The 113,547-nt window shown below is 67.3% G+C and carries 112 protein-coding genes, 3 tRNA genes and 1 riboswitch (1 of these 116 only partly in view); of the genes, 45 read left to right on the plus strand and 70 right to left on the minus strand.

The features are described from left to right. Positions 1-177: 177 nt before the first annotated feature. Positions 178-465, minus strand: coding sequence for a transposase (locus B7R21_RS13395; protein ID WP_172592176.1), 288 nt, complete (start codon positions 463-465; stop codon positions 178-180). Between the two features lie 287 nt (positions 466-752). Between B7R21_RS13395 and B7R21_RS20160 the strand changes: the two genes are divergently transcribed. Then, positions 753-992 (plus strand): hypothetical protein, encoded by a 240-nt coding sequence (locus B7R21_RS20160; RefSeq protein ID WP_172592177.1) that lies wholly within the window; start codon positions 753-755, stop codon positions 990-992. A 333-nt stretch (positions 993-1,325) separates the two neighbouring features. On the opposite strand, the gene B7R21_RS13400 is transcribed toward B7R21_RS20160, so the two are convergent. Beyond that, a tRNA-Arg gene (locus B7R21_RS13400) sits at positions 1,326-1,397 on the minus strand. 182 nt (positions 1,398-1,579) lie between these two features. Between B7R21_RS13400 and B7R21_RS13405 the strand changes: the two genes are divergently transcribed. Then, positions 1,580-2,965, plus strand: coding sequence for a coiled-coil domain-containing protein (locus B7R21_RS13405; RefSeq protein ID WP_147305890.1), 1,386 nt, complete (start codon positions 1,580-1,582; stop codon positions 2,963-2,965). Between the two features lie 186 nt (positions 2,966-3,151). Then, the gene (locus B7R21_RS13410; RefSeq protein WP_147305891.1) at positions 3,152-4,492 is read left to right on the plus strand and encodes a C40 family peptidase; all 1,341 of its coding nucleotides are present in this window, start codon (positions 3,152-3,154) and stop codon (positions 4,490-4,492) included. A 63-nt stretch (positions 4,493-4,555) separates the two neighbouring features. On the opposite strand, the gene B7R21_RS13415 is transcribed toward B7R21_RS13410, so the two are convergent. The 4 genes from B7R21_RS13415 to B7R21_RS13430 all read right to left on the minus strand — a co-directional run bounded on the left by B7R21_RS13415 (position 4,556) and on the right by B7R21_RS13430 (position 8,347). Continuing rightward, a complete protein-coding gene (locus tag B7R21_RS13415) occupies positions 4,556-5,056 on the minus strand; it encodes an HNH endonuclease (protein ID WP_116283764.1) in 501 nt (166 codons plus the stop codon). Positions 5,057-5,392: 336 nt separating this feature from the next. Beyond that, a complete protein-coding gene (locus B7R21_RS13420) occupies positions 5,393-6,577 on the minus strand; it encodes a hypothetical protein (protein ID WP_147305892.1) in 1,185 nt (394 codons plus the stop codon). An 8-nt stretch (positions 6,578-6,585) separates the two neighbouring features. Beyond that, a complete protein-coding gene (locus tag B7R21_RS13425; protein ID WP_147305893.1) occupies positions 6,586-7,410 on the minus strand; it encodes a C40 family peptidase in 825 nt (274 codons plus the stop codon). A gap of 244 nt (positions 7,411-7,654) precedes the next feature. Further along, positions 7,655-8,347 carry a metal-dependent transcriptional regulator gene (locus tag B7R21_RS13430; protein WP_116283767.1) on the minus strand — a complete coding sequence of 231 codons (693 nt, stop codon included), beginning with the start codon at positions 8,345-8,347 and terminating at the stop codon, positions 7,655-7,657. An 89-nt stretch (positions 8,348-8,436) separates the two neighbouring features. Here B7R21_RS13430 and serC point away from each other — a divergent pair, with 89 nt between their 5' ends. Then, positions 8,437-9,549, plus strand: a complete 1,113-nt coding sequence (gene serC, locus B7R21_RS13435) for a phosphoserine transaminase (RefSeq protein WP_116283768.1) — start codon at positions 8,437-8,439, stop codon at positions 9,547-9,549. A gap of 43 nt (positions 9,550-9,592) precedes the next feature. Here serC and B7R21_RS13440 read toward each other — a convergent pair whose 3' ends face one another. Further along, positions 9,593-10,390, minus strand: a complete 798-nt coding sequence (locus tag B7R21_RS13440) for a DUF3027 domain-containing protein (RefSeq protein ID WP_216364239.1) — start codon at positions 10,388-10,390, stop codon at positions 9,593-9,595. 2 nt (positions 10,391-10,392) lie between these two features. Continuing rightward, positions 10,393-10,773, minus strand: coding sequence for a cold-shock protein (locus tag B7R21_RS13445; RefSeq protein WP_116283770.1), 381 nt, complete (start codon positions 10,771-10,773; stop codon positions 10,393-10,395). A 92-nt stretch (positions 10,774-10,865) separates the two neighbouring features. Between B7R21_RS13445 and B7R21_RS13450 the strand changes: the two genes are divergently transcribed. From B7R21_RS13450 to B7R21_RS13470, 5 genes are all read left to right on the plus strand, one after another. Beyond that, the gene (locus tag B7R21_RS13450) at positions 10,866-11,135 is read left to right on the plus strand and encodes a multidrug ABC transporter ATPase (RefSeq protein ID WP_116283771.1); all 270 of its coding nucleotides are present in this window, start codon (positions 10,866-10,868) and stop codon (positions 11,133-11,135) included. Further along, complete coding sequence (locus tag B7R21_RS13455; RefSeq protein WP_116283772.1) at positions 11,132-12,940, plus strand: helicase-associated domain-containing protein; 1,809 nt, start codon at positions 11,132-11,134, stop codon at positions 12,938-12,940. The genes B7R21_RS13450 and B7R21_RS13455 overlap by 4 nt, the downstream gene beginning before the upstream one ends. 69 nt (positions 12,941-13,009) lie before the next feature. Next, positions 13,010-14,644 (plus strand): DNA repair helicase XPB, encoded by a 1,635-nt coding sequence (locus B7R21_RS13460; RefSeq protein ID WP_116283773.1) that lies wholly within the window; start codon positions 13,010-13,012, stop codon positions 14,642-14,644. 45 nt (positions 14,645-14,689) lie between these two features. After that, entirely contained in the window at positions 14,690-15,379 is a 690-nt protein-coding gene (locus tag B7R21_RS13465; protein WP_116283774.1) for a response regulator transcription factor, read from the plus strand. A 26-nt stretch (positions 15,380-15,405) separates the two neighbouring features. Continuing rightward, positions 15,406-17,151, plus strand: coding sequence for a sensor histidine kinase (locus B7R21_RS13470; protein WP_116283775.1), 1,746 nt, complete (start codon positions 15,406-15,408; stop codon positions 17,149-17,151). A 109-nt stretch (positions 17,152-17,260) separates the two neighbouring features. Here the strand turns inward: B7R21_RS13470 and B7R21_RS20165 are convergent, their stop codons facing one another. From B7R21_RS20165 to B7R21_RS13500, 7 genes are all read right to left on the minus strand, one after another. Then, positions 17,261-17,821, minus strand: a complete 561-nt coding sequence (locus B7R21_RS20165; protein WP_172592178.1) for a hypothetical protein — start codon at positions 17,819-17,821, stop codon at positions 17,261-17,263. 89 nt (positions 17,822-17,910) lie between these two features. Further along, positions 17,911-18,033 (minus strand): hypothetical protein, encoded by a 123-nt coding sequence (locus tag B7R21_RS20895; RefSeq protein WP_301182566.1) that lies wholly within the window; start codon positions 18,031-18,033, stop codon positions 17,911-17,913. A gap of 170 nt (positions 18,034-18,203) precedes the next feature. Continuing rightward, positions 18,204-19,823, minus strand: coding sequence for a chaperonin GroEL (gene groL, locus B7R21_RS13480; protein ID WP_116283776.1), 1,620 nt, complete (start codon positions 19,821-19,823; stop codon positions 18,204-18,206). Positions 19,824-19,974: 151 nt separating this feature from the next. Further along, positions 19,975-20,178 (minus strand): cold-shock protein, encoded by a 204-nt coding sequence (locus B7R21_RS13485; RefSeq protein WP_116283777.1) that lies wholly within the window; start codon positions 20,176-20,178, stop codon positions 19,975-19,977. Positions 20,179-20,336: 158 nt separating this feature from the next. Continuing rightward, positions 20,337-20,897, minus strand: a complete 561-nt coding sequence (locus B7R21_RS13490; protein ID WP_116283778.1) for a LytR C-terminal domain-containing protein — start codon at positions 20,895-20,897, stop codon at positions 20,337-20,339. Positions 20,898-20,916: 19 nt separating this feature from the next. After that, positions 20,917-21,219 carry a DUF3263 domain-containing protein gene (locus B7R21_RS13495; protein WP_253259813.1) on the minus strand — a complete coding sequence of 101 codons (303 nt, stop codon included), beginning with the start codon at positions 21,217-21,219 and terminating at the stop codon, positions 20,917-20,919. Between the two features lie 113 nt (positions 21,220-21,332). Beyond that, positions 21,333-21,794 (minus strand): GNAT family N-acetyltransferase, encoded by a 462-nt coding sequence (locus tag B7R21_RS13500; protein ID WP_253259814.1) that lies wholly within the window; start codon positions 21,792-21,794, stop codon positions 21,333-21,335. A gap of 75 nt (positions 21,795-21,869) precedes the next feature. Here B7R21_RS13500 and msrB point away from each other — a divergent pair, with 75 nt between their 5' ends. Both msrB and B7R21_RS13510 read left to right on the plus strand, forming a co-directional pair. Next, positions 21,870-22,271: a peptide-methionine (R)-S-oxide reductase MsrB gene (gene msrB, locus B7R21_RS13505; RefSeq protein ID WP_116284249.1), complete on the plus strand. Its 402-nt coding sequence runs from the start codon at positions 21,870-21,872 to the stop codon at positions 22,269-22,271. Between the two features lie 9 nt (positions 22,272-22,280). After that, positions 22,281-22,817 carry a nitroreductase family protein gene (locus tag B7R21_RS13510; protein ID WP_116283780.1) on the plus strand — a complete coding sequence of 179 codons (537 nt, stop codon included), beginning with the start codon at positions 22,281-22,283 and terminating at the stop codon, positions 22,815-22,817. A 30-nt stretch (positions 22,818-22,847) separates the two neighbouring features. On the opposite strand, the gene B7R21_RS13515 is transcribed toward B7R21_RS13510, so the two are convergent. The 3 genes from B7R21_RS13515 to B7R21_RS13525 all read right to left on the minus strand — a co-directional run bounded on the left by B7R21_RS13515 (position 22,848) and on the right by B7R21_RS13525 (position 25,977). Beyond that, the gene (locus B7R21_RS13515; protein WP_116283781.1) at positions 22,848-23,195 is read right to left on the minus strand and encodes a hypothetical protein; all 348 of its coding nucleotides are present in this window, start codon (positions 23,193-23,195) and stop codon (positions 22,848-22,850) included. Between the two features lie 76 nt (positions 23,196-23,271). Next, complete coding sequence (locus B7R21_RS13520; RefSeq protein WP_116283782.1) at positions 23,272-24,402, minus strand: fatty acid desaturase family protein; 1,131 nt, start codon at positions 24,400-24,402, stop codon at positions 23,272-23,274. Between the two features lie 180 nt (positions 24,403-24,582). Continuing rightward, a complete protein-coding gene (locus tag B7R21_RS13525; protein ID WP_172592179.1) occupies positions 24,583-25,977 on the minus strand; it encodes a reverse transcriptase family protein in 1,395 nt (464 codons plus the stop codon). 282 nt (positions 25,978-26,259) lie between these two features. On the opposite strand from B7R21_RS13525, the gene B7R21_RS13530 reads away from it, so the two are divergent. Together B7R21_RS13530 and B7R21_RS13535 are read left to right on the plus strand one after the other, a co-directional pair. Continuing rightward, entirely contained in the window at positions 26,260-26,940 is a 681-nt protein-coding gene (locus B7R21_RS13530; RefSeq protein WP_116283784.1) for a class I SAM-dependent methyltransferase, read from the plus strand. Beyond that, positions 26,937-27,332: a pyridoxamine 5'-phosphate oxidase family protein gene (locus B7R21_RS13535; protein ID WP_172592175.1), complete on the plus strand. Its 396-nt coding sequence runs from the start codon at positions 26,937-26,939 to the stop codon at positions 27,330-27,332. Before B7R21_RS13530 ends, B7R21_RS13535 begins: the two co-directional genes overlap by 4 nt. A gap of 10 nt (positions 27,333-27,342) precedes the next feature. On the opposite strand, the gene B7R21_RS13540 is transcribed toward B7R21_RS13535, so the two are convergent. Together B7R21_RS13540 and B7R21_RS13545 are read right to left on the minus strand one after the other, a co-directional pair. Beyond that, a tRNA-Thr gene (locus B7R21_RS13540) sits at positions 27,343-27,415 on the minus strand. Between the two features lie 71 nt (positions 27,416-27,486). Next, positions 27,487-28,392: a DsbA family protein gene (locus B7R21_RS13545; protein ID WP_116283786.1), complete on the minus strand. Its 906-nt coding sequence runs from the start codon at positions 28,390-28,392 to the stop codon at positions 27,487-27,489. A 217-nt stretch (positions 28,393-28,609) separates the two neighbouring features. Here B7R21_RS13545 and B7R21_RS13550 point away from each other — a divergent pair, with 217 nt between their 5' ends. Together B7R21_RS13550 and B7R21_RS13555 are read left to right on the plus strand one after the other, a co-directional pair. Then, positions 28,610-29,713, plus strand: a complete 1,104-nt coding sequence (locus B7R21_RS13550) for an ABC transporter ATP-binding protein (RefSeq protein WP_116283787.1) — start codon at positions 28,610-28,612, stop codon at positions 29,711-29,713. Between the two features lie 97 nt (positions 29,714-29,810). Continuing rightward, positions 29,811-31,160: a DUF4032 domain-containing protein gene (locus tag B7R21_RS13555; RefSeq protein ID WP_116283788.1), complete on the plus strand. Its 1,350-nt coding sequence runs from the start codon at positions 29,811-29,813 to the stop codon at positions 31,158-31,160. Between the two features lie 78 nt (positions 31,161-31,238). Here B7R21_RS13555 and rlmB read toward each other — a convergent pair whose 3' ends face one another. From rlmB to B7R21_RS13575, 4 genes are read right to left on the minus strand one after another with little or no spacing between them, the layout of a single operon-like run. Beyond that, positions 31,239-32,345 (minus strand): 23S rRNA (guanosine(2251)-2'-O)-methyltransferase RlmB, encoded by a 1,107-nt coding sequence (gene rlmB, locus B7R21_RS13560; protein ID WP_116283789.1) that lies wholly within the window; start codon positions 32,343-32,345, stop codon positions 31,239-31,241. Continuing rightward, the gene (gene cysS, locus B7R21_RS13565) at positions 32,338-33,756 is read right to left on the minus strand and encodes a cysteine--tRNA ligase (protein WP_116283790.1); all 1,419 of its coding nucleotides are present in this window, start codon (positions 33,754-33,756) and stop codon (positions 32,338-32,340) included. Before cysS ends, rlmB begins: the two co-directional genes overlap by 8 nt. Before the next feature lie 30 nt (positions 33,757-33,786). Beyond that, positions 33,787-34,974, minus strand: a complete 1,188-nt coding sequence (ispD, locus tag B7R21_RS13570) for a 2-C-methyl-D-erythritol 4-phosphate cytidylyltransferase (RefSeq protein WP_116283791.1) — start codon at positions 34,972-34,974, stop codon at positions 33,787-33,789. Between the two features lie 44 nt (positions 34,975-35,018). After that, positions 35,019-35,501, minus strand: coding sequence for a CarD family transcriptional regulator (locus B7R21_RS13575; protein ID WP_116283792.1), 483 nt, complete (start codon positions 35,499-35,501; stop codon positions 35,019-35,021). A 173-nt stretch (positions 35,502-35,674) separates the two neighbouring features. Here B7R21_RS13575 and B7R21_RS13580 point away from each other — a divergent pair, with 173 nt between their 5' ends. After that, on the plus strand, positions 35,675-36,256 hold the full coding sequence (locus B7R21_RS13580) for a hypothetical protein (RefSeq protein WP_116283793.1): 582 nt from the start codon (positions 35,675-35,677) through the stop codon (positions 36,254-36,256). 11 nt (positions 36,257-36,267) lie between these two features. Here the strand turns inward: B7R21_RS13580 and B7R21_RS13585 are convergent, their stop codons facing one another. Both B7R21_RS13585 and B7R21_RS13590 read right to left on the minus strand, forming a co-directional pair. Then, on the minus strand, positions 36,268-36,948 hold the full coding sequence (locus B7R21_RS13585; protein WP_116283794.1) for a response regulator transcription factor: 681 nt from the start codon (positions 36,946-36,948) through the stop codon (positions 36,268-36,270). Next, positions 36,945-38,099, minus strand: a complete 1,155-nt coding sequence (locus B7R21_RS13590; protein ID WP_116283795.1) for a sensor histidine kinase — start codon at positions 38,097-38,099, stop codon at positions 36,945-36,947. Before B7R21_RS13590 ends, B7R21_RS13585 begins: the two co-directional genes overlap by 4 nt. A 212-nt stretch (positions 38,100-38,311) precedes the next feature. On the opposite strand from B7R21_RS13590, the gene phoU reads away from it, so the two are divergent. Further along, a complete protein-coding gene (phoU, locus tag B7R21_RS13595) occupies positions 38,312-38,968 on the plus strand; it encodes a phosphate signaling complex protein PhoU (protein WP_116283796.1) in 657 nt (218 codons plus the stop codon). A 72-nt stretch (positions 38,969-39,040) separates the two neighbouring features. On the opposite strand, the gene B7R21_RS13600 is transcribed toward phoU, so the two are convergent. Beyond that, on the minus strand, positions 39,041-39,793 hold the full coding sequence (locus tag B7R21_RS13600) for a phosphoglyceromutase (RefSeq protein ID WP_116283797.1): 753 nt from the start codon (positions 39,791-39,793) through the stop codon (positions 39,041-39,043). A gap of 17 nt (positions 39,794-39,810) precedes the next feature. Between B7R21_RS13600 and B7R21_RS13605 the strand changes: the two genes are divergently transcribed. Further along, the gene (locus B7R21_RS13605) at positions 39,811-40,641 is read left to right on the plus strand and encodes a class I SAM-dependent methyltransferase (RefSeq protein ID WP_116283798.1); all 831 of its coding nucleotides are present in this window, start codon (positions 39,811-39,813) and stop codon (positions 40,639-40,641) included. Positions 40,642-40,674: 33 nt separating this feature from the next. On the opposite strand, the gene B7R21_RS13610 is transcribed toward B7R21_RS13605, so the two are convergent. The 4 genes from B7R21_RS13610 to B7R21_RS13625 form a co-directional block, all read right to left on the minus strand. Then, positions 40,675-41,769 carry an FUSC family protein gene (locus B7R21_RS13610; protein WP_172592180.1) on the minus strand — a complete coding sequence of 365 codons (1,095 nt, stop codon included), beginning with the start codon at positions 41,767-41,769 and terminating at the stop codon, positions 40,675-40,677. Between the two features lie 11 nt (positions 41,770-41,780). Next, positions 41,781-42,995, minus strand: coding sequence for a CAF17-like 4Fe-4S cluster assembly/insertion protein YgfZ (ygfZ, locus tag B7R21_RS13615; RefSeq protein ID WP_116283800.1), 1,215 nt, complete (start codon positions 42,993-42,995; stop codon positions 41,781-41,783). A gap of 113 nt (positions 42,996-43,108) precedes the next feature. Continuing rightward, positions 43,109-43,705, minus strand: a complete 597-nt coding sequence (locus B7R21_RS13620; RefSeq protein WP_116283801.1) for an FABP family protein — start codon at positions 43,703-43,705, stop codon at positions 43,109-43,111. A gap of 145 nt (positions 43,706-43,850) precedes the next feature. After that, complete coding sequence (locus B7R21_RS13625; protein ID WP_116283802.1) at positions 43,851-44,102, minus strand: hypothetical protein; 252 nt, start codon at positions 44,100-44,102, stop codon at positions 43,851-43,853. A gap of 77 nt (positions 44,103-44,179) precedes the next feature. Between B7R21_RS13625 and B7R21_RS13630 the strand changes: the two genes are divergently transcribed. From B7R21_RS13630 to pstB, 8 genes are all read left to right on the plus strand, one after another. Continuing rightward, complete coding sequence (locus B7R21_RS13630; RefSeq protein ID WP_104242648.1) at positions 44,180-44,872, plus strand: winged helix-turn-helix transcriptional regulator; 693 nt, start codon at positions 44,180-44,182, stop codon at positions 44,870-44,872. Next, positions 44,841-45,779 (plus strand): mycothiol synthase, encoded by a 939-nt coding sequence (gene mshD / locus B7R21_RS13635; protein WP_116283803.1) that lies wholly within the window; start codon positions 44,841-44,843, stop codon positions 45,777-45,779. Before B7R21_RS13630 ends, mshD begins: the two co-directional genes overlap by 32 nt. A gap of 68 nt (positions 45,780-45,847) precedes the next feature. Further along, positions 45,848-48,028: an RNA degradosome polyphosphate kinase gene (locus B7R21_RS13640; protein ID WP_116283804.1), complete on the plus strand. Its 2,181-nt coding sequence runs from the start codon at positions 45,848-45,850 to the stop codon at positions 48,026-48,028. Continuing rightward, positions 48,025-48,957 (plus strand): NUDIX hydrolase, encoded by a 933-nt coding sequence (locus B7R21_RS13645; RefSeq protein ID WP_116283805.1) that lies wholly within the window; start codon positions 48,025-48,027, stop codon positions 48,955-48,957. The genes B7R21_RS13640 and B7R21_RS13645 overlap by 4 nt, the downstream gene beginning before the upstream one ends. 180 nt (positions 48,958-49,137) lie before the next feature. Further along, positions 49,138-50,262: a phosphate ABC transporter substrate-binding protein PstS gene (locus B7R21_RS13650; protein ID WP_116283806.1), complete on the plus strand. Its 1,125-nt coding sequence runs from the start codon at positions 49,138-49,140 to the stop codon at positions 50,260-50,262. A gap of 180 nt (positions 50,263-50,442) precedes the next feature. Beyond that, positions 50,443-51,516 (plus strand): phosphate ABC transporter permease subunit PstC, encoded by a 1,074-nt coding sequence (gene pstC, locus B7R21_RS13655; RefSeq protein ID WP_253259859.1) that lies wholly within the window; start codon positions 50,443-50,445, stop codon positions 51,514-51,516. Then, positions 51,510-52,613 (plus strand): phosphate ABC transporter permease PstA, encoded by a 1,104-nt coding sequence (pstA, locus tag B7R21_RS13660; RefSeq protein WP_437184193.1) that lies wholly within the window; start codon positions 51,510-51,512, stop codon positions 52,611-52,613. Before pstC ends, pstA begins: the two co-directional genes overlap by 7 nt. A gap of 53 nt (positions 52,614-52,666) precedes the next feature. After that, positions 52,667-53,446: a phosphate ABC transporter ATP-binding protein PstB gene (pstB, locus tag B7R21_RS13665; protein ID WP_116283808.1), complete on the plus strand. Its 780-nt coding sequence runs from the start codon at positions 52,667-52,669 to the stop codon at positions 53,444-53,446. A gap of 84 nt (positions 53,447-53,530) precedes the next feature. Here pstB and B7R21_RS13670 read toward each other — a convergent pair whose 3' ends face one another. The 3 genes from B7R21_RS13670 to B7R21_RS13680 all read right to left on the minus strand — a co-directional run bounded on the left by B7R21_RS13670 (position 53,531) and on the right by B7R21_RS13680 (position 55,933). Next, positions 53,531-54,394: an anti-sigma factor domain-containing protein gene (locus B7R21_RS13670; protein WP_116283809.1), complete on the minus strand. Its 864-nt coding sequence runs from the start codon at positions 54,392-54,394 to the stop codon at positions 53,531-53,533. Then, the gene (locus tag B7R21_RS13675; protein WP_116283810.1) at positions 54,391-54,984 is read right to left on the minus strand and encodes a sigma-70 family RNA polymerase sigma factor; all 594 of its coding nucleotides are present in this window, start codon (positions 54,982-54,984) and stop codon (positions 54,391-54,393) included. The genes B7R21_RS13670 and B7R21_RS13675 overlap by 4 nt, the downstream gene beginning before the upstream one ends. A gap of 319 nt (positions 54,985-55,303) precedes the next feature. Beyond that, a complete protein-coding gene (locus B7R21_RS13680; RefSeq protein WP_116283811.1) occupies positions 55,304-55,933 on the minus strand; it encodes a DNA-directed RNA polymerase subunit beta in 630 nt (209 codons plus the stop codon). Positions 55,934-56,023: 90 nt separating this feature from the next. Here B7R21_RS13680 and B7R21_RS13685 point away from each other — a divergent pair. Next, positions 56,024-56,096 (plus strand) — tRNA-Lys (locus B7R21_RS13685). 438 nt (positions 56,097-56,534) lie between these two features. On the opposite strand, the gene B7R21_RS13690 is transcribed toward B7R21_RS13685, so the two are convergent. Further along, positions 56,535-57,785, minus strand: coding sequence for an MFS transporter (locus B7R21_RS13690; protein WP_216364241.1), 1,251 nt, complete (start codon positions 57,783-57,785; stop codon positions 56,535-56,537). Between the two features lie 123 nt (positions 57,786-57,908). Here B7R21_RS13690 and B7R21_RS19745 point away from each other — a divergent pair, with 123 nt between their 5' ends. Beyond that, the gene (locus B7R21_RS19745) at positions 57,909-58,193 is read left to right on the plus strand and encodes a hypothetical protein (RefSeq protein WP_147305894.1); all 285 of its coding nucleotides are present in this window, start codon (positions 57,909-57,911) and stop codon (positions 58,191-58,193) included. Between the two features lie 22 nt (positions 58,194-58,215). Here the strand turns inward: B7R21_RS19745 and B7R21_RS13700 are convergent, their stop codons facing one another. The 3 genes from B7R21_RS13700 to B7R21_RS13710 are packed head-to-tail and all read right to left on the minus strand — an operon-like array spanning position 58,216 to position 59,550. After that, positions 58,216-58,611, minus strand: a complete 396-nt coding sequence (locus tag B7R21_RS13700; protein WP_116283813.1) for a hypothetical protein — start codon at positions 58,609-58,611, stop codon at positions 58,216-58,218. Next, positions 58,608-58,817: a type II toxin-antitoxin system HicA family toxin gene (locus tag B7R21_RS20985; RefSeq protein ID WP_116283814.1), complete on the minus strand. Its 210-nt coding sequence runs from the start codon at positions 58,815-58,817 to the stop codon at positions 58,608-58,610. The genes B7R21_RS13700 and B7R21_RS20985 overlap by 4 nt, the downstream gene beginning before the upstream one ends. Positions 58,818-58,857: 40 nt before the next feature. After that, positions 58,858-59,550, minus strand: a complete 693-nt coding sequence (locus B7R21_RS13710) for a Pr6Pr family membrane protein (RefSeq protein ID WP_147305895.1) — start codon at positions 59,548-59,550, stop codon at positions 58,858-58,860. A 98-nt stretch (positions 59,551-59,648) separates the two neighbouring features. On the opposite strand from B7R21_RS13710, the gene B7R21_RS13715 reads away from it, so the two are divergent. From B7R21_RS13715 to B7R21_RS13720, 3 genes are all read left to right on the plus strand, one after another. Then, positions 59,649-60,230, plus strand: a complete 582-nt coding sequence (locus tag B7R21_RS13715) for a hypothetical protein (RefSeq protein ID WP_116283816.1) — start codon at positions 59,649-59,651, stop codon at positions 60,228-60,230. Positions 60,231-60,401: 171 nt separating this feature from the next. Further along, positions 60,402-60,539, plus strand: a complete 138-nt coding sequence (locus B7R21_RS20170) for a hypothetical protein (protein WP_172592181.1) — start codon at positions 60,402-60,404, stop codon at positions 60,537-60,539. 164 nt (positions 60,540-60,703) lie between these two features. Further along, positions 60,704-60,949, plus strand: coding sequence for a hypothetical protein (locus B7R21_RS13720; protein ID WP_116283817.1), 246 nt, complete (start codon positions 60,704-60,706; stop codon positions 60,947-60,949). A 38-nt stretch (positions 60,950-60,987) separates the two neighbouring features. On the opposite strand, the gene B7R21_RS13725 is transcribed toward B7R21_RS13720, so the two are convergent. Then, positions 60,988-61,932 (minus strand): aldose 1-epimerase family protein, encoded by a 945-nt coding sequence (locus tag B7R21_RS13725; protein ID WP_116283818.1) that lies wholly within the window; start codon positions 61,930-61,932, stop codon positions 60,988-60,990. A gap of 10 nt (positions 61,933-61,942) precedes the next feature. Beyond that, positions 61,943-63,226 carry a serine hydroxymethyltransferase gene (gene glyA / locus B7R21_RS13730; RefSeq protein ID WP_116283819.1) on the minus strand — a complete coding sequence of 428 codons (1,284 nt, stop codon included), beginning with the start codon at positions 63,224-63,226 and terminating at the stop codon, positions 61,943-61,945. 47 nt (positions 63,227-63,273) lie between these two features. After that, a riboswitch (ZMP/ZTP riboswitch) is annotated at positions 63,274-63,355 on the minus strand. A gap of 86 nt (positions 63,356-63,441) precedes the next feature. Between glyA and B7R21_RS13735 the strand changes: the two genes are divergently transcribed. After that, positions 63,442-65,748, plus strand: a complete 2,307-nt coding sequence (locus B7R21_RS13735) for a sigma-70 family RNA polymerase sigma factor (protein ID WP_172592182.1) — start codon at positions 63,442-63,444, stop codon at positions 65,746-65,748. Between the two features lie 15 nt (positions 65,749-65,763). Here B7R21_RS13735 and B7R21_RS13740 read toward each other — a convergent pair whose 3' ends face one another. After that, positions 65,764-67,020 (minus strand): MFS transporter, encoded by a 1,257-nt coding sequence (locus B7R21_RS13740; protein WP_172592183.1) that lies wholly within the window; start codon positions 67,018-67,020, stop codon positions 65,764-65,766. A gap of 154 nt (positions 67,021-67,174) precedes the next feature. On the opposite strand from B7R21_RS13740, the gene B7R21_RS13745 reads away from it, so the two are divergent. Then, positions 67,175-67,531: a YrdB family protein gene (locus B7R21_RS13745; RefSeq protein WP_253259816.1), complete on the plus strand. Its 357-nt coding sequence runs from the start codon at positions 67,175-67,177 to the stop codon at positions 67,529-67,531. After that, positions 67,528-68,688, plus strand: coding sequence for an N-acetylglucosamine-6-phosphate deacetylase (gene nagA, locus B7R21_RS13750; protein ID WP_116283823.1), 1,161 nt, complete (start codon positions 67,528-67,530; stop codon positions 68,686-68,688). Before B7R21_RS13745 ends, nagA begins: the two co-directional genes overlap by 4 nt. Before the next feature lie 27 nt (positions 68,689-68,715). Here nagA and B7R21_RS13755 read toward each other — a convergent pair whose 3' ends face one another. Continuing rightward, complete coding sequence (locus B7R21_RS13755; RefSeq protein WP_116283824.1) at positions 68,716-69,936, minus strand: NADP-dependent isocitrate dehydrogenase; 1,221 nt, start codon at positions 69,934-69,936, stop codon at positions 68,716-68,718. A 136-nt stretch (positions 69,937-70,072) separates the two neighbouring features. Here B7R21_RS13755 and B7R21_RS13760 point away from each other — a divergent pair, with 136 nt between their 5' ends. The 3 genes from B7R21_RS13760 to B7R21_RS13770 are packed head-to-tail and all read left to right on the plus strand — an operon-like array spanning position 70,073 to position 71,340. Further along, on the plus strand, positions 70,073-70,528 hold the full coding sequence (locus B7R21_RS13760) for a GNAT family N-acetyltransferase (protein ID WP_116283825.1): 456 nt from the start codon (positions 70,073-70,075) through the stop codon (positions 70,526-70,528). Between the two features lies 1 nt (position 70,529). After that, complete coding sequence (locus tag B7R21_RS13765) at positions 70,530-70,853, plus strand: MGMT family protein (protein WP_116283826.1); 324 nt, start codon at positions 70,530-70,532, stop codon at positions 70,851-70,853. A 46-nt stretch (positions 70,854-70,899) separates the two neighbouring features. Further along, positions 70,900-71,340: a hypothetical protein gene (locus B7R21_RS13770; protein WP_147305896.1), complete on the plus strand. Its 441-nt coding sequence runs from the start codon at positions 70,900-70,902 to the stop codon at positions 71,338-71,340. Positions 71,341-71,377: 37 nt separating this feature from the next. Here B7R21_RS13770 and B7R21_RS13775 read toward each other — a convergent pair whose 3' ends face one another. The 9 genes from B7R21_RS13775 to sucC form a co-directional block, all read right to left on the minus strand. After that, positions 71,378-73,192 carry an ABC transporter ATP-binding protein gene (locus B7R21_RS13775; protein ID WP_116283828.1) on the minus strand — a complete coding sequence of 605 codons (1,815 nt, stop codon included), beginning with the start codon at positions 73,190-73,192 and terminating at the stop codon, positions 71,378-71,380. Then, complete coding sequence (locus tag B7R21_RS13780; protein ID WP_116283829.1) at positions 73,189-74,958, minus strand: ABC transporter ATP-binding protein; 1,770 nt, start codon at positions 74,956-74,958, stop codon at positions 73,189-73,191. Before B7R21_RS13780 ends, B7R21_RS13775 begins: the two co-directional genes overlap by 4 nt. A 91-nt stretch (positions 74,959-75,049) precedes the next feature. Then, positions 75,050-76,285 (minus strand): dimethylargininase, encoded by a 1,236-nt coding sequence (gene ddaH, locus B7R21_RS20900; protein ID WP_116283830.1) that lies wholly within the window; start codon positions 76,283-76,285, stop codon positions 75,050-75,052. 109 nt (positions 76,286-76,394) lie between these two features. Beyond that, positions 76,395-78,038, minus strand: coding sequence for a bifunctional phosphoribosylaminoimidazolecarboxamide formyltransferase/IMP cyclohydrolase (purH, locus tag B7R21_RS13790; RefSeq protein ID WP_116283831.1), 1,644 nt, complete (start codon positions 78,036-78,038; stop codon positions 76,395-76,397). After that, positions 78,035-78,649, minus strand: coding sequence for a phosphoribosylglycinamide formyltransferase (gene purN, locus B7R21_RS13795; protein ID WP_116283832.1), 615 nt, complete (start codon positions 78,647-78,649; stop codon positions 78,035-78,037). The genes purH and purN overlap by 4 nt, the downstream gene beginning before the upstream one ends. Before the next feature lie 9 nt (positions 78,650-78,658). After that, complete coding sequence (locus B7R21_RS13800; protein WP_216364243.1) at positions 78,659-80,098, minus strand: cell division protein PerM; 1,440 nt, start codon at positions 80,096-80,098, stop codon at positions 78,659-78,661. Between the two features lies 1 nt (position 80,099). Next, the gene (locus tag B7R21_RS13805; protein WP_116283833.1) at positions 80,100-80,702 is read right to left on the minus strand and encodes a hypothetical protein; all 603 of its coding nucleotides are present in this window, start codon (positions 80,700-80,702) and stop codon (positions 80,100-80,102) included. 157 nt (positions 80,703-80,859) lie between these two features. Further along, entirely contained in the window at positions 80,860-81,750 is an 891-nt protein-coding gene (gene sucD / locus B7R21_RS13810) for a succinate--CoA ligase subunit alpha (RefSeq protein WP_116283834.1), read from the minus strand. 16 nt (positions 81,751-81,766) lie between these two features. Continuing rightward, the gene (gene sucC, locus B7R21_RS13815; RefSeq protein WP_116283835.1) at positions 81,767-82,930 is read right to left on the minus strand and encodes an ADP-forming succinate--CoA ligase subunit beta; all 1,164 of its coding nucleotides are present in this window, start codon (positions 82,928-82,930) and stop codon (positions 81,767-81,769) included. A gap of 217 nt (positions 82,931-83,147) precedes the next feature. Between sucC and B7R21_RS13820 the strand changes: the two genes are divergently transcribed. Next, positions 83,148-84,824, plus strand: coding sequence for a hypothetical protein (locus tag B7R21_RS13820; RefSeq protein WP_116283836.1), 1,677 nt, complete (start codon positions 83,148-83,150; stop codon positions 84,822-84,824). A gap of 9 nt (positions 84,825-84,833) precedes the next feature. After that, positions 84,834-85,742, plus strand: coding sequence for an oxygenase MpaB family protein (locus tag B7R21_RS13825; RefSeq protein ID WP_116283837.1), 909 nt, complete (start codon positions 84,834-84,836; stop codon positions 85,740-85,742). Between the two features lie 105 nt (positions 85,743-85,847). Here B7R21_RS13825 and B7R21_RS13830 read toward each other — a convergent pair whose 3' ends face one another. Further along, the gene (locus tag B7R21_RS13830; protein WP_116283838.1) at positions 85,848-88,352 is read right to left on the minus strand and encodes an ATP-dependent helicase; all 2,505 of its coding nucleotides are present in this window, start codon (positions 88,350-88,352) and stop codon (positions 85,848-85,850) included. A gap of 146 nt (positions 88,353-88,498) precedes the next feature. Between B7R21_RS13830 and B7R21_RS13835 the strand changes: the two genes are divergently transcribed. Beyond that, positions 88,499-89,314, plus strand: coding sequence for a Bax inhibitor-1/YccA family protein (locus B7R21_RS13835; RefSeq protein ID WP_116283839.1), 816 nt, complete (start codon positions 88,499-88,501; stop codon positions 89,312-89,314). A gap of 99 nt (positions 89,315-89,413) precedes the next feature. Here the strand turns inward: B7R21_RS13835 and B7R21_RS13840 are convergent, their stop codons facing one another. The 9 genes from B7R21_RS13840 to guaB all read right to left on the minus strand — a co-directional run bounded on the left by B7R21_RS13840 (position 89,414) and on the right by guaB (position 100,906). Next, complete coding sequence (locus B7R21_RS13840; protein WP_116283840.1) at positions 89,414-91,423, minus strand: ABC transporter ATP-binding protein; 2,010 nt, start codon at positions 91,421-91,423, stop codon at positions 89,414-89,416. Further along, positions 91,420-93,156, minus strand: coding sequence for an ABC transporter ATP-binding protein (locus B7R21_RS13845; RefSeq protein ID WP_116283841.1), 1,737 nt, complete (start codon positions 93,154-93,156; stop codon positions 91,420-91,422). Before B7R21_RS13845 ends, B7R21_RS13840 begins: the two co-directional genes overlap by 4 nt. 44 nt (positions 93,157-93,200) lie before the next feature. Then, complete coding sequence (guaA, locus tag B7R21_RS13850) at positions 93,201-94,757, minus strand: glutamine-hydrolyzing GMP synthase (RefSeq protein ID WP_172592184.1); 1,557 nt, start codon at positions 94,755-94,757, stop codon at positions 93,201-93,203. A gap of 49 nt (positions 94,758-94,806) precedes the next feature. Then, positions 94,807-95,274, minus strand: a complete 468-nt coding sequence (locus tag B7R21_RS13855) for a DUF3817 domain-containing protein (RefSeq protein WP_116283843.1) — start codon at positions 95,272-95,274, stop codon at positions 94,807-94,809. Continuing rightward, positions 95,264-96,112 (minus strand): SURF1 family cytochrome oxidase biogenesis protein, encoded by an 849-nt coding sequence (locus B7R21_RS13860; RefSeq protein WP_116283844.1) that lies wholly within the window; start codon positions 96,110-96,112, stop codon positions 95,264-95,266. Before B7R21_RS13860 ends, B7R21_RS13855 begins: the two co-directional genes overlap by 11 nt. Next, positions 96,109-97,623, minus strand: a complete 1,515-nt coding sequence (locus B7R21_RS13865; protein WP_116283845.1) for a cation:proton antiporter — start codon at positions 97,621-97,623, stop codon at positions 96,109-96,111. Before B7R21_RS13865 ends, B7R21_RS13860 begins: the two co-directional genes overlap by 4 nt. Positions 97,624-97,626: 3 nt before the next feature. Further along, positions 97,627-98,157, minus strand: coding sequence for a cation:proton antiporter regulatory subunit (locus B7R21_RS13870; RefSeq protein ID WP_116283846.1), 531 nt, complete (start codon positions 98,155-98,157; stop codon positions 97,627-97,629). 84 nt (positions 98,158-98,241) lie between these two features. Beyond that, positions 98,242-99,360 (minus strand): GuaB3 family IMP dehydrogenase-related protein, encoded by a 1,119-nt coding sequence (locus B7R21_RS13875; protein WP_116283847.1) that lies wholly within the window; start codon positions 99,358-99,360, stop codon positions 98,242-98,244. A 43-nt stretch (positions 99,361-99,403) separates the two neighbouring features. Further along, positions 99,404-100,906, minus strand: coding sequence for an IMP dehydrogenase (gene guaB / locus B7R21_RS13880; protein WP_116283848.1), 1,503 nt, complete (start codon positions 100,904-100,906; stop codon positions 99,404-99,406). A 181-nt stretch (positions 100,907-101,087) separates the two neighbouring features. Here guaB and B7R21_RS13885 point away from each other — a divergent pair, with 181 nt between their 5' ends. From B7R21_RS13885 to B7R21_RS13900, 4 genes are read left to right on the plus strand one after another with little or no spacing between them, the layout of a single operon-like run. Further along, positions 101,088-102,485, plus strand: a complete 1,398-nt coding sequence (locus tag B7R21_RS13885) for a branched-chain amino acid ABC transporter permease (protein WP_253259817.1) — start codon at positions 101,088-101,090, stop codon at positions 102,483-102,485. A gap of 13 nt (positions 102,486-102,498) precedes the next feature. Further along, entirely contained in the window at positions 102,499-103,488 is a 990-nt protein-coding gene (locus tag B7R21_RS13890) for a branched-chain amino acid ABC transporter permease (protein WP_116283849.1), read from the plus strand. Beyond that, a complete protein-coding gene (locus B7R21_RS13895; RefSeq protein ID WP_116283850.1) occupies positions 103,478-104,476 on the plus strand; it encodes an ABC transporter ATP-binding protein in 999 nt (332 codons plus the stop codon). Before B7R21_RS13890 ends, B7R21_RS13895 begins: the two co-directional genes overlap by 11 nt. 2 nt (positions 104,477-104,478) lie before the next feature. After that, the gene (locus B7R21_RS13900) at positions 104,479-105,234 is read left to right on the plus strand and encodes an ABC transporter ATP-binding protein (protein ID WP_116283851.1); all 756 of its coding nucleotides are present in this window, start codon (positions 104,479-104,481) and stop codon (positions 105,232-105,234) included. Positions 105,235-105,489: 255 nt separating this feature from the next. Here the strand turns inward: B7R21_RS13900 and B7R21_RS13905 are convergent, their stop codons facing one another. The 3 genes from B7R21_RS13905 to groES all read right to left on the minus strand — a co-directional run bounded on the left by B7R21_RS13905 (position 105,490) and on the right by groES (position 108,162). Next, positions 105,490-106,821 carry an ABC transporter substrate-binding protein gene (locus B7R21_RS13905; protein WP_116283852.1) on the minus strand — a complete coding sequence of 444 codons (1,332 nt, stop codon included), beginning with the start codon at positions 106,819-106,821 and terminating at the stop codon, positions 105,490-105,492. A gap of 85 nt (positions 106,822-106,906) precedes the next feature. Beyond that, positions 106,907-107,866 carry an EamA family transporter RarD gene (rarD, locus tag B7R21_RS13910; protein WP_116283853.1) on the minus strand — a complete coding sequence of 320 codons (960 nt, stop codon included), beginning with the start codon at positions 107,864-107,866 and terminating at the stop codon, positions 106,907-106,909. Beyond that, positions 107,866-108,162, minus strand: coding sequence for a co-chaperone GroES (groES, locus tag B7R21_RS13915; RefSeq protein ID WP_116283854.1), 297 nt, complete (start codon positions 108,160-108,162; stop codon positions 107,866-107,868). Before groES ends, rarD begins: the two co-directional genes overlap by 1 nt. Positions 108,163-108,304: 142 nt before the next feature. Here groES and B7R21_RS13920 point away from each other — a divergent pair, with 142 nt between their 5' ends. Next, complete coding sequence (locus B7R21_RS13920; protein WP_116283855.1) at positions 108,305-109,495, plus strand: class I SAM-dependent methyltransferase; 1,191 nt, start codon at positions 108,305-108,307, stop codon at positions 109,493-109,495. Positions 109,496-109,567: 72 nt separating this feature from the next. On the opposite strand, the gene B7R21_RS13925 is transcribed toward B7R21_RS13920, so the two are convergent. The 6 genes from B7R21_RS13925 to alr all read right to left on the minus strand — a co-directional run. Next, the gene (locus tag B7R21_RS13925) at positions 109,568-110,182 is read right to left on the minus strand and encodes a hypothetical protein (RefSeq protein WP_116283856.1); all 615 of its coding nucleotides are present in this window, start codon (positions 110,180-110,182) and stop codon (positions 109,568-109,570) included. Positions 110,183-110,295: 113 nt separating this feature from the next. Further along, on the minus strand, positions 110,296-110,574 hold the full coding sequence (locus B7R21_RS13930) for a DUF4190 domain-containing protein (RefSeq protein WP_172592185.1): 279 nt from the start codon (positions 110,572-110,574) through the stop codon (positions 110,296-110,298). A gap of 66 nt (positions 110,575-110,640) precedes the next feature. Next, complete coding sequence (tsaD, locus tag B7R21_RS13935; protein WP_116283858.1) at positions 110,641-111,705, minus strand: tRNA (adenosine(37)-N6)-threonylcarbamoyltransferase complex transferase subunit TsaD; 1,065 nt, start codon at positions 111,703-111,705, stop codon at positions 110,641-110,643. After that, the gene (gene rimI / locus B7R21_RS13940; protein ID WP_367379407.1) at positions 111,702-112,220 is read right to left on the minus strand and encodes a ribosomal protein S18-alanine N-acetyltransferase; all 519 of its coding nucleotides are present in this window, start codon (positions 112,218-112,220) and stop codon (positions 111,702-111,704) included. Before rimI ends, tsaD begins: the two co-directional genes overlap by 4 nt. Next, positions 112,217-112,861, minus strand: a complete 645-nt coding sequence (gene tsaB / locus B7R21_RS13945) for a tRNA (adenosine(37)-N6)-threonylcarbamoyltransferase complex dimerization subunit type 1 TsaB (protein ID WP_253259818.1) — start codon at positions 112,859-112,861, stop codon at positions 112,217-112,219. The genes rimI and tsaB overlap by 4 nt, the downstream gene beginning before the upstream one ends. Further along, positions 112,858-113,547: the end of an alanine racemase gene (gene alr, locus B7R21_RS13950; RefSeq protein ID WP_116283859.1), read on the minus strand. 1,086 nt of this gene lie beyond the right edge of the window; only the last 690 of its 1,776 coding nucleotides appear in the window; its start codon lies off the right edge, out of view; its stop codon occupies positions 112,858-112,860. Before alr ends, tsaB begins: the two co-directional genes overlap by 4 nt.

The following is a 113,547-nucleotide window of genomic DNA, read 5'->3' on the forward strand; positions in this document are numbered from 1 at the left end:
CGTGGATCTCTCGCATCATGTCGATGACGTGCGCGTCGTCCCAGTCCCGCTTTGACACCGGGTCCCGCAACCACTTGTAGTACCCCTGAGTTGAAAGGTTCAACACCCTGCACGCCACCGCGACCGGAACCCTGACAGGGGCACCGGTCGCAGCCATTTCACGGACGAGCGGGAAGACTATTTTCCCGGCAGGTTCGCCTGCGACAAATACGCTGCCGCCCGGCGGAGAACCTCGTTCTCCTGCTCGAGCAACCGGATCCGTTTGTTCGCCTCGCGCAGCTCCCTACGATCCGCGTCGTTCGCGCCCGGACGGTTACCGTCCTCTATATCGGCACGTTTCAACCAGTTCGATAACGTGCCCTCGGAGATCCCGAAGTCCTTCGCGATCTGAGACGCGTTGCCGTGGCCCTTCCGGACCACCGCCACGACATCATCGCGGAACTCTTTCGGATATGCCTTTGCCATGACTGACATCCTTCCAGCGAGAATGAAATCTCACAGGTCAGGTGACAACCAAACCCTGGGCAGACCCCTTAGGTCAAGCTTGCGGTGCCTGAAAAGTGAGATTTGTATCGTTGCCTAGCCGTCCCGAGGCATGGCGCAGATGACGCAATTACAAGGTCGGCATCAAGCTACTGTGGAATCCGACGACGAGAGGTGCGTAGCGATGACGCTAGATGAATCATTTGCAGAGGACGTCGCGGCACGGGGGCTCGGGCCCGAGGCTTCAACCACTGAAGCACGAACTGGTCATGGCATCGAAGGTTCGTTGGACCGGCTGGGTTGAAAAGATGTTGAAAATATTCTCGAATCTTGGCTATTTCCTTATGGTTGCAGGTGCCGTATTCCTCATTATTTTCGGTGCCATATTGCTCTTCACGTCGCCACCCAACCCTCAGCAGCCAATCAACTTTGTTTGCCTAGGTGCCGTGCTTCTCGTGGCGGGGCTAATAGTCGCCGCAGCAAGGCGGCAGCGGCGGCGAAAATCCTAAGCCTCGAGTACGACCCTTTCAGGCAATCGCAACTTCGGTGGCGCCAGTGTCACAACAGCTCGCGCGGCTAGCCCCTTCTCGCGTAGCAGTGGCCGGTGTAAGGTTTCGCTTCGAAGTGGCGATATGAAATCGCAAACCGTCCAGTGCGGTCAGCGCGTCCCGATAGACAACCGACTTACTGGTGTTCTCGGGCACCAAGCGGGTCGCGTGGGTCTGGGCCTCAGCAGTGAATCGCAGGGAATGAAAGTTAGTGGCAGCCCCACTATTCCCCACGCGGCCAAATCTCAAGACCGGCTCTAGGCGGAATGTGAGCCCTGACCAGGCCTTTTAGCGTGCCCCTGGAGGGACTCGAACCCCCAACCTAATCCTTAGGACGGACTTGCTCTTCCATTGAGCTACAGAGGCTGACCGCACGAGTTTACAGCCTCCAGCACCACACGGATGCAGCGGCAGGGGCACCAAAGCAGGCGCACAGCAATCGTTCGGGTTGATGAATCACCGGAGGCGCAGCATCCAACTGCGCACCGGCGATGTTAGACAGAGAGCGTGGACGTGCCCCGCAGGGGTGCCCGAGCGCCCGAGGATCCATGAACACTCCGTTACACCCCGCCCTCCGCGGCACCGCAACGCCCGATCGCGCGCGCCTCCGCGGCACGCGCCCGAGCAGGCTCCGGATGATCGCCACGGGCATCCTCGTCGGAGCCCTCGCGATCGGCAGCACCATCCTCGGGCCGACCACCGCAGCGTTCGCCGACGACTATCCCTCGTGGGACGACGTTCAGGCGGCCCGCAGCAGCGAGAGCGCCAAGGCGGCCGAGGTCGATCGCATCAATGCGATCATCAGCGACCTGCAGCAGAAGGCCGCCGCCGCCCAGGCACTGGTCGAACAGCGGAGCGCCGAAGACGAGGCCGCGCAGGCGGCTCTGGCTGCGGGCCAGAGCAAGGCAGACTCCTTGGCTGCCAGCGCCGCGACCTGGCAGACGAAAGCCGACACGTCGAGCAGGCAGGCAGCGCTGATCGCGGCAACGTTCGCCCGGTCGGCGGGCAGCCAGAACATCACGAGCCTCCTGCTCGGCAGCAACTCGAGCGAGGCCAGCGACCTGCTCTCCCAGCTGAGCTCGATGGGCAAGCTGAGCCAGACGATCTCGGGCATCTACGACCAGGCCAAGCAGGACGCGAACACAGCGGCCTCGGTGAGCGCGCAGGCGCAGGTCGCCAAGGATGCCCTGGCCGGCCTCGCCGCGGCAGCGCAGGCCGCGCTCGAGCAGGCCGCGGCCGCACAGCGCGACCTGATCGCCGCGCTCAACGAACAGAGCGCGCACCAGGAGGAACTGAACGCCCAGCTCGCCTCCCTGCAGAGCAACGTCGCAACCACCGAGGCCCAGTACCAGGCGGGTGTGGAGGCACGGGCCGCCGCCGCCCGGGCTCAAGCCGCCGCAGCCGCCGCAGCGCGGGCAGCGAACCAGGGCGTCAGCGTCGGGCCTGTGTCGGACGACCAGCAGGCCCTCGCCCAGGAATTGATGGACTACGTCGCCAGCGGCCAGTTCCGCGGCTCCTACCCCGACCACATCTTCGAGATCTCGTACATCGCTGCGGGCCAGTCGGTGCCGAACTGCGGCATCGACACCGTCATCCTGCAGGCCATGGTGACGGCGGTGCGCGCTTTCGGGAGCGCCGCAGTGAGCGACATCAGCCGCCGCTGCACGGGCCAGATCGAGGGCGCAGGCACGGCATCCGCCCACTACCGCAATGGCGGCGGGCACGCGGTCGACTTCATCGCGGTCGGCGGCGTGGGGCTGAACGGCTCGAACAACGCCTCCATCAACCTGATCAAGACGCTCGACCCGATCATGCCCTACGGATCGGGTCTCGGGCAGCGAAACTGCCGTACGTCGGCGGGCAGCGAACCGAGCTTGAAGAACTTCTCGGACTTCTACGACACCTGCACCCATCTGCACGTCGACGACTTCTAGACACCTCTTTTACACCCGGACGCGCCGATCTGGACGAGCGACGCGCCCGGAATCCAGAGAGCAATCCAGCAAACTGTAGGCAACACGCCGGTGTGTTGCTACTGTGGACGCTGTTGTTGGTGTTATGGCTGTGACTCGTGTTACTCGTGTGACTTCCGTGACAAACGTGAACAGTCTCGAGGATCCATGTCGTCATCCCCCCGCCGCGCCGCACCCCGCCGCGCTCCGTGGAGAACCCTCGTCGTGTCGCTCGCCGTCGCCGCCCTGGCTGTGACGGCGACCATCACCGGCGGCTCACCGGTCTACGCCGACAACTACCCGAGCTGGAACGACGTTGTCGCAGCCCGGGCCAGCGAATCGTCGAAGCAGGCCGAGATCGGTCGCCTGCAGGGCCTCATCTCGGGCCTCCAGGGCCAGGTTGCCGCAGCCCAGGCCGTGGCCGACGCCGCCTGGACCGCGAACGAGGCCGCCCAGAGCGCGCTCGCCGACGGCCAGTTGAAGGCCCAACAGCTCCGCAGCCAGGCCGCCGACGCGACCGCCAGGGCGGAGACATCCCGCAAGCAGGCGGCGGCCCTGACCGCGCAGTTCGCCCGCTCGGCCGGAACAGATCTCTCGATGAAACTGCTGGTCTCCGGCGAGAAGAGCGACAACCTGCTCTACCAGCTCGGTGCCATGTCGAAGCTCGGAGACACCTCGAAGAAGGTGTTCGAGGCTGCCACGCAGGATGCGAACAACGCCTCCTCGCTGAGCGCACAGGCCGACGATGCCGAGAAGGCGCTGACCGCGCTCGCCGATGCGTCTGCGACCTCGCTCGCAGACGCCGTGAACGCGCAACAGGGGTTGAAGGCCGCCCTGCTCGAGCAGGAGGCCCACCAGGACGAGATGACGGTTCAGCTGGCCGCCCTCACCAGCAACGCGATCACCACCGAGGACCAGTACAACGCCGGAGTGGTGGCCGAACAGCAGCGGAAGCTCGCTGAGGAACAGGCGCGAGCCGCGGCCCAGGCTGCGTCCGACGCACAAGCCGCTTCGGACGCAGCGGCAGCAGCAGCAGCTGCGAATCCGGGATCGGGCAACTCGGACGGTGGTTCCTCAGGCGGTTCCAATGGTGGCGGGAGCACAGGCGGCAGCTCGCCCGCGCCGGCCCCCAAACCCGCGCCGATCGTCGACTCCCCCAGCCAGCCCTTCGACGGCAATGCCGTCGTCGCCTACGCCCAGCAGTACGTCGGCGTGGTTCCCTACGGCTGGGGCGCGAACCCCAACGACAGCTTCGGCTGCGACGGCCTCACCCAGTGGGTGTACGGCCACTTCGGCGTCAAGCTACCCCGCCTCGTGAGCGCCCAGACCGCCATGGGCGTGCGGGTCTCCTCCTCCCAGGTCAGGGCGGGTGACCTGGTCGTCTGGCCGAACGCGCACGTCGGCATCTACGACGGCCACGGCGGCGTCATTCACTCCCCCGACTGGGGTCGCTACGTGACACACAACCCCGGTCTCTGGGGCAGCTACATCTTCATCCGCATCGTCTAGGCGGGGGCAGGCAGACGTCGGGCTCCGGATGACCGACACACGATCATCCGGAGCCCCGCGCAACTACGCAGCGGGCTGCAGGTAGCCCTCCCATTCGGGCTCGGCCCGCTCGACGCCCCGCACGAACCATCCGGCGTGGTGCGGCATTCGCGGCTGGCCCCCTCGGAGCGACCAGCCCATCTCGGCCGGGGTGCGGTCGCTCTTGAGGTTGTTGCAGCGGAGGCAGCACGCCACCAGATTCTCCCAGGTGTCCTTGCCTCCCCGCGACCTCGGCTGGATGTGATCGATCGTGGTAGCCGATTTGCCGCAGTAGGCGCAACGCTGGTTGTCGCGGCGCAGAACGCCGCGGCGACTGACGGGCACCTGGCGAGAACTCGGGACCTTCACATAGCGGGTCAGCAGGATGACCGACGGCCGTTCATACGCACCGGACGACGCCCAGACAGGCGCGCCCTCATCACTCTCGACGATCTTGGCCTTGTCGTTCATGACGAGCACCAGCGCCCGTCGGAATGACACAACACCCAGCGGTTCATAGCCCGCGTTCAGTACCAGCGTTCGCATTTTCTCCCTTTCGAGACCCCTGGTCGGCTACCAGGGATTCCACGGTGCTGATATTCCGCTCAGACGCCAGGCGAGCGGGCACAAAAAAAGGCGTTGTCATGACGACAACGCCTTACCACGCAGCAGAACGCGTGTTATGTGGAAGCTGGTGAGTATTCGCACGCCGCGGAGGACGTCACCCGTGGTGGGGATGCTGCCTGCCTGGTGCACGAACTCTCCCGATGGATCGAGGAATATCAGTGCGAGAAGGCTAACAAACTCTGGCCCGAATCCCTACGCTCTGGCCACGAGCATCAGCAAGTCGTAACGGAGTGTTCACACGGGCGAGGCCCGTCATCAGCTGAGCGTCGAGCCCCTGGCACTGATGAAGTCGACGTGCAGGTGGCTGCAGGAGTCGCTGAATTCGGAGAGATTCACGAAGCCGGAACCGGATGACCGGCAACCGCTCTGGCCGACGTTGGTGTTCGGCGGCACCAACGGGTCGAGCAACCGGAGGAGCTTCATCGAGTCCGAGTCGCCCCCCGTCAGACTGTGACCGTTCAGAATGTAGAAGTCGACGGCGTGGCCGCCCCCTGAGCGGTAGTGAGGCGAGTTGGTGCCGGCACCCTCGATCTGGCCGGTGCAGAGCCGGTTGATGTCGCTGACCCCGACCTTCGAGAAGTTGTCGACTGCGACCTTGATGGTCTGGAGCACGCGGATGTCGACGCCGCAGCCATCGACGACCTGGCCGGCCGCGAGGTACCCGATCTCCTTGATGTGGTCGGGCCGGGAGCCCACGAGCTGTCCCGACGCGACGGCATCCATCAGCTGCTGGGCGAGCGCCTGCACCGCCGGAGCGACTGTCGACGGGTACGCCGCCGCCGTGATCGCGCTGCTGGAGGAGAGCTTGAGCGCCGCGGCCTGCGAGGCGGCCTGGGCCGCAGCGGCGGCTGCCAACTGCTGCGCCTTCAGCTCCTCCTGCGTCGGAGCCTGGTAGTCGTCGCGGGTGACAGCGAGTGCGGCCTGGTCGGCGCTGCTCTGGATGCTCTGCTGGCCGGCACCGAACGGAGCGGAGTCCGAGACAGGGCTGAACGCTCCCGACGTGGAGAACGCGTACGCGGGCAGCGCCATTGTGGCGATCAGGCCGAACGCTGCCGTCATGACGGCAATGTTCGCCACACGACGCTTCTTCGACGGGCGTGACCGGCCGGGCTTGGAAAGCAGCGGTCGGGCCGGCGGAACGGTGCGGACCGCCGGAAGGGGGCGGCCGACGGCCGCGGCTGCTACTGCTGGCGCCGGGCCCACCGGCAGAGCGACAAGTTCAGCTGCTGCCGGAACCGGGTTCACCGGCACGTCGGCAACCCGCGGAGGTGCAAGGTGCTGGAGCACCTCGGCCGGGATGACGGGTACGGCCGGACGCGCACCGGTGAGATGAGCGACGATCCCCGCCGGGATCTCGGTCGCCCGCCCCCCATCTGAGCGCTCGCTCAGCAGGCGCTCGTGCTCACGGCGTGCACGCCTTGTCGTTGGAACTTCTGACATGGACGGGTCTAGATACCCAGTCGCACGAAGTAGTAGCTGCCCCAGACGGGTCGGTGTTCGACGTAGCGGCCCCAGTCGGGCGAGTCGATCATCGTTCCGTCGCCGGCGTAGATGCCGACGTGGCCGATCGAGTAGATCATCAGGTCGCCGGCCTGAGCATCGGCAGCGGAGATGCGCGTGCCCATCGCTGCCTGGGCGCTGACCGTGCGGGGCAGCTTGATGCCGAACTGCCCGAACACGTACTGGGTGAGGCCATCGCATCCGAAGCTCGTGTCGGGGCTCGCTCCAGCACCGTAGGGAACGACTCCGACGAACTGCTGCGCGAAGGCGACGACAGCTTCACCGCTGTAGGGGCCCGACGGCGGGTTCACGACGACACCGCTCGACGAGGACGCGCTGGCCTTCGACGTCACCGAGGTGCTCGCCACGGAAGCGACCTTGAGCGCTGCAGCCTTCGCGGCGGCGGCGGCCGCTTCGGCCTCGACCTTCGCCTTGGCTGCCGCGAGGTCGTCCGTGCTGGGCGCCACATAGGTGTCACGGGTCACGGTCGAGTCGACAGCGGCCGCATCGACGGCAAGAGTCTGCTGGCCGGTCTGGATAGACGTCGCCGAGGTGCTCGGGTCGAACGCGCCATCGGTGCTGAACGCGTAGGCGGGAAGCGCCATCGTTGCGATCAGCCCGGCCGCGGCCGTCATGACCACGGTGCTGGCGATGCCGCGCTTCGTGATCTTGAGCGCCTTGCGGGGTTCTGCGTGGGAGACCCTGGTTCGGGTCAGGCTCTTCGGGTTCTGCTTCGACTCGGGTGAGTCGTGCAATTCGCTCGAAAGGGGCAAGATTATTTCCTCCGGCACGCTGCGGTCAGGGTCGCAGCCCCGGTTTCCAGGCGTGCTCCCCAGGGTGGGAGAGCGGCGGAACTCCGGGTTTGTCTGTGTCTTTGATTGGTTGTCTTCGTCGTACCAGAGGCTGGTTCTCGGCCCCTTGGACTTGTCCGATGGTACGGGAGAGGCTGGGCTTTGTCACCTTGAAACACGCAATTGCAACAAATTGGTAACGAAGATTGACCCCTGCGAACCAGTCTCAGATACCCACGAAGATGTGGCTCGCGACTTCATTGGGCAGTTCGAGCCCCTGGCTGAAGCCTTCGACCTCGACGAGCACGTACGAACCCGCGGCCGAGAAGGCCGCCGTGTTCCCGGGAACGACGCCGGCCTGCTTGAGCTGCAGCAGCAGTTCAGGATCGACCTGGGCGGGCTCGCCGAGACGCCGGATGATCTTGGTCTGCGCGCCCACGGCACCGTGGACGAGGGTGACGATGTTGACGACTCCGCGGGTGAAGGGGATGGCCTCGGTGTCGCCGAGCTCTTCCAGACCGGGGATCGGGTTCCCGTAGGGCGACTCGGTGGGGTGATCGAGCATCTCGAGGATGCGGCGCTCCACCTGCTCGCTCATCACATGCTCCCAGCGGCATGCCTCCTCGTGCACGAACTCCCAGTCGAGCCCGATGACATCGCTGAGCAGTCGCTCGGCGAGCCTGTGCTTGCGCATGACATGGATGGCCTTCCGCCGGCCCGGAACGGTGAGTTCGAGGTGACGGTCGGTGGAGACCACGACGAGACCGTCGCGCTCCATGCGCCCGACAGTCTGCGAGACGGTCGGGCCGGAGTGTCCGAGGCGCTCCGAAATGCGCGCCCGCAGGGGGGTGATGTTCTCTTCTTCAAGCTCGAGAATGGTTCTGAGGTACATCTCAGTGGTGTCGATCAAATCCGCCAACGGCCGCTCCTTGCTTCTCGCGCACGCAGGCTACAAGACTACTGGGCACCGATGTGGGCGGTGCACCCCGCTTCAGTAGACTTCGGTTCATGCCAACCATAGAGATTCCCCGTTCCCTCCTGCCCGCCGACGGTCGCTTCGGGAGCGGCCCGTCGAAGATCAGAACGGAGCAGCTCGCCGACCTCTCGGCTCGCGGAGCATCCATTCTCGGCACCTCCCACCGCCAGTCTCCGGTGAAGGATCTCGTGGGCTCTGTGCGCTCCGGGCTGGCCGATCTCTTCCGTATTCCCGAGGGCTACGAAGTGGTGCTCGGCAACGGCGGTTCGACGGCCTTCTGGGACGCCGCGGCGTTCGGGCTCATCCTGAACCGCAGCGAGAACCTGACGTTCGGCGAGTTCAGCTCGAAGTTCGCGGCAGCGGCCGGTGCACCATGGCTGCAGAAGCCCCACCTCGTGTCGGCTCCGGCGGGTTCGCGTGGGGAGGTCGAGATCGTCGAGGGTGTCGACGTCTATGCCTGGCCCCACAACGAGACCAGCACGGGCGTGATGGCCCCGATCACCCGCGTGCACGGCGATGCGGGCGCCCTGACCGTGATCGATGCGACGAGCGCCGCCGGCGGGATCGACTTCGAGGCCGCCGAAGCCGACGTCTACTACTTCGCCCCGCAGAAGAACTTCGCCTCGGACGGCGGAATCTGGTTCGGCCTCTTCTCACCCGCCGCGATCGAGCGGGTCGAGCAGATCGCCGCCTCGGGGCGCTACATCCCCGAGTTCCTCAGCCTGAAGAACGCGATCGACAACTCGCGCCTGAACCAGACACTGAACACGCCCGCGCTGGCGACACTGCTGCTGCTCGACAACCAGGTCTCGTGGATCAACGGCAACGGCGGTCTCAGCTGGGCTTCAGACCGCACGAAGGAGTCGACCTCTGCCGTCTACGACTGGGCCAACGCCTCCAGCTACGCCACGCCGTTCGTGCTGGATCCCGAACACCGCTCGCAGGTGGTCGCGACCATCGACTTCGACGAGAAGATCGATGCGGCCGCCATCGCGAAGGTGCTCCGCCAGAACGGGATCGTCGACACCGAGCCCTATCGGAAACTCGGCCGCAACCAGCTCCGCGTCGCCACATTCGTCTCGGTGGAACCGGATGACGTGCGTTCCCTCATCGGCTGCATCGAATACGTGGTCGACGCCCTCTAGTCCTTCCGGGCGCGCTCCGGATCCTCCGGGCGCGCTCCGGGGACTACTCCGAGCGCTCCTGGCCTTCCAGGTCTTCGATGTCGCCGGCGTCTGCGAAGTCGTCGGTGGCGTCGAAGGCGGCTCCGGCGTCGGCGTCGACGCCCGTGGCCTCCGACGCGATCAGCGGCCGAGGATCGGGTACCGGCGCCGCAGCGGCGTGCGCGTCGGCGGTTCCGCCACCGAAGCCCGGGGCGTCGAGCCCCTCCTCTGCAATGGTGTCGATGTCGATTCCGTCGCGATCCCGGTCGCGACCGATCGCCGACGGGTCGTCGTCGAGATCGTCCTCGGGGCCATCGACGTCGTCGTCATCCGGGTCGTCATCGTCGTCGTCATCATCATCGTCGTCGTCGTCGGACTCGTCGTCGGCATAGTCGTCGGTCGGATCATCCTCCGACCCAGCCGCATCGTCATCGTCGTCGTCGAACTCGCTCTCCGAGTCGTCGATCAGAGAATCCGATGTGAGCCGATCGGCCCACGGCACCCAGGCCGGAGAGAGCACAGAGCCCTCACCCGGAAGGAGTTCGACCTCCAACACCGACGGTTCGGCAGAATCGCTGCTCCGCGCGAGGGTGGCGGTCCAGTGCCAGTCCGGGTAGCCCGCCAGCTTCGACGCGAAGAAGAGGCTCAACACGTGCTCGCCCTCGACCTCGTGTCCGATGAACTCGCCGATGGTGTCGGCGGGTGTGATCTCGGCCAGCGCCGCCCGCGCCTGCTCCCGCGCGCCGAGCAGCACCGGATCCGCCTCAGGGGCGATCCCGGCCGTCAGGTCGGCCTGTTCGTCTGAGTACCCGTTCCCGGTCAACCTCAGGCGTCCAGCTCATCGGCGACCTTGCGCAGTAGCGCAGCGATCTTGCGGCTGTGGCTGGCTTCGGGGTACCGACCGCGCTTGAGGTTGGTGCCGATGCCATCCAGAACCTTCACGAGGTCTTCGACGATGACGGCCATGTCGTCGGCCGGCTTGCGGCTCAGCTTCACCATGCTCGGCGGAGCTTCGAGCACACGTACGGAGAGCGCCTGCACTCCACGCTTCCCGTCGGCGATGCCGAATTCGAGCTTCGTACCCGCTTTGACAGTCGAGCCTGCGGGCAGAGCTGACGCATGCAGGAAGACTTCCTGGCCATCGTCGGAACTGATGAAGCCGAAGCCCTTCTCTTCGTCGTAGAACTTGACCTTGCCGGTTGGCATGTGTGGATCTCCTCTAAGTCTTTTGCCGGTTTATTGCACTCCGGCCACCCCTAAGCCTATTCGCTCATCGCTGGGTGCGTAGTATCAGGAGCGTGACCAAGACAGACGCTCAACCCATTTCACGGGTCCAACGCATCCTCGCGTACATGGTTGCCAGCGCGATCGGCCTCTCCATCCTCGCGTTCCTCGCTGTCATCATCGGCACCGCCGCCGGTATGAAGGGCGACAGTTTCAGCCAGGGGGTCTGGCCCACGATCCTCGTGCTTCCGCTGTTCGGTCTGCCTCTCGCCATTGCGCTGTTCATTGCGCTCCTGGCGGTGAACCTCGTCAGACGATCCCGCGAGGCTCGTAGCTCCAGATGAGCGACACGCTCGCTCTGGCCAGCCGACTGCAGACCGAGAGCGACGACGCCCTGATCTCACTGCTGGAATCCCGCAACCTGTCCGGGCGGGACCTCCGGGACTTCTTCGACCTGGCCGACGCGCTGCTCCGGCCGGAGTCGGTCATGGATGCCCTCTCCCACCTCGACCGGCCCACCCTCGCCCTGGTGGCCGAAGGTGGCGTCCGGGTCGCTGACGCCAGCCCTCCCCTGTTGGATGCCGCCGCCGCGATGCTGCTCGCAGACGTCGACGGTGTTCTTCAGCCCTATGACAGCGTCCGCGCCGTGCTCGAGGGATGGCCCGCAGCCGGTCTTCCCTCCATCTCCGACCTCGCGGGTGTCGAGGCACCGACGGCTCCCCCGGCGCCATCCTCCGTCGAGCGGGACGGCACCGACCGCATCGCCGCCGAGAGCGCTTTCGAGACCACCGTCGCCGTGACGGAACTGACGAATGCCCTCGCCACCCTGCCTGCCCGTGAACTGGCCAAGGGCGGCCTCGCCGTGCCCGATGCCAAGCGCCTGGCCGCCGCAACGGGCCAACCGCCCGAGACGATGAACGTCATCCTGCGGGTGGCGCGGATCGCGGGCCTGGCAGCCCGCGAGAACTCGTCCTGGTTCGCCACGCCCTACTCCCGCGAATGGATGCTGCTCCCCCTCGCCGAACGCTGGGGCCGCCTGGCCTCCGCCTGGCTCAGTGCGCTCCACGAGAACGTGCGTGACGTTCTCTGCCGCCGGATCGACAGCACCTGGGGTGAGAACCTCACCGAATACCTGGAGTGGCTCTACCCGGCGGGTGGCGAGGGTCTCTCACGCCAGATCGCCGAGTTCACGGTGGATGCCGAGCGCCTCGGCATCGTCACGGCGGGCTTCGCCAGCTCCGCCGGTACCGCTCTGCTCTGCGAGAACGAGGCGGCCGCCATCCACCAGGTGGAGCTTCTGCTGCCGCCCGAGGTCGACACCGTCTACCTCCAGCACGATCTCACGATCGTCGCGCCAGGCCCCCTGAAGCCCGAGATCGACGCCACCCTCCGCCAGCTGGCCCAGGTCGAGTCCCACTCGATCGCCTCGTCGTACCGCATCTCCCAAGGCTCCATCGCTCGGGCGCTCAGTGCGGGATTCACGGCAGACAGCATCCGGAGCTTCTTGGCGAGCATCGCGCCGGGGGGCATCCCGCAGCCGCTGGAATACCTCATCGCCGAATCGAGTGCGCGCTACGGCCTCCTCCGTGCCGGAGCCCTCGAGCAGCTGGGCGCCGACCAGCCCAGGAGCTTCGTGCGCTCCGACGACATCTCCCTGCTGCACACGATCGCCGTCGACGCCAACCTCACCAGCCTCGACCTCCTCTTCGAGGGTGCTAACCGCCTGACCAGTCGTTACGACCTCGACACGGTCTACTGGATGCTCGTGGATGCCCGTTACCCGGTCATCGCCGAGGGGGCCGACGGCAACCCCGTGGCCCTCAACCGGCTGCACGTCGCCGAACCCCGCCGCCACATCACCAACGAGGTCGCCGAACAGCTGGTCAACCGGCTCCGCGGCAGCGGTGTGCGACCCGGCGCCGACACGGCGGAGGCCTGGCTCGTGCGCCAGCTCGACGTGGCGGTCAAAGGCAAGACGCCCGTCATCGTGACCGTCAGGCTGCCGAACGGCTCCGAGGTCAGTTTCCCTGTGGTGCCGACCAGTATCGGCAGCGGACGGATGCGCGGAACCGACCAGAAGGCCGGCGTCGAACGCACCCTCCCCCTCGCCAGCATCACCCAGGTGCAGCTGGCCCCCGCCGCCTCGTAGCCGCCTGCATCCCCCGCCCGGCCAGCGGAGGGGCGGGTCTGTCCCTCGAGCCACGTAAGCTTGACAGTTATGCCAGACGGACCACTGATCGTTCAGAGCGACCGCACCGTACTGCTCGAGGTCGCGCATCCACAGGCCGACAGTGCGCGCCACGAGCTCGCAGTGTTCGCTGAGCTCGAACGGGCGCCCGAGCACATCCACACCTATCGCATCACGCGCCTCGGGCTCTGGAACGCCCGGGCGGCCGGCCACACAGCCGAGGAGATCCTCGGAACGCTCGAACGCTACTCGAAGTTCCAGGTTCCGCAGTCCGTCTCCATCGACATCGCCGAGACCGTGGGCCGCTATGGGCGCCTGGTCATCGAGCGCCAGCCCGACGGTGTGCTGACGCTGCGGGCGACCGACACTGCTGTGCTGACGGAGATCGTGAAGGGGCGCCGCATCGCTCCCCTTCTACCGTCGCGGCTGTCGGATGACACGTTCGTCATCGAGCCGTGGGCGCGGGGTCAACTGAAACAGGAGCTCGTGAAGCTCGGCTGGCCGGCGGAGGACTTCGCGGGCTACACCCCCGGCACCCCGCACGAGATCACCCTCGACACGACCGACTGGCAGCTCCGCGGCTACCAGCAGGAGGCGATCGACAACTTCTTCGAGCGCGGATCGGGTGTTGTCGTGCTGCCCTGCGGCGCCGGCAAGACGCTGGTCGGCGCCGGTGCCATGGCGACCGCCAAGACCAACACGCTCATCCTCGTCACGAACACCGTCTCGGCACGCCAGTGGCGTTCGGAGCTGCTGCGCCGCACCTCTCTCACCGAGGACGAGATCGGTGAATACTCCGGCCAGGTCAAAGAGGTCAAACCGGTGACGATCGCCACGTACCAGATCCTCACCGCGAAGCGAAAGGGTGCCTACGCGCACCTGGAGCTCCTCGACGCGCTCGACTGGGGGCTTGTCGTCTACGACGAGGTGCACCTGCTTCCGGCGCCGGTCTTCAAGCTGACCGCCGACCTCCAGGCACGCCGACGGCTCGGGCTCACCGCCACGCTGGTGCGGGAGGACGGGCGGGAGGGCGACGTCTTCAGCCTCATCGGGCCCAAGCGCTTCGACGCCCCGTGGAAGGAGATCGAGGCCCAGGGCTACATCTCCCCCGCCGACTGCTTCGAGGTGCGGATCGACCTGCCCCAACAGGACAGGCTCGTCTACGCGGCGGCTTCGGATGACGAACGGTACCGGCTCGCAGCGACGGCCCCTGCCAAACTCGACGTCGTGAAAGCTCTGGTCTCGAAACATGCCGGAGAACGCATACTGGTGATCGGCCAGTACCTCGACCAGCTCGAGGAGCTCTCGGCCGAACTCGGCGTGCCGCAGCTCACCGGGTCTACCCCGATTCCGGAACGGGAGCGGCTCTACCAGGCCTTCCGCGACGGGGACGAGCCCATCCTCGTGGTGAGCAAGGTCGCGAACTTCTCGGTCGACCTGCCGGAGGCCACCGTGGCGATCCAGGTCTCGGGATCGTTCGGCTCGCGCCAGGAGGAGGCCCAGCGCCTCGGCCGGCTGCTCCGACCGAAGGAGTCCGGGCGCTCGGCGAACTTCTACACGCTTGTCGCGCGCGACACCGTGGACCAGGACTTCGCTCAGAACCGACAGCGGTTCCTCGCCGAGCAGGGCTACAGCTACACGATCCTCGACGCCGCGTCGCTGTGACCAAGCTCACAGGAAGCGTACAGCGCACCCGCAGATAATGGATTCATGACCGGACCCCGAATCCTCATCGTCGACGACGAACCCAACATCCGTGACCTGCTGACCACCAGCCTCCGATTCGCCGGCTTCGCCGTGCGCGCCGTGAGCAATGGCGCCCAGACCATATCGGCCGTTCTCGAGGAGGAGCCCGACCTCATCATCCTCGACGTGATGCTGCCCGACATGAACGGGTTCGGTGTCACCAAGCGCCTCCGCGCTGCGGGCTACACCGCGCCGATCCTCTTCCTGACGGCGAAGGACGACACCGAGGACAAGATCACCGGCCTCACAGTGGGCGGCGACGACTACGTCACAAAGCCGTTCAGCCTCGACGAGATCGTCGCGCGCATCAAGGCGATCCTCCGCCGCACGATGCAGGCCGACGAGGATGCGATCATCCGCGCCGGCGAGCTGACGATGGACCAGGACACCCATGAGGTCTTCGTCGCCGACACCGCCATCGAACTGAGCCCGACCGAGTTCAAACTGCTGCGCTACCTCATGCTGAACCCGAACCGTGTGCTGTCGAAGGCGCAGATCCTCGACCACGTCTGGGAGTACGACTTCAACGGCGACGCGGGCATCGTGGAGTCGTACATCTCCTATCTCCGCCGAAAGCTCGACCAATACTCCGACGATTCGCTGATCCAGACCAAGCGCGGATTCGGCTACATGCTGAAGGTCAGCAAGGCGTAAGGCAGGCCTTGTAGTCTTGCTCTGAAATGGCTGTCACACCTGCGACCTTCTGGGGATCGATCTCCCTCCGCACCAAGATCACGGGCGTCACCGTGCTCCTGCTGACGGTCGGACTGATCGTCGCGGGCATCGGCACCATGACCGTTCTGCGGTCCTACCTCCTGCAGCAGGTCGACAAGGGGCTCTCCGTGGGCTATGACGACGTGTCGACGTTCCTCAGCAAGGGTGCGACCAAGGATTCCTTCACGCTCGACACGGTCTCGTCGGCATCCACCGCCTACTACGTCGCCCTGCTCGGTCCCTCCGGAACGCTCACGACCAGCAACTGGGGCTCCCAGGCCTCCTCCAAACAGCCTGACCTCCAGAGCCTGACGCTGACTCCGAGCGCAGAAGCACAGGCCGAGAAGCCCATCTACGAGATCTCCTCGACCGACGGCAAGGAACAGTGGCACGCCATCGTGCTCTCCATCGGCTACCAGGACCAGACCACCGGCACGATGGTGATCGCGGCATCTCTGGACAAGACCGAGAGCATCACAACGACCTACCTCTCGATCTTCCTCGCCTTCAGCGTCGGCGTGGTGGTGCTGGGTGCGTTGCTGACGCGCCTCCTGGTGACCAGCACGTTCGCTCCCCTTCGCGCCGTCGAACGCACGGCCGCAGAGATCGCGAACGGGGACTTCAGCCAGCGCATGTCGAACGCGACTCCGAACACCGAGGTGGGCCGCCTCAACCGTTCCCTCAACACCATGCTGAGCCGCATCGACACGGCGTTCAGCGACAGGGCGAAGACCATCGACCAGATGCGCCGGTTCGTGGGAGACGCCAGCCACGAGCTCCGCACACCGCTGGTGTCGGTGCGGGGGTACGCCGAGCTCTACCGGATGGGCGCGCTGCAGACGCCCGAAGAGGTCGCCAAGGCCATGGACCGCATCGAGAAGGAGGCGATCCGGATGGGCGCCCTCGTCGAAGACCTCCTCGAGCTCGCCCGGCTCGACGAGACCCGGCCGATGAACCTGGCTCACCTCAATCTCGTACCGATCGCGGTCGATGCGGCTCTGGATGCCCGGGCCTCCAGCCCCGAGCGGGTGGTGTCGATCATCCTTCCCCGCTCCTCCCAGCCGGTGTCGCTCGCCCCGGCGGCGGAGGCCGCGACGAATCCCTACGGCATGACGATGGAGGACATCGCAGCGGAACGCGACGCCCCTGACTCGGAGAAGGCTGCCGCGGCCAGCACCCTGACCGGCCCGATCAGCTTTGCGGGTGCGACGCTGGCACGACTCCGAGGTCGTCGCCGGTCCGACGGCACCGTGCAGATCACCCCGACCGACGTCGCGCTGTCGAGCTTCGACACCCAGGAGCACGACGGCGTCGCGCCGGTCATCCTGGGAGACGAGAACAAGATCCGACAGGTCGTCGCCAACCTCATCGGCAACGCCCTCCGGTTCACCAACAACGACAGCCCGATCGAAGTGTCGGTGCAGGTCGACGAGGCGAAGCGCCTCGCCGTGCTCGACGTGATCGACCACGGCGACGGCATCCCGCCCCAGATCCGCGAGAAGATCTTCCAGCGGTTCTGGCGGGCGGATTCTTCGCGCACTCGCGAAACCGGCGGCAGCGGCCTCGGGCTCGCCATCGTCGCGTCGATCATCGCGGCCCACAACGGCACCGTCGAGGCGGTCGAGACCGCGGGTGGTGGCGCGACGTTCCGGGTCAGTCTGCCCTTGGCTGCCCCGGAGCCTGCGACTCCCACCTCGCCCGCCGCCGCGTAGCGCACCCTCCTCCTCCGCACCCGCCGCGCCGCCCCGTCGACTTTCCCGTTCGCGCCGGTGAATCGCCGAACGGACGCGCAAACGGGAAAGTCGACGAGTGGTGGCGGTGTCACTGGGCGACGAGGGCGGCGGGGGTGGGTGCGGCGGGGGTGGGTGCGGCGGGGGTTGGCGCGGGTGGGGCGGGCACGGCGGAGGCGGGCGGGGCCGCCGGCACGTCAGCGAGGGTGCGGAGGGCCGCGGTGGTGCCGCCGGCGGCGGCAGCCTCACGGCGCCACGCGACCGCCGCACGGGCGGCGGAATCCTGCTGCCAGCGCGGGTCCACCCCGATCACGACGACCGGGTCGAAGAGCGCGCCGGAAGCCCGGAAGGCGCGGTGCGCCGAACGGATGAGCGCGGCACCCCAGAGTTCAGGATGCGATACGCCCGGATCGACGATCAGGCAGCGGAGTTCGACCGGATGCACGGAGCCGGCCGGGCCCCACCAGACGCCCCGGGCGACCGGGGTCGCGCGCGGGTCGTCGTCGACGAAGGCCAGCCAGGTCCATTCGCGGCGGAGACTGCCCGACGCGATGCCGAGGCCGAATTGCTCGGAGTCGACCCATTGGATCGGGTCTCGAGTTGAGAACTGCAACAGCAACTGGTCGTCGCTGCGTTGGGATACACGGAACACGGGAGAACGTCCTTCGAGAAGAGGTGATGAGCTGGTGAGGCTCTCTCCCGAAGTGGCCGTGGGACCGCCGTGGTCGGAGGTGACCGGAGTCAGACGGTGGCCGGGAGTAGAGCCGAGATGCGAATGGCACCTGCAACGGGTGCAGGGCTGACGGTGGATGCTTCGGTGCGGCTGAAGCGCAACGCACGAGCATCGTCTGCTGGGTTCTTCATCTGGCTCACCTCCTCGGTCTCTCAAAATCTCTCTGGCAGCTGACTGCTACGGTTGCCCACGCTAGCCACGTTACTGAGCGATCCGCAACTGCTGAGGGATATATTCCCGAACGGGAATAGAAAAAGCGGGTCGGATCCCGAAGGATCCGACCCGCTTTTTTGCAGCTAACTCAGAAGTCCATGCCACCGGTCGGGTCGCCAGCCGGAGCGGCGTTGCGCTCGGGCTTGTCGGCCACGACGACCTCTGTGGTGAGGAACAGACCGGCGATGGATGCGGCGTTCTGCAGGGCAGAGCGCGTCACCTTCACCGGGTCGTTGATGCCCGCGAGGAGCATGTCGACGTACTCACCGGTTGCGGCGTTGAGGCCGTGACCGGTGGGCAGGTTGCGGACCTTCTCGGCCACGACACCGGGCTCGAGGCCCGCGTTGACAGCGATCTGCTTGAGGGGAGCGTCGATGGCGACCTTGACGATGTTCGCCCCGGTTGCCTCGTCGCCGACCAGCTCGAGCTTCTCGAATGCGGTCTTGCCAGCCTGGATGAGCGCGACGCCACCACCGGCGACGATGCCCTCTTCGACAGCGGCCTTGGCGTTTCGCACTGCATCTTCGATGCGGTGCTTGCGCTCCTTGAGCTCGACCTCGGTCGCGGCTCCGGCCTTGATGACGGCGACGCCGCCAGCGAGCTTCGCGAGACGCTCCTGGAGCTTCTCACGGTCGTAGTCGCTGTCGGTGTTCTCGATCTCGTTGCGGATCTGCTGAACGCGCCCGGCGATCATCTCGCTGTCGCCAGCACCCTCGACGATCGTGGTCTCGTCCTTCGTGATGACGACCTTGCGGGCACGGCCCAGGAGGTCGAGCGTCACGTTCTCGAGCTTGAGACCGACCTCTTCGGAGATGACCTGGCCACCGGTGAGGATGGCGATGTCCTGAAGCTGCGCCTTGCGGCGGTCGCCGAAGCCGGGAGCCTTGACGGCGACCGACTTGAAGATGCCGCGGATCTTGTTGACGACGAGGGTGGCGAGTGCTTCGCCGTCGACGTCTTCAGCGATGATGAGCAGCTGCTTGTTGGCCTGGATGACCTTGTCGACGATCGGCAGCAGGTCTTTGATCTGCGAGACCTTCGAGTTGACGATCAGGATGTAGGGGTCTTCGAAGACGGCTTCCTGGCGGTCGGGGTCGGTCACGAAGTACTGCGACAGGTAACCCTTGTCGAATCTCATGCCCTCGGTCAGCTCGAGGACGGTGCCGAACGTGTTCGACTCCTCGACAGTGACGACACCTTCTTTTCCGACCTTGTCGATGGCCTCGGCGATGAGCGCGCCGATCTCGGGGTCACCGGCGGAGATGGAGGCCGTAGCCGCGATCTCCTCCTTGGTCTCGATCTCCTTCGCGTTGGCGACGAGTTCGGCGATAACGGCTGCAACAGCCTTCTCGATGCCCTTCTTCAGGCTGATCGGGTCGGCGCCGGCTGCGACGTTCCGCAGTCCTTCACGAACCAGGGCCTGGGCGAGAACGGTCGCGGTGGTCGTTCCGTCTCCGGCGACGTCATCGGTCTTCTTGGCGACCTCTTTGACGAGCTCCGCACCGATCTTCTCGTACGGGTCGTCGAGCTCGATCTCCTTGGCGATGGAGACACCGTCGTTCGTGATCGTGGGGGCTCCCCACTTCTTCTCGAGGACGACGTTGCGGCCGCGCGGGCCGAGCGTCACCTTGACGGCGTCAGCCAAAATGTTGAGTCCACGCTCGAGGCCGCGTCTGGCCTCTTCGTCGAAAGCAATAATCTTTGCCATGTGTGTTTCTCGTCCCTCCCGGGCGTCATGAAAGATTCATAAAGGTTTAGCACTCAGCATGCACGAGTGCTAAACCAATACTGGCACTCGACAGGTGAGAGTGCAAGTGACGCCCAGGGGACGGAGGGCAGATCGGATGCCCGGCCGGAGGTCAGGCCAGTCGCACCGCTTCGGCTTGTGGACCCTTGGATCCGGTGCCGACCTCGAAGATGACCTGCTGGCCCTCTTCGAGCACCTTGTAGCCGCCCATGTCGATGGCGGAGTAGTGCACGAACACGTCCTGCCCGCCCCCGTCGACAGTGATGAAGCCGTAGCCCTTTTCAGCGTTGAACCACTTGACGGTTCCGTTCGCCATTGTTACTCCCAGTTGCTGTGTTACTCACCATCATTTCGGGTGAAATGATCCGTTTCCCCAGTAAATCGGTGCAACTGAGCAATCGCTCACTGTGTGATCACAACTCAACATGGATTAAACAATCCCGAAATATGACGGGCCCGGCACAGTCGCGGGCACTATCCGGCGGGATCCTTGTAGTCCGTTCCCAGCACTGCCGTGAGGGTGCCGGCCTCGTACTGGTCGGAGACCGCGACCGCCACTCCCCCGAGCGTCTGGGCGAGACCCTTCGCGGCGCCCTCCTGGGCTGCGTCCGAGTAGTAGACGGTCGACGTGGTCACGTCGGACGCGCTGGCATTCGCCTCGGTACTGACAGCCCACCCGGCATCCGTCGCCTGGCCGCCGGCCCGGGTCGCCAACCCGGAGACACCCGTGCCATTCAGGATCGTCACCGAGACGGAGGGATCCACCGTGGGAACGACTGTCGGGGTCGGGGTGACCGACGCCGGGTCGCTCGACGAAGCGCCGCCCGCCGATGCCGAGCCCGAGCCAGACCCGGCAAGACCGTTGTTGATGACGAGCAGCCCGAGAGCTCCGGCCCCGACCAGAACGCCTGTTGCGAGGGCTGCCCAGGCGAAGGCGACCCAGCCCCGCCCCCGGGGCCGCGCACCTCGGTGCACACCACGGCGCACGACATCTGCCGGCACGTTGTCGAAGGAGTCGGTGGGTTCTGAAGCCATGTGTTCGAAAGGACCGTTCTTATTCGCCGGGTGGGAGGAGACGGGCAGAGCGAGCTGCCGTTCGGGAATCTCTCACGCGCTGGAGCCGTCTGATGAGCATCGGGTCGAACAGGAGCGCCGCCGGTGAGTCGAGCAACGCGTTCACGAGTTGGTAGTAGCGCGGAGCAGACAGCCCGAAGTGCTCCCTGATGGCCTGCTCTTTGGCGCCGGCGTGGGTGTACCAGACGCGCTCAAACTCGAGGATGCGCTGTTCGCGCTCGGTCAGGCCGGCACCTCCGGTGCGGGGTGAGACAGATGCGGGACCGCTGGCTGGTTCAGCCATCCTCATCCTCTCCCTGGCAGACTCTTGCGGCTGATTCGGCCCATTCTAGGGCGAGGCGCCTTGGTGGCAGATGTACGGCGCGGCTCGGGGGCGACACCGGTTTGTTCACCTTCTCAGCAGATGCCCGGGCGGTACATCGTCGTGTGCAGGATGCCTGCCTCGCTGAACTCGGGCCCGAACGGCTCGAAGCCGAACTTGGCATAGAGCCCAGCCGTGTAGCTCTGGGAATGCAGCAGCATCGCCTCGCCACCGAACCACTCGACGACCCATGCGAGGAGAACCTGTGCGAGACCGCGACCGCGCTGGTCCGCCGCCACGACGACCCGCCCGATCACCCGTGCGGCATCGAGATGCTCGGGCACGGCGTCTTCGAGCACGCGGAGGTAGGCGGTGACACGGTGGCCGTCGGCGAGCCAGAGATGCTCGGTCGCCGGTTCGAGGTCACGGTCATCCAGTTCGCTCTCATCGACCTTCTGCTCGATGTAGAACACATCGGTGCGCAGCTTCAGGATCGCGTAGAGCTCGGTTGTCGTGAGCTCGCCGAACCGCTTCTGGATGATGGAATTGTCAGGCACGGCCCCGAGTTTACTGTGAAGATGGTTGGCGGCCCGCTGCAGTCGGCGGCCCTGAACGACGAGGGAAGAATCACCATGAGCTATGACGTATCGAAGACCGACGAAGAGTGGCGGAGGAAGCTCGACAAAGAGGAGTATGCCGTGCTCCGCCAGGCCGCCACAGAGCGCCCGTGGACGGGTGAGCTCCTCGACGAGAAGCGCGAGGGCGTGTACAAGTGCAAGGCGTGCGGGCAGGAGCTGTTCCGCAGCGACACCAAGTTCGACTCGCACTGCGGATGGCCGAGCTTCTACGCGCCGAAGGATTCCGATGCCGTCGAGCTGATCGAGGACAAGAGCCTCGGAATGGTCCGCACCGAGGTGCGCTGCTCGAACTGCGGATCCCATCTCGGCCACCTGTTCGACGATGCACCGACCACCCCGACGGGCGACCGCTTCTGCATGAACTCGGTCTCACTCTCGTTCGACACCGAGAACTGACCGGGAGCGATGTCTGCACTCGAGAGCATGCTCCGCCGCCGTTCGCAGTCGAAGGTCGGGCAGCACGCGCCCGACCACGCCGAACTGCTGAGGCTGGTCGAGGCCGCCGGGACGGTCGCCGATCACAGCGCGATGCGGCCCTGGCGGCTCATCGAGCTCCGGGGCGACGTGCGCGACCGGCTCGGCGAGGCCCTCGCTGAGGCACAGGGCGGAGACGTCGCCAAGATGGTTGCCAAGGCCAGGCGGGCCCCGCTGCTCATCGCGATCGTCGCAACCTACCGGCCGAGCGAGAAGGTGCCGAGCTGGGAGCAGGAGGCCGTGGCATCCGGCGTCGCGCACGCGCTCTCCCTGTTGCTCGACGAGGCCGGCTGGGGTGTCTTCTGGCGCACCGGGCACCAGACACGCCACGACGCGGTGCGGCGCCTGCACCAGCTCGCCGCCAATGAGCAGTTGCTGGGCTGGCTGTACGTCGGGGATGCTCCCCCCAGGCGTGACGAGAAGCCACGGAAGCTCGTGAACCCCGTCCATCACCTCACGGTGCTGTAAGGCACCTTGGGAGTGATGGGGCGACGGGGCTCAGGCCCGGCGTCGTTCATGCAGCCCGAGCGGGTTGACCGGATCCGGTGCCAGCCGACGGGACTGCTCGAGCAGCTCCCGCACGTGGAAGCCCATGTAGGCGGACGCCCGGGCGAGCGTCGTCTCCGATGCCACCCAGACGCGGAGCCCGCGCTCGTCGCAGCCGTAGGTGTAGACACCGAAAAGCTGTTTCTCGCCCTCTTCGTAGCGCAGGATCCAACCGAGGCAGCGACCGTCGTGCGCCATGAACCACACCTCATCGCTCCACGGGGTGGGCGAGTAGACGGCGTGCGGCTGCGTTTCGTCGATGGTCGGGCCGGGGCTCGCCGGGCCGATGGAGGCGGTCACAGGTTCAGGTTATGCGCTGCAACTGGCAAATGCCTGCAGAGAACCCCGGTGTCGCCCAATCTTCATCTCTTCGAAATCAGCGACCGTAGCCCGAGGCCACCGGGCACATGAATTCATTCTTCGCGGCCGCGAGCCCCACCCGGTTCATGTGGTTGACCACCGCTCCGTACGCCTCGAACAGAGTCGTCTCCGTGTAGAGGATGGTGTGGGTCTCGCAGTACTCCCGGGCGATCTGCTGGGCGTGCTTGAGGGCTGGCCTCGGCATGTTCGGGAAGAGGTGGTGCTCGACCTGGTAGTTGAGCCCGCCCATGAAGAAGTTCATGAACCAGCCGCCCGAGATGTTGCGGGAGGTGAGCACCTGGCGGCGCAGGAAGTCGACCTTCGAATCCCGCGGCAGCACGGGCATGCCGATGTGGTTCGGGGCGAACGACGAGCCCATGTAGACACCGAAGACGGCGAGCTGGACACCGACGAAGGCGAAAGCCATGCCGAGCGGCAGGGCCAGGAAGACGATGGTGAGGTAGGCGCCGATCCGCGCGAGGAGCATCACGATTTCGACGGTGCGCTTGTCGACCTTGCCACGGCCGAAGACCGTGCGGAAACCGTGCAGGTGGAGGTTCAGTCCCTCGAAGATGAGGATCGGGAAAAAGATGTAGCCCTGGCGCTTGGTCAGCCAGCGTGAGATACCCGTGGTGGCAGCGGCATCCTCCTCGGTGAACGAGACGAAGTCCTTGTCGATGTCGGGGTCTTTGCCGACGATGTTCGGGTTGGCGTGGTGCCGGGAGTGCTTCGTCATCCACCAGCTGTAGCTGATGCCCACGAACAGGTTCGCGAGCGTGCGGCCGGCGAGGTCGTTGGCTCTTCCCGACTCGAAGACCTGGCGGTGGGAGGCCTCGTGCGCAAGGAAGGCGAACTGGGTCAGGATGAGGCCGAGCGCCGCAGCCATCAGCAGCTGGAACCACGAGTCGCCGAGCAGCACGAAGCCGGTCACGACACCGCCGAGCGCGGCGACGAGGATGCCGAACATCAGAGCGTAGAAGCCTCGTCGGCGACGGAGCAGCCCGGCATCCCGAACCGTGCGGAGAAGCGCCGAGTACTCGGTTGTCGGGTTGACCCGGTTGCCGCCCGGCTTGGTGCGTGTGAACAGCACGTTCGGCGTGGGGGCGGGCAGGGCTGACGGAACAGTTGCGCTCACGGTGAGCCTCATTTCGAGGTTGACGAGGGAGTGGTCTCCTGCACACGAACCGACCGCTCAGAGGTGAATGGCGACCGTGGTTCGGGGCAACCTCTGCTGACGTTACGTCAATGCCCCCCGCCACGGGTACCGGTGCGCTCTGGAAGGTCGGATGCTCAGCAGATTCTCACTCTGGACAGAGGGTCGTGCAGGTCACCAGCGGATGCGAGCGAACTCCCGTTCGAGACGCTCGGTCTTCGACGGGTTGAGGTCGCGCGCCCAGGAGAGGCGGCCGAGGAGATGTGCGCGGAAGTCGCTGTGCCCGTCGTGGTTCTGGGATTCGGGCCCGCGCTCGGCGCAGTTGTGGAGGATCGCCTTCAGCCTGTCGAACTCGACGCGGGGCAGCGCGGTGTGCTCGTTCACGACGATGCCCGTAACGCGCTGGCTGGTCGCCGCCGGGCGAACCCGCGTCTTCTGCCGGTTCACGAGGTGACCCTCGTCCTCCACGATGCGGGTCACGCCACGGATGAACGCATCCGCGCGCCGACCGAGCGCCACAGGGCCGCTGAAGGTGAGATCGTCGGCATATCTCGTGTAGACCGCATCCGCGGCCTCTGCGTACCCGGCGAGCCGCGAATCGACGCGCCGGATGGCCAGGTTCGCGAGCGCAGGCGATGTGGGCGCCCCTTGCGGCAGGTGCGCGGCTGCGAGGGCCTGCCGGAGCGCGAACCGCTCGTCGGGGTCACCCCCCGGCGGCATGGCTCCGATGACCCGTGCGGGCACCCGGTTGGTGGCGAGGCCGGTGAGTGCCAGCGCGATCCGCTCGGGCGTGCCCTCCTGCCGGAGCGCTCCGTAGACGCGGCCCGCGGTCACCCGGGTGAAGAAGGTGACGAGATCGAGCGCGATCACGACGTCCCTGCCGGTGTGCAGGCGGGCGGCTGTGAGGGCGCTCCGCCCCGGTACGAATCCATGCGCAGCACCGTGCAACGGAAGCAGTGCGAACACCTCGTGCAGCAGGATGCGCTGGGCGGCGCGCATCCGCTCGGTCGGAACCTCGAGCAGACGTGGCACCCGCCCGGGCCGCGAGCGCCACTCGTAGCGGTAGTGGTGAAGCGGGCCGGCCGGCGCCCGCCGGTTCCAGCCGCCGGTGTCGGCGAGCCAGTCGAGCTCTCCCGGCGTGACGTCGAGGAGTGCGGCGAGCTCGGTGAGGGTGCGGGGCGGAGGTGCTGCCGTGGAGGGGGCGGGGGCGGAAAGGGCTGCGGGTGCGTGGGGCAGCGCCGACTCCCGGTGATCCTCGCTGCCGGGTGAGACCGGGTGGTGCACGATCGCGAGGGGGCGGCCCGCTGCGCGTGCCCGATCGAGTGCATCCGTCAGCGCTGCCGACTGCCGGATGACCGCCGCGAGCTCCCGCGGAGCATCCTGCGGCGCCGTACGGTAGACCGCGCGAACCTCCCGCACGAGAACGGGGAGGAAACGGTGCCGACGGCCGAAGACGCTCTGCAGAACGGCGAGCATCCCCTCGGGCGTCCAGTCGGCGGCGGCGAGGAGCGCGAGGGCGAGAGCTGTCGCGACCTGGCCCGCTGAGGCCGTCGGCCGGCGTGCCAGCACGGCCGCCGCGGCGGTCGGCCGCGGAGCCCGGATGGTGCTGCGATGGCCTGCAGACGACCTGTGCGTCTGTGCGGGCGTGCGGCCGCTCGAAGTGCGGTGAGACGCCTGCGGCGAAGTGCCTGAGTCGGTCTGCGTACCCCGGGGTGGCCCCGGAGAGGGCGGATCACGTCGTGAACCGTCCACCTCGTCTGCAGACCATCGCATCCACAGAACGCTAACCGTCAGAGTGCCGTTTCGGCAAACGGACTTGCATGGGATCGGCCTGGCGCAGAGGATGGGCGGATGACCCACGAACACGCCCCGAACCCGTCAGGCCATCCCTCGACCGAGACGTTCTGGAACGAACACTACGGGCAGCGCGAACAGATCTGGAGCGGGCAGCCGAACGCCGTGCTGGTCGATGAGGCGTCGGGGCTGGCGGCCGGCCGGGCGCTCGACGTCGGCTGCGGCGAAGGGGCAGACGCGATCTGGCTCGCCGGTCGCGGGTGGCAGGTGACGGCGGTGGATGTCTCGGGGCTCGCCCTCGACCGGGCACGTGCTGCAGCCCAGACGGCCGGGGTCGCAGGTTCGATCGACTGGCAGCAGCACGACCTCGGATCGAGCTTTCCCACCGGGGAATTCGAGCTAGTGTCTGCGCAGTTCCTGCACTCGCCTGTGGAGCTGCCGCGGGTCGAGATCCTGAGTGCCGCAGCGGCAGCCGTCGCGCCGGGCGGCCGGTTGCTGATCGTCGGACACTCGGGCCTCCCGTCGTGGGTCGACCACGATCAGCCCGATGTGCACTTCGTGACGCCCGAGGAGGTGCTCGCGTCGCTCGCTCTCGATCCCGCAGAATGGCGGACTCTGAGCTGCGAGGCCCGAACCCGCGCCGTGAAGGATCCGCACGGCGACCACGCGACCCTCGACGACGCGGTCGTGCTGGTCGAACGAGCCGTGTCCGCCCCCGACGAGAGCGACAGAGCGTGAGCGCGGGCATCCGGCTGACCGCCGAGGGGTCGACGTTCGTCGTCGACCGGCACCTGGCCATCCTCACGACGCTCGGCCCGACCGGTCGGCTGCACAGCGTTCCGGTGGGCTTCACGCTCGAAGACGGGATCGCCCGCATCATCACCTCGGATGGCACGCAGAAGGTGCGGAACGCCGAGCGGGGAGGCCAGGCCTCTGTGGCGCAGGTCGACGGAGGGCGCTGGCTGAGCCTCCAGGGGCCGTCGACCGTGGTGCGGGATGAGGCTGCGGTACAGCACGCTGTCGAACTCTATGCCGGGCGATACCGGCAGCCCGGGGTGAACCCGCGGCGCGTGGTGATCGAGATCGCTGTCGAGCGAGCGCTCGGTTCGAGCGGGATCGTCGAGAAGTAGGCTGGAGGGGGGCCGGCGGCGGGACTTGAACCCGCAACCCCCGCTTTACAAGAGCGGTGCGCTACCAATTGCGCCACGCCGGCAGACGGAACACCCCATTCTAGCCATGCCGACGACGCGTCTGCACAGCAGTGGAGGGGTGCTCCGGTGAGGCCTACGGAGCAGGCGTCGGGGTGGGTGTGGCGGTGGCGGCGGTCTGGCCCGACACCTGGAGCACGAAGTTCGCGAACGCGTTGGCGTCGGTCAGCGAGCCCTGGTACTGCTGGCCGTCGACCAACACGGTCGGGGTGCCCGTCACCTTGGCGAGAGTCGAACCCGGCAGGGGTTCGGTCGTGGCCCGGGTGGTGGAGTCGCTGACCCAGCCCTTGAACTCTTCATCCTTGATGCAGGTGTTGATCTGGTCGGCCGAGCCGACACCCGCCTGCTTCGCCAGGTCTTGGAGCGTCGGGTCGTCGAGGCCAGGCGTGCTCTCCTGCGGCTGGTTCGAGAACAGCAGCGCGCTGAAGTCGTAGAAGTTGTTGGGCGAGTAGTTCGCCACGCAGGCGGCTGCGTTTGCCGAGCGGCTGGAGTACCGTGTGCCCTGCGACGAGCGATCGAGCAGGGCCAGCGGATGCACTTCGTACGTTGCCGCGCCGCTGTCGATCCACTTGCCGATCTGCGCCAGGTTCGTCGACTCGAACTGGCCGCAGTACGGGCACAGGTAGTCGATGTAGACGCGGATGTCGATGACACCCGCGGCATTTGTGGCGCTCGGCGTGGGCTGCTGCCCGTCGCCCAGAGCGGGTGTCGTCTCGGCGACATTGCCCTGGCTGATCTTGATGCCGTCGCTGGCCATGTTGAGCGGGCCGGGGCCGGCGGGCTTGGCGGAGCTCGCGACGATCAGCACGACACAGACGACGATGGCGATGAGGACGACGCCGAGGCCGCTGAAGAGGATCGCGCGGTTGCGGATGTCTTTGCGACGCTGCTGCTCGCGCAGCTGCTTCGCCTTCTCCCTGGCCGCCTCGCGTCGCTGGTTCTTGTTCTGGCGGCTGTTGTCGTCGGGTCGGCCGATGGTCATACGTGGTGCTCCCGTGTTCGGGTCGTGGTTCTTCGAAGTGAGGTGCCACAGGCCGGGGGGTCACCGGCAGGCATCCATAGATATTAGTGAACGAGCCTGTGAATGCGGTAAACGGCGGGCGTGTCATACTGGGAGACGGGTCACCGATGAAGTTGTCCCGCATCCATCACAACGGATCGTCCGGCACGTACCTGCCGGTGAAGGAAGAGAAGAAATCATGGCGTCTGTAACATTCGACCACGCAACCCGCCTGTACCCGGGTTCGACCAGGCCGGCTGTCGACCAGCTGAACCTCGAGACCGCCGACGGCGAGTTCCTCGTACTCGTCGGCCCCTCGGGTTGCGGCAAGTCGACCTCGCTCCGAATGCTCGCCGGCCTCGAAGAGGTCAACTCGGGCAACATCTTCATCGGCGAGCGGAACGTCACCGACGTTCCCCCGAAAGACCGCGACATCGCGATGGTCTTCCAGAACTACGCGCTCTACCCGCACATGACGGTCGCCGAGAACATGGGCTTCGCCCTGAAGATCGCCGGCGTCAGCAAAGACGAGCGCGCCACCCGCGTTCTCGAGGCTGCGAAGCTCCTCGACCTCGAGCCCTACCTGGGACGCAAGCCCAAAGCTCTCTCGGGTGGCCAGCGCCAGCGCGTCGCCATGGGCCGGGCCATCGTGCGCCAGCCCCAGGTCTTCCTGATGGATGAGCCACTGTCGAACCTCGACGCGAAGCTCCGCGTGCAGACCCGCACCCAGATCGCCTCGCTCGTGCGCCGCCTCGGCGTCACCACCGTCTACGTCACCCACGACCAGACGGAGGCCCTCACCATGGGCGACCGCATCGCCGTTCTGAAGGACGGCCTGCTTCAGCAGGTCGGCACCCCGCGCGATCTCTACGAGAAGCCCGAGAACGTGTTCGTCGCCGGCTTCATCGGCAGCCCGGCCATGAACCTGTTCGTGGCCGACGTGGTCGACGGTGGTGTGCAGTTCGGCACCTCGGTCATCCCGGTCGAGCGCGAGCTGCTCAGCTCGATCAACGCCAAGACGGTCACCATCGGTGTGCGCCCCGAAGACATCGTGGTCGCCTCGAACTTCGGCGAGGGACTCCCCGTGGACATCGACCTCATCGAGGAGCTCGGCGCAGACGGCTACCTCTACGGTCACGCTGAGATCAACGGCAAGCGCACCGACCTCGTCACCCGTGTCGACGGCCGCGTGCACCCGAACGCCGGCGAGAAGGTCTACCTGACCGCCAAGCCCGGTCACCTGCACCTGTTCAACAACGAGAGTGGCCAGCGCATCGGCAACAAGCCGGTCGTCAACGCGTAACACTGCACCACCCAACGAGACACACCGTACTCGGGCCTGCTGCGTCACACCGGCAGGCCCGAGTCGTTTAACCGGCGCACTTCGACAAGGAGCATCCATGAGCGGCTCACTGAACATCACCTCGGCGACGGCCGATCCCGCCCTGCTCGACCTGCCCTGGCAGCTGCCGCTCGACGAGTGGCCGGCCGCGAACATCGCGCTGTTGCCGAAGGGCATCTCCCGGCACCTGGTGCGGTTCGCGCACCTCAGCGGCCACGTGATCGCCATCAAGGAGACCACCGACGAGATGGCCAAGCGGGAGTACGCCATGCTCCGTACCCTGCAGAACCTCGAGATCCCCTGCGTCGATCCCCTCGCGGTGATCACCAACCGCACCGATGTGAACGGCCTCGAGCTGAACTCCGTGCTGGTCACCCGGCACCTGAAGTTCTCGCTCCCCTACCGAGCGCTCTTCTCGCAGACGCTCCGGCCCGACACCGCGACGCGGCTGGTGGATGCCCTGGCGGTACTTCTGGTGCGCCTGCACATCATCGGGTTCTTCTGGGGCGACGTCTCGCTCTCGAACACCCTCTTCCGCCGGGACGCCGGATCCTTCGCCGCCTACCTGGTGGACGCGGAGACCGGGCAGCTCTACTCCACGGGCCTGTCGAACGGACAGCGCGAGAACGACCTCGAGATCGCCCGGGTCAACATCGCCGGCGAACTGATGGATCTCGAGGCCGGCGGCCGGGTCGCCGACGAGCTCGACCCCATCCGTATCAGTGACGGGATCGTCGCGGCCTACCGTTCCCTTTGGAAGGAGCTGACCGGCAGCGAATCGTTCTCCTCCTCCGAACGCTGGCGCATCAACGAGCGGGTCGACCGCCTGAACGACCTCGGTTTCGACATCGAGGAACTCGCGATCAAGACCAACGACGACGGTGACACTGTGCGCATCCAGCCGAAGGTGGTGGATGCCGGACACCATCAGCGCCGTCTCCTCCGCCTCACCGGGCTCGACGCCGGCGAGAACCAGGCCCGGCGCCTGCTGAACGACCTCGACTCATACACCCTCAAGTTCGGCCGCCGCGACTACGACGAGGAGATGCTTGCCCACGAGTGGCTCGCGAAGGTGTTCGAGCCGGTGGTGCGGGCGATCCCCCGGGATCTGAAGGGCAAGCTGGAGCCGGCCGAGGTGTTCCACCAGCTGCTCGAGCACCGCTGGTTCATGAGCCAGCAGGAGAGCCGTGACGTGCCGCTCGCCGAGGCGCTGAACTCGTACATCAACGACATCCTGCGCCACCGCCGCGACGAGGCGACCGTGGTCGGCCCGCCGACCGGCATGATCACGCTCCCGATCTCGGTGCAGGGCGGCGCGGTGCCCGACGTCGAGGCCGCAGGCGTCGGTGTTCCAGAGGATGCCGCCTCCGAGCCCGAGCCCGAGGCCGACTGGCGCCTCACGGTCTGACCCGCGCCGTCGAACGCCGAAGGGACGCAGACTGCCGGAAAGCCGAGGCTTTGAGGCAGTCTGCGTCCCTTCGGCCGACTACTTCTGCGCTCTGGTGCGGGAGATCTCGTAGAGCGTCACGGAGGCGGCGATACCGGCGTTCAGCGACTCGGTCGCCGCACTGATCGGGATCGACACGATGGCATCGCACGTCTCGGTGACGAGCCGCGAGAGACCCTTGCCCTCACTGCCCACCACGATCACGATGGGGCCGTGCGCGAGTTCGAGGTCGGGGAGCGCCATGTCTCCCCCGCCGTCGAGCCCGATCACGAACGCGCCCTTCGCCTTCAACGACTTCAGCGACTGCGTCAGGTTCGGGGCCATGGCGACGGGTGTGCGGGCGGCAGCGCCGGCCGACGTCTTCCACGCCGACGCGGTGAGGCTCACCGAGCGACGGGCTGGAACGATGACACCCTGGCCGCCGAAGGCAGCGGTCGAGCGGATGATCGCCCCGAGGTTGCGCGGATCCGTGATGCCGTCGAGCGCCACCAGCAGCGGTACCTCCTTGCGGGCGACGATCTGGTCGTACAGGTCGTCGGGGTGGGCATATTCGTACGGCGGCACCTTGAGCGCGACGCCCTGGTGCACCGAGTCGAACCCGGCGAGGCGGTCGAGCTCCGGCCGCATCACTTCGAGGATCGGGATCTGGCGGGAGGTCGCGAGCTGCAGCAGCTCCTTCACGCGCTCGTCGTACTCGATGCGCGTGGCGATGTAGAGCGCGGTGGCGGGGATCTTCGCGCGGAGAGCCTCGACCACGGAGTTGCGGCCGGTCACCACCTCGCTCTCCTCACCGCGGCTGAGCGGGCGACGCTGGGGACGCGCCGGCTCCTGCGGGCCGCCACGGCTCGCGCCGGAGACGGCGCCCCGGGCAGACCCGTTGCGGGCGGCAGGGCCACCCCGACCCGCGATCTTCGGCTCGTTCGTGCGCCTCTCGGGCGCGGGCTTGGCCTTGCCGCCGGCAGCGGCATAGCGCTCCTTGGCGGCCTTCGCCTTTCCCGCGGGATGGTACGGGCGATCCTCTGCCTTGGGCGTGGGCTTCTTCCCCTCGAGGGCCTGGCGGCCCTGGCCGCCCGATCCGACGGCCGGCCCTCTGCTGGTGCGCCGGACGGCGCCGGGGCGGCCGGGCTTCTTGCCTGAACTAGCCATCAAAACTCCAATGTGCACCCGTTGAGGTGTCTTCTATCGTGATACCGGCCTGCCCCAGCTCGTCGCGGATGCGATCGGCGGTGGCGAAGTCGCGGGCCTTGCGTGCGGTCTGTCGGTCGTCGAGCAGCCGCTCGACGAGAGCTTTGAGTGCGGTGCCGGTGGAACTCGTCTCGGCGCTCGCCCAAGCGGGGTCGTGCGGGTTGATACCGAGGATGCTCGTCATGGCGAGCACGAGCCCGAGCAGCCTCGCCGCCTCACTGAAGTCTTCGGCGTCGAGAGCGGTGTTGCCGTCGCGCACAGCCTCGTGCAGCACGCCGAGCGCCTGGGGCACGCCGAGGTCGTCATCCATCGCCGAGCGGAACTCAGGCGGAACGACCTCGACGGTCGACGACGCGAAGCGGGTGCCCTCGAGTCGCCGCACGGCACGGTCGAGAAAGCCCTCGATGCGGCCGAGAGCGGCCTCCGCCTCGGCGAGCGAGCCGTCCTGGTATTCGAGGTTCGAGCGGTAGTGCGCCGAGCCCAGGTAGTAGCGCACGACCAGCGGGCGCGCCGCGGCGAGCAGGTCGGCGGCGTACACCGAGTTGCCGAGCGACTTCGACATCTTCTGGCCGTTCACCGAGACCAGCCCGTTGTGCAGCCAGTAGTTCGCGAACGCGTCACCCGCGGCCCGCGACTGGGCGAGCTCGTTCTCGTGGTGCGGGAAGCGCAGGTCGAGACCGCCGCCGTGGATGTCGAACTGCGTGCCGAGGTAGCGCGTGCTCATCGCCGAGCACTCGATGTGCCAGCCGGGCCGGCCGGCACCCCAGGGGCTCTGCCACGTCGCCGTGGCGGGCTCGCCTTCTTTGTGACCCTTCCAGAGGGCGAAGTCGCGTACGTCGTGCTTGCCCCGCGGATCCGAGTCCTCGGCCGAGGCCATGTCGGCGAGCTTCTGGTGCGTCAGCTCGCCGTACGACGGCCACGACACCGTGTCGAAGTAGACGTCGCCCGAGCCGTCTTCTGCGGCATAGGCGTGCCCGGCATCCACGAGCCTCCGGATGATCTCCTGCATCTCGGGGATGCTGGCGGTCGCGCGGGGTTCGTAGGTGGGTGGCAGGATGCCGATCGTGTTGTAGGCCGCCGTGAACTCCAGCTCGGTGCGGTAGGCGAGGGCCCACCACGGTTCACCCGACTCTGCGGCGTTGACCAGCACCTTGTCGTCGATGTCCGTGACGTTCCTGACAAGGGTGACGTCGAGCCCGGAGTGGTTGAGCCAGCGACGCAACTGGTCGTAAGCGAGAGCCGAACGCAGGTGACCGATGTGCGGCGAGGACTGCACCGTCGGCCCGCAGACATAGACGCCGGCGCGCCCCGGCACCAGGGGCTCGAAGTCCCTGAGGGTGCGTGCTTGGGAGTCGTAGAGGCGAAGAGTCACTGCGCTAGTTTACGAGGGTCTGCCGCTACGTTACGCGGGGTACACCAGCGCGGTGGCGATCGCGACCACTCCCTCGCTCCGCCCGGTGAAGCCGAGGCCGTCGGTGGTGGTCGCCGAGATGCTCACCGGAGCACCGAGGATGCCCGCCAGCACGCCCTCGGCCTCGAGGCGCCGGGCGGCGAAACGCGGGCGGTTGGCGATGAGCTGCACGGCGACGTTCCCCACCCGGAGCCCGGCGACCGTGAGCATCCGGAGCGTCTCGGTGAGGAACACCTCGCCGCGGGCACCGGAGAAGCGGGGATCGTCGGTTCCGAAGGTGCTCCCGATGTCGCCGAGCCCGCCGGCTGAGAGCAGGGCGTCGCAGATCGCGTGCGCCACCGCATCTCCGTCGCTGTGGCCCGAGAGTCCCTGCTCTGCCGGCCAGAGCAGGCCGGCGAGCCAGAGAGGCTGCTCATCGGCTGCCGGTGCGAAGGCGTGCGAATCGACGCCCACCCCGGTGCGCGGAAGCACCAGCCCGGGGGCCGGCTGCAGCTCCTGTTCGGCGCGCCGCAGATCCCAGGCGGTGGTGATCTTGAACGCGAGCGGGTCGCCGTGGATGATCGTCACCGGGTAACCCGCCTCAGCGACGAGTGCTGCGTCGTCGGTCGCATCGTGCCCGGCCTGGGCGTAGGCACGTTCGAGCTGGTCACGCGGGAAGCCCTGCGGAGTCTGCACCGCACTCAGTTCTGCTCGGTCGACCGTCTCGAGTGCGAGGCCGAACGGATCTGTGCGCTTGATTGTGTCGCTCACCGGCAGGCCGGGCACCGCTGCCCGGCCGGATGCCCCGACAGCGTCGATGACGGCCTCGAACTGGGCCACCGGGGTGAGCGCGCGAGCGGCGTCGTGCACGAGCACGGTCTGCACCGATCCAGCCAGCACGGCGAGACCGCGCGCAACGGACTCCTGGCGGGTCTGCCCGCCCGCCACCACAGTGAGGTACGCGGATGCCGCGCCGGCGACATGCGTTCCGATCTGTTGCGCTTCGCCCACCCGGTCGGCGGGGGCGACGATCACGACCTGGGTCTCGGCGCCCAGCGCGAAGATCGGGTCGAGGGAGCGGGAGAGGATCGTTCGTCCGGCCAGCGAGACGAAAGCCTTCGCCTGACCGTGGCCGAGACGGGTGCCGCTGCCTGCCGCGACGACGATGACGGCGACAAGGGGCTGTGCGGAGCTGTTCACCTTCCCCAGCCTAGGGTCAGGAGCGGGCGGGCCGGGGGCCGGGCTCAGGAAGCCAGCACCTCGTCGAGCATCAGGGAGGCCCGCTCCTCGTCGGTCTTCTCGGCGAGCGCCAGCTCGGAGACGAGGATCTGGCGGGCTTTGGCGAGCATGCTCTTCTCCCCCGCCGACAGCCCCTTGTCGTTGTCGCGGCGCCACAGGTCGCGAACCACCTCGCTGACCCTGATGACGTCGCCCGAGGCGAGCTTCTCGCCGTTCGCCTTGAACCGGCGCGACCAGTTGGTGGGTTCTTCGGTGAACGGGGTGCGGAGCACCTCGAACACACGGTCGACACCGTCGTGTCCGATCACGTCGCGAACGCCCACAAGCTCGACGTTCTGGGCCGGCACCTTGATGACCAGGTCGCCCTGGTTGACCTTCAGGGTGAGGTAGACCCGCTCCTCGCCCTTGATGGTGCGCTTCGTCACCTCCGTGATCGTCGCCGCGCCGTGATGGGGATAGACAACTGTCTCGCCGACCTCGAAGAGCATGGGAATCCGTCCTTTCCAGACGGACAATTTACCACAGGGGGTGCGTGACGCCCCGGGTCGACGAACCCCCCAAGCGACACGGGCCGGGCTCGCCGGTACGCTAAACTCAGCAGGGTTCACCGCCCGATTTCGCTTGTGTGATGACGGCGAACGGGTACTTCTGGAGGGTTTTTGTGAGAACACGCTACGCGGCATCCATTCTCGTCGCCGCACTCGTCGGCGTCAGCGCGACGGGCTGCGCCTTCATCACCCCCCAGGCGACGACGTCGATCGGCCAGGTCACCGACGGTGTCGACGGCAGCGTGTCGCCCGATCTCAAGATCCGGAACGCCACGCTGATCAGCGACGACAAGACCTCGGCCAGCCTGATCGTGTCACTGGTGAACACCGGCGACGAAGACCACCAAGTCGTCGTGCAGTACGAGGACAGCACGGGCAGGAGCGTCGACGCTGTCGCGCTGGTCGGTGCCCGCAGCACGCTCACCGTCGGCGGAAGCACCGACCAGAGGCTCGTGTTCGAGAACGTCGACCTCACGGTCGGCCAGCTCTTCCCCATCTTCTTCCAGTACGGCAGCCAGACCGGCACGAAGCTGCTCGTTCCCGTGCTCTCGAGCGACTGGGAGCAGTTCGACGGGCTCGAGCCGACCGCAACGCCGACACCCACGCCGACCGCCACCGCGGTTCCGCTGCCGGCGCCCACGTCGACCTCCACGCCCGCGCCTGAGGCGACCGTCACCCCGACGCCCGCGCCGTAGGGCGCCGCCAGCTACGCCTCGAAGCGGTAGCCGAGCCCCCGAACGGTCACCAGCAGCACAGGCTCCGACGGGGCCGTCTCGATCTTCGAGCGGATGCGCTTGATGTGCACGTCGAGCGTCTTGGTGTCCCCGAAGTAGTCCGATCCCCAGACGCGGTCGATCAACTGGCCGCGGGTCAGCACGCGGCCGGCGTTCCGCAGCAGCATCTCGAGGAGCTCGAACTCCTTGAGCGGCATGGGCGTGTCACGGCCGTTCACAGCGACAGTGTGCCGTTCGACATCCATCCGCACCGGTCCGGCCTCCAGCACCGGCTCACCCAGCTCGTCCGACTCGCTGCGGCGACGCATGACGGCACGGATGCGCGCCAGAAGCTCCCTCGACGAGTACGGCTTCGTGACGTAGTCGTCGGCCCCGAGCTCGAGCCCCACCACGATGTCGATCTCGCTGTCTTTGGCGGTGAGCATGATGATCGGCACCTGCGACTTCGTGCGGATCTCGCGGCACACCTCGGTGCCCGGGATGCCGGGGATCATCAGGTCGAGCAGCACCAGCTCGACACCGCCCCTGTTGAACTCGGCGATGGCGTTCGGGCCGTCGGCCGCAACCGTGACGGCATAGCCCTCGCGCTGCAGCAGGTAGGCGAGAGGTTCGCTGAGCGCGATCTCGTCTTCGACCAAGAGGATCTGGATCACTGTGGTTCTCCTAACGAGGCTGTCGCGGAATGTGACGCCGCAGGCAGCCGGATGGTGAATGTCGACCCGAGACCGGGCTGGGACCAGACGCGGGTGTCGCCGCCGTGGTTCTCGATGACGTGTTTGACGATGCTGAGGCCGAGGCCGGTGCCGCCGGTGTTGCGGGAGCGGGCCTGGTCGACGCGGAAGAACCGTTCGAACACGCGGCCGAGATCCTCTTCGGGGATGCCGATCCCCTGGTCGGTGACCGCGATCTCGACGACGCCCTCGTTCAGGCGCACCCCCACGCCGACCCGCGTACCCGACTGGGAGTACTGCACGGCGTTCGCGATCAGGTTGTGGAGGGCGAGCACGAGCAGCCCCTCGTCCCCGTAGACCTGGGTGCCGTGCTCGCCGCCGCTCACGATCGTAACGTTGTGCGTGTCGAGTTGCACGTGGTTCTGGTCGATGGCACTCGCGACGATCGAGTCGACGTCGAGCAGGGTCGCATCGGTGAGCACGTCAGCCGCCTGCAGGCGCGAGAGTTCGATGATCTCGCGGGTGATGCGGCCGAGGCGGTGCGCCTCCGTCTCCATCCGCTTCGCGAACCGGCGCACCTGCTCCGGGTCGTCCGCCGCGGGTTCGAGCGCCTCCGCGAGCAGCGAGATCGCGCCGATCGGCGTCTTCAGTTCGTGGCTGATATTGGCGATGAAGTCTCGCCGCACCTCTTCGAGGCGATGGGCCTCGGTGCGGTCATCCGCCAGCAGCAAGAGATAGCGGCTGCCGAGGCGCGCGACCCGCACGAGGAGGTGGATGGTCGCGTCGCCGAACGGGCCCCGGGCAAGGCTCAGGTCACGGGACGCCGGAACACCGGTGCGCCTGACGGAGTCGACCATACTGATGAGCTCCGGATGCACGAGGGTCTGGTTCCACACGAGGCCGAACGCCAGCGCGGCCGGCGACACCTTCACCACGTTGTTCGAGGCATCGAGCACCACGCCGGCCGACTCGATCGCGTCGATGACCTGGTCGACCCCATCCGGAACGGACGGATCGACGATGGTGGCGGCATGGTCGCCTCGCCTCGCAGCAGCGAAGAGAACGAAGACGAAACCCGAGCCGACGGTGAGGCCGAGTGCCACAGAGAGCAGCACCAACAAGCCTGAATCCATAACGACTACACTAATGACTCCGGTGGCAGGCGTTCGTTCCGAAGTCTCGCCAAGGGCAGCAGGTCGCACGAAGTTCAACGGATGGGCACCATCCGTTAACCTCGGGTCGGCAGAATGGCGTCGTCGGTTCTGGCCACTCTTGGTGGTCAGCCGTCACTGTTCGGTGCGACCGCGCCAGATCACAGCGAAGCACCGCAGAAAGGTTCGAACACATGCGCGAGGTTTTCCAGCAGGAACTCCGTGAAGTCCAGGAGCGACTGGTCGAGATCAGCAGGCTCGTGGTCGTCGCGATCACCAACGCCACCACCGCGTTCAACGAGTCGGACGTTGCCCTGGCAGAGCAGGTCATCGCCCAGGACTCCAAGATCGACGCTCTCGCGTCGGATCTCGATGAACTCGCGATCAGCATCATGGCGCTGCAGCAGCCGGTCGCCCGCGACCTCCGAATCGTCGTGAGCGCTCTGCGCATGAGCGCCTCGCTCGAGCGGATGGGCGACATCGCCGAGCACATCGCCCAGCTCGCTCGTTACCGCTACCCCGACAAGGTCGCCAAGGACAGCCTGCTCGGCGTGTTCAGCGAGATGGGCGCCCTCGACGTGGAGGTGGCCGAGATGCTCAGCCGCCTGATCGAGACCGAGGACCTGGCGCTGGCCGACGACATCCGCGACAAGGACGACCGGATCGACGAACTGCACCTCAGCGTCTTCGAGGCCGTCCTCAGCGAGACCTGGGCGGGCACCTCGGTGAACACGGTCGACGTCACGCTGGCGTCGCGCTACCACGAGCGCTTCGCCGACCACGCGGTCAGCATCGCGAAGAAGGTCAAGTACCTCGCGACCGGTGAGTGGACCGGTTCGGGCGTGCGCTGAGCCTCCCCTGCACAAGAAGAAGCCCCGGGCCTTTCGGCACCGGGGCTTCTTCTGTTCTCGGTGAGTCTTGACTTATTTCTTGGCACCCTGTGCGGCGACGGCTGCGGCACCGGCGGCGGCGGCCTCCGGGTCGAGGTAGACGGCCGGCTCGACAGGCACGAAGTTCTCATCGAGCTTGTACACGAGCGGGATGCCGGTGGGGATGTTGAGCTCGGCGATGTCGTCGTCCGAGATGGTGTCGAGGTGCTTCACCAGGGCCCGCAGCGAGTTGCCGTGCGCCGTGACCAGCACGGTCCTGCCCGCTGCGAGATCCACCGTGATGTCGCTGAACCAGTAGGGCAGCATCCGGTCGACGACGTCCTTCAGGCATTCGGTGCGGGGCACGGCGTCGCCGAGGTCGGCGTAGCGCGGGTCGCCCACCTGCGAGAACTCGTCGTCATCGGCGATGGGGGGCGGCGGCACGTCGTACGAGCGGCGCCAGGTCTGGAACTGCTCGGGGCCGTACTCGGCAAGGGTCTGCGCCTTGTCCTTGCCCTGCAGGGCGCCGTAGTGACGCTCGTTGAGGCGCCAGGATCTCTTCACGTCGATCCAGAGGCGACCGGCCACGCCGAGGGCGAGGTTGGCGGTGTCGATCGCGCGCACGAGCCGCGAGGTGTAGAGCACGTCGGGCGCGAGGCCGGACTCGGCCAGCAGTTCGCCCGCACGCTTCGCCTCGCCGACACCCTGCTCGCTCAACCCCACGTCGACCCAGCCGGTGAAGAGGTTCTTCTGGTTCCAGTCGCTGTTACCGTGGCGCAGCAGGATCAAGGTGTAGGGCTCAGTCATGGAATTAGTCTAGAACCATGCCCATCGGCGAGATCACGCGTGGAACCACCAACACGAACCGCCTGCGCCGCGTCGACCGGTGGATCGGGGCGCTTCCTGCCCTCCGCGCCGCGACGTCGCCCCTGGTCGTCGACCTCGGCTACGGTGCCAGCGGCGTGACGGCCTTCGAGCTGCAGCGGCGCCTTGCGCGGGTGCGGCCCGAGGTGGAGGTGGTGGGGCTCGAGATCTCGCCCTCACGTGTCTCGACGGCGATGGCGCAGCTGGCCGCGGTGCGGGCCGGTACAGCTGGCTCGGGTTTCGCTCCCGACGCGCGGGTCACGTTTGCGCTCGGTGGTTTCGAGGTGCCTCTGCCGGGCGGGCGCGGGGCCACGGTCATCCGGGCGTTCAATGTGCTGCGTCAGTATGACGAGGCGGAGGTGGCCGCGGCCTGGCACCGGATGACCGGGCGGCTCTCTCCCGGGGGTGTGCTCGTGGAGGGAACCTGCGACGAGATCGGCCGGGTGTCGAGCTGGGTGGCGCTGGATGCGCGAGGCCCGGTTTCGTTCACGCTCTCGCTCCGTCTCACGGGACTCGAACGGCCGTCGATCGTGGCGGAGCGTCTGCCGAAGGTGCTGATCCACCGGAATGTGGAGGGTGAGAGCATCCACTCGCTGCTACTCGCGCTCGACCGCGCCTGGCAGCACAATGCGCCGCTCTCGGTGTACGGGCCGCGTCAGCGCTGGGTGGCGGCTGTCGGCGCCCTCGCCGCGGAGGGGTGGCCCGTGCTGGGGCCGGCCGCGCGCTGGCGCCTCGGCGAGCTGACGCTGCCCTGGGCATCCGTCGCGCCCCGCGGCTTCGCCTGGGCCTGAGACGGGCGGTACGGACGGGGATGTCGGGGGGGGTCAGAGAGCGGGAAGGGCCGCGCGGGCCTCGTCGGGGCTCAGGCCCGTGGCCGTGAGGAGATCCATCACGAGGGGGCGGAGCTCCATCACGACCGAACCCTCTGCCACGCTCGAGCCGGGGACGAGCAGCCCGGGGTCGAGGCGCACGGCGACGAGGATCAGGTTCTGGCGCACGAGCGGCAGAACGAATGGGTCGTCGAGGCTCTGCACAAGCAGGTTCACCGCGCTGGTGAGACCGTTCAGGAGGTCTGCCAGCTCGTTCCGCGGGCGGCCGTCCCGCATGACAACCCCGAGACGCCTGGTCACCACCCGGAGGTCCCGAAGCGCGAGATCGACCCCGCCCAGCATCACGTTCTGGCGCTGGAGTTCGGGCAGGCGTCGCCGGAGGAACGGCGAGATCTTCGCAATTCCGATGGCCGAGTCGAGGGAGACCCGCCACTGGTCCATCAGCGGCTGCGTCGAGCGCGCGAGGTCGAGCACCGAACCGATGTCGCTCGCGTCGCCCCGCCGGAGCTCCTCGACCAGGCGCTCGACGATGCGCGAGAAGGTGCCGAGGAGCCTCTTCGCGTCGGCGTGGGCGACCCGGCGGGCATCCCGGGGAACCAGCGCCGTGAGCAGCAGCGCGACCACTCCCCCGATGATGCCGTCGACCGAGCGCGTGAACGGGCCGCTCGCCGCCACCGGGAGGATCGCGACCAACGCCGACTGCGACGCCGCGATGATCGCGAACCCCGGCGCGGGCGAGAAGAACCGCGCCGCGAAGAGGGTGATCACGACGCTCAGCGCGAGCTGCCACACACCCTGCCCGGCCGTCAGCAGGATGACCTCGCTGAGCGTGATGCCGAGCGTCACCCCGATCGCGGTCTCGAGCACGCGCAGAGGCCGGGCATCCCGCACGAAGCCCAGGCTCGAGAGCGTGACGGTGGCGGCCGTCACCGGCGTGAGGTGCCCGAACAGATAGTAGGCGATGGCGTACGACACCACGACAGCGATGACGAGCTGCACGATCGGGAGCGCCGACCCGGCTGAGCGGTTCGCGCCGGCCCGCGCGAGCACCCGGGCCCGGTCAGCCCAGCGCCGTCGAGATCGACTCATGCGGGGTGGGGTCAGCGCCGCACGGCGCCGAGGCGCGGCAGGCGCGGGATGCGGCCCACAGCCGCGCCGGCCTCGGGGGGCACGATGACCTCCTGGGTGGCGGCTACGAGGATGCCTTCGCTCCGCACGGCGAGGGCGGCGTCGACGGGGGTGCTGCGGCGCACGATCGCCAGGGCGATCGGGCCGAGCTCGAAGTGCAGGGCGCTGGCTGTGACCTGGCCGACGGCGGCGGTGGCCGCGCCGGTGGCCGGGTCGACTCCACCCTGAGGGGCTTCTGCGTCCTGCACCAGGACCTCGTCGCCCGGAGACGGCAGCACCGCGTCGGAGCCGTCGAGGTGCAGCATCACCAGGCGGCGGGGTGGATGCCCGAGGTTGTGCACCTTGGCGACGGTCTCCTGGCCGCGGTAGCAGCCCTTGCTGAGGTGCACAGCGGAGCGGATCCAGTCGACCTCGTGCGGGATCAGCCTTTCATCGGCCTCGGTGCTGAAGCGGGGGCGCCAAGCCGCGATGCGGAGGGCCTCGAACGCCAGCAGTCCGGCGACCTCGAGCTCGCCGCGGCGGGCGGCATCGACGACGGCGACCAGTGAGGAGCGCGCCACCAGCGACTCGCGCCACGGAAAGTCGGCACCCGGATGCTCGTCGATGTCGGCGTACTGGTGGCCGCCGGCCACCACCTCCGTCCACGGATCGATCCAGGTGAGCGCGACGTCGTTCGGGGTGGCGACGAACGCCTCGATCGCGGCGACGGAGGTGACCCCGTCGCCGGTGCCACTCTGCGTGAGAGCAGCATCGGCCCCGGGCATCCAGCCGACCGTCGCGAACTCGTCGCTGCGGTCGGCGACCTCCACCCGCAGCATGAAACGCATGCGGTCGAGCCACGCCGCGAGCGGAGCGGCCTCGGGCCCGTCCACGAGCAGCCACGCCGTGACGCCGTCGTCGAACACGCGGATGGCGTGCTCGACGCGGCCGGACGGGTCGAGCAGCAGGGTCTCGGCCGAATCTCCGGGCGTGAGGCGTTTCAGCGCCTGGCTGGTCACCGAGTCGAGCCAGCTGAGGCGGTCGGGGCCGGTGACCGAGATGACCCCGCGCGAGGAGAGGTCGACGATTGCGCCGCCGACGAGCATCCGCTGCTCGCGGAGCGGGTTGCCGTAGTGCGACGCGACGCCGGCGTCTTCACCGGATGCCTCGACGGCGCCCGGGAGGCTGAGGAACGGTGACGGGGTCATGAGGTGCCGATCTGTCGGGGGGTGGCCGGCATCGGAGCGGGTGTTGGTCAGGTGGGGCGGCTGACGGGAGCCGGGAGGAGGCGAGGGGCAGTGGAGCCTGGAGGCGGTGGAGCTCAGTCCGTCTTGGCGAGGCGGGCCGAGGCGTGCGTGCGGAGATCCTGCCCGAGGGCGGCGATGTCCCAGGCCCAGAGCAGGTGTCCGCCGACCAGGCCGTAGATGCGTGTGGCCGCCGTGTACTCCTTGGCCGAGTGCGAGCGCATCACGGCGTCGGTGGCCAGGTCGATGCGGGCCGCCTTGACCTGGCCGATGTAGAGCTCGTCGACACCTCCGGGATGCAGGAGCGAGACTTCGATGTCGAAGCCGTCGTCGGCGTTCCGCAGGGTCTCGACCGATTCGGTCGTGGCGTACGGACGGGGATCGGCGCCCGGCAGCATCCCGGGGCCCGGATCGCCCTCGACCGACGGGCGCGACAGGCGCCAGTAGCCCATCTCGGTGACGAGCGGAGTGAGCTTGTCGTCGAGCAGCCAGGCATACGAACTGTAGTTGAGGTAGGGCAGGCCGTCATTGCTGAAACTGACGCGCTGGCCGAACTCGTGCGACACTTTCTCGTCACCGATGGTGTAGTCGATGACCCCGGTGCCCTCCCAGACCCCGATCAGCCAGGACAGGGGGACGATCTCGGCGGGCAGGCCGGTGGGGATCTCGATCACGGGGCGCCGAGCGGTCAGCGCTGGCCGCGGAACAGCCTCAGGATGACCACGATCGAGGTGAAGGCGATGCCGACACCGGCAAGACCGAGCAACCCGAGGTAGAAGATTTCGAGGGGCACATAGTTCATACCCCCGATTCTATTGGCTAAAAGCCCAGCACGAGCGTCGCCACAGCGAGAATGACCACCGAACCGGCGATGCTCGCGGAGCACCGGTCGACAAATCCCTCGGGCCGGGACAGACCGAGCTGGACGACGAACGTCAGGATGACCACCCCGCCGAGGATCACCGCGAGAAAGACGAGGTGGGAGGCCGGATCAGCCAGCACGCCGGTGAGGACCGCCCCGACGAGTGCGAGCAGCCAGACGGGGGCGGCACTTTTCACGAGGAGGCTCATCAGGCCATTCTGCCCGATGCCACAGGCTCCGAGGTCGAGCCGCTAGTATTGCCCTAAGCAATATCTGGAGGATCTCTGTGGCGCAGTTGTTGATCCTGACCTCTGCGGTCGACAAGGAGGTGCTGCCCGCGCTCTCCCTCCTGAGCCATCGCACCCGGCAGATCCCGGCTGAGGCCGCACAGTTGGTGAACACCCCCAACTGCGATTTGATCTTCATCGATGCCCGGCGCGACCTCGCCAGCGCGCGGTCGCTCTGCAAGATCCTGAAGACCACGGGCATCGGCGTGCCCATCGTGCTGATCCTCACCGAAGGTGGGCTGACAGCGGTGAGCGCCGAGTGGGGCGCCGCCGATGTGCTGCTCGAGTCGGCCGGCCCGGCCGAGGTCGACACGCGCATCCGGCTCGCCATCGGCCGCCAGGTACAGGAGCAGTCGTCGTCGAAGATCCAGGCCTCCGGCGTCGTGATCGACGAGGCCAGCTACTCGGCCCGCGTGCATGGCCGACCGCTCGATCTCACCTTCAAGGAGTTCGAGCTGCTGCGCTTCTTCGCCCTCAACCCGTCGAGGGTCTTCACCCGCGAGCAGCTGCTCAGCGAGGTCTGGGGCTACGACTACTTCGGTGGCACCCGCACCGTCGACGTGCACGTCAGGCGCCTCCGCGCCAAGCTCGGCGACCTCGAATCCCTGATCGGCACCGTGCGGAACGTCGGCTACCGGTTCAACTTCTTCGAAGACGAGAATGAGCGCCTCGCCCAGGCTCGAAACGCTTGACCCCTCCGACGCGGCGTCGATCGCCGCGGTGGAGGACCTGCTCGAGCGCGCCGGCGAGGTGGATGGCCAGCCGGCCTTCAACGACCAGACCCGCCTGGAGCTGAAGTCGGGCACCACCCACGTGGTTCTCGCCCGCGACGAAGGCCGCCTGGTCGGGGCCGGAGCGGTGGCCGACGACACCCTCGAACTGGTCGTCGACCCGGATGCCCGGGGCCACGGTGTCGGCGGCGCGCTGGTCGAGCACGTGCTGACGTCGCGCACGGGCTCGCTGCTGCTGCGTGTACTGGAGCCGTTCGTGGGGGCGTTCCCGGCCCCGACCCTCGCCTGGGCGCACGGCGACCACCCGGCCGCGCGCCGCCTCGCCGAGCAGCACGGCTTCGAACCGGTTCGGAGGCTGCTGCAGCTGCGGATGCCGCTGGCCGCTGCCCCGGATGCCCCCACCCCCGAATCGGCGCCCGGGATCACCTTCGACAGCTTCGACGCGGCGCGCGACAGCACCCCGTGGGTCGCCCTGAACGCGCGGGTGTTCGCCGGTCATCCGGAGCAGGGAAGACTGACCGAGGCCGACCTCGCCGCCCGCCGCGCCGAGCCGTGGTTCGACGCCGAGGACTTCCTCCTCGCACGGGACGACGACGGTGTCATGGTCGGCTACAACTGGCTGAAGGTCGAGCCCGCAGACCCGAGCGGCGAGCGCCTCGGCGAGATCTACGTGATCGGTGTCGACAGCGCCCACGCGGGCCACGGGCTCGGTCGGGCCCTGATGCGAAAGGGTCTACGCCGTCTCGCGGAACGCGGATGCACGGTGGCAGCCCTCTACGTGGAGGAGGACAACGGCCCTGCCGTCCCGCTCTACCGCAGTCTCGGTTTCGCCGATCACACGGTCGATGTGCAGTACGCGAAGCACTGACTGCTGCCACGACCCCGTTCACCTCTCGTTTACCCTCGTCCGAGCCGCGCGAGTGACATGATGAGTGAATGGATGACGACAACTTCACCCTCGACGCCGGCGTGGGTGCAGACTACCTCGACGACGACTTCGAGCTCATCGAGGACCCCAACGATCCCGCCCTTCCCGAGGGCCGCTACCTCGACCGCGAGCTGAGCTGGCTCGCGTTCAACCGCCGGGTGCTGGAGCTCGCCGAAGACCCGACTCTGCCGGTGATCGAACGGGCGAACTTCCTCGCGATCTTCGCGTCGAACCTCGACGAGTTCTTCATGGTGCGGGTTGCCGGGCTGAAGCGCCGCATCGTCACCGGCCTCGCGGTTCCGACGAACATCGGGCGCGGCCCGCAAGACGTGCTGAACGACATCTCCGTCGCCGTGCACGAACTCCAGTCGCGGCACGCTGCGGCCTACCAGGAGCTCGTGAAGCCGGCACTGGATGACGCGGGCATCCACATCGTGCAGTGGGAGTCGCTCGGCCAGTCCGATCGCGACCGTCTCACCGAGGTGTTCAGCGACGAGATCTTCCCCGTCCTGATGCCGCTCGCCGTCGACCCCGCGCATCCGTTCCCCTACATCTCCGGACTCTCTCTGAACCTCTCTGTGCGAGTGCGCAACCCGAAGAGCGACCGCCAGGAGTTCGCCCGCCTGAAGGTGCCGCAGGTGCTGCCGCGGTTCGTGCGCGTCGACCCGAAGGAACGCACGAGGGACGTGCGTTTCATCAGCCTCGAAGACCTGATGGCGAATCACCTCGGCCACCTCTTCCCGGGCATGGAGGTGCTCGAACACCACGTGTTCCGCGTCACCCGCAACGAAGACGTCGAGATCGAGGAGGACGAGACCGAGAACCTCATCCAGGCCCTCGAGAAGGAGCTGCTGAAGCGGCGCTTCGGTCCGCCGATCCGGCTCGAGATCACTGAGGAGATGGATGACGTGACCCTCGGTCTCATCGTGCGGGAGCTCGACGTGACCGAGCAGGAGGTGTATCGCCTCGCAGGGCCGCTCGATCTCGGCGGGCTCTTCGAGTTGAGCAAGATCGACCGCCCCGACCTGAAGTACCCCAAGCACGTGCCGACGACGAACGTCTACCTGCTGCCACCCGAACCGAACGCCCGGCCCGACATCTTCAAGGCGATCGCCCGGCAGGACATCCTGGTGCACCACCCGTACGAGTCGTTCGCGACCAGCGTGCAGGCCTTCCTGGAGCAGGCCGCAGCCGATCCCGACGTGCTGGCGATCAAGCAGACGCTCTACCGCACCTCGGGCGACAGCCCGATCGTCGAGGCCCTCATCGACGCGGCCGAGGCCGGCAAGCAGGTGCTCGCGCTCGTGGAGATCAAGGCGCGCTTCGACGAGCAGAACAACATCTCCTGGGCCCGCAAGCTCGAGAAGGCCGGCGTTCACGTCGTCTACGGCCTCGTGGGTCTGAAGACGCACTGCAAGCTCGCACTCGTGGTGCGCCGCGAGAAGGGCAAGCTGAAGCACTACAGCCACATCGGAACCGGTAACTACAACCCGAAGACCTCGCGCATCTACGAGGACTTCGGCCTGTTCACCGCCGACGACCAGGTGGGCAAGGATCTGACCCGGCTCTTCAACGAGCTGAGCGGTTACGCCATCGAGAAGAAGTTCAAGCGCCTTCTCGTGGCACCGCTCCACCTCCGGAAGGGGCTGCTCAAGCGCATCGCCCAGGAGGCGACGAACGCGCAGAACGGCCTGCCCTCCGGCATCAAAATCAAACTGAACTCGATCGTCGACGAAGCCATCATCGACGGGCTCTACCGGGCCAGCCAGGCCGGCGTGCCGATCGACATCTGGGTTCGCGGCATCTGCGCGATCAAACCCGGCGTGCCGGGGCTCAGCGAGAACATCCGGGTGCGCTCGACCCTCGGGCGATACCTGGAGCACTCGCGCATCTTCTGTTTCGAGAACGGCGGCGACCGCCAGGTCTACATCGGATCGAGCGACATGATGCACCGGAACCTCGATCGCCGCGTCGAAGCGCTGGTGCGCCTCGTTGCACCGGATCACCTCAAGGAGATCGCCGCGATGTTCGAGCTGGCGATGTCGGACACGGTCACCTCCTGGTGGCTCGACGGCGACGGCGGCTGGACGCGGCACACACTGAAGGACGACGGCGAGAAGCTGATCGACCTGCAGGACCGCCTGATGTACCTCACCTCCCGTCGCAAACGCCCGAGCATCCTCCGGTGACCGTCTACGCTGCCGGCGCCGTCTGTTGGCGCCTCGACGGTGACAGGGTGCGGGTGCTGGTGATCCATCGCACGCTGCGGAACGACATCTCCCTGCCCAAGGGCAAGGTCGAACCCGGCGAGACCCTTCCCGAGACGGCGGTTCGCGAAGTCCTCGAGGAGACCGGGCTCGCCATCGATCTCGGGGTGCCGCTCGGCGTCACCAGTTACACGATGCCGAACAACCGCGACAAGGTCGTGTACTACTGGGCAGCGGAGGTTCCCGCCGGGCTCTACGCCACGGCGGAGTTCCAGCCGAACGAGGAGGTGGCCGCGCTCGAGTGGCTCTCGCTCCGCAAGGCGAAGAAGATGCTGACCTACGAACGCGACGTCGAAGTGCTCGAACGCTTCCAGTTGCTCGTCGACCAGGGTGTGTCCCGCACGTTCGCGCTGATCGCCCTCCGGCATGCGAAGACGATTCCGGGTTCCGAGTTCGACGGGCCCGACACCGACAGGCCGCTCACCCACCGGGGCCGCACCGAGGCGAACGTGATCGTTCCCGCGCTCAGCGCCTTCGGTCCGGATGTGGTGATCTCGAGCGACGCCAGACGCTGCCTCGAGACGGTGACCCCGTTCTCCGAGGCCGCCGAGGTGCGCGTGCGGAGCACCCACCTGATCAGCCAGGACGCCTTCGAGGACGGCACCAGCGACGTGCGGCGGGTGGTCGCCAAGCGGGTGCGCAAACTCCGAAGCGCCATCCTCTGCGCCCATGGACCGGTACTGCCCGAGATCGTGCGGGAGGTGGGCCTCGCGGCCGGTGGCACCCGCCAGGCGTCGCTCGCCCGCGCGGGTGACCTTCCCGTCGCCGGGTTCTCGGTGCTCCATCTCTCGCTCGATTCGCCGGGATCGGGCATCATCGCCATCGAGACACACGTTCCGCAACTGGGCTGACCGGACATCCGCCAGCCTGACGCTGCTGTCCACCTTTTGTTCACCTCCCGTTCACCCTGCGGGGGCGTCGTGGTTACGGCGGCCCCGTACCTTCGACAAGGGCCTGCACCGGCCCCATCAGCGTCTGCACCCGAATCACTTCCGCGGCGCTGGAGGACTACCCCAATTGAAGGGAACACAGTGAAGTTCAAGAATGTGGCCGCGACAGGAGCTGTCTTCATGGCAGCCGCACTCGCGCTCTCCGCCTGCTCGTCGAGCAGCACCGGCACCGCGAGCACCTCCGCAGCGACAGGCGCAGCCAGCGCTGCAGCCACCTCGGCTCCCCTCGACGCCAGCCTGACCGGCACGATCACCGCCGGTGGCTCCAGCGCCCAGGCCAACGCCGAGACCGCCTGGATCACCGCCTACAACGCCCAGGTCAAGGGCGTCACCGTCAACTACGACAAGTCGCAGGGCTCCGGCGGCGGCGTCACCAACTGGCTCGCCGGAAGCTACGACTTCGCCGGCAGCGACTCCCCCCTGAAGCCCGACCAGGTCACCGCAGCCGCGGCCCAGTGCGGCGCCGGTGGAGCCCTCAACCTCCCCGTCTACCTCGACGGCGTGGCGATCATCTACAAGCTCGACGGTGTCACCAAGCTGAACCTGTCGACCGAGACCATCGCGAAGATCTTCTCGCTCGCGATCACCACCTGGAACGACCCGGCCATCGTCGCCGACAACCCCGGTGTGACCCTCCCCGCGACGCCCATCACCACCGTCGCCCGCTCTGACGGCTCCGGCACCACGCAGACCTTCACCAACTTCCTGAGCCAGGCCGCACCGTCGACCTGGACCTTCCCGGCCAGCAACGCGTGGCCCGTCACCGGCAACGTATCGTCGCAGAAGGGCGGCTCGGGCGTCGTCCAGGCCGTCGGCGCCGGCAGCGGAACCATCGGTTACGCCGACCACAGCGCGATCGGTGATGCCACCGCCGCGACGATCAACAAGGTCGAGTTCAGCCAGGATGCCGCCACCGCAGCCTTCGCAGCAGCAGCCACCACCGTTCCCACCGGAACCGGCGACCTGTCGCAGAAGATCGACTACTCCAAGCTGACCGGTGCCGACGTGTACCCGATCCCGCTGGTCTCGTACCAGATCGTCTGCACCACGTTCAAGGACGCCAAGCAGGCCGAGCTGGCCAAGTCGTTCATCGGCTTCGTCGCCTCGAGCGTCGGCCAGAAGGTCGCGGCGAAGAACGCCGGTTCCGCACCCATCCCCGACGCCACGCTGACCGAGGTTCTCGCCTCGCTGGCCACCGTCAAATAAGTCACCCAACCGCCGTCAGATCTCTCGAGAAAGAACGCTGTGAGCGACAAGATCTCAGTTCAATCTGCTCCCCCGAGCTCAGCCGGCGGTTCCGGTTCGACCAGCACCAAGACCCCGGGAGGCAGCCCGCAGAACGCGGCTGCCTCCCGGGGCGGTACCCGGGTTCGCCCGGGTGACTTCATCTTCCGCTTCCTGAGCACCGGCTCTGCCGTGCTCATCATGATCATCCTGGCGGGCGTCGCTCTCTTCCTGATCATCTCCGCCATTCCGGCCATCACCGCCGACTGGGGATCGAACGACCAGCTCAACACCGGCCCGACGGCCGCCTTCCCGAACTTCTGGGCCTATGTCGGCCCGCTGATCTGGGGAACGCTCTGGTCGGCTGCGATCGCGCTGCTGTTCGGCGCCCCCATCGGCATCGGCATCGCCCTCTTCATCTCGCACTACGCCCCCCGCCGCCTCGCGTCGGTTCTCGGCTACCTGGTGGATCTGCTGGCTGCCGTGCCGTCTATCGTCTTCGGGCTCTGGGGCATCATCGTCATCCGCCCCTTCCTGATCCCGCTCTCCGACTGGCTGGGCGCGAACCTCGGCTGGATCCCCATCTTCGGCGGCCCCGTCACCACCACCGGCTCGACCATCCTCGCCGGCGCCCTGGTGCTGGCCGTCATGATCCTGCCGATCATCACCTCGATCTCCCGGGAGATCTTCCTGCAGACCCCGCGCCTGCACGAAGAGGCTGCCCTCGCCCTCGGCGCGACGCGCTGGGAGATGATCCGGATGTCCGTCTTCCCCTACGCCAAGTCGGGAATCGTCAGCGCCACCCTCCTCGGCCTCGGCCGCGCACTCGGCGAGACGATGGCCATCGCGCTGATCATCTCGCCCGCCATCCTGGTCTCGGTGAAGCTGATCACCGAGGGCCAGAACTCGCAGACGATCGCGGCGAACATCGCCCTGAACTTCCCCATCGCGACCACTCTGCAGCGGGACGCCCTGATCGGCACGGGCCTCATGCTGTTCGTGATCTCACTGGTGGTCAACTCGATCGCCCGCATCATCGTCAACGGCAAGCCGCTCGGTCGGAAGAAGAAGTCCACGCCTGCCGGTCCTCGCACACCGGGCCCGCTCAGCCGCGTTCCCGCCGGCGACTTCGCATCGGCGACCGCGCTCGATGTGGTCTCCGGATCGTCCCGCGCCGGCAAGCCCGGTGACGAAGGCCCCACCCCCGAAGAAGACATCGAAGGAGCGAGATATTGACCGCCCTCAGCCAGCGCACGAAGCCCACCGGACCGGTCGGCAACTCGCTGACCACAGGCCAGCTGCCCCGCTTCGCCGAGCTCTATGTGCTCGCGGGCAGTGCGGTCGTCAGCGGCCTCCTGCTGCTGCTCGCAGGCTTCAACGTCGTCGGGTGGCTCGTGCTCACCGCGATCGTCTACCTGATCGCCCTCAGCATCCTCTCCCTCGTCGTCGAGAACCGCCGGAAGGCCACCGACCGCCTCGTGCGGGGGCTGGTGACCGTCGCCTTCCTTCTGGCGCTCATTCCGCTCGTCTCGACACTGTCGACCGTGGTCATCCAGGGTGCCGGAGAACTCAGCTGGAGCTTCATCACCCAGACCGGCGCCTCGACTTTCGACCCCGACACCCTCGAGGTCAAGCAGACGCCCGGCGCGTTGCAGGCCATCGTCGGAACGCTGATCATCACCGGAATCGCCGCACTGATCTCGATCCCGATCGGCCTCTTCACCTCGATCTACCTCGTCGAGTACGCACTGCCGAAGCAGTGGCTCGCCCGAACGGTGACGTTCCTTGTCGACGTCATGACGGGCATCCCGTCGATCGTCGCCGGCCTGTTCGCGTTCTCGCTCTTCTCGATCCTCGTCGGCCCCAAGGCCTTCAGCGGGTTCTCCGCCTCCGTCGCGCTCTCGGTGCTGATGATTCCCACCGTCGTTCGTGCCTGCGAGGAGATGCTGCGCCTCGTGCCCGGCGATCTCCGCGAGGCGTCGTATGCGCTCGGTGTGTCGAAGTTCGCGACGATCGTCAAGATCGTGCTGCCCACCGCGATCGCCGGCCTGATCACCGGCATCATGCTGGCCGTGGCCCGCGTCATCGGTGAGACCGCGCCCATCTTCCTTGCCGCGAGCTTCACCGACAACTTCAACTCGAACCCGTTCGACGGGCCGATGCAGACTCTGCCGGTGCTCGCGTACACCGGGTACGCCTTCCCGGGCTCCGACATCGCCGCATCGAACGCCTCTGCCTGGGGCGCAGCGCTGCTGCTGGTCATCCTCGTGGTCATCCTCAACCTCATCGCGCGCGTCATCGCGAAGATCTTCGCCCCCAAGGGCGCGCGCTAGACGCGCACCCTTCTCTCCTCTTCTTCCCGAACCGCTCCTCGCAAAGGAAACCAGTGTCAAAGCGAATCGAAGTCAACGACCTCAACGTGTTCTACAGCGATTTCCTCGCCGTGGAAGGTGTCACGATCACCATCGAACCCCGCACGGTCACCGCGTTCATCGGCCCGTCGGGCTGCGGCAAGTCGACCTTCCTGCGAACGCTCAACCGCATGCACGAAGTCATCCCCGGCGCCCACGTCGAAGGCGAGGTGCTGATCGACGGCAACAACCTCTACGCCGCGGGCGTGGACCCTGTCATGGTGCGCCGCCAGGTCGGCATGGTGTTCCAGCGCGCGAACCCGTTCCCCACGATGTCGATCCGCGACAACGTGCTGGCGGGCCTGAAGCTCAACAACCGCCGCCTCTCGAAGGCCGACGGTGACGACCTCGTCGAGAAGGGCCTCCGCGGAGCCAACCTCTGGAACGAGGTCAAGGATCGCCTGGGCCTGCCCGGCGGCGGCCTCTCGGGCGGCCAGCAGCAGCGCCTCTGCATTGCCCGCGCCATCACCGTCGAGCCCGACGTGCTGCTGATGGACGAGCCCTGCTCCGCCCTCGACCCGATCTCCACGCTCGCGATCGAAGATCTGATCACCGAGCTCAAAGAGGACTACACGATCGTGATCGTGACCCACAACATGCAGCAGGCTAGTCGCGTCTCCGACAAGACGGCCTTCTTCAACATCGCGGGCACCGGCAAGCCCGGCAAGCTGATCGAGTACAACGACACGACGGCGATCTTCGGCAGCCCCACCAAGAAGGAGACCGAGGACTACGTGAGTGGTCGATTCGGATAGACAGAACCGTCGCCAGCTGGCGTCTCACAACGAACGAAGCCCCGCCGGTTGGATGACCGGCGGGGCTTCTCTCGTTCTGATGGGCTAAGAGGCCACCGTCAGGATCGGTGTCGTCGTGGGTGCCTGTGAGCCACCCGCCGGCTCCACCGTCACTCCGACGACGTCGCCCGTCGCCATGCTACCGGTGAGCACGTGCCACGTCGTTGCGTCTCCACCCGGTGTGAACGTACCGGCCGGAGTGACTGTCGTGCCGTTGATGTACCAAGCTTCGTAGGTCTTGCCTGCGGGAAGCGACGGCATACCCTGAGCCACGACAGCGGCCTTGCCGACCTTCGCCGACCAGAGAACTGTCGCCTCTCCCCCACCGGTGATCGTGCTGTGGGCCGTCTGCACATCGGAGGCGGCGTAGATGGCCGCCAGCGAACTCGCAGAAGCCTGCTGCGAACTCGACGAGGAGTTGTTCTGCGCGAACTGGGTGGCGACAGCGCCGCCGCCCACGAAGATGGCCACAGCCGCGGCAGCAGCCACCAGGGCACCGACCGGGCGGGAGAACCACCGGGAGCGAGCTTTGTCCTCGGCGGCTGTGCGAGGTACGAAACCAGAGACCTCGACGACCTCTGGTGCGGCCTCGGTGACGGGAGCGCCATCGGGAGCCGCAGCGAGGGTGTGCTGCGGAGCATCCTGAACCGGCGTCTTGTGCAGATCAGGCGTGTCGAGGCCCTGCGGGGTCTGGGCGATCTGCGCCATCAGCCGACTCTTCAGGTCGGCCGACGGTTCAACCGGTGTGGCGGCGAGGGCCAGCAGCAGCGCTGTGGCGCGCAGCTCGTCGACCTCGGTGGCAAGTTCGGGCGAATCGACCAGAGCGCGCTCGAAGTCCACCTGCTCAGCAGGAGTCAGAGCGTCGAGAGCGTAGGCACCCGACTGGAGGTACTGCTCTTCTTTCGTCATTTCGTCACCCCCATCTCATCTCTCAGGCGAATCATTCCATCGCGTAGTCGTGTCTTCACGGTGCCGATCGGCACGTGCAGAAGTTCTGCCACCTCGGAGTGGCTGTAGCCGCCGTAGTAGGCCAGCGAGATGGCCTGGCGTTGAAGCTCAGTCAGTTGGCCCATGGCCTTCTTCACCCTCTCGTGCTCGATGCGGATCTCGACAGTCTCAGCGGTCTGGTCGTATTCACGTTCCAGATCCCTGATGCCGATCTTGGTGTCGCGATCATGGCCGGCCTGGGAGGCGCGAACACGGTCGACTGCACGGCGGTGAGCCATCGTGAGTATCCACGACATGGCCGCACCCCTGCCCGTGTCGAAGCGGTCGGCGGTCTTCCAGATTTCGAGGAAGACCTCCTGCGCCACTTCTTCGGACTGTGCAAAGTCAACGAGAAGGCGCCTGATCAGACCCAGCACTCGAGGGGCGACCCTGTCGTACAGCTCAGAAAATGCGCGTTGGTCGGCGACAGCAACCTTGTGAAGAAGAGAGTCGAGACTCTCCTCCTGGTCGGTGTCGTCACGTTCGATGTGTTGGGTCACAAGTTTAAGCATCTCAGGTCTGTGCCTCAATCGGTCGAACGCGGGGTTTCTCTTGACACCGGTAGTTCGGAACGACGAGCCAAATGGATTGCCAGCACCCTCATCGGCGCCGGCAGACGGGCGAAAGCGCCCGACCGGGACCGGGCCGGACACGGTTGGATACGAGCTGAGGTGCTGGGCCGCAGAAACGCCTCTCGGCGCGAGGCCGCTCGGAGCGGCTAAATTTGGAGCCCGGGGTTACTGCGGCCCGGCTGCAACAGTTTACCAGCTTGCGGGGCCGGCCTCACCGTCGGGGTTCCGCATTCGGCACCGTCTGGGTTTCGCGCTCGGCTCAGTCGAGGCTGTCGCGGCGCCAGAGCGTCGCGCACGCAGTGAGCTCCGCGGCGATCGATTGGAACCGCAGTGCGCGCGTCGTCAGCTCACTCGCCCGGGCCGGATCGAGTGCCTCCGCGTCGTCGGCGAGGCTCGCGCATCCACTCGACATCAACCGGCAGAACGCCGCAGCCCGATCGAGTGCCACCGCGAAGTCGCCTTCGAACAGCCCGCGGAGGATCTGGTCGGCGAGCGCTGTGATCTCCTCTGGCCCCGTGGGCGTCGACGCACCCGCCACCACAGGGTCGATGGTCGACGACAGCTCCGCGCCGCGCTGGAAGACGAAGCTCGACTGTTCAGGATCCTGCCGGGTCAGCGCGCGCAGCAGGTAGATGCGCCAGAGCGCGCCCGGCAGGCTGCGGGCTGATGCGCGTGACCAGAGTTCTGCGATCGCGTCGATGCCGTTCACGTCTGTGTACGCGATGAGCCGGTCGATGACCCCGGGGTCGGGATCGGCTCGCACCCGGCTGAGCAGCGCCGCTGCCGTGTCATGCGCTAAACGGCTGATGTGCGCCGGATCCTCGCCGCCCTGGAACGCCTCGAAGGTCGAACCGGCGAACAGAGTCGGCTTGTGCGGTTTGTCAGTCACGCCTCCACGCTACGGCACGGTTCTGGATGCCCTGCCCCGGCGTTTCGTGATTTAGCACTCGGGCGGGGGAACCGGTAGATTGGTGCACAAGGGCCTCTAGCTCAGTTGGTAGAGCATCGGACTTTTAATCCGTGGGTCGTCGGTTCGAGCCCGACGGGGCCCACCCTCATCCGTTGCGGATTGCGCTGCACAGACGTGCAAGAATGCATACCGCTGTACGAGGATGTGCTTTGTTTGCTGTCTCTGGCAGTATCCACTCCTGCCCGGATCTGTGTTGACCAGCCGCCGCGAGCTTCGGTCGGCCAGGAGAAACGACTACAGACACCACATGTCCTACCACGATCAAGATATCGCCAGGCGGGTTCCGCCCAAGCAACCTCGGGGTGCCGATCGAGAGCAGGCACTTTCTCTGTACAGCACGCCCGTTGACAACGGCTGGGCCGATGAACTCGGAGACCTCCGAACCGGGGAGAACACGGATGATCCGTGGAGGTCAGCGAATCCATCCTCGACACCGATGTCTTGATCGCTGGAGGCGGCGTGAACCGGCCCGATGATGCGATCTCTGGTGACGTCCAGCTCTCAAGCCGAAACACGACGCCTACTTCAGGAAGTCGCTCGTCGAACGGTTCCGCAGTGCGGCGAAGATGACAGCCGCAATGACCAGGCTCACGATGCCGAGGACTCCGAGTGCCGGCTGGAGCGCACCCGTGATGCCGGTGAGGGCAAGCACGGCGAGCGGCGAGAGGAACTGCCCGAGGAAGAACGCCGACTGCCAGAGCCCGGTGCCACGGCCGCGCTCCTCGAAGCTCAGACCCGCCACGGCCCCGGTGAGCATCGTCGGCAGCAGGATGCCCGTTCCGGCACTCGCGACGATTGCCCCGACGAGAACCAGGGCGAACGAACTGCCCGCGATCCAGATCACCACGAGGCCGATGGCGGCGAGGGTGAAGCCGAGCGGGAGGAGCCGTTTCGCCTGGAGCCGGGCCAGCCTCCTGAACGAGATGGCGCCCGCTGCGGTGGCGAGGGAGGCAACTGCGCTTGCAAGGCCGATGATGGCTGTCGCCGAGACTCCGATGCCGGTCAGCACGTAGGAGAGCTGCACGATGACCGCGTAGAACACAACACCACCGAAGACCGCCACGATGCAGGGACCGGCGATGCGGGCCCACGGGATCGGAGGCAGGCCGGCCCGCTGGCTCGTGGAGTGAGCGTTGCCGATCGGCTGCGAGATCAGGGGGATCATGAAGGCGAAGATGATCAGCGAACCGGCGTACACCCAGAACGGCGTGCGCCAGCCGGTGGCCCCCAGCGCGCCGCCGAGGGCGAAGAAGACCGTTGCCGCGAGCGCCGTGACGACGGCCTGCAATCCGAAGTAGCGGTTTCGCCGCTGGCCGGAGAAGTAGTCGCCGAGGAGTGTGGTGCAGCAGGTGATGATCGCGGCCTCGGCCACGCCGACGGCGAGGCGGCTCGCAGCGATCGCGTAGAGGGAATCGAGGTAGAGCGGCATCGTACCGACGAGGGCGTAGAGAACGAGTCCCACAAGCAGGATGGTGCGGCGGTTGAACCGGTCGACGATGCTTCCGGCGAACGGTGCCAGGATCGCGACCACGAGCGCCGGGATCCCGATGAGCAGGGGAACGAGGGTCGCGGCGCCCGGAGTGTCTGCAAAGTACTCGCTCATGGACGGGAGCACGGGAGTGATGAGCGTCGCAGCGAGCACAGGCATGCAACTGCCGGCGAGCAGGATCACGCCCTGGGGTCGGCCGGCGAGCTTGCCGTTCGTCATCGGCCGGGCATCGGCCCCCTCGGCGTCGTTCTTGAACGCCGGGGTGGCGGTGACTTTCGTCATGGCGGATTCCTTCTTCTCTTCATTGAGTGGGCTCCGGTGCGGGAGCAATCCTTTCGCCAAGGTTGACCGAACCCGCAGACGCGCGGAAGCCGAAATAGCTAATAACCCTTATCCACCTGATCGATGGATAGTTCTTCGTACTTTGACGTGCGAGTCTCGAGCGAGCCTGTCGGACGCGAGCACGCCGGCCACTCTGGCGCACCGGACCACGTCCCGCCGCTACTCATGGTGTCGGGACAGGACGACTCGTCATCGGGCGATGGGCAGCTGATGGGCATCCTCGCTGAGCGACACCCAGACACCGGCGTGGTCGATGTGACGCTCACCTTCTACCAGGGGCACGCCGCGAGATCTTCAGCGACACCAAGTGCGAAAGTGATCGCCGAACTCGCTGCCCACAGCGGCTGAGCCCGAGCACCGCTCGCCGTGATCACGCGGAGAGCGCGTGGTTCATGATCTGGGAGACGCGACCCGGCGACATCTGCAGCAGTCCTGCGACATCGCGCACGGAGTACCCAGCTGCGGTGAGTTCGCGGGCATGCTCCGTGGCCTCAGCCTGGAGCCGTTTCATCCTGACCTCATTCGCTGCTCTCTCCGCCCCAAGCTCTGCGGCGATTTTGACGACCGTCGGCACCCGGTCGTAGCGGTACTCGATTTCCGCGGCTGCAGCCGCCTCGTCGTCGAGGTCGGCAACCACTGCAATCGCGTCGCGAACATGGCGGTCGAGCGAGACGAGAGAACGTGCAAAGGTATGCGCGCCTTCAAGATTGGTGACGGAGGCCACCCAGGTGACTCCCTCGAGGCTGATTTCCACAATGTACTTCATGACAGCCAATCCCTTCCAAGTAGTGGTTCGAGGTTCTTCTGAATTGAATGCAATGTTCCCTTGGGTACGTCACCCGCGTGTTGCGGAACGACCGTCTGAACGCGGATGTCGCCGACGGTCACTCGATAGAGCCGATGCGAACCTCGCTGCCTAATGACTTCGCCACCGAGCCGCTCGATTTTGCGGTTGATGTCGCGTGCCCTCACCTGTCAAGGTTAGCCACTAAACACCCCCACTGTAAAGCGACTAAACAGGGCGCGGCTCGGCCCGATCCGGCTGCAGGAGCGGCAGCCGGCTCGCCGCGATGAGCGCCGCCGAGACGGCCAGGATCACGCCCGCGAGGATGGCCGCGTACACGCCGACCGCCGAGTAACTGCCCGCCCAGGCGGGGTCGAGGAAGATGTAGGGGTACCAGCCCACGGCCGGCCCCCGCACCAGGGTGTAGGCCCCGTAGACCAGCGGGAACGCGAGCGAGACCCAGACGGTGTTCCAGTGCAGGCGGCGACGCCCCGGCGCGAAGACGAAATCGAGGATCGCATAGGAGGGCACCACGAAGTGCAGGACCTTCTCCGAGGTCGGCACGAGAAAGACGTAGTCGGCGAGCCCGGCGTTGACGATCAGAGCCACGAAGGTCACCCCTGAGACCACCAGGTAGGCGGTGATGAGCGCGCGGAGTGCGGTCAGCCACTCCCGCTCCGGGCGGCGGAGCCCTCGGGCGAGCATCAGCACCAGCAGCACCACGAAGGCGATGTTGCTCTCGATGGTGAAGTAGCTGAGCAGATTGGATGCCCGGCAGCCGCCGCTCGCGAAGACACAGTCGGCCCTCGACACCAGCGCGAGTGCGGTGGTGGCAAGCGCCGCGACGCGCAGAACGAGGAACAGGACCTTCACGAAACCCCCGGCACGATCGAGCGGGCTGAGCTTCAAGGTTACGTGCATCCGGGCGTCGAGGTTCACATCGTGACAGAGTGACCGTACGCTGGGGGCCAGGCGCGGCCGCCGGATCGTGCGGCAAAGGAGAGGTGGGGGAACGACTGATGGTTCGCCTTTCCCGTGCGGCGCTCGTCGCCTGTGTCGTCGCGCTGGCGTTCGGGTTCGCGGGCTGCACGAGCGCCAAGCCATCGCCCACGGGCATCCAGAGCCCCACCACCAGCCCGAGCGCCAGCCCGGGGCCGAGTGCGGGCGCGATGTCGGAGTGGGGTGCGTACGGCACCAAGGATGACGCGTGCAGCGCGGTCGCCGGGGATGTCCTGACCCTCGCCCTCGCACCGAAGAACCTGGCCCTGGCGGATCCGGGCAGCGGGGTCGACGACATCGACGACACGATCCGGACCGCGGCGGAGGCCGCTCCCCCGGCCATCGCACCGAACTACACACAGCTGTCGGCGATCGTCCGCACCTTCGGCCAGGCCCTCGCGGAGTGGGACGCGGCAGTCAAGACGGAGGCTTCCAGCAGTTCGGCGAGCGCCACCGCGACGCCCGGGTCATCCGGCCCCACCTCGGCTCCCACGCCTTCTCAGACCGCCGCGGGGGTTCCCGAACGCCCCGAGTTCGTCGCCACCGCCTTCACCGCTCAGCTCGATCGCATCAAGGTCTGGCTGTCGGACACCTGCGGCTGAGGCCTCCGGCCGGTTCCGCCGTTCTGCCGCCGCGTTCCCAGCTGTTCACTGCCCGCCCACAGCGTGCAGGCAGCTTGCGCAGGGTATTCGTGCAGACAGGGAGCGCACAGTCGCTGTGAGAGCTCGTCCGAGTCTCACCCTGATGCTCGAGTGCACAACCGAGGAGACGCCGTGCCCGACCTGATCAGCGACACCATCCAGAGCGCAGCCGTCGTCGCCGCGGCGTGGGTGGCACTGTCGGTGCCCGTCGCCCTGCTGCTCGGGCGCATCCTGCACGCCCGCAACGTCCGCGAGACCACCTCGGGCTGAGCGTCGCCGCCTCGCCACTTCGCCTTCATCCGCCGCAGCGTGACGGATGTGGGAGAACGTGCAGTCGCGAGCCCTTCTCCGGGATGGTTCACTCGCCCTACGCTGGGTACCGACCTCAGCGACGCCGCTCGGGGCTCCGCGACACGGAAAAGAGCAGGGAAGCTATGACCGACAAGAGCACATACCAGGCAGAACTCATCGGGCCGGGGGTCATCGGCAACAACGAGGTCGTCGAACTCTCGTATGTCGAGGGCGCCTACCAAGACCTCGTCGAGCTGACCTTCGAGGCCGCGGGAGCGACATCGGTACGCACCTGGGCACTCGGCGAGGTCGGGCCCGACACGCTCGAGCCGATTCCGTACACGTTCCTCAGCGAGGTCGACCAGACCCCGCCCAACGTCGAGAACTAGAGCCAGCCCTGTGGGGCATCCCGGCTCGCGCCCTTCTGTCAGGAGGCGCGGTGCCGGATGCCCCATTGCAGTCGCCACGTCTCGCCGGGCTGAAGCCAGCGGAGGCCCTCGCCCGTGTTGAACGCGTTGGCCGGGGCGGTCATCGGCTCGATGGCCACGGCCTGCCCCGGCCCTCCGGCACGCGGGAAGTTCCGGGGAGTGTAGAACTGCACGTAGCGAAAGTTCTCATCGCCCCACACCTCGGTGGCCGAGCCGTCGGGCGCGGTCACCGAGTGCACGGCACGGCCGTCGTGGATGCCCACACCGCCGAATCCGCTGTCGATGTCGAGCTCGCCGACCGTTCTGCCCGCGCGGAGGTCGAAGCCTGTGCCGTCGACCTCGACCTCACGGGTCGGGATGGCCACGGCATCCACCTCGAAGCGTGTCGACGCGTCGACCCTCGCCACCAGCTGTTCGACGGGTACCGTACCGACGCGGAAGTACGGGTGGGCGCCGACGGCCACGGGCGCTGCGTCTGAGGACTCATTCGTGAGCTCATGGATGACCGTGAGCCCGTTCTCGTCGAGCACGTACTGCACGCTCGTGTCGAGACGGAACGGGTAGCCGTGCTGCGGGAAGACCGTCGCCTCGAGCGTCACGGAATCCGTCGTGCGCTCCCTCAGCCGGTACGCGGTGTTCCGCAGCAGCCCGTGCGTGGCGTTACCCGTGGCGGGCTCTGTGCGGTCGAGTTGCTGCGGCTTGCCGTCGAGCTGCCACCGGCCATCCGCGATGCGATTGGGCCACGGTACGAGGATCAGCCCGGCACCCATCGGTGGCAACTCGTTCTCGGAGTGCGGTTCGACACTCTCCACCCCGTCGAGGAACAGCTCGCGAAGAGCCGCAGCGAGTTCGGTGACGATGGCCGACGATCGGATCGTGCCTGCACCATCGAGTGCCGGCCGCTCGAAACTGATCGCGAACTGTTCTCCCGTCAGGGCCTTCATGTGCGGCGCGCTACCAGTTCTCGAGGCCGTCGTAGAGCGGGAAGCCGTCGGTGAGCTTCAGCACCCGTGCGCGGAGGGCCGCGACATCCGGCGCCGGCTTCAACGCACCGGCGATGATGTCTGCCACCTCGGTGAACTCCTCGTCGCCGAAGCCGCGGGTCGCGAGCGCAGGGGTTCCGATGCGAAGGCCCGAGGTGACCATCGGGGGACGCGGGTCGAACGGGATCGAGTTGCGGTTCACGGTGATACCGACCTCGTGCAGGAGGTCTTCGGCCTGCTTGCCGTCGATCGCCGCGTTCCGGAGGTCGACGAGAACGAGGTGCACGTCTGTGCCGCCGGTGAGGACGCTGATGCCCTCGGCCACGGTGTCGGCGCCCATCAGGCGGTCGGCGACGATCTTGGCGCCCGAGATGGTGCGCTCCTGGCGGTCCCGGAACTCGGGCTCGGCCGCGAGCTTGAACGCTGTCGCCTTCGCGGCGATGACGTGCATGAGCGGGCCGCCCTGCTGGCCGGGGAAGACGGCAGAGTCGACCTTCTTGGCGTACTCCGCCTTGCTCAGCAGCACACCACTGCGGGGGCCTGCGAGGGTCTTGTGCACCGTCGACGTCACGACGTCGGCGTAGGGAACCGGCGACGGGTGCAGGCCCGCCGCCACGAGGCCGGCGAAGTGCGCCATGTCGACCCAGAGCTTCGCGCCGACCTCATCGGCGATCGCACGGAAGGCCGCGAAGTCGAGCTGGCGCGGGTAGGCCGACCAGCCGGCGATCAGAACGGCCGGACGCTCGGCCAGCGCCTTCTCGCGCACCATGTCCATGTCGACGAGGTAGGTCTGCGGATCGACGCCGTAGCTGGTGGGACGATAGCTCTTGCCCGAGAAGTTCAGCTTCATGCCGTGGGTGAGGTGACCACCGTGGCTGAGTTCCATGCCGAGGATGGTGTCGCCGATCGAGGCGAGAGCCATCAGGGCGGCGGCATTGGCCTGGGCACCGGCGTGCGGCTGCACGTTCGCGTGCTCGGCGCCGAAGAGTGCCTTCGCGCGGTCGCGGGCGAGATTCTCGGCCACGTCGACGTATTCGCAGCCGCCGTAGTAGCGACGGCCCGGGTAGCCCTCGGCGTACTTGTTGGTGAGAACGGATCCCTGCGCCTCGAGCACAGCACGGGAGACGAAGTTCTCGCTCGCGATCATCTCGAGCGTGCCGCGCTGGCGGCCGAGCTCGTTCCGGAGCACTTCGGCGATCTCGGGATCGACGCTCGCGAGGGCGTTGTTGAAGGTCGAGGGCAGTTGGCTGGGCATCGGGGCTCTCCTTGTGTCGACAGGGCGGAATGGTGGTCGTGCGGTTCCGTAACGACCCAGGCGAGCGGCCGAATCCGTGTCAGTCGCTTCCCGATGGTGACCATCTGAACGCCAGTTGCGACGTGCCCAGCATAGCAGCGTTGCTTTTCTGAATTTCGATGAGTATTCTTCAGAGACTGCAGTTTGATGAACTATGCTCAGAAAGAGTGACGGCAATGAGTGAGCCGAGCGGTGCGCACGCCGTGCCCGACAACGAGACGGGTCCGAGCGATCTCGACCTCGTCGAGCGCACCCGGGCCGGTGACTCGCGTGCATTCGCCGAGCTCTGGAACCGGCACTCCCGCGCGGGGCGCACCGTGGCGCGGAGCTTCACCCCAGACGCTGACGACATCGTCTCCGAGAGCTTCGCGAAGGTCCTGCAGGCGATCCGGAACGGCGGTGGGCCGACGAGCGCCTTCCGGCCCTACCTCTTCAGCACCATCCGCAACGTGGCGATGCAGCTGAAACGCGGCGCCCCGATCGACACGAGCGACGAACTCGACACCCTCGCAGATCCGACCAGCGAGGAGGCTGAGACCCTGCTCGCTCTCGACAAGAGCCTCACCGCGCAGGCGTTCCGCAGCCTGCCCACCCGCTGGCAGGAGGCGCTCTGGTACAGCGAAGTCGAGCAGCTCGCCTCACACGAGATAGCACCCCTGCTCGGTATGACCTCGAACGCCGTGTCGGCGCTGACCTTCCGTGCGCGGGAGGGCCTCCGGCAGGCCTGGATCCAGGCCCACCTGGTGCGCGCCGCCGACACCGAGTGCGCCGCGGTGATCGAGAAACTCGGCTCCTACACCCGCGGCAGCCTGGGAGCCCGCGAAGCGCGGAAGGTGCAGCAGCACCTCGCTGCCTGCACGTCGTGCAGCATCGTGGGCGAAGAGGCACGCGATGTCGGATCCCGGCTCGCGCTGGTGCTCCTGCCCCTGGTTGCGGGCATCGCGGGGGCGACCGCGTACACGGTGTCGATGCAGGGTGGCGGAGCAGCAGCTGTCGCGAGCGCCTCGGCGGCACTGGGGCACGCTGCCGCGACGGGTGCCGGTATCGGCGCACCGGCTGCGACCCCTGTGACCCCTGTGACCCCTGCCGTGTCGCTGGCGTCGAGCGTGTCGACCACCGCGCCGACCCACATCGTTGCCGCGTCAGCCCGGGTGACCCAGCTGCCGCGACCGGCGGCCGTGACGGGGCACGCTGTCGAATCGGCCGTGAACGGAGCGCGGCGCGTTCTGGTCACGGCGTTTCCCAAAGCGAGCAACGCCGCCTGGTTCGCCTTGGCGACCGCGGCCGCCGTCGGCGCGGCCTTCCTCCTCTCCCCGCTGCTCGGCAGCTCGCCGCACTCGGTCGAGGCGGCCCCCGGCACAACCACATCAGCAGCCGGCGGCGCGGAACGCGGCCTCGCTCCGCTGTCCCGCGGGGGCGAATCCGCCGGCGCACCCGCAGGCTCGGGCACTGCGGGGTCGGGCACAGCGGGATCGGGCACAGCGGCGTCGGGTACAGCAGGGTCCGGCACGGGCGGCGCCTCTCCCTCGGCCGGAGCGTCGAACCTCACTGCAGCCGGGAATCCGCGGGCCGGCTCCGGCTCCTCCGCAGCCGCCAGCTTCGGAACGCGGGCGGTGTCACCGGTGCTCACCCGTCCGGCGGAGCCGACCGCGCCCGCCGTCGGCTCCGCCGACACAGCGCCGGCACAGGCGCAGGCCCCGGCAGAGATCCCTGCCACTGGCTCCCCCGCTGTTCCTCCCACGCACCCGGCCCCCACTCCACAGCCGACATCGGATCCGCCGTCCACTCCTGCTCCCACGCCGACGCCGACACCGACCCCTCCGCCGCCGCCGGCCCCGACCGGACCCGCAGCCCCCACCTTCGATCTCACGGCAGACCCCGACGGCCTGCTCTTCCCGCTCGTGTCGGGCCGGGCGGAACCCGGCGCGACAGTCGAAGTGTTCGATCTGGGCGACACCACTCCGATGAGAGCACTTCTCGGCGCGATGGACGACTTCCCGGTCGGTTCCGGAGGCGCAGTGAACGAGTCCGCGTCGGCGGGTGCGCTCATAGCCCAGGTTGCCGCCGATCCGCAGAATGGAACCTTCACGCTCTCCGACTACCCCGGTCTGGGGTTCGGCTCGCACCGCCTGGCACTCCGGCAGGTCACGGCAGCGGGCCTCCGCTCGCCACTGAGTGCGGGCGCCCCTGTCACACTGGCCCCGATCACCCTCATCACTCCGCAGCCCGGGGGCACCCTGGGCAACCCGGTCTACACGGTCGAGGCCCAGGGCATTCCGGAGGCCTTCTTCGAGCAGCTCCTCGACGGCAGGAGCGATCCGCGCACCTTCGCGATGAACCCCGACGGGAACTTCCGGCAGGAATTCCCGATCTACGGAGGGAGGACGCCCGGAAGCCAGGCCACGATCTCGATCCGCTATTCCGACCCCGACACGGGTCGCCACGGTCCCGAGGCCCGGGCGGAGGTCATCCTCGGCGGTTGAACCGCCGGTCTCGGCTCAGCTGAGGGTCGCCGCGTGGCGACGGTGCGACACGATGACCGAGATCCAGAGCAGAGCACCGGACACCAGGAGCAGCAGCAGACAGACGACCGGCAGGGATTCCAGCCCGAACCCGCTGAGCAGCAGCCCGCCGACGAGCGCACCGCCACCGATTCCGATGTTGAACGCCGTCGAGTAGAACGCCGCGGCCGTGTCGGTGATGGCCGGCGACGCGACATGGAGCACCCTCGCCTGCATGAGCGTCGGAATGATGCCCAGCGCGACGCCCCAGAGCGCAAACGCCGGGATGGAGAGCCAGGGGTTCGACGCCCCGATCGACAGCACGAGCACGGAGGCGCCCGTGACGACGAGGGCGATGCCCACACCGAAGGTCGGCCGCTGCCCGAACAGGAACCCGGCCACGAGCAGTCCGAGCGCACCGGCGATGCCGTAGACGAAGAGCATCGCCCCGACGTTTCCGATCGGAACACCCATCTGCCCGATCAGGAACGGAGTCACGTAGGTGTACAGAGAGTAGTGACCCACCATCAGCACTCCCACCACGACGCAGAGCACGGCGACCCCGGGTACGGTCGGATTCATGCGCTTGGGTCGGCTCGGCCGCTGACCCGCGTCAACCGCGGCCCGGGAGCGCGGAATGCGCGGCGTTCTCACGGGAGCGGCCATCCGCGGAAGCCGCTTGGCGATCAACAGGGATGCGCAGAGCGACAGCACGGCGATGGCCAGGAAAGGAACGCGCCAGCCGAACGCGTGCCCGACGATCGTCGCAGCCGGAACCCCGAGCACGAAGGCCAGCGTGCCGCCGCCGGTGGTGATCGCGACTGCCCGGGCGATCTGGTGACGCGGAACGAGGTGTGCGGCATAGACGCCCACGACGGCCCAGAACAGTCCGTGCGCCGTTCCACCGAGCACTCGGGCCACGGCCAGCAATCCGTAGGTCGGCGCCAGCGCCGAGAAGGTGCTCGTCGCGGCCACAGCCAGCAGCACTCCGACGATCACGGTGTGCCGGGAGAAACGGCGGGTGAGCGCCGAGAGCGGCACGGCCGTGATCACGACGGCCACCGCGAAGAGGGTGACCAGCAGCCCGATCTGCGACTCCGTGACACCGAGCTCGGCGCTCATCTCCGGCAGCAGACCGGTCGGCATCATCTCGGCGGTGACCGACATGAAGACCGCCGTGGCGAGCACGAACAGTGCCACGTACGGGAAGGGAGCGGACTCCACGGCAGTAGGAGTCTTGACGGAATTCGTCACGAGGGAACAGACCACATTTCGAGGGTGCGACATTCGGCGAGTACGCAACCGACCATGTCCGCGCTCGGGGCAGTGCGACATCCGCCCGCCACTGACCATGGTACCGGCTGGGTGGCGGGAAGGGGCGGCGGATCCGCACAGTACGATTGCAGGCGTGAATACCGACCAGGGCGCTCTACCGCGATTCGGCCCGAACGACGTGCTCCGCTTCCTGCTCGAGCTGTTCGCCTTCTTCTCGATCGGGCTCTGGGGCTTCCTGGCCTGGCCTCCGCTCTGGAACTGGGCGTTCGGGATCGGCGCCCCGCTGTTCGCCATCGTGCTCTGGGGGCTGTTCCGCTCACCGCGGGCCGTCTTCCACCTCGACGCGTTCGGCAAGGCACTCGTCGAGATCGTGATCATGGGCTCGGCCGCTCTGGCCTGGCTCGTCATCGGCCAGTGGATCGTGGCCGTGCTGTTCGGCATCCTCGCCGTCGTCAGCGGCGTTGTCTCCGGCCGCAAGGAGTTCGCATGACCGTCGTCATCCATTCCGCTACGAAGGTCGACGCCGACGGGGTCGTCGAAGACTTCTGGCTCGCCTTCTCGGGCGCCACTCTCGCCGCAACCGGCACCGGCACCGGCTGGCACGGCTGGGCCACCGCCGACAACGCCGTCGTCGTGAATGCCGGTGCGCGCTGGCTCACGCCGGGCTTCATCGATGTACACAGCCACGGCGGAGGCGGGTTCTCGTTCGACAATGGAACTGCCGCCATCCAGAGTGCACTCGCCATGCACCGCGCCCACGGCACCACCCGTTCGGTGATCAGCCTCGTCGCCAATCCTGTCGAACAGCTCTGCGAGAGCCTCGCCCTCATCGCCGACCTCGCCGAGACCGATCCGCTGGTACTGGGCTCGCACCTCGAGGGGCCCTTCCTCGCCCGGAACCACCGCGGTGCGCACAATCCCGCCTACCTCTGCACCCCCACCGCTGAGCTCGTCGACGCGTTCCTCGCGGCGGGCCGCGGCACCATCCGCCAGGTCACCCTCGCTCCCGAGCTGACGGGAGCGCTCGACGCGATCGACCGGTTCGTCGCCGCAGGGGTCACCGTGGGCGTCGGTCACACCGATGCGGACTTCGAGCTCACCAAAGAAGCCTTCGACCACGGCGCGACGCTCCTCACGCACGCCTTCAATGCGATGCCCGGTATCAAGCACCGCGAACCCGGCCCCGTGACGGCGGCCCTCGGGGATCCGCGCGTGGCACTCGAACTCATCCTCGACGGGTTCCACGTGCATCCGGAAGTCGCCCGGGTCGCCTTCTTCGCGGCTCCCATGCGCATCCTGCTGATCACAGACGCCATGGCCGCCGCGGGATCTGTTGACGGGCACTACAAGTTGGGCGACCTGAACGTGTCGGTCTCGGATGGCCGGGCCATGCTGTCGGGAACGACGACCATCGCAGGCTCCACGCTGACCCAGGACGTCGCGCTCCGCTCGGCGATCTTCGACTCGGAGACCGACCCCGTGCTGGCGGTGCGCGCGATGACGGCATCGCCTGCGCGTGCCCTCGGACTCGACGACACCCTCGGCTACCTCGCGCCCGGATTCGCCGCCGACGTGGTGCTGCTCAGCACAGACTGGACCGTGGACAGAGTGTGGGCCGCCGGAAAACCGACGACCCACACAGACTGACGCCACACAGACTGGCGATCGAACCCGTTACGCCAGGCGCGTCTTCAGGTTCTCGGCCAGCGTCGCGAGGAACTCCTCGGTGCTCTGGTAGGCCTGGTCGGGCCCGACGAGCAGGGCGAGATCCTTCGTCATGGCGCCCGACTCGACCGTCTTGATGACGACGTCTTCGAGGGTGTCGGCGAACGTGGCCAGCTCGGCGTTGTCGTCGAGCTTCGCACGGTGCGCGAGCCCGCGGGTCCAGGCGTAGATCGAGGCGATCGGGTTCGTCGACGTGGGCTTGCCCGCCTGGTGCTGGCGGTAGTGGCGCGTCACGGTGCCGTGAGCGGCCTCGGCCTCGACGGTCTTGCCGTCGGGGGTGAACAGCACGCTCGTCATCAGCCCGAGCGATCCGAAGCCCTGGGCGACCGTGTCGCTCTGCACATCACCGTCGTAGTTCTTGGCGGCCCACACGTAGCCACCCTCCCACTTCAGTGCCGCAGCGACCATGTCGTCGATCAGGCGGTGCTCGTACGTGATGCCGGCCTCGGCGAAGGAAGCGGCGAACTCGTCGTCGAAGACCTCTTGGAACAGGTCTTTGAACCGGCCGTCGTAGGCCTTCAGGATCGTGTTCTTCGTCGAGAGATACACCGGGTACTTGCGGCTGAGGCCGTAGCTGAGCGAAGCCCGGGCGAAGTCGCGGATGGAGTCATCGAGGTTGTACATCGCCATCGCGACACCCGATCCCGGCGACTGGAAGACCTCGAACGACTGGGCCTCGGCGTCGCTGCCCTCTTCGGGCTGGAACGAGATGGTCAGCGTTCCCTTGCCCTCGAAGCGGAAGTCGGTGGCCTTGTACTGGTCGCCGAACGCGTGGCGGCCGACGATGATCGGCTTGTTCCAGCCCGGCACGAGGCGCGGGATGTTCGAGATGATGATCGGCTCACGGAAGATCGTTCCGCCGAGGATGTTGCGGATCGTGCCGTTCGGGCTCTTCCACATCTTCTTCAGGCCGAACTCCTCGACGCGGGCCTCATCGGGAGTGATGGTGGCGCATTTGACGCCCACGCCGTGCTTCTGGATGGCGTGCGCTGCGTCGATCGTGACCTGGTCGTCGGTCGCGTCTCGGTGCTCGATGCCGAGGTCATAGTACTCGAGGTTCACATCGAGGTAGGGGTGGATGAGTGTGTCCTTGATGGCCTGCCAGATGATGCGGGTCATCTCGTCGCCGTCGAGCTCGACGACCGTTCCCTCTACGTGGATCTTCGACATTCAAACTCCTGTTCCGTCACGTGCAATTCTTCGGCCCAGAGGGCCAGGGACCAGCCTACTCGCATTCGGAACTGTCTTGACGTAGAGACACTTTGTGCTGTGGCGTGTTCGGGGGGTCACCCACTACCCTGAGACCATGGGCGACATGAGACTCGAAGAATTGTCGGCGACCAACATCGTCGCTGCCAACACCCTGACGTTGAAGCCGGGCCAGGAGCAGTACGTCGCACCGGTCTCGCACTCGATCGCCGAGGCCTACGTGAACCCGGCGACCGCGTGGCCACGCGTGGTGATCGATGACGACGACGTCGTCGTGGGTTTCATCATGGGAAACTTCGACCCCGACAGCCCGCACGATGAGTTCCGCGGGTGCATCTGGCGGATGAACGTCGCTGCGGATGCCCAGGGCAAGGGTGTGGGCCGGTTCGCCGTCACTGCGCTGGCCGACGAGGCCCGGTCGCGGGGCTTCGACCGGCTGACCGTCATGTTCGAGCCCGGTGAGCTCGGGCCGGAGGCGTTCTTCACCGCGGTGGGATTCGAGCCGATCGGCGAGACCCAGTTCGGCGAGACGATCGCCGCCCTGACCCTGTGACGTGACCGCTCCGTCTGGCGACGACTTCGGGGCGGCCGTGCTGGACGTCGTCGACGCGATCCCGCCCGGGCAGGTGCTGACCTACGGGGATGTCGCTGCCCTCCTCGGTTCGCGTGCTGCGCGAGCTGTCGGCACGGTGATGGCGCGGTCGGGTGGCCGTCATCCGTGGTGGCGGGTGGTGCGTTCCGGCGGTCATCCACCGCGCGGCCACGAATCCGACGCCCGCCCCCACTACGAGGCTGAGAATACGCCGCTGGCCAGCGCAGCGACGGAGTGCGGCTACCGAGTCCAGTACGCTGTGGCAAGGTGGAATGCGAGTTCCTGACCCACCCCTGTACCTGTTCACCCCTCGACAATCAACGGGAGAAGCTGTGAAGCGTCGCTTGCTGGTTGCTCTGCCGGTGGTTGCCGTGAGCGTTTCGCTGCTCTCGGGCTGCGGCGTTGCCAACGTGATCTCTCCCCCTTTCGCCTCCGCGATCTACGCGACCACAGCAGACGGGGCCGGCGCAGACTCCTCTGTGGCGATTCCGGCCTGGGTGCCCGCCGACGCCACGTTCATCCGGGTGAAGACCGACCAGACCCGGGGCGCGAGCATCCTGATGTTCTCGCCCACCGCGACTCCGCCGGTGTTCACCGGCTGCGATGCGGCATCCGACCCCGAGGTCGACCAGGCCCAGAGCACCGGCGCCCTGACCAACCAGCTCTCCGAGACCTGGTGGCCGCAGGCGCTCAACACGGGCGTCGGCATCGTCTGCGCCGGACCCTGGCATCTCTTCGCCCAGGACGGCCACTACTACGCCTGGACGCCGTAGCGCGCGCTTCCCCTGCCCGAGGCAGTGCCTGACCTGCCTAGACCAGCGACTGCCGCCAGGAGGCGTGCAGCTGGGCGAACCGCCCCGTTCCGCCGATCAGGTCGGCTGGGGTACCGTCTTCGATGATCACCCCGTGCTCCATCACGAGAACCCGGTCGGCGATCGCCACGGTCGACAGACGGTGGGCGATGATGATCGCCGTGCGGTCGGCGAGCAGGGTCTGCAGGGCATCCTGCACCTGCCGTTCGCTCGGGATGTCGAGAGACGCCGTCGCCTCGTCGAGGATGAGCACCGCGGGGTCGGCGAGGAAGGCCCTGGCGAACGACACCAGTTGGCGCTGGCCGGCGGAGACCCGTCCGCCCCGCTTGTTCACGTCGGTGTCGTAACCGTCGGGAAGACTGTCGATGAAGCCGTGGGCGCCCACAGCCTTCGCCGCCGCGACGATCTCCTCGCGAGTCGCGCCCGGCTTTCCGATCGCGATGTTGTCGGCGACGGTGCCCGAGAAGAGATAGGCCTCCTGAGTCACCATCACGATCGCGCGCCGCAGGTCTTTCGGGTGGAGCCGTCGGAGGTCGATGCCGTCGAGCGTGACCTGACCCGTCGTCGGGTCGTAGAACCGTGAGATGAGTTTCGCGAGCGTCGACTTGCCCGCGCCGGTGGAACCGACGAGGGCGATGGTCTGCCCGGCCGGCACGGCGAGGCTGAACCCGGGGAGCACGACCCGCCCGTTCTGGTAGGAGAACTCCACGTCGTCGAACGAGATGCCGCCCTTCGCCGTCCAGAGGTCGATCGGTTTCAGCGGGTCGGGCACGCTCAGTTCTTCTTCGAGCACCCCGGAGATCTTCTCGAGCGCTGCCGCTGCCGACTGGTAGGAGTTGTAGAACATCGCCATCTCCTCCATCGGGTCGAAGAAGCGCCTGGTGTAGAGCACCGCAGCGAGCAGCACACCGATGGCGACCTGGCCGTCGATCACCCGGAAGGCACCGACGAGCAGCACCACCGCGACCGTGACGTTGCCGATCAGCACCAGGCCCGGATCGAAGATGCCGAACAGGCGGATCACCTTGGAATTCGACTCCCGGTGCTGCTCGACCAGCCCACTGAACTCGGTCGAGTTGCTCTTCTCGGTGCGGAACGCCTTGACGGCCCGGACGCCCGTCATCGTCTCGACGAACTTCACGATCAGCTTTGCCGAAGCCGTGCGCGTGGTGCGGAACAGCTTCTGCGAGCGCAGCTGGAACCAGCGGGTCAGAACGACCAGCGGCACCAGCGAGACCACCAGGATGAATCCGCTCGCCACATCGAGCGAGAACAGCGCGATGCCGATGAAGAACATGTAGAGCAGCCCCTGCACGAGCTGGTTGATGCCCGAGTCGAGCAGTTCCCGGATGGAGTCGAGGTCGCTTGTCTGCCGTGAGATGATGCGCCCCGAGGTGTAGGTCTCGTGGAACTCGAGGCTCAGCCGCTGGGTCTGCAGGAAGACGCGCTTGCGGAGATCGAGCAGGATCGCCTGCGAGATCCGTGCGGTGAGCACGGTGAACCAGGAGATGAGAACCGCACCGGCGACCCCGGTGACCAGGTAGATCAGGCCCGCCGAGGCGATCGGGATCCAGTCGTGATTCAGCAGCGCGGGCAGTCCGGCGTCGATCCCGTACGCAATGAGCGCCGGGCCGGCCACCTGGGCGGCGGTGCTGATGATCACCACGATCAGGCCCAGCACGAGCTTCGACTTCTCGGGGCGGAGCAGCGAAGCGAGCAGGGCGGTGGATCGCCTGCGGATCTGCTGGCTCTCTGCGCGGGTGAAGTCGTTCCGCTCCTCGCCTTCGACACCGGTCACGGTCGTCTCGCTCATGCGGTCACCTCCTCATCGTCGAAACTCGAGATCACGTATCTGTAGTGGTCATTGCCGGCCAGCAGCTCGGCGTGCGTGCCGACCGCGGTCACACGCCCGTTCTGCAGCAGCGCCACCCGGTCGGCGAGAGCCACCGTCGATGGCCTGTGCGCCACGATCAGCGCCGTCGTCGAGGCGAGCACCGTGCGGAGCGCGGCCTCGACCAGTGCCTCGGTGTCCACATCGAGGGCGGAGAGCGGGTCATCCAGAACCAGTACCCGGGGCTTGGCCGCGACCGCCCGGGCGAGCGCGAGGCGCTGGCGCTGGCCGCCCGAGAGGCTGAGCCCCTCCTCGCCGACGCGGGTCGCGAGGCCGTCGGGCAGGTCGTGGACGAACCCCGCCTGGGCGATCGAGAGGGCCTCGGCAACCTCCTCGTCTGTGGCTCCGGGCCGGCCGAGCACCACGTTCTCCCGCACGGAGGCGCTGAACAGGGTCGCGTCTTCGAAGGCCATGGCGATCTCTGTGCGCACGGTGTCCCGCGGCAGGTCGCGGATGTCGACGCCGTCGAGCAGCACTCGCCCGCCGGTCACGTCGTAGAGCCGGGTGGTGAGCGACGTGAGAGTGCTCTTGCCCGATCCGGTCAGCCCGACCAGCGCCATGGTCTCCCCCGGCTCGATCACGAGATCGATTCCGTCGAGCAGGTCGGGGTGGGTGAGGGGCGCATCCTGGTAGCGGAAGTGCACGTCATCGAAACTCAGCTGCCCACGGGGTGACCGGATGCTCAGCGGGGCGTCCGGGTCGACGATGGTGTTCTCCGAGTCGAGCACGTCGAAGAACCGCGTCGTGGCGGTTCGGGCATCGAACGTCATCGCGAGGAAGTAGCCCATCGACTCGACCGGGAACAGCAGTACCGTCGCGGTGGCGAAGAAGGCCACGAGGTCACCGACGGTGGCCTGCCCCTCCGAGGCGAGCCAGACCCCGACGACGAGGCACACGGCGAACGCGACATCCGGAACCAGCAACAGCCACAACCAGATGTTGGCGACGGCCTTGGCCTTCTCGATCTCGGTGCCCCGGAGCCTCTCGGCCTGGCGTTCGAACTTCTTCAGTGCGAACGGGCCGCGCCCGAAGGCTTTGAGCACGCGGATGCCGTGCACCGACTCCTCGACGCTCGTCGCGAGGTCGCCGACCTGGTCCTGGCTCCGGCGGGCGGCGTCGGAGTACTTGCCCTCGAAGACGTAGCTGTAGGCCAGAACGGGAATGGAGGCGACCGCGAAGATCAGGCCCAGCACCCAGTTCAGGCTGAGCAGGATGGCGAAACCGATGACGATCGTCACGACATTGACCACGATGATCACCACGCCGAACGAGAGCCAGCGGCGGATCAGGTTGAGGTCGCTGACCGCACGCGAGAGCAGCTGCCCGCTCGGCCAGCGGTCGTGGAACTCCACCGGCAGCTCCTGCAGGTGGTCGTAGAGGCTGTTGCGCATGCGCGCCTCGATGTGGGTTCCCGGGGTGAGCACCAGCACGCGGCGGAGGGCGATCAGCAGGGCCTCGAAGACGCCGAGCGCCAGGATGACCAGCACGACGGGCCAGATCTCGGACGAGTCACCGTCGGCGAGCGGGCCGTCGATCAGCACCTGCAGCACCTGCGGGATCGCGAGCGACACGAGGCTCGCCAGCAAGGAGACTCCGACGGCCGTGTAGATGCGCGGCATCGCGGGTTTTGCATAGACGTACAGTCGGGCGAGCGTCTGCAACGTCGACTGCTCTTCTGGGGCAGGCATGTGTGTGGGTTTCCCTTGTGAGGTGTTTTCAGGCAGCCTCACAGCCTACCCCACGGGTCACCGCACCCGCACCGCTACCTCACCCGCACCGCTACCTCACCCGCACCGACAGGCAGGTCACGCAGCCCTCGAGCTTCTCGTACTCGCTGATGTCGACCGAGACGACACGGTAGCCGAGGTTCTCGATCAGCTGGGCCGACTCGGGAGCCGATGCTGCCATCAGCACCGTGTCGTCGCTGAGCTTCACCACGTGGGCGCCGCCCTCCTCGGGCATGCTCAGGAACCGGTCGAAGATCTGGGGATCATCCACCAGCGGCAGGTAACCGATCACCGTCCCGTCGGGCAACGCCGTGACGGCACTCTTCAGGTGCAGCACCTTCGTGAGCGGCACGGCCACGACCGTGTACCCGAGCGCGGAAACGATGTGACGCAGTTGGTGGATGCCCTCGGCATTCGTTCGACCGCTCCGCCCGACGTAGACGGTCGTTCCGACTTTCAGCACATCGCCGCCGTCGAGCGTTCCGGGCTGGGCGATGTGCGCGACCTTCAGGCCGAGCTCCCGCACGGTCACCTCGACGGCTTCCGTCTCGGCGATGCGGTGCTCGCTGCCGGGGCTGGTGATCACCGCGACGTCGCCGAAGATGATCACGGCGTCTTCGACGAAGACCGAGTCGGCGAGATCGTCGGCCTGGTCGACCTCGATCGTCGTCCAGCCGGCCTTCTCGAGCACGTTGACGTAGGACTCCCACTGTTCGTCGGCCAGCTCGAGGTCGACGGCGCTCTTCTCGATGTGGGTCACATGACCGTCGGCCAGAGTGGCCGCAGGCCTCCGGATGATCGCCACCCGTCGCTCGGAGACAGCACCCCGGGCATCCGGAGCACCGATCACGACACCCTCATAGACCCGCCGGCCCACTGTCACGGAGGCGAGGATGACGGCCAGCACGAACACCAGATTGATGCCGATGAGCGTTCCGACCAGATACGACAGAACATCGCCGTCGAGGCCCTGGCCCGCGACGAGAAGGGGAAGGGCCGTGCCGACAAGGGCACCGAACAGGGCGGCGACCAGCCCGCTGACCAACGCGAGATACCAGCTGCCGAAGCCGCCGACACCCGCGAGGATGGCGAGGAACACGAGCGTGAAGAGCGTCTGGGGCAGGAAGAAGGCGTTCGCGGCGCCGAAGTACTCGGGTTTGAAGCCCTGAACCATGAAGAACGCGAGCAGGACGACGAGATGGGCGACCGCCGCAACGACCACCGCCGTGAGGGCCGAGGCGAGAAGGGGGCGGGCGCCGAACAGCGGCGGGGTGGGGTCCAGAGGCATGCCTCCGACCCTAGCGGCTCCCGCCGCGGCCGGGCATCAGCCGCAATCCAGGCAGGAGCGGCCGTCGAGGCGGGCCCGTCGCGGCGGGCCCGCCTCGACCTACGAGGGCTCAGTGGAAGAAGTGCCGCTCCCCGGTGAAGTACATCGTGACACCCGCATTCTGCGCGGCCTCGATCACCTCGGAGTCGCGAACGGAGCCGCCGGGCTGCACCACGGCGCGCACCCCGGCGTCGAGCAGCACCTGAAGGCCGTCGGCGAAGGGGAAGAACGCATCACTGGCCGCAACGGAGCCGGCCGCGCGCGTGCCCGCGCGGCTCACGGCGAGATGGCAGGAGTCGACCCGGTTGACCTGTCCCATGCCGACGCCGACAGAGGCGCCGTTCTGCGCCAACAGGATCGCGTTGGACTTGACCGACCGGCAGGCCTTCCAGGCGAAGACGAGGTCGCTCAGGGTGTCGGCATCGGCCGGCTCGCCGGAGACGAGCTGCCAGGCGTCGGTGGTGTAGTCGACGAAGCCGTCGGAGGTCTGCATCAGCACACCCCCGCTGATCTGCTTCAGCTCCACGGCGGGCCGCGCGTATTCGGCCGGCAGGCGGAGGATGCGGAGGTTCTTCTTCGTCTGGAGGAGCTTCAGGGCATCCGGTTCGAAATCCGGTGCGACGAGCACCTCAGTGAAGATCTCCTGCACGGTCTCGGCCATGCCGAGCGTCACCGTTCGGTTGGCCGCGATGACCCCGCCGAACGCCGAGACCGGGTCGCACTCGTGCGCGCGGAGGTGTGCAGAAGCGATCGGATCGAGCGCTGTGGACGAGGAGACTGCTATTCCGCAGGGGTTCGCATGCTTGATGATGGCCACAGCCGGCTCGGCGAAATCCCAGGCCGCCCGAACCGCGGCGTCAGCGTCGACGAAGTTGTTGTACGACATCTCTTTGCCGTTCAACTGCTCGGCCTGGGCGATTCCGTGGCCGTGCGGCTCGAGGTAGAGCGCCGCCCGCTGGTGCGAGTTCTCGCCGTAGCGGAGGGTGTGGGCGAGCGAGACGCTCCGCTCGACGAGCTTCGGAAAGCCGCTCTCGGGCAGCGGGGCGGCCGGGTCGAACACGCCATCCGACGGCAGAGCGCTGGCACCGAGCTGCTCAGCGAACCAGGTCGCCACTCCGGTGTCGTAGGCCGCGGTGTGGGCGAAGGCTGTCGCCGCGAGGCGTCGGCGCGTCTCGAGCGAGGTACCACCCGAGGTGAGAGCTTCGACGATCTGCGGGTAGGTGTTGGGCGACACGGCGATGGCCACATTGGCATGGTTCTTGGCCGATGCCCGCACCAGGGCAGGGCCGCCGATGTCGATCTGTTCGATGACATCGTCGGGAGCTGCGCCGCTCGCGACCGTCTCGCTGAAGGGATAGAGGTTCACGACCACCAGCTGGAACGCCTGGATCTCGAGCTCCTGCAGTTGCGCGATGTGCGACTCGAGGCGAAGGTCGGCGAGGATCCCGGCATGCACCGACGGGTGCAGCGTCTTGACCCGGCCGTCGAGCGACTCGGGAAAACCGGTGATCGAGGAGACCTCGGTGACCGCGAACCCCGCCGCAGCGATGGTCTTCGCCGTCGACCCGGTCGAGACGATCTCGACGCCTGCCGCGCTGAGCGCCCCGGCGAATTCGACGAGGCCCGACTTGTCGCTCACCGAGACGAGCGCGCGCCTGATCTCGATCTGGTCGCGGTGGTGGAAATCGGCGGGGTCGTGGCGTGGGCCGCTCATGGTGTCGTGGCACTCCTGTTGGTGTGATGGATGTCGGCCAGACGGATCCGGTCGGTGGCGATGTCGAGCACGGTCTGCACGAGCAGATCGCGTTCGATGGTCTTGATGCGCTCCTGGAGCACGTGCTCGGTGTCACCGGGCAGCACGGGAACGGCGCGCTGCACGAGAGTCGGCCCGGTGTCGACGCCTTCGTCGACGATGTGCACGGTGATACCCGTCTCACGCGCACCGGCGGCCAGGGCATCCCGAACCGCATGGGCACCCGGGAACAGCGGCAACAGTGCGGGGTGCGTATTGATCAGGTTCGGCGACAACGCCGCGACCACCCGCGGGGGCAGGATGCGCATGAACCCCGCGCAGACCACCAGATCGGGCGACCACTGCCGGATCTCGGCCAGCAGCTCGTCACCCCACTCGGCCCGGTTCGCGAAGGCCGACGGCAGCACGGTGAAGCTCGGCACGCCGAAGTGCTCAGCGTGCTCGAGACCCGGCGCCTCGGTGTCGGAGCCAACGGCCACGATACGGGCCGGGAAGTCGGCGTCGGAGGTCGCTTCGAGCAGCGCACGGAGGTTCGAACCCCCGCCGGAGATCAGAACGACAATCGACAGCACTCAGACAGACTAACGCAGCGGCGCGTTGCCCGACGGCGATGCGGGCGGCGCGGAGCTGCCGGCGGTGGTGGTGCCGGTGCGGGCGCCGGTGGCGGTGCCGGTGCGGGCGCCGGCGGTGGTGCCGGTGCGGGCGGTTGTGGTGGCGGTGCCGGCGCCGCGGGTGTCACTGCCGCGGGCGCTGCCGTTCGCCTTTCGACCCGGAAGCTGCACACCGCTCGACAGCAGCCCCACCACGGCCGAGACGCCGAACACGAGGAACGACCAGAGCCAGACCGCGCCGGCATCAGGACCGACCACGGCGAGGCGCCCCGGGCCCGCTGCGCCACCCGACCAGAGGGCGAGCACGGCGAGGATGCTCGCCGCAACGATACCGATTCCGAAACCGGTGCCGATCATCCGTGCCGCCGTGGTACCGGCAGCGGCGCCGGCACCCGCACCCGCAGTGTGAGGCCGCCCGCCAGCGCTCACCGCAGGGGAAGCGAGCCGCGGGCGAAGCGCCACCGCGACCATGAACCCGATCGCGACCGGCAGCACGAGAACGGCGTAGCCGAGCGGTGACGACTGCGGCAGCGCTCCGAACAGCGGGAGCGACGGCAAGAGGCCCACGTCAGTGCCGAGCGGAGAGATGGATGACCCGGCACCCAACGCAAAACCGGGACCGACGAACCAGCTGGCCGCCCACACCACGGCGTTCGGCAGCAGGGCGAGCTGGCCGAGAGTGAGCGCGGCTCCCCCACCGATACCCGATCCGATGGACTCGTAGAGCGAGATGACACTCGAGTAGTGAACCAGCAGCCCCCCGGTCACAGCGAGTGCACCGACGGCGACCATCGCCGCGACCACGATCAGTCCGCCCCGGAGGGCAACGGCCACGAAGGGCCGGGCTGCCGCCGCCATCCGCTCCCACTGCCGCAGGAACCACCCCGCGAGAGGACGCTGCTGCTGGCTGAGGCTCGCCGCAGCGCCGATGACCACACCGAGCCCGTAGACCGCCGGCACGAGGAGCACGGCCTGCCAGAACGACGGCACGGCCCCCGGGGTCTCTGCACTCAGCCAGACCAGCGCACTCAACGCGGAGACCGCGGCGACACCGACGACCAGCCCGAGCACAGGGTGCGGAGAGAAGCCGAGACGGAGCCCGGAACGACGGCCGAGGAAGGCCGTCAGCACGGCGAAGCCGAGTGGGGCGATGCCTACCACGAACGGTGTTGCCGCCCCATCGAGGGCGAGGCGGGCCGCGAGCGCCGGGTCGAGGGCGAGCTGCAGGTCGACACCGTTGCCGAGCATCCAGAGGTCTGCGGATGCTCGCCAGAACACCGTCCAGTCGATGCTGAGGTCGAACTGGGTCGCCCAGAGGATGGTGAGCATGACGAGCGGAATGCCGATGCCGATTGCGACGGCGATCAGCGCATCGAGTGCCGCGAGAAGCGCGGTGGTGGGGCGGTTCATATCAGTGGAACACGATCTTCAGAAGGATGACGACGAGACCGAGCAGGCCCGTCAGGAAGCCCGCCAGGAGCTTCGCGGGCCAGGCACCACCGCGGTCGCCGATGGCGGACCAGCCGAGGGCCCCGAGCAGTATCACGGGGACCAGGAGGGAGAACGAATAGGCGACCTCCTCCTCGAGCAGCCCGATGGCGCCGACGAGGAGCAGTCCGCACGGGATGATGCCGGCGTAGAGCAGCCCGGACGAGAACCCGATGCTGAACTTCACAGCCTCGCGCATGGTGATGCGGTCGCGGCCGTGCTTGCCGTAGTGAGCGATGGCCTCGGCGAAGACGTGGGCCGTCCAGAAGACAAGAAGCGTCGGAACAGTTGTTCGCAGGATCTCGAGGTCGGTCTCACCGTCTTCGGCTGTGCCGATGATCGCGCTCACCAGCAGGGTGCCGTAGATGGCCGGCGGGGTGACGATGCGGTGCCGGATGCTCTCCCACCGTTTCGGCGGGCGTCTCTCCTCAGCGGTGAGGTCGTCGCCGGCGGCGCGGTCGGCGACGGCGCGGTCGTCGGCGGTGCGGCTCGCATCGGCTCCCGCAGTCTCCGGCTCAGTCGTCACGCGTCAGGCTCCCTCCCGTTCGGCTGCTTAAACGTAACGCAACGGATGCCCGCCCGCCCGTCGCGCCTCGCGCGCGCTGTCCGATCCTGGCTCATGAACTCGGACAGAGAGAGGGCCCGCCACCACGAACGGTGACGGGCCCCGGATGCTCGCGTGGCTAGAGTGCCGCGTAGACCTCGCGCAGGAGCGCAGCGGTCTCGCTCGGCGTCTTGCCGACCTTGACACCTGCGGCCTCGAGGGCCAGCTTCTTGCCGTCTGCAGTGCCCGCGCCGGAGGAGACGATCGCGCCGGCGTGGCCCATCGTCTTGCCCTCGGGTGCGGTGAAACCGGCGACATATCCGACGACCGGCTTCGTCACGTGGGCCTTGATGTAGTCCGCCGCACGCTCCTCGGCGTCGCCACCGATCTCGCCGATCATCACGATCGCCTTCGTCTCGGGGTCGGCTTCGAACGCCGCGAGCGCGTCGATGTGCGTCGTACCGATGATGGGGTCGCCGCCGATGCCGATCGCGGTCGAGAAACCGAGATCCCGCAGCTCATACATCATCTGGTAGGTCAGGGTGCCCGACTTCGAGACCAGGCCGATCGGACCCTTCCCGGTGATCGTGGCGGGCGTGATGCCGACCAGCGACTCACCCGGAGTGATGATGCCGGGGCAGTTCGGGCCGATGATGCGGGTCTTGCCACCCTTGGCCTTCGCGGTTGCCCAGAACTCGGCAGAGTCCTGAATCGGGATGCCCTCGGTGATCACGACGACGAGCGGGATCTCGGCCTCGACGGCTTCGAGCACGGCGTCTTTGGCGAACGCCGGCGGGACGAAGACGATCGAGACATCAGCGCCGGTCTCGGCGATGGCCTCGGCGACGGTGCCGAACACGGGCAGCGAGACGCCGCCGTCGTGCTCGACCGTGGTGCCGGCCTTGCGCGCGTTCACGCCGCCGACGATCTTCGTGCCTGCCTTCAGCATGAGGGCGGTGTGCTTGGTGCCCTCACCGCCGGTGATGCCCTGCACGATGACCTTGGAGTCTTTGTTGAGGAAGATCGACATTCTTGTTCTGTTCCCTTTACTTCGAAGCCAGTTCGGCGGCCTTGGCGGCGCCTTCGTCCATGGTGTCTGCGAGCGAGACGAGCGGGTTGGCTGCGTCGCGGAGGATCTGGCGGCCTTCCTCGACCTTGTTGCCGTCCAGACGCACGACGAGAGGCTTCGTGGCGGCACCGCCCAGGATCTCGAGCGCCTTCACAATGCCGTTGGCCACGGCGTCGCACGCGGTGATTCCGCCGAAGACGTTGACGAACACGCTCTTCACCTGCGGGTCGCCGAGGATCACGTCGAGTCCGTTGGCCATCACCTCAGCGGATGCTCCACCACCGATGTCCAGGAAGTTGGCCGGCTTCACGCCCTTGAAGTTCTCGCCCGCGTAGCTGACGACGTCGAGCGTCGACATGACGAGTCCGGCACCGTTTCCGATGACACCGACTTCGCCGTCAAGCTTGACGTAGTTCAGACCGAGCTTCTTGGCCTTCGCCTCGAGGGGGTCTTCGGCATCCTGGTCGACCAGCGCTTCGTGGTTCGGGTGGCGGAAGTCGGCGTTCTCGTCGAGCGAGACCTTGCCGTCGAGGGCCACGATGTCACCTTCCTCGGTGAGCACGAGCGGGTTGACCTCGACGAGCGTCGCATCCTCGCCCTTGTAGACCTCGTAGAGCTTCACGAAGACCGGAGCGACCTTGTCGACGAGGTCGGCCGGGAACTTCGCAGCGATCGCGATCTCGGTGGCCTTGGCCAGGTCGACGCCCTGCAGCGGGTCGACCTCGATGCGGGCGAGAGCCTCGGGGCGCTCCACAGCGAGTTCCTCGATCTCCATTCCGCCCTCGAAGCTCGACAGGCTGAGGTAGGAGCGGTTCGCGCGGTCGAGCAGCACCGAGAAGTAGTACTCGGTCTTGATGCGGGCGCCGCCGGCAACCATCACGCGCTTGACGGTGTGGCCCTTGATGTCGAGACCGAGGATCGCCTTCGCGGCCTCTTCTGCCTCGTCGGGGTTCTTGGCCACCTTGACGCCGCCGGCCTTTCCGCGGCCACCGACCTTCACCTGGGCTTTGACGACGGTGACGCCACCGAGCTTCTCGGCCGCAGCACGAACCTCTTCAGGGGTGTCGGCGATGATTCCCGGAAGGACCGGTACGCCGTAGCTCTCGAAGAGGTCTCTGGCCTGATATTCAAATAGATCCACGCTTGCTCATCCCATCAGCATGCGAAGCTCCCGCCACGCACGCGTTGCCTGGTTTCTGTCGAAAATGATAGCCGGATGCCCTGCTCATGTGTCTTGAGATCGAGACATCTGGACCGTCTCAAAGCCTACCCCTCCACAAGGGCGCGGTTTGGCGAACTGTCCACAGATCCTGTCTCCGCGCCGCGCGGACGGTGCCGGGCGCGGCAGTCTTTGCGGCATGAACCGACTGAAACGACTCATCGCCCTCTCCCTCACCGCGCTCGTGGCGGCCTCGCTCACCCTCACCGGGGTCCTCATCCTCGCCCCTCCGGCGAATGCACTGCCCGTCGTCGGGCACGGCTTCGGCCACACGTGGCGGGTCGACGGCCGCTCCTGGCTCGGTTCGCACCGGCTCGCCGACGGCAATCTCGGTCTCTGCCTGCAGGTGCAGAACGCGCCGCCCGAGGGTACCGACGTGCAGTACCAGCTGGGCAACAGCCAGGGCTGGGTCTCCGCCGACGACGCAGCCCGCCTCGCCTACATCGCCCGCCGGTGGTCGACCGAACCCTACGGTGACGTCGCAGCCGCGGCGCAACTCGCCACCTGGGCCATCACCGGGCTCGGCGCCCACGACGCGGGGTGGTACGCCCAGCGGGCGAATGAAGACGCGGGGGTGGTGCTGGCCCGTGCCGTCCACATGCGGGAGACGATGGATGCTCCGTTCGGAGCGTCCCGCGGCGTGACCGCGAGGCTGACCCTCGCGCTCCCTGATACTTCCGCGGGCTCAGTGCGGAGCGACGTGGTGGTCGACTACCTGAACGGCGGACCGACGCGCCTTCCCTCGGGCACCCGCAACGGCACGCTGACGCTCGCCGGGGCGACCTTCGCTGATGGGTCCACGGTGAAGCAGGTGCGGAACGGCCAGACCCTCCCCCTCACCCCGTCGGCGGGAACCGCGCTGAACGATGTGACCGCCGACGTCGTCTACACAGACCTCGACTACGGTGATGCGTTCTACGTCGCGAAGGCACCTGCGGGTGTGCAGAGCCTCCTGGTGCCGCCGCCCGGCGGCCTCTCGGCCCGGGCGCACGCCCATGGGGGCGAGATCTCACCGCTGCCGTTCGCCCCGGCGGTGCAGACAGAGACCAGTTCGACCGAGACCGTGGTCGGAGCGCACCTGTTCGACTCACTGGAGCTCGGGCTTGCGAAGCTGCCCAAGCTCGCCGCCGACACGGCACTGCCCACCGATGCAACGCCGCCGACCGACGAATCCCTCCTGCCGACCACTCTCTCTGAGTGGGGTGTCTACCGCGATGAGGAGGGCGCACTCCAACCGGTGCCCGTCACCGTGCGAAGCACACTGTGGGGGCCGTTCCGTGCGCAGCCGGCGTTGCAGGCTGCCGCACCCCCGGGCGCGAAAGCCGTCTGCACGGTCGCCGTGCTTGCCGACAACGGCCCGGGCAGCTACCGCACGCCGGACTGCGTTCTGCCTGCTGAGGGTTTCTACGTCTGGACAGAGACGATCGACCCAGCGGACACTCCCGTATCGAAGGGCGGCGGCCGCATCCGGCCCTGGTCGTCACCCTTCGGAGCTGCCACGGAGGTGACTCTCGCCGTCACGCCGCCTCCGCCGCCGGTCATCACGGAGACTCCCCCTCCGGCACCTCCCCTGCCGCCGGTCGCCCCGACCCCGTCTGGCACGACGCCGCCGACCGGGACCCCCGGGCCGTCCCACCCGGAGACAACACCTGCAGCCCCCGGCAGTGGCCGGGACGCGGACGCGACGCTCGCATCCACCGGACGGCAGGCTGAGGCGGTGGCCCCGTGGCTCGTCGGCGGGCTTGCCATCGTGGTCCTCGGCGTGGCGGCTGTCGGAATGCTCGCGCTCCAGAGCGCTCGCAGGCGTCGCCCCTAGGCTTCAACCATGAAGGCCGACACCGAGCGTCTGTTCACCGACATCGCCGCGGAGGCTCTGCTGCTCGCCGGCGGCGGGCGGGCGATCCTCCTGCAGATCGCGAACCCCGCGGTCGGCTACGGTGTCGCCGCGCACAGCGACTTTGCGAATCGGCCCCTCGAGCGGCTGGCGAACACGGTGACATATGCGTACGCCACCGTGTTCGCCAGACCCGACGAGCTGGCCGCGGTGGTGTCCCGCGTGAACCACGCTCACGCACCGGTGGTCAGCCGCCCCGCCGAGAGGGACGAGCTCGGCAAGCTGCTGGCGACGCATGTTCGCGACGCCAGCGAGGCCGTCGGGGGCGTAGAGGCTTTCGAGGTCGTCGAAGGCGTGGGTGCTGACGCTGGCGGCGGCGAGCGGCCCGGCGGCGCCTACAACGCCTTCGACCATCGGGCGCAGCTGTGGGTGGCCGCCACGCTCTACCAGACCGCGCTCACCGTCTACGAGAAGGTCTTCGGCCGGCTCGCGGAATCAGATGCCGAGTACGTGTACCAGCGGTACGGAGTGCTCGGATCCGCTCTCCAGATGCCGGCGCAGCTGTGGCCCGCCGACCTGGCGGCCTTCAGATCCTATTGGGCGGCGGCGGTGGACGGACTCGAGGTCACCGACCCCGCGCGCCGCGTGGCACACGACCTCCTGCACCCGCACACGGCGCCAATGTGGCTGAAGGGACTGATGCCCGTCGTCAGACTCGTGACGTGCGGCTTGCTCGGTGACGACCTTCGACGCGCCTTCGTGCTGCCGTGGAGTGCCCGCTCCCAACGCCTGTTCGATCAGCTCTTCACCGTCGGAGCGGTCGTCTACCCGCGCCTGCCGCGATGGATCCGGCACCTGCCGCGCGATCGCTACCTGCGCGCACTCCGCGCCTCCCTCTGACGACGGCACACCGAGCGCTCAAGCACTGCCAGCGTGCCGAGCGCGCCAGCGGAACGCCCGCAACACCCACGCTGCGCGGACACCCGCGGCATCACTGCCGACCGGTTAGAGCTTCTCGATCGGCGCGATCTTGATCAGGAGCTTCTTGGCCCCGGCGGAGTCGAACTGTACATGCGCCACTCGCTTCGTGCCACTGCCGGTGACAGCAGTGACCCGCCCTTCGCCGAAGTCGACGTGGCGGATGCGGTCGCCCTCCTGCAGTTCGAGGTCGCCGTTGTCGCGAACCTGCGCCGTCACGCGGTTCGGCCACTCGGCCTTGGGGCGCGATGCGGCTGCATCGGCGTCCCGGAACGACAGCGAGTCGCTCGCCCGCACCGCGCTCCGACCGTTGAAGCCGCCGCCCGGGCGCGAGGCGTTGAGAGCGCGCGGCTGCGTTCCACCGCGCGAGGTCGCCATGCCTGGCGACTGCCGCCAGTCGATGAGTTCAGCCGGAATCTCCTGCAGGTACCGGCTCGGCATCGCGACAGCGGTCTCACCGAACTGGGCCCGCGTCATCGCCAGCGACAGGTACAGGCGCTTGCGGGCACGTGTGATGCCGACGTAGAACAGCCTCCGCTCCTCCGCCGGGCCCCCGGGTTCTGTCGCCGCCATGCGGTGCGGCAGCAGATCCTCTTCGACACCGGTCAGGAAGACCGCCTCATACTCCAGCCCCTTCGCCGTGTGCAGGGTCATTAGCGAGACCGTTCCGCTCGAGTCGTCGAGCTCGTCGGCCGCCGCCACGAGCGACACCTCGGTGAGGAAGTCGACGAGACTGCCGCCGGGATTGTTCTTCTGGAACTCCTTCGTCACCGCAACGAGCTCCTCGACGTTCTCGGCCCGCGCCTCGTCCTGCGGATCGCGCCCTGCGCGAAGAGCCGTCACGTAACCGCTCCGATCGAGCAGCATGGTGAGCACCTCGGCGACCGAGACGACGGTGCCGACAGAACCGTCGTCGTCGGGCTGCTCGGGATCGAGTATTCCTGTCGCCTCGTCGAGCATCGTCGCGAGGTCGACGATCGCGGCGGTGACCTTCGGGCCGAGGCCCAGCTCGCGTGCACGGCGCATCGCCTCGCGATAGGTGACCTCGTTGGTCTCGGCGAACACGGCGAGGGCCGTCTCCGTTGCCGGTCCGATTCCGCGCTTGGGGGTGTTCAGGATACGTCGGAGAGCCATCGCGTCGAACGGATTCGCCACCGCGATGAGGTAGGCCAGAACATCCTTGATCTCGGCCCGCTCGTAGAATCGCGTGCCGCCGAGCACCCGGTAGGGCACAGCAGACCGGATGAGGATCTCCTCCAGCGCACGGGTCTGGGCGTTGGTGCGATAGAAGACGGCCACATCCTTGTAGGGAGTGCCCTGCTCGTGCAGCTTCGTCACCTCGTCGGCAACGAACTGAGCCTCGTCGTGCCCGCTGTAGCCCGTGAAACCGACGATCTTCTCGCCGTCGCCCACGTCGGTCCAGAGCTTCTTGTCCTTGCGGTCGAAGTTGTTCGAGATGACCGCGTTCGCCGCGGTGAGGATGTTCTGGGTCGAGCGGTAGTTCTGCTCCAGCAGGATGACCTTGGCGCCGGCGAAGTCGCGCTCGAACTCCACGATGTTACGGATGTCGGCACCCCGGAAGGCGTAGATCGACTGGTCGGAGTCGCCGACCACCGTCAACGAGGCGCCCGGGAGGGATGCCGTGCGCTGGTCGAAGCCGGGCTCCTCCTCAACCGGCAGGGTCAGCTCGCGGATGAGCGCGTACTGGGCGTGGTTCGTGTCCTGGTATTCGTCGACCAGGATGTGCCGGAACCGCCGCCGGTACGTGGCCGCAACGTGCGGGAACGCACGGAAGAGATAGACCGTCTGCCCGATCAGGTCGTCGAAGTCGAAGGCGTTCGCTGCACTGAGGCTCCGGGTGTAGTGCCGGAAGATCTCGACGAAGAGCCGCTCCTGCGGGTCGTCGAAGTTCGCGCCGCGTGCGTAACTGTCGGCGTCGGCCAGCTCGTTCTTCAGCTTCGAGATCTTTCCGGCGACGCCCGACACGGTGAAGCCGAAGGTGTCGGCCTGCAGTTCCTTGATGATGCGCTTGATGAGCGTACGCGAGTCGTGCGAGTCGTAGATCGTGAAGGCCTTCGTGAATCCGAAGTTCTCGGCCTCGCGGCGGAGGATGCGCACGCAGGCCGAGTGGAACGTCGAGATCCACATGCCGTCGGCCGCCTGGCCGAGCAGGGCTCCGACGCGTTCGCGCATCTCGGCCGCAGCCTTGTTTGTGAACGTGATGGCCAGGATCTGGCTCGGCCACGCCTCCCGGCTGTCGATCAGGCTCGCGATGCGGCGCGTCAGCACGCTCGTCTTGCCCGAACCGGCACCGGCAACGATGAGAAGGGACGGGCCACGGTATTCGACGGCCTCCTTCTGCGGCGGGTTCAACCCGTCGAGGAGAGCGTCATTGAAGGAGGTACCCGATGCCGGGCCGCCCGATCCTGAGCCGCCCGATGCCGGGCCTGCCCCGCCGATCGCGCGGGATCGTGCGTCGTCGACGATCAGCGGCACGGACGAGGCGTCGGTCGGGGAGGAAGTGGGTGTCATGACAGTCCAAGTTTAGGCGACGCCACCGACACCGCACCTGAGGCGTTCCGGCTGCTCGCTGCAAGCTCGTCCGAAGCGAACATCCAGCAAATCCGCGGCCCACACCGATAGATTGGTGCACAGCATCCACACGACACGAGGAAATCATGGCATCGGCTTCGAGTAATCCCGCGTTCTCCCGTCTCCCGGTCTTCAACGGCAAGGGCCTGGAGAAAGATCCCACCTCGAAGGTGGCGACTCCCAGTGCCGACGGACTGCAGCAGATGTTCGACGGCCCGACGGCGACGGCATCCGACACCAACCGGATGAGCTACGACGACGTCATCGTCAAGACGGGCGCGAGCTTCGTCGTGCTGCTCGCCTTCGCCGTCGTCGGATGGCAGTTCCCGGCGCTCGCATTCCCCGCTGGGCTGGTCGGCTTCGCCCTGGCGCTCGTGAACATCTTCAAGAAGAAGCCCTCTCCTCCCCTGGTGCTCGCGTACGCCGCCGCCCAGGGCCTCTTCATCGGCGCGATCTCCGGGGTGTTCGAGACCCTCTACCCGGGTGTCGTCGTGCAGGCTGTCATCGCCACTGTCTGCGTCTTCGCTGTGACGCTCGCCCTGTTCGCGAGCGGAAAGATCCGTGCCTCGAAGCGTGCCACCAAGATCTTCCTCATCGCGATCGTCGGCTACGTGGTGTTCTCGGCCGTGAACCTGATTCTGATGGCCACGGGCCTCCAGAGCACTGGATTCGGTCTCAACAGCACCGTGCACATCCTCGGAATCCCGCTCGGCCTCATCATCGGAGTGGTCGTGACGCTCCTTGCGGCGTACTCCCTCGTGCTCGATTTCGACGACATCAAGCGCGGTGTGGTCGCGGGCGCCCCTCGCATCTACGGCTGGTCGGCTGCGTTCGGCCTGGTCGTCACCGTCGTGTGGCTCTACCTCACGTTGCTCCGCACGTTCGCGATCGCCCGCAACTGACGCCGCCAACGCTGCCGCTTCGTGCTGGCAGCGCACCCCGGTTCTTCGAAGGGCGGGTCCGTCACAGACGGGCCCGCCCTTCGTTGTTCCCAGACCTCGCTACTCCGAAGTGGTCGCACCGGCGAACTGCGCGTTGTAGAGGTTCGCGTAGGCGCCGCCCGCGGCCAGCAGGGTGTCGTGGGTGCCCTGTTCCACGATGCGCCCCGACTCCATGACCAGGATCAGGTCGGCGTCTCGGATGGTCGACAGCCGGTGAGCGATCACAAAACTCGTGCGCTCCGCCCGCAACGCCGACATCGCGCGCTGCACCAACACCTCTGTGCGCGTGTCGACCGATGAGGTCGCCTCGTCGAGGATCAACACCGACGGAGCAGCGAGGAACGCCCGCGCGATCGTGATCAGCTGTTTCTCACCGGCGCTCACGTTGTCGGCCTCGTCGTTGAGCACAGTGTCGTACCCGTCGGGCAGCGAGTGCACGAACCGGTCCACGTAGGTGGCCTGCGCCGCCGCGAGGATCTCCTCCTCTGTGGCCTCCGGCCGACCGTAGGCGATGTTGTCGCGGATCGTGCCACCGAACAGCCACGTGTCCTGCAGCACCATCCCGGTGCGGCCGCGGAGGTCATCCCGGGTCATCGAGGCGATGTCGGTGCCGTCGAGGGTGATCCGGCCGGAGTCGAGCTCGTAGAACCTCATGATGAGGTTCACCAGAGTGGTCTTGCCGGCGCCGGTCGGCCCGACGATCGCCACCGTCTGCCCCGGCAGTGCGACCAGCGACAGGTTCTCGATCAGGGGGACGTCGGGCAGGTAGCGGAACGAGACATCGTCGAACACGAGCCGGCCAGCCGTCGCGCCCGGGGTCGCGGCGGGAACCGGATCCGGTGTCTGATCCTCGGCATCGAGCAGTTCGAAAACCCGCTCGGCCGACGCGACGCCCGACTGCAGCACGTTGGCCATCGAGCCGAGCTGGGTGAGCGGCTGGGTGAACTGCCGGGCGTACTGGATGAACGCCTGCACATCCCCGAGGCTCAGAGACCCGCTCGCCACCATCAGCCCGCCGACCACCGCGATCGCGACGTAGACGAGGTTCCCCACGAACATCATGGCCGGCATGATGATGCCCGAGATGAACTGCGCCCCGAAGCTCGCGCGGTAGAGCTCCTCGTTCTTCTGGCGGAACACCTCGTTGATCTCTCGGTGACGGCCGAACACCTTCACCAGAGCGTGGCCGCTGTAGCTCTCCTCGATCCGTGCATTCAGCGTGCCCGTGTGCTTCCACTGGGCCACGAATAGCTTCTGCGAGCGCTTCGCCACGACGGCGGTGATCAGCAGGGTGAGCGGGATCGTGACCAGCGCTATGAGCGCGAGCAGCGGCGAGATCACGAACATCATGGTGATGACGCCGATCACGGTGAGAAGCGACGTCATGATCTGGGAGAGCGACTGCTGCAGGCTCTGTGAGACGTTGTCGATGTCGTTCGTCACCCGACTGAGCAGTTCGCCCCGGGGCATCCTGTCGAAGTAGCCGAGCGGGAGACGGTTGATCTTGTCCTCTGTCTCGGCGCGCAGCCGGAACACGGTGCGCTGTACGACCCCGTTCAGCAGGTACGACTGTGCCCAGCTGAACACCGAAGAGAACACGTAGATCGCCAACACCATCATCAGCACCATGCCGAGCTGGGGGAAGTCGATGCCCGACCCGGGCGTCAACGTCACGCCGCCGAGCAGGTCGGCCTGCGCGTTGTTGCCGGCCGCCCGCAGCCCCGCGATGACCTCGGCCTGCGTCTGGCCCGCCGGAACCTGCTTCGACAGGATGCCCGCGAAGATCAGGTTCGTCGCCGTGCCGAGCAACTTGGGGCCGAGCACGGAGAGTGTCACACTGACCACAGCCAGCAGCGCAACGACGGCGATGAGCATCCGTTCGGGGCGGAGCCTGCCGACCAGGCGCTTCGCGGAGGGGCCGAACGACTTCGATTTCTCGGCGGGCATCCCCGCACCGCCGAACGGACCGCCACCGCCCGGGCCGCGACGAACGGGTGGGCGGGGCGTCGCAGCAGTGTCGTCGTCAGGGGCAGCTGTGCCGACTCCCGGACCCTTCTTCGCGTCGCTCATGCTGCCTCCTCCGCTGTCAGCTGCGACTGCACGATCTCCCGGTAGGTCTCAGACATCTCGAGCAGCTCCACGTGCGTGCCCCGGTCGACGATCCTGCCGTCTTCGAGCACAAGGATCTGGTCGGCGTCGATGATGGTCGACACCCGCTGGGCGACGATGATCATCGTGGCCCCCGCAACGTCACGTCGGAGGGCCGCCCGCAACCGGGCATCCGTCGCCAGGTCGAGCGCAGAGAACGAGTCGTCGAACACGTAGATCTCGGGCCTCTTCACCAGGGCCCGCGCGATGGCGAGCCGCTGGCGCTGCCCGCCGGACACATTGGTGCCGCCCTGCGCGATGGCCGATTCGAGACCGAGCTCCATCTCGGCGACGAACCCCCGCGCCTGCGCCGTCTCCAGTGCCGCCCAGAGCTGCTCGTCGCTGGCGTCGGGCCGGCCGTAGCGCAGATTCGACGCGACGGTGCCCGAGAACAGGTAGGGCTTCTGCGGCACCAGGCCGATCCGCCCCCAGAGCAGGTCGGGGTCGAGGTCCCGCACGTCGACTCCATCGACGCGCACCGAACCTGACGACGCATCGAACAGCCGTGGCAGCAGGTTCACCAGGGTGGTCTTGCCCGACCCCGTGCTTCCGATGATCGCGGTGGTCTGCCCCGGGGCCGCCACGAACGTCAGGTTGCTGAGCACCGGCTCCTCGGCCTTCGGATAGGCGAAGCTCACGCCGTCGAGTTCGACCAGGCCGTGTTCGGCGACGGAGAGAACGGGCGACGCCGGCAGTACCACCGACGACGGTGTCTGCAGTACTTCGGTGATGCGGTCGGCGCAGACGGATGCCCGAGGGATCAGGATAGCCATGAACGTCGCCATCATCACGGCCATCAGGATCTGGATGAGGTAGGTGAGGAAGGCCGTGAGCGTGCCGATCTGCATGGACCCCTCGTCGATCCGGAACGCCCCGAACCACAGCACCGCGACGCTCGACACGTTCATCACGAGGAGAACGAGCGGGAACATCAGCGCGAACAGCCGACCGGCCCGGAGTGCGGTGTCGGTGACATCCCGGTTCGCCACCGCGAAGCGTTCGGTCTCGATGCCCTCACGAACGAACGCCCGCACGACACGGATGCCCGTCAACTGCTCTCGCAAGACCCCGTTCACCCGGTCGATGCGCTGCTGCATGAGCCGGAAGAGCGGCACCATCCGGACGATGATGAGCGACAGGGCGACCAGGAGCACGGGCACGGCGACCCCGATGATGCCCGACAGTGGCACATCGAGCGACAGCGCCATGATCACCCCGCCGATCGCGAGGATGGGCGCCGACACGAGCAGGGTGCAGGTCAGCAGCACGAGCATCTGCACCTGCTGCACGTCGTTCGTGGTGCGGGTGATGAGCGACGGCGCACCGAACTGCGAGACTTCGCGCTCGGAGAAGTCGCCGACGTGGGTGAACACCGCCTGCCGGAGGTCGCGGCCGAGTCGCATCGCGAGCTTCGCACCGAAGTAGACGGCCACAATGGAGCAGACCACCTGGACCAGCGTGATCGCGAGCATGACACCACCGATGGCGAGGATGTACCCCGTGTCGCCCGTGGCGACCCCGAAGTCGATGATGTCGGCATTCAGCGTGGGCAGGTAGAGCGATGCTATCGCCTGCGCGAGCTGGAACACCACGACACCCACGATCAACCGCCAGTGCGGTCTCACGAAGGCACCGATGAGCCGGATGAGTTTCATGCGATCACTCTAAACCCGGCCCCCGACGTCGGGGTGAGCTTAGCTCACTCCCACTCGATGGTTCCCGGTGGCTTCGACGTGACGTCGAGCACGACCCGGTTGACTCCGGCCACCTCGTTCGTGATGCGGTTCGAGATGCGAGCCAGCAGATCGTACGGCAAGCGAGTCCAGTCTGCTGTCATCGCGTCTTCCGACGAGACCGGACGCAGCACGATCGGATGTCCGTAGGTTCGCCCGTCGCCCTGCACCCCGACGGAGCGCACATCGGCGAGAAGCACCACAGGGCACTGCCAGATCTCGTCGTCGAGGCCGGCGGCCGTCAGTTCGGCGCGAACAATGGAATCGGCCGCGCGCAGCAACTCGAGGCGCTCGAACGTGACCTCACCCACGATCCGGATACCGAGCCCGGGGCCGGGGAACGGCTGGCGACCCACGATGACCTCGGGCAGGCCCAGCTGTCGACCGACGGCCCGCACCTCGTCTTTGAACAGCGCCCGAAGCGGCTCGACGAGCGCGAACTGCAGGTCTTCGGGCAGCCCGCCCACGTTGTGGTGGCTCTTGATGTTCGCCGTTCCGGTGCCGCCGCCGGACTCCACCACATCCGGGTAGAGCGTGCCCTGAACGAGGAACTTGATCGGCTCGCCCGACGAGTCGGCCGCCGCTTCGAGCACGAGCGCCTCTGCGGCGCCCTCGAAGCTCCGGATGAACTCCCGACCGATGATCTTGCGCTTCTGCTCGGGGTCGGTGACCCCGGCGAGAGCGTCGAGGAACTGCTGCTGGGCATCCACCGTCACGAGGCGCACGCCCGTCGAGGCGACGTAGTCCACCTCGACCTGCCGGCGCTCGTCGGCGCGGAGCAGGCCGTGGTCGACGAACACGCAGGTGAGCTGGTCGCCAACCGCTTCGTGCACGAGAGCTGCGGCGACCGCCGAGTCGACCCCGCCGCTCAGCCCGCAGATGACCTTGCCGGTTCCGACCTGCTCGCGGATCAGCGCGACCTGGTCGGCGATGACGTTGCCGCTGTTCCAGTCGGCCGGGATGCCCGCTGCCGTGTGCAGGAAGTTCTCGAGCACATCCTGCCCGAACGCCGAGTGCTTGACCTCGGGGTGCCACTGCACACCGTAGAGGCGCGACGTGTCGTTCGCGAACGCTGCGACGGGCGTGGATGCACTGCTCGCGACGACCGTGAAACCCTCGGGTGCCTTGGAGACCTGGTCGCCGTGGCTCATCCACACCGTCTGGTCGACGGGCTGGCCGTCGAGCAGCACGCCGCCGTCGCCCGTGACCTGCATGTCGGTGGCGCCGTACTCGCGGAGCCCGCTGTGCGCGACCTCGCCGCCGAGCGCCTGCGCCATGACCTGGAACCCGTAGCAGATGCCGAGCACCGGCACTCCGAGGTCGAAGATGGCCGGGTCGAGGCCCGGCGCTCCCTCTTCGTAGACGCTTGACGGGCCACCGCTCAACACGATGCCCACAGGCGACTTGGCTGCCACCTCTGCAGCGGTGATGTTGTGCGGCACGATCTCGGAGTAGACGCTCGCCTCGCGCACGCGCCGGGCGATCAGTTGGGCGTACTGGGCCCCGAAGTCGACGACGAGCACCGGGCGGGAGCGGCTGGCCTCGGCGGCCTCGACTCCGTCTGCGACAGTGTTACTGATGGGATGCCTCCACGGGTGGTTGGGTCGATGCTGGGGGGTTCACGGGCTGAGCCTCACGCCCGGCCAGGTATGCCGTGACCTCCCGCGCGATGCGGCCTTCGAGAAAGTACGACAGCAGCGGGATGACGCCGCCGAGCGCGAGCACGATGAACCGGGTGAAGCCCCAGCGCATACGGCTCCAGAGCTGGAAGCACGAGAAGAGGTAGACGACGTAGAACCAGCCGTGCACGATGAGGATGATCGTGGAGAGGTTCACCGCGGTCACGGAGCCATCGGGAACGAGGGCGAGGAACCCGTGCGGGCCGCCCAGCTCGATCTCCACGCCGATGGGCGTGTACTTCAGGAGCATCTCCGCGCAGAGCAGGAGGAGGAACGTTCCCGTGATGATCGAGCAGACCCGGTAGAACGTCAGGGCCGATCGGATACGCCCGAAGTCGGCGCGTTTGGGCTCAAGTGGCATGGGTCGATTCTACTTCCGCCTCTTCGCGTTCGCGTTCCCAGGCGTCTCGCACCAACCGGTACCAGAAGAAGATCGCGAACCCCGCGAAGATGACCCACTCGACGGCGTAGAAGATGTTGAGCCAGTTCAGCTCCGTGGTGCGCTGGGGGATCGGCGAATCGATGGCCGCGAGCCCGTCTACGGGTGTGGATGCCACGATGTACCCCCCGTACACCGTGGCGGTGTCGGGAAAATCGGTCCAGACGTTGATGAGGGAGGCGATCGACATGGTCGACATGACCCGGTCGCCGGCCACTCTGCCTTCGGAGTCCTTGATCTCGGGGCCGTCGGAACCGACATAGCGGCCGAGCATCTCCTCGGCGGGGAAGCCCGACGTCTGGTTGAGCGTTCGTGCGGCGGTCTCGGCCTTCGACCGGTCATCCGACCAGCCCAGGGCGACGGCGACGGATGTCTGCGATCCACCCGACTGGGCGACGGAGAGGTCGAACCGGCCGACCACCCAGTAGCCGAGCACACCCCCGTTGAGACGGTTGGCGACGATCGTGAAGTCGGGCGCCACGAGCGCGCCTTCGGCGGTGACCATCTGGCCGTCCTGCGCCTCCTGCACGGCTGCGCCCGCGGTGGCCGTCTGGTCGAGGGGTTTCGCGATCTCGGTGGTGGCGTTCGGGTTCGGCCCGTTCGACGTGACGGCACGGCTCAGCTGCCACTGGCCGAGCGCCGCGAAGATGGCCGCGATAACGAGCGCGAGCACGAGAGCCCAGATCCATTTCGGCCGACGCATGACGCCGAAGACCGTGACGGGTGAGTCAGTGACGGGGGTTTCGCTGGTGCGCGTCAATACTCGCTGTCTTCCTGGCGTTCGGTGCCGTTCTGCCTGTCAGCCGTGGCATCGGTCTGCAGCGACGCCTGTTCGGCAATGCGATCAACATACTCTGCCGTCGCTGGGTTCTCGCCGGGTGTCGCACCGGCTGACCGGCCCGCCTGCGTCAGACCAGGCTCGGTCGCGGCGGGCGTCGTCGAGAGGGCCGCTGAGGCGCCACCGGGTGCGGTCGCGGCCTCGACCAGCGCGATGCCCTCGAGGAGCATCGGATCGCGCTCCCGCTTGACGCGTTTCGCGGCCGCCGACTCCGCTGCCTTCCGGGCCCGCGAAGAGCGCAGCAGCCGGGCGCCGATCTTCTCAGAGTTCGCCGCGAGGATCGGCCCCGCCACCGCCATCACGAGTACGTAGAGCCCTGCGAAGGCCTGCAGCCGGTCATCCAGACCCGCAGCGAGCGCAAGCGTGGCCAGAATGAGCGCGAACTCGCCCCGATTCTGCAGGATGACCGTGGTGTTGATGCCCGCCTGCACCCCCAGACCGTTCAATCGTGCCACCAGCTGCCCGGCGACGATGTTCAGCACCATGGTCATGACCACCGCGCCGAGCACCGGCCAGATGACTTCGGGGAACTGGGCCGGGTTCAGCCCCAGCCCGAAGTTCAGGAAGAAGAACGCGCCGAACACGTCGCGGAGCGGGATCGCGATGTGCTCGATCTTGTTGCGGTACCGCGTCGCGCCCAGCACCAACCCGATCAGGAAGGCCCCGATCGCGTCGGTCACGCCGAGCAGCTCGCCGATCCCACCGAAACCGATCGCCAGGCCGAAGAAGAGAACCGTGAACAGTTCGTCGTCTTTCGTGCGGAAGAGTCTCGACACCCACTTGCCGCCGAACCGGGCGACCGTGAACATGACCACCAGGAACAGGAACGAGATGCCCAGCTTCGCGATCACCGGCCAGACAGCCGTCTCCCCGCTGAGCACGACCGAGACGATCGCCAGGTAGATCGCGATGAAGATGTCCTCCACCACGGTCACCCCCAGGATCATCGGGGTCTCGGGGTTCGCGAGGCGGTTCAGTTCGATCAGCAGCTTCGTGACGATCGCGCTCGAGGATGTCGCGGTGATCCCCGCGATCACCAGCGCCTCGCGCGTGCCCCAGCCGACAAGGAACCCGAACGCGAAGCCGGCGACCATGTTGATGGCGATGTACGAGCCGCCGGACACGATCAGCTTGCCCGCGTTGCCGAAGAATTCGTCCTGGTCGAACTCGAGCCCCAGGTTGAACAACAGCAGCACCAGCCCGAACACGGCTATGAGCGCGATGTAGTCCGAGTTGATGAAGTTCAGCGGGAACAGATGGAAGTTCGGGCTCGCGAGAAGACCGACCACCATGTAGATGGGGATGGCCGGCAGCCCGACGGCCTTGCCGAGACGCCCGAGGATGTAGGCGATGACGAACAGGATGCCGAGAACCAGCAGGTCACCACCGAGATGTGTGGTGTCGCCCCCGGTGGCTGCGAGAACGAGCTGCATCGCCTAGCCTCCGGGCGGCGCGTCGACGGCGGTCTTGGCCTTGTACTGGCCACTGCGGAAGAAGTTGAAGACCTTCGCGACCTTCTCCGGTGTGCCCGCCACCACGAGGGTGTCGCCCGGGAACACGCGGAAGTCGCTGGCCGGGGCAGGGTTCGCCGAACCGTTCCGCACGACGGCGACGACGGTGACGCCGACGACGCCGCGGTCGGCGGGGTCACCGAGCTCCTGGCCGGCGATGTGGTCTTCGTAGTCGACGGTGAACCAGTCGATCGAGAGCCCGGGGATCTGGTCGAGCTGGGTGAGCGACTCGGTGATCTGCGTGCCGCCGAGCAGCTCCGCGAGGGTGTGCGCCTCGTCCTCGCTGAGCCTCAGCGAGACCTTCGTGGACTCCGCGCCGTCTTCCTCGTCGGCGAACGTGATCAGGTCGCTGTGACCGGAGCGGTGGGCGATGACGCCGACCTTGCCGCCGTCGTCGGTGATGAACGTGTGCAGAACACCGACTCCGGGAAGCTTGACCCGTCGTACATCAACCATGACTGATCTCCCTGGTGTGCTGGTCTGTCGAGCTTCGAGTCTACCCGCGGCCGGGTGGGGCGAACCCACCCGGCCGCGGTGCGCTCAGCGCGCTGCGTACGGGGCCACGACGACCTCGATGCGCTGGAACTCCTTGAGGTCGGAGTAGCCGGTGGTCGCCATCGAACGGCGGAGCGCGCCCATCAGGTTCGCTGTTCCATCGGCGACCGGAGACGGCCCGAACAGGATCTGCTCGAGCGGCGCGACGGCCCCGACATGCACGCGGTTGCCGCGCGGAAGCTGGCTGTGGTGCGCCTCAGGGCCCCAGTGGTAGCCGCCGCCCGGTGCATCCGTGGCCCGGGCGAGAGCTGTGCCGAGCATGACGGCGTCGGCGCCCACCGAGATCGCCTTGACGATGTCGCCCGAGGTTCCGAGGCCGCCGTCGGCGATGACGTGCACATAGCGCCCGCCGGATTCGTCGAGGTAGTCGCGGCGCGCCCCCGCGACATCCGCCACGGCTGTCGCCATCGGGGCGTGGATGCCCAGGGTTGCCCGCGTCGTGGAGGCCGCTCCCCCACCGAACCCGACGAGCACGCCGGCCGCACCCGTGCGCATGAGGTGAAGCGCGGCGGTGTAGGTGGCGGCGCCGCCCACGACGACGGGAACGTCGAGGTCGTAGATGAACTTCTTGAGGTTCAGCGGCTCGACGGTCTTCGAGACGTGCTCAGCCGACACGGTCGTGCCACGGATGAAGAACAGGTCTACACCGGCTGCGACGACGGTCTCGTAGAGCTCCTGGGTGCGCTGCGGCGAGAGCGAGCCTGCGACGGTGACTCCGGACGCCCGGATCTCGGCCAGACGGGCCGTCACCAGCTCGGGCTTGACCGGCTCAGCGTAGATCTGCTGCATGCGCACGGTGGCCGCCCCCTCGGGCAGCTCCCGGATCTCGGCGAGCAATGGCTCGGGGTTCTCGTACCGCGTCCACAGGCCCTCGAGATCGAGCACGCCGAGACCGCCGAGCCGACCCATCGCAATGGCGGTGGCGGGCGACACGACCGAGTCCATCGGTGCGGCGAGAACGGGGATGTCGAACTGGTATGCGTCGATGCTCCACGTCGTGGAGACATCCTGCGGGTCGCGGGTGCGCCTCGACGGTACGACAGCGATGTCGTCGAACGCGTACACCCTGCGGCCTCGTTTGGACCGGCCGATTTCTCTTTCCATACTCACCCGCCAAGCCTACCGGTCAGCTCGACCGGCCAATCGGTCACCGGCGGTAGTTGGGCGCCTCGACCACCATCTGGATGTCGTGCGGGTGCGACTCCTTCAGGCCGGCAGCCGTGATGCGCACGAACTTGCCCCGCGCCTTCAGCTCCTCGACCGAGCGGGCACCCACGTAGAACATCGATTGGCGGAGCCCGCCGAGCAGCTGGTACGCCACGTTCGAGAGCGCACCGCGATAGGGCACCTGACCCTCGATGCCCTCGGGAATCAGCTTGTCGTCACTCGGAACGTCGGCCTGGAAGTAGCGGTCCTTCGAGTACGAGGTCTTCTCGCCCCGGGTCTGCAGCGCCCCGAGCGATCCCATGCCGCGGTAGCTCTTGAACTGCTTGCCGTTCACGAACACCAGGTCGCCCGGGCTCTCGTCGCAACCGGCCAGCAGCGAGCCGAGCATGACGGTGTCGGCCCCGGCCACGAGGGCCTTGGCGATGTCGCCCGAGTACTGCAGTCCGCCATCCGCGATCACCGGCACACCGGTCTCGCGCGCCGCCAGCGACGCCTCGTACACCGCCGTCACCTGGGGAACACCGACGCCCGCGACGACGCGGGTGGTGCAGATGGATCCGGGACCCACGCCCACCTTGATCGCGTCGACACCGGCATCGATGAGCGCCTGCGCGCCCGAGCGGGTGGCGACGTTGCCGCCGATGATGTCGACTCCGGATGCGGCGGGGTCCGCCTTCAGTCGCTTGACGATCTCGAGCACACCGGCGCTGTCGCCGTTGGCGGTGTCGACCACCAGAACGTCGACCCCGGCATCCACCAGGGTCATCGCGCGCTCCCAGGCGTCGCCGAAGAAACCGATCGCCGCGCCGACACGCAGCCGGCCGGATTCGTCCTTCGTGGCGTTCGGGTACTTCTCGCTCTTGTCGAAGTCCTTCACCGTGATGAGGCCCCGGAGGTGGCCCGCGGCATCGACGAGCGGCAACTTCTCGATCTTGTGCTGGGCGAAGATGGCGATCGCGCCGTCGGGGTCGATGCCCACCGGAGCGGTGATGAGCGGCGCCTTCGTCATGACGTCGCGCACCAGTGTGGTGCTCTTCTCCCACGCGGCGACGAAACGCATGTCGCGGTTGGTGATGATGCCGACGAGAATTCCCCCGGCATCCACCACCGGGAGCCCGGAGACCCGGAACTGCCCGCAGATCAGGTCGGCCTCGGCGACGGTCGCGTCGGGCGTGGTCGTCACGGGGTTCGTGATCATGCCTGACTCGCTGCGCTTCACCTGGTCGACGTTCGACGCCTGGTCCTCGATCGAGAGGTTGCGGTGGATCACTCCGAAACCGCCCTGCCGAGCCATGGCGATCGCCATACGGGACTCCGTGACAGTGTCCATCGCCGAGGAGAGGAGGGGCGCTGCAAGCGAGATGCGCTTCGTGAGGCGCGAAGTAGTGTCGGCCTCGCTCGGGATCACGTCGGTGTGGCCCGGCAGCAGCATCACGTCGTCGTAGGTCAGGCCGATGAATCCGAACGGGTCGTTGTGTTCCATTACTGCTCTTCTCCCACGATTTTGTACATCTCTTCTCTGATGCTGATTCTAACGAGGCAGACTGCGTCCCTATTCCGCACGCACCCGAAACACGCATGACACAAACCGTGTATAACGTAAGCTCACTTGCAACTCGCTCGCAGCGTCCAAAGATGCGCGCTCGTCCTGGAGGAATTGAAACTTGACGACACTGACCGTGCCGAAAAGGCCCGAGGGCCGCGTGAGGGTCTGGCGACTCGCTGCGATGATCATGATGGCGATCACCGCGGTGCTGCTGCTGGTGGGCCTCGGCACCACTCCCGCCTTCGCCACCACCACCCCACCACCCACAGCGGCTGCCGCCTGTGCGACCAGCGCGACGACCGGCTGTCTCCAGGGCACCATCAAGCTGCCGAGCGGCGACCCCGCCGTCGGCATCAAGCTGGAGATCAAGGGCGGCGACCTCGACACCGTCGCGACGACCGGCTCCGACGGCAAGTGGAGCCAGGCGATCACCGTCGCCGGGCCCTACACGATCAACCTCGACACGTCGTCGATCCCGGATGGCGCCGTGCTCGACTCGGCCGCCAAGAACCCGGCGACCGTGAACGGTGCGCTGAACAAGAACGTCGGCTTCGTGTTCAAGATCGTCGGCGGCACCACTGCCGAAGACGGCACGACGACGCAGACTCCGACGACGGATGCGTCCACAGGGGTCTCGTTCGATCGATTCCTGCAGCAGCTCGTCTCGGGCATCCGGCTCGGCCTGCTGCTCGCTCTCGCGGCGGTCGGGCTCTCGCTGATCTTCGGCACGACGGGGCTCTCCAACTTCGCGCACGGCGAGCAGGTCACGCTCGGCGGCCTGCTGGCCTACCTCTTCGCAAACGTGCTGGGGCTGAACCTGATCCTCGCTGCGGTGATCTCGGTCGCGATCTGTGCGGCGACCGGGTACTTCCAGGACACGGCGATCTGGAAGCCCCTGCGGAGGCGCGGGCTCGGCACGACCCAGCTGATGATCGTGACCATCGGGCTCTCGATCGCGCTGCAGTATGCGTTCCAGTACTTCCTGGGAGCATCCACGGTTCGAATCGACATGGCCAACCCCGTGACGGTCCAGCTCGGCCCGGTCGCCCTCTCCCAGCAGTCGCTCGTCTCGATGGCCATCGCCATCGTCGTGATCGCGCTGGTCGGCTTCGTGCTGGTCAAGACCCGCATCGGCCGGGCGACGCGCGCCGTCTCCGACAACCCGTCGCTCGCGGCGGCCTCGGGCATCGACGTCGACCGCATCATCCGTCTGGTCTGGACGAGCGCCACGGCACTCGCCGGCCTCTCCGGTGTGCTGCTCGGACTGGTGCTGAATGGCGTCAACTGGCAGACCGGTCTGCAACTGCTGCTGCTCATGTTCGCTGCGATCACCCTCGGTGGCCTCGGCACCGCATTCGGCGCTCTCGCCGGTGCCATGATCATCGGTCTCGTCGTGGAGCTCACGAACCTCGTTCTGCCGGGCGACTTCAAGTACGCCACGGCACTCGTCATCCTGATCCTCGTGCTGCTGGTCAGACCACAGGGAATCTTCGGGCGCCGAGAGCGCATCGGTTAGAAGGGCTCGACTCATGGATCAATTCCTCACCACTCTGGTCGCCATCCTCAACTCGGCGATCTCGCCCCAGACCGCGGCACTCGCGATCGCAGCCATCGGCCTGAACATCCACTTCGGCTACACAGGCCTGCTGAACTTCGGTCAGGCCGGCTTCATGCTGATCGGGGCCTACGCCTTCGCGATCTCGATCATCGGCGGCCTGCCGATCATCCTCGCCTTCCTCATCGCCCTCGTCGCTGCGGTGCTCTTCGCGCTGATCCTGGGTATCCCCACCCTGAAGCTCCGCGGCGACTACCTGGCGATCGTCACGCTCTCCGCGGCGGAGATCGTGCGGATGGTCGGGCGGTCCTCCCTGCTCACGAACATCACCGGCGGCTCGAACGGCATCACCGGCAACGAGTACCGTGGTCCCTTCACCGATCTCTCGTTCTTCGGCGACGGCCGGATCGACTTCGGCCCGTGGAACTACGACGCGACCGGATCGAACGGCTGGTGGTTCATCGCCACGGCCTGGTTCGTGGTGGCCCTCCTCTGCCTCTTCGTCTGGGCGATCATGCGGAGCCCCTGGGGCCGCGTGCTCCGAGGCATCCGCGAAGACGAGGATGCCGTGCGTGCGCTCGGCAAGAACGTCTACAGCTACAAGATGCAGGCCCTCATCCTGGGCGGCGTCATCGGCGCCATCGCCGGCGTCGTGTACATCCTGCCGGCGTCGCTCCAGGCAGACAGCATGGGCCGGTCGATGACCTACTTCATCTTCACCGCCCTGTTGCTCGGCGGCGCAGCGACGGTCTTCGGCCCGGTGCTCGGTGCGATCGTGTTCTTCGCACTGCGCCTGCTGGTGCAGGGGCTGGCGGGCCAGTTCGTGCCCGGCACCATCATGAACGGACAGCAGACGGAACAGTTCGCCTGGATCGTCATCGGCATCACGCTGATGCTCGTCGTGATCTTCAGACCGCAAGGTATTCTCGGCAACAAGAAGGAGCTGAGCTTCGATGTCAAGTGACGTCCCCACCACCACATCCACCATCACGGCGGCGGGCGCGGCAGCGAAGGCGAGTGTCGCCGGTGTGCCCCACGAGCCCGGAGTGGCGAAGCCCGACGCGATCCTCACCGTCGATCACGTCACGCGCCGCTTCGGCGGCATGACCGCGGTCGACGTGCAGCACCTCGAGGTGCAGCGCGGCATCATCACCGCCCTGATCGGCCCGAACGGTGCCGGCAAGACCACCTTCTTCAACCTGATCACCGGATTCGACAAGCCGAGCTCGGCGCCGAAACTCATCGGTGGCCCCAAGGCCGGCGAGGCGGCGAAGTCGTCGTTCAACGGCAACGAGGTCGGCAACATCGGTGCCACCAAGGTGGCCAAGCAGGGCATGGTGCGAACCTTCCAGCTCACCAAGGCGCTCTCGAAGCTCACCGTGCTCGAGAACATGCGCCTCGGGGCGAAGGACCAGCCCGGCGAGAACCTGTTCGTCGCGATGGTCAAGCCGCTCTGGGCCAAGCGGGAGGCGGAGATCACGCTGAAGGCCGAGGATCTCCTCGCGCGCTTCAAGCTGCTCGAGAAGAAGGACGACATGGCCGGCAGCCTGTCGGGCGGCCAGAAGAAGCTGCTCGAGATGGCCCGCGCGCTCATGAGCGACCCCGTCATGATCATGCTCGACGAGCCGATGGCCGGGGTCAACCCCGCGCTCACGCAGTCCCTGCTCGGCCACATCCAGGCCCTCAGGGACGACGGGATGACCGTGCTCTTCGTCGAGCACGACATGCACATGGTGCGTCACATCTCCGACTGGGTCGTCGTCATGGCCGAGGGTCGCGTCGTCGCCGAGGGGCCCGCGGGCACCGTGATGGATGACCCCGCCGTCATCGACGCGTACCTCGGCGCACACCACAACACCGACCTCGGCGACGACTCGCTCCTGACCGACGAGGTGGCCGAAGAACTGGCGGCCGAAGTCACTGCCGAAGAGACCGCGGAGGGCAAAGCCTGATCATGGCCGAAACGACCGAAACCCGAGTACCCGTGATGCAGGCGTCAAACCTCGTCGCCGGCTACCTGCCCGGGATCAACATCCTGAACGGCTGCAACCTCGACGTCTACCCCGGCGAGCTGATCGGCATCATCGGCCCGAACGGCGCCGGCAAGTCGACACTGCTGAAGGCCCTCTTCGGGCTCGTGAACGTGCGTTCCGGTTCTGTGACGCTGAAGGGCGAGGACATCACCGGCCTCAAAGCCAACAAGCTCGTGCAGGCCGGCGTGGGCTTCGTGCCCCAGACGAACAACGTGTTCCCCTCGCTCACCATCGAGGAGAACCTGCAGATGGGACTGTTCCTCCGGCCGAAGATGCTGAAGGAACGCCTCGAGGCGATCTTCGACCTCTTCCCCGTGCTCGCGGATCGCCGCCAGCAGCGTGCAGGTTCGCTCTCCGGTGGTGAGCGCCAGTCGGTGGCCATGGCCCGCGCGCTGATGATGGACCCGTCCGTGCTGCTGCTCGACGAGCCCTCCGCCGGGCTCTCCCCTGTGCGCCAGGACGAGACGTTCATCCGCACCCGCCGCATCAACAAGACCGGCGTCTCGATCATCATGGTGGAGCAGAACGCCCGCCGCTGCCTGCAGATCTGCGACCGCGGCTACGTGCTCGACCAGGGCCGGAACGCCTACACCGGCACCGGCCGGGAGCTGGCCGACGACCCCAAGGTCATCGAGCTCTACCTCGGCACACTGGCCAAAGACGTGGAGAACGAGTAACCCCGCTCGCCCCGCCTGCACGAAAGGCCCCGCCCCGGTCATCCGGTGGCGGGGCCTTCTGCGTCCCCCAGCGATCCTGCGCAATCGAGTGGGCAGAAAGGTCCCTGAGACAGGGATATTGGGGACCCTTCTGCCCACTCGATCGAAGGGGAGGTGCAAGGGGGCGGGGGGCGAGGGCAGGGGGCCGGGCGGGCACGAAGAAGCCCCCCGACCGGCGAACCGGGCGGGGGGCTTCTGGGGAGCGGTCAGAGATCCTTAGTAGGAGGTCTGTCCCTCGATCGCCGTCTGGAACGTGTACGTGTTGTCGGCGTTGTACTTGTAGATGCCGATGTACGCGCTGGAGGGCTCGTTCTTCTCGTTGAACGGGCCGATACCCGACTGTCCGGTGTACTGGATGTCGGTACCGGCGGAGACCAGCGGCGCGCACTCCTTGTACGAGGCGCACTTGGTGCCACCCTTCGCACCGGAGACGGCTGCCAGTTCCTTGTTCAGGTCGGCGGAGACGTTCGACTTGGCCTTCAGCGCTGCGAGAGCGGTGAGGGTGGTCGCGTCGTAGGCCTCAGGAGCGTAGGAGAAGTCCTTGAGGTCTGCGTTCTCCGCGCCCTTGTACCAGCTGACCAGCGACGCCTTGAAGTCGGCGTTCGCGTTTGCGCCCGGGATCGTGCCCTGGGCGTTCTCCAGCGTTCCGGCCTGGAAGTCCTTGCTGTAGTCGGCAGTGTTGCCGTCAGACAGGTAGGTCTTCGGCATCGTCCAGCCCTGGGCGACGAGCTCGGGGATGATCGACTTGGTCTCGTCGAAGGCGAGGATGACGATCGCGTCGGGCTTGGCGGCGAGCGCCGCGGTCACCTCAGCCGAGAACGTGGTCTGGCCGGGAGGGAACTCCTGGCCGGCACCCTTGGCACCGTAGACGACGGTGCCGCCCGAGGACTCGATCGAGGCCTGGGTGAAGTCGCGGAGACCGGTTCCGTAGGAGTCGTTGAAGACGAGGAACGCGACCTTCGAGTTGCCGTCACCCGTGATGAGCGAACCGAGCGCGGAGCCCTGTACCGAGTCCGGCGGTGCGGTGCGGTAGTAGAACGGACCGTAGCCACTGAGCTTCGCCGACGTGTTGGCCGGGGAGATCTCGGTGATGTTCGCCGAGGCGAACGAGTCGACGACGTTCAGCGAGACGCTCGAGGAAGCGGCGCCGATGGCGACCGAGACCTTCGCAGCGATCAGCTTCTGGGCGCTGGCGGTCGAGACGCTGAGGTCGGTCGAGTCACCCGAGTCCGCAGCGAGCACGCAGGCCTGCTTGCCGTCGACTCCGCCAGCAGCGTTGATGTCGGAGACGGCCAGGCCGACACCCGCCTGCTCCGGCGGGTTGAGGTACGCGAGGCTGCCCGTGACGGGGAGGATCGTACCGACCACGAGGTTGTTCGCGGTCGTGGCGTCGCTCGCGCAGTCCGCCGACGTCGCCGAAGCTGTCGAGGAAGCGGAGGAGGTCGAAGTAGTAGTGCTGCCACCGGAGGCACAGCCGGAGAGCATGACGGCGATGATGCCAGCTCCAGCCAGAATGGACGTCCGGAGGGCATACTTGGATTTGATCATCCTGTTGAACCCTTTCATAGTGCTCGCGAGTCTGGAGCCCCCACAGCGACGGCCCCTCGCGTTCATTAGGTACAACCTAAGGTCGTTATGTTTCGAGGATGTTTTCTGAACGTGCCGTGGGGATATCGTTAGCAATTCGTAACCGGGAAGCGCGGCTCGCGCGGATGAGGTCGACGGTCAGCACCAGCAGTGCGAGCCACACGATCCCGAACCCCGCCAGTCGCTCGGGCGGCATCGGTTCCCCGAGGATGAACACCCCGGTCAACAGCTGCATGATGGGGGTCAGGTACTGCACGAACCCCATGTGCACGAGCGACAGCCTCTTTGCAGCCGAGGCGAACAGCAGCAGCGGGATCGCGGTCACCGCGCCGGCTGCGACGAGCCCGACCGTGTGCCAGCCGCTCCCCTGCCCGAAGGTGATCCCGGTCGTCGTCCCCACGACGGCGAGTTGGATGACCATCAGAGGCGCGAGCCACAACGACTCGAGCGTCAGACCGTTCACCGCGTCGATGCGGGGCCCGACCTGCTTCTTGACCAGGCCGTACAGCCCGAACGAGAACGCGATGATGAGCGAGATCCACGGCACAGCGCCGTACCCGATGGAGATCACCAGCACCGCGATGGCGCTGATGCCGAGCGACACCCACTGAAGCGGCCGGAGCCGCTCGCGGAGGAAGAAGACGCCGAGCAGGATCGTGACGATCGGATTGATGAAGTAGCCGAGCGACGACTCGACGATCTGGCCGCCCGTCGCGGCGATCACGAAGGTCTGCCAGTTGATGTAGATCAGCACTCCGGCCAGACCCATCACGAGCACGAGCCGGGGCTGCCGGAAGACGGCGAAGAACTGGCGCCAGCGGCGGAGGGCGACGATGACCAGCAGGCAGAAGACCAGCGAGAAGAGCACCCGCCACGCCACGATCTCGAAGGGCCCCGTGGGTGCCAGCAGAACGAAGTAGATGGGAAGAAGGCCCCACAGGAGGTACGCGCCGAGGGCATAGAAAAGCCCGGACCGTGTCGGCCCGGGCTTCTCTGAAGAACTCACTATCGAACGATAACAGCCAGAACGTCGCGAGCTGAGAGCACGAGGTACTCTTCGCCGTTGTACTTGACCTCGGTTCCGCCGTACTTGGAGTACAGGACCTTGTCGCCGACGCTCACATCGAGGGGAACGCGGTTTCCGTTGTCGTCGATGCGGCCGGGGCCGACAGCTTCGACGACGCCCTCCTGCGGCTTCTCTTTGGCCGTGTCAGGAATGACGAGACCCGACGCAGTGGTCGTCTCGGCTTCGACCTGCTTGATAACGATGCGATCCTCGAGCGGCTTGATGGAGACCGACACAGTTGACCTCTTCTTTCTTCGATTCAAAAGTCATGTTTTTGGCACACTCACACTGAGAGTGCTAACTCCACTTTAGGGGTGCTGCTGGCACTCGGTCAACCTGAGTGCCAGCGCCTCGCACCCCCGCCTCTAAACTTGGCCCATGCAGAGAACTGAGCTCGAACAGCTGATGACGGCCGAGGGGCTGAACCTGCTCGACTCGCTTCCGCCCTACACGAACGGGGCGAACATCGTGCGCTCGGTGGCCGATCTCCGGAAGCGCGGCTACTCCGCGGCCCTGGTCGGCGCCGTCATGACCCAAGCCCGCCTGAGAGCCCGTGCGACCGGCAAATTCGGCGACTTCGCCGACCGGATGCTCTTCACAGAGGCCGGGCTCGAACAGGCCACACGCCTCAGTGTCGCGTCGCTGCACGCGGGGCGGTTCCGCAGGGCTGGCATTGCCCGCGTCGCCGACCTCGGCTGCGGCATCGGGGCGGATGCGCTGGCCTTCGCCGGCCTCGGCCTCGACGTCGTCGCGGTGGAACGGGACGAGGTCACCGCTGCCATCGCCTCCTACAATCTGGCCCCCTTCGACACCGCCACGGTGGAACACGGCGACGCGGAGTCGTTCGACACCTCCCGGGTCGACGGCCTCTACTTCGACCCGGCCCGGCGCACTGCCGGCCACACCAACACCTCGCGCCTCACCGACCCCGCCGACTACAGCCCGTCGCTCGATCATGTCTTCGGCCTCGCCGAACGGATGCCCGTGGGAGTCAAACTCGGCCCCGGGCTCGACCGCGACCTGCTGCCGGCGGATGCGGAAGCCCAGTGGGTCTCCGTCGACGGGCACGTGGTGGAGACGGGACTCTGGTTCGGCCCCCTGGCGCGGGACGGCATCCGGAGGTCGGCGCTCGTCATCGCGAAGGGGCGGAGCGACGAACTGCACGCCGCGGAAGACTCCGAAGACGTCGACGCCGGTGCGCTCGGGGAGTATCTGTACGAGCCCGACGGGAGCGTCATCCGGGCTCGCCTGATCGGCGACCTCGCCCGGAGCCTCGGCGCCCGGATGGTGGCGGAACAGATCGCCTACCTGACCGCCGACAGCCTGATCGAGACGCCGTTCGCGTCAGCATTCCGGGTGCGGGCGGTGTTCCCGTTCGCCATTCCTGCGCTGAAGAAGGAGCTGAAGGCCCAGGGGATCGGCCGCCTCGAGATCAAGAAACGGGGAGTCGACATCGATCCTCAGACGCTCCGCCCCAGACTCGCCCTGCAGGGCTCGGAGGAGGCGACGCTGTTCGTCACACGGGTGGCGGGGCGGCACACGGCGATCCTGGCCGACCGACTGGGCTGAGATGCGGTGCTGGCGCCGTCACACGCGAAAGGGCGCCCGGCCGAAGCCGGACGCCCTTTCGCAAAGAGGGTCTCAGTACGTGTAGTTGTAGTTGTTGCTGTTGTTCACGCTCACCGCGATGGCGATGATGAATCCCACGATGAGCACGATCGACAGCAGCACGCCGACGAACCCGACGATGATCGCTGTCAGCCAGAAGCCCTTGGCGGCAGGCTCCTTGCGCCGACCGATGAAGCCGAGCACAACACCGGCGACGGAGAAGATGAATCCGCCGATGCCGATGCTGACGGCGGAGATCAGGATGCCGACGATCGCGGCGATGAAGCCGATCAGGCTGAGCACAGCCGTCTTCGCGGGGGCGGGAGCGCCGTAGGCGGGTGCACCCGGTGCGCCGTATCCGGGGGCGCTCGGAGCGCTGTACGCGGGGGCGGCGGGCGGCGCGGGAGCGGCAGGCGCGAAGGCGGGGGGTGCCGGCGGAACATCCTTCGCAAGCGGCACGCCAGCAGGCGCGGCCGGAGCCGAGTACGCCGGCGCCACGGGGGGCGCGGGAGGAGCAGTCGGCGGGGCCGGCGGCGCAGTCGGCGCCTCGCTCGGGGTGGGGGGTTGTGGGGGCGTGTCTGAGCCCTGGATGGGCGGCACAGCCGGGTGGGAGGTGCCCTCGCCGGTGGGGTTCTGGGGATCGGTCATGGTGACGGTTCCTTCCGGTTGTTCGTTCGTCAGTTGTGAGAACTACTCCGAGCCTAGCGAGAAGCGCCTCACCGGCGGCACCATCCGCCGGTGGCGAAGCGTTCTGCCAGCTGCTAGTAGTTGCTCGACACCGAGGCAGCTCCGACAACCGCCACGACGAAGATGATGTAGATGACCAGCAGTACCAGCTCGACGAAGCCGATGATGATCGCCGCAAGGGCGAGACCCCGGCCGGCTTCACCGGTCTTCTTGACCTGGTTGAGCCCGATGAAGCCGAGCACGATCCCGATGACTGTGAAGCCGATGATCGAGACGACGAGCGCCACGATCGAGATGACATTCGTCTTACGGGCGGGAGCTCCGGGGGCGGAATACGAGGCGGGTGTGGTCATGGTTGATCTCCTTCGTTGGTGCTTCATCGTGGCAGGAACGCTGAGCGGCTGTCAACGACGAGCCGCTCAGACGACCTGGATGTCGGTCACGGGAAGGGTGGAGTCCGCCCCGAAGTCGAGCCCCGACGGCGCGTGCCCGCGGAGGATCAGCTGCGCGCCGAGCGCCGCGATCATCGCCCCGTTGTCGGTGCAGAGCGAGAGCGGCGGGATGCGGAGCGCCACGCCGGCCGCCGCACTCCGTTCCGTCGCCAGCTCACGCACCCGGGCGTTCGCCACGACCCCGCCTCCCAGCAGCAGCCGCGGCACGCCGAGGTCGGCGCATGCCGCCAGGGCCTTCGTCACCAGCACATCGGCGACAGCCTCACGGAAACTCGCCGCGACATCCGCCACCGGCACCTCCTCGCCCCGGTCGCCGCGCGCTTCGACCCAGCGGGCCACGGCCGTCTTCAGCCCGGAGAACGAGAAGTCGTAGCGGTGCTTCTCACGGTCCTTCGGCAGGCTGAGACCGCGCGGGAACCGGATAGCCTTCGGGTTGCCGCCGATCGCCACCCTGTCGATGTGCGGACCGCCGGGGTAGGGCAGGCCAAGCACCCGCGCCACCTTGTCGAACGCCTCACCTGCCGCGTCGTCGATGGTCTCGCCGAGAAGCTCCACGTCGGCGACCAGGTCGCGCACGAGCAGCAGCGAGGTGTGTCCGCCCGACACCAGCAGGGCGACGGTCGGGTATTCCAGCGGTTCGGAGTCGGGCGTGACGAGATCCACTCCCACATGCCCGACCAGGTGGTTCACCGCGTAGAGCGGCTTGCCGGTCGAGAGCGCCAACGCCTTCGCTGCGGCCACGCCCACCATCAGTGCGCCCGAGAGCCCCGGCCCGCAGGTGACCGCGATCGCGTCGATGTCGTCGAACGTCAGCTGCGCTTCGGCAAGGGCGGCACGGATGGTCGGAGTGAGCGCCTCGAGATGGGCCCGTGCGGCGATCTCGGGAACCACTCCCCCGTAGCGGGCGTGTTCGTCCATCGACGACGCGATCGCGTTGGCGAGCAGGGTCGTGCCGCGCACGATCCCGATCCCGGTCTCGTCACACGAAGTCTCGATGCCGAGCACGACGGGCTGGCGGATGGAGTCTGTCACGCGGCACCTCCGGCCGGAAGGTCGAGTCGCATGACGACCGCGTCGACGTCATCGGGCTGGTAGTACCCGCGGCGCACTCCGATGGGCAGGAACCCGAGGTTCTCGTAGAGCGTCTGGGCACCCGGATTGTCGGCACGCACCTCGAGGAACAGTCGCCTGGCACCCCGCGAGACCGCCTCGGCGATCAGGGTGGTCATCATCAGCCGTGCGAGGCCGCGCCGCCGCGCATCCGGAGCAACGGCGATGGTCTGGATGTCGGCATCCGCTGCTCCCCGTGCGCTCATCAGCCCGGCGTACCCGCTGAGGGCGGTCGTGGGGCCGTCGCCCGGTCGTGTGGCGACCAGGTAGCGACAGTAGGCCTGCGACAGGTCGCCGAGCATCATCGCCCGGGACCACGCGTCGTTCTCGAACGTCGCGGTCTCGAGTTGCATGATGGCGTCGACGTCGTCGGGTGTGGCGACGCGCAGCACGAACTGCTCGCTCACCGGCTGCTCGCTCACCGTTTCCGCGCTCACTGGGTCACCCGCTTCACTCCGGTCGGCACCGTCACGTCGGGCGAGCGGAGGTAGAGCGCTTCGTCGGGGGCGAAGGGTCCGTTCGAATCGAGCAGGCCGAGAGCGACGACACCGAGCTGCCCGGCCGAGACGTGGGCGCCATCGGTTCTGCGGGCGTCGAGGTGCGGGAGGTCATCCGGCTTCGACAGGCCCGGCCCGCCGAGCCTCACCGGCGCCGCGGCGAGGTCGTAGAGCGACCAGTAGACCTCGTGCCGGCGGGCATCCGTCACGACCAGAAGCTCGCCGGTACGGCCATCGGATGCCTCGGCGAGCGCGATCGCGTCATGACTGATCACCGGCAGCACCGGCACGCCCGCCCCCAGGGCGAACACGCGCGCGGCGGCGATGCCGACCCGGAGCCCGGTGAATGGCCCGGGGCCCATTCCCGCGACGACACCGGTGAGCTCCCGCACCTCAACTCTGGCCTCTGCGAGCGCCCGTTCGATCAGCCGCCCGATCACCTCGGCATGCTTCATCGTGTCGAATCCGTCGGCCTGGCTGAGCACCCTCGGGTTCTGGATGCCTGCCCCACCCCGCACGACGGCCACGCTCGTGCCGGCCGACGTGTCGATCGCCAGCAGCAGCTCGGGTCGGCCGGTCATCTGCGTACTTCCGTGCTGCGGAGCGTGCCGCGCCGGTACAGGGTGAGCTGGCGCGGCTCGATGGGCTCGTCGACGTCGGCCTCGCCCGAGTCGCTCTCACCGGGCGACACCGCGGCCCCGTGCGGCCGTTCGATCACGAGCTCGAGGTACCCGTCGACCAGGCGTTCAACCATGCCCGAACCCCACTCCACGACCACGATCGAGTGCGCGAAGTCGATGTCGAGGTCGTCGAGCTCCGCCGCGCTGCCGAGCCGGTAGGCGTCGACGTGCACCAGCGGAACCCCGGTCGCGCGATTCGGGTGTGTGCGGGCGAGAACGAACGTCGGGCTGGTGACGGAGCCCCGCACTCCCAGCCCCTCGCCGAGGCCGCGCGTGAACGTCGTCTTGCCCGCCCCGAGCTCACCGGTGAGCACGAGCACATCCCCGGCGCGGAGCCGGCCTGCGAACTCCACACCGAACGCGTGCATCCGCTCGGGGTCGGCGATCTCCCACGACTCGTCGGTGACGTACTCGCGCACCACACGCGGACCGACCCGGGCCACGATCTCGTCGCCGATCGTCTGCGCCCAGCCCGCCCATTCCTCGGCCGTCGGCACACTCGCGCGCTCACCATCCGTCCCGAAACCGTGCGGCTCCTCGCCGAACACGACGACCTCGTCGCCCACCGAGACGGGTGCGTCGCCGAC

The sequence above is a fragment of the Subtercola boreus genome, from assembly GCF_003399625.1.
GTDB lineage: Bacteria > Actinomycetota > Actinomycetes > Actinomycetales > Microbacteriaceae > Subtercola > Subtercola boreus_C.

Coding starts and splice junctions, on each gene's coding strand:
- B7R21_RS13395 (WP_172592176.1), bottom strand. CDS start 465: ATGGCAAAGGCATATCCGAAAGAGTTCCGCGATGATGTCGTGGCGGTG.
- B7R21_RS20160 (WP_172592177.1), top strand. CDS start 753: ATGGCATCGAAGGTTCGTTGGACCGGCTGGGTTGAAAAGATGTTGAAA.
- B7R21_RS13405 (WP_147305890.1), top strand. CDS start 1,580: ATGAACACTCCGTTACACCCCGCCCTCCGCGGCACCGCAACGCCCGAT.
- B7R21_RS13410 (WP_147305891.1), top strand. CDS start 3,152: ATGTCGTCATCCCCCCGCCGCGCCGCACCCCGCCGCGCTCCGTGGAGA.
- B7R21_RS13415 (WP_116283764.1), bottom strand. CDS start 5,056: ATGCGAACGCTGGTACTGAACGCGGGCTATGAACCGCTGGGTGTTGTG.
- B7R21_RS13420 (WP_147305892.1), bottom strand. CDS start 6,577: ATGTCAGAAGTTCCAACGACAAGGCGTGCACGCCGTGAGCACGAGCGC.
- serC (WP_116283768.1), top strand. CDS start 8,437: ATGCCAACCATAGAGATTCCCCGTTCCCTCCTGCCCGCCGACGGTCGC.
- B7R21_RS13445 (WP_116283770.1), bottom strand. CDS start 10,773: ATGCCAACCGGCAAGGTCAAGTTCTACGACGAAGAGAAGGGCTTCGGC.
- B7R21_RS13455 (WP_116283772.1), top strand. CDS start 11,132: ATGAGCGACACGCTCGCTCTGGCCAGCCGACTGCAGACCGAGAGCGAC.
- B7R21_RS13460 (WP_116283773.1), top strand. CDS start 13,010: ATGCCAGACGGACCACTGATCGTTCAGAGCGACCGCACCGTACTGCTC.
- B7R21_RS13465 (WP_116283774.1), top strand. CDS start 14,690: ATGACCGGACCCCGAATCCTCATCGTCGACGACGAACCCAACATCCGT.
- B7R21_RS13470 (WP_116283775.1), top strand. CDS start 15,406: ATGGCTGTCACACCTGCGACCTTCTGGGGATCGATCTCCCTCCGCACC.
- B7R21_RS20895 (WP_301182566.1), bottom strand. CDS start 18,033: ATGAAGAACCCAGCAGACGATGCTCGTGCGTTGCGCTTCAGCCGCACC.
- groL (WP_116283776.1), bottom strand. CDS start 19,823: ATGGCAAAGATTATTGCTTTCGACGAAGAGGCCAGACGCGGCCTCGAG.
- B7R21_RS13485 (WP_116283777.1), bottom strand. CDS start 20,178: ATGGCGAACGGAACCGTCAAGTGGTTCAACGCTGAAAAGGGCTACGGC.
- B7R21_RS13490 (WP_116283778.1), bottom strand. CDS start 20,897: ATGGCTTCAGAACCCACCGACTCCTTCGACAACGTGCCGGCAGATGTC.
- B7R21_RS13495 (WP_253259813.1), bottom strand. CDS start 21,219: ATGGCTGAACCAGCCAGCGGTCCCGCATCTGTCTCACCCCGCACCGGA.
- msrB (WP_116284249.1), top strand. CDS start 21,870: ATGAGCTATGACGTATCGAAGACCGACGAAGAGTGGCGGAGGAAGCTC.
- B7R21_RS13510 (WP_116283780.1), top strand. CDS start 22,281: ATGTCTGCACTCGAGAGCATGCTCCGCCGCCGTTCGCAGTCGAAGGTC.
- B7R21_RS13520 (WP_116283782.1), bottom strand. CDS start 24,402: ATGAGGCTCACCGTGAGCGCAACTGTTCCGTCAGCCCTGCCCGCCCCC.
- B7R21_RS13530 (WP_116283784.1), top strand. CDS start 26,260: ATGACCCACGAACACGCCCCGAACCCGTCAGGCCATCCCTCGACCGAG.
- B7R21_RS13545 (WP_116283786.1), bottom strand. CDS start 28,392: ATGACCATCGGCCGACCCGACGACAACAGCCGCCAGAACAAGAACCAG.
- B7R21_RS13550 (WP_116283787.1), top strand. CDS start 28,610: ATGGCGTCTGTAACATTCGACCACGCAACCCGCCTGTACCCGGGTTCG.
- B7R21_RS13555 (WP_116283788.1), top strand. CDS start 29,811: ATGAGCGGCTCACTGAACATCACCTCGGCGACGGCCGATCCCGCCCTG.
- rlmB (WP_116283789.1), bottom strand. CDS start 32,345: ATGGCTAGTTCAGGCAAGAAGCCCGGCCGCCCCGGCGCCGTCCGGCGC.
- B7R21_RS13575 (WP_116283792.1), bottom strand. CDS start 35,501: ATGCTCTTCGAGGTCGGCGAGACAGTTGTCTATCCCCATCACGGCGCG.
- B7R21_RS13590 (WP_116283795.1), bottom strand. CDS start 38,099: ATGGATTCAGGCTTGTTGGTGCTGCTCTCTGTGGCACTCGGCCTCACC.
- phoU (WP_116283796.1), top strand. CDS start 38,312: ATGCGCGAGGTTTTCCAGCAGGAACTCCGTGAAGTCCAGGAGCGACTG.
- B7R21_RS13600 (WP_116283797.1), bottom strand. CDS start 39,793: ATGACTGAGCCCTACACCTTGATCCTGCTGCGCCACGGTAACAGCGAC.
- B7R21_RS13605 (WP_116283798.1), top strand. CDS start 39,811: ATGCCCATCGGCGAGATCACGCGTGGAACCACCAACACGAACCGCCTG.
- B7R21_RS13610 (WP_172592180.1), bottom strand. CDS start 41,769: ATGAGTCGATCTCGACGGCGCTGGGCTGACCGGGCCCGGGTGCTCGCG.
- ygfZ (WP_116283800.1), bottom strand. CDS start 42,995: ATGACCCCGTCACCGTTCCTCAGCCTCCCGGGCGCCGTCGAGGCATCC.
- B7R21_RS13625 (WP_116283802.1), bottom strand. CDS start 44,102: ATGAGCCTCCTCGTGAAAAGTGCCGCCCCCGTCTGGCTGCTCGCACTC.
- mshD (WP_116283803.1), top strand. CDS start 44,841: ATGAGCGCCTCGCCCAGGCTCGAAACGCTTGACCCCTCCGACGCGGCG.
- B7R21_RS13640 (WP_116283804.1), top strand. CDS start 45,848: ATGGATGACGACAACTTCACCCTCGACGCCGGCGTGGGTGCAGACTAC.
- B7R21_RS13670 (WP_116283809.1), bottom strand. CDS start 54,394: ATGACGAAAGAAGAGCAGTACCTCCAGTCGGGTGCCTACGCTCTCGAC.
- B7R21_RS13675 (WP_116283810.1), bottom strand. CDS start 54,984: ATGCTTAAACTTGTGACCCAACACATCGAACGTGACGACACCGACCAG.
- B7R21_RS13690 (WP_216364241.1), bottom strand. CDS start 57,785: ATGACGAAAGTCACCGCCACCCCGGCGTTCAAGAACGACGCCGAGGGG.
- B7R21_RS19745 (WP_147305894.1), top strand. CDS start 57,909: ATGGATAGTTCTTCGTACTTTGACGTGCGAGTCTCGAGCGAGCCTGTC.
- B7R21_RS13700 (WP_116283813.1), bottom strand. CDS start 58,611: ATGAAGTACATTGTGGAAATCAGCCTCGAGGGAGTCACCTGGGTGGCC.
- B7R21_RS13710 (WP_147305895.1), bottom strand. CDS start 59,550: ATGCACGTAACCTTGAAGCTCAGCCCGCTCGATCGTGCCGGGGGTTTC.
- B7R21_RS13715 (WP_116283816.1), top strand. CDS start 59,649: ATGGTTCGCCTTTCCCGTGCGGCGCTCGTCGCCTGTGTCGTCGCGCTG.
- B7R21_RS13720 (WP_116283817.1), top strand. CDS start 60,704: ATGACCGACAAGAGCACATACCAGGCAGAACTCATCGGGCCGGGGGTC.
- B7R21_RS13725 (WP_116283818.1), bottom strand. CDS start 61,932: ATGAAGGCCCTGACGGGAGAACAGTTCGCGATCAGTTTCGAGCGGCCG.
- glyA (WP_116283819.1), bottom strand. CDS start 63,226: ATGCCCAGCCAACTGCCCTCGACCTTCAACAACGCCCTCGCGAGCGTC.
- B7R21_RS13735 (WP_172592182.1), top strand. CDS start 63,442: ATGAGTGAGCCGAGCGGTGCGCACGCCGTGCCCGACAACGAGACGGGT.
- nagA (WP_116283823.1), top strand. CDS start 67,528: ATGACCGTCGTCATCCATTCCGCTACGAAGGTCGACGCCGACGGGGTC.
- B7R21_RS13755 (WP_116283824.1), bottom strand. CDS start 69,936: ATGTCGAAGATCCACGTAGAGGGAACGGTCGTCGAGCTCGACGGCGAC.
- B7R21_RS13760 (WP_116283825.1), top strand. CDS start 70,073: ATGGGCGACATGAGACTCGAAGAATTGTCGGCGACCAACATCGTCGCT.
- B7R21_RS13775 (WP_116283828.1), bottom strand. CDS start 73,192: ATGAGCGAGACGACCGTGACCGGTGTCGAAGGCGAGGAGCGGAACGAC.
- B7R21_RS13780 (WP_116283829.1), bottom strand. CDS start 74,958: ATGCCTGCCCCAGAAGAGCAGTCGACGTTGCAGACGCTCGCCCGACTG.
- ddaH (WP_116283830.1), bottom strand. CDS start 76,285: ATGCCTCTGGACCCCACCCCGCCGCTGTTCGGCGCCCGCCCCCTTCTC.
- purH (WP_116283831.1), bottom strand. CDS start 78,038: ATGAGCGGCCCACGCCACGACCCCGCCGATTTCCACCACCGCGACCAG.
- B7R21_RS13800 (WP_216364243.1), bottom strand. CDS start 80,098: ATGAACCGCCCCACCACCGCGCTTCTCGCGGCACTCGATGCGCTGATC.
- sucD (WP_116283834.1), bottom strand. CDS start 81,750: ATGTCGATCTTCCTCAACAAAGACTCCAAGGTCATCGTGCAGGGCATC.
- B7R21_RS13820 (WP_116283836.1), top strand. CDS start 83,148: ATGAACCGACTGAAACGACTCATCGCCCTCTCCCTCACCGCGCTCGTG.
- B7R21_RS13825 (WP_116283837.1), top strand. CDS start 84,834: ATGAAGGCCGACACCGAGCGTCTGTTCACCGACATCGCCGCGGAGGCT.
- B7R21_RS13830 (WP_116283838.1), bottom strand. CDS start 88,352: ATGACACCCACTTCCTCCCCGACCGACGCCTCGTCCGTGCCGCTGATC.
- B7R21_RS13835 (WP_116283839.1), top strand. CDS start 88,499: ATGGCATCGGCTTCGAGTAATCCCGCGTTCTCCCGTCTCCCGGTCTTC.
- B7R21_RS13840 (WP_116283840.1), bottom strand. CDS start 91,423: ATGAGCGACGCGAAGAAGGGTCCGGGAGTCGGCACAGCTGCCCCTGAC.
- B7R21_RS13845 (WP_116283841.1), bottom strand. CDS start 93,156: ATGAAACTCATCCGGCTCATCGGTGCCTTCGTGAGACCGCACTGGCGG.
- B7R21_RS13855 (WP_116283843.1), bottom strand. CDS start 95,274: ATGCCACTTGAGCCCAAACGCGCCGACTTCGGGCGTATCCGATCGGCC.
- B7R21_RS13865 (WP_116283845.1), bottom strand. CDS start 97,623: ATGCAGCTCGTTCTCGCAGCCACCGGGGGCGACACCACACATCTCGGT.
- B7R21_RS13870 (WP_116283846.1), bottom strand. CDS start 98,157: ATGGTTGATGTACGACGGGTCAAGCTTCCCGGAGTCGGTGTTCTGCAC.
- B7R21_RS13875 (WP_116283847.1), bottom strand. CDS start 99,360: ATGGAAAGAGAAATCGGCCGGTCCAAACGAGGCCGCAGGGTGTACGCG.
- guaB (WP_116283848.1), bottom strand. CDS start 100,906: ATGGAACACAACGACCCGTTCGGATTCATCGGCCTGACCTACGACGAC.
- B7R21_RS13890 (WP_116283849.1), top strand. CDS start 102,499: ATGGATCAATTCCTCACCACTCTGGTCGCCATCCTCAACTCGGCGATC.
- B7R21_RS13895 (WP_116283850.1), top strand. CDS start 103,478: ATGTCAAGTGACGTCCCCACCACCACATCCACCATCACGGCGGCGGGC.
- B7R21_RS13900 (WP_116283851.1), top strand. CDS start 104,479: ATGGCCGAAACGACCGAAACCCGAGTACCCGTGATGCAGGCGTCAAAC.
- B7R21_RS13905 (WP_116283852.1), bottom strand. CDS start 106,821: ATGATCAAATCCAAGTATGCCCTCCGGACGTCCATTCTGGCTGGAGCT.
- B7R21_RS13920 (WP_116283855.1), top strand. CDS start 108,305: ATGCAGAGAACTGAGCTCGAACAGCTGATGACGGCCGAGGGGCTGAAC.
- B7R21_RS13925 (WP_116283856.1), bottom strand. CDS start 110,182: ATGACCGATCCCCAGAACCCCACCGGCGAGGGCACCTCCCACCCGGCT.
- B7R21_RS13930 (WP_172592185.1), bottom strand. CDS start 110,574: ATGACCACACCCGCCTCGTATTCCGCCCCCGGAGCTCCCGCCCGTAAG.
- tsaB (WP_253259818.1), bottom strand. CDS start 112,861: ATGACCGGCCGACCCGAGCTGCTGCTGGCGATCGACACGTCGGCCGGC.